This is a genomic window from Klebsiella sp. RHBSTW-00484 (genome assembly GCF_013705725.1).
Lineage (GTDB): Bacteria > Pseudomonadota > Gammaproteobacteria > Enterobacterales > Enterobacteriaceae > Klebsiella.
Genome location: NZ_CP055481.1, coordinates 910,719 through 1,026,061 on the forward strand (window position 1 = coordinate 910,719; position 115,343 = coordinate 1,026,061).

Consider the following 115,343-nt stretch of genomic DNA (forward strand, 5'->3'; position numbering starts at 1 on the left):
ACGACTGCTATTCGGTTGCGCTGTACCTGTGGAAGCAGCAGGACCAGGGACAGACAAAAGATAAAACCACGCTGCGTGATATCGAATGGATTGGCAGCAGTACATTCCTGAGCCGGTACTATCCGTCGCTGCAGTCGAAACTGCCACGGGCGGCGTTCCCGTGGAGCGACAGCCGGGACAGCGGCCGGCCCAATACCGGAAGAGGCGGTTATCCCACCTGCAGCGAGTGGTGGAGTAGTACGGACACCGGACTGAAAGCACGGGTGAAGGACCAGGCCGACCCCGATATGTGGCTGCGTATCTCGGCCGCAATGAAAATGTCAGGCTTTAACGACAGTGACTACCAGGAAGCCGTCATCCGTCGTCTGGTCAGCCCGGAAAGCCTGACGGTCTCACAGAATGGTCACGTGTATGCCGGCTATGGCGGCAACGCCGATTTCACCCTGGATAATGCAGCAGCACGCGTGGCGGCCATTGGCGGGACATCTCTCGGCAGTCTGGCCGCGTTCCCTGCGTTCGATGCTATGCGGCAGGCGCTGCCAATGGTGCAGGCCATCCTGCTGATGGCAATATATGTCATGCTGCCGCTGATCCTGGCATTTGCGGCCTACGAATTCAAAACCGTTATTACGCTGACCTTTGTGATGTTTGCTCTTAACTTCCTGACATTCTGGTGGGAACTGGCGCGCTGGCTCGACAGCTGGTTGTTAACCGCGTTGTACAGTTCGGATACACACAGTCGGTTCAATATGGCGGGACTGCAGAACAGCTCAGATGACCTTATTATGAATCTGGTGATGGGAGCGATGTTTATTGTACTGCCTGCTGTCTGGCTGGGAGCTCTTTCGTGGGCAGGGGCCAGCGTGGGTGTCGCTGTTAGCGCTGCCTTTCAAAAGGGTACTGAAACTGCTCAGAATACAGGCGGGAAACTTGGAGAAGCTGCTGGTAATGCTATCGGCAGTAAAGCAACCAAAGGGTAGTTTTACTGGTACAGTTGATTCGGCCTAATCTTCACTCGGGGATTTGTAAGGAGCGCCATCATATTCATTATTGGTGGCGCTATTCATTACAAATTCATCATGAAAATTATTTTCACCTTTCTTTTCATTAAAACTATTTATTGAAGCATTTTCAGAGCCAGATCCGATATGTGTTATGGCAGCAATTAAAGCCCATAATAAAACTGCGCTGCAGCTTATCAGGAGACCGCCTGCTATAAGCGCAACTAACGAACAAAGGACAGCTAAAAGCAGCGGCATGTGGCCTAACCACTTCGGCAGTTTGTATAGTTTAGCCAGCATGACGCAGCGCTGATCTAAACGTGTAAAAATTTTTTTGGTACCCTTCCATATTGCAGCGAGACGAACACCACGTTCCCAGGCGCGTTTCTCTTGAGACTGATACATATCCCCCTCCGAATTAGGTGAGTTCTCAGGGACTATAGCGGATTTTTTGAGCAATTGCTAATTACTGTTTCAGCACTCTGGGCTACCTAATAAATTCTTTAAAATCATAAGGTTAATATTTTTACCAATGCGTTACGACTACGCCATCATAGAAGGGGATTCTATGCGTAATGTAGTGGTCAACTAAAACTGGCCTCTACTTTGAGTTTTTCCAGTATCGTTTTTCCGATTCGTTTGGTGGTAACGCGCCGTTATATTCGTGTGGCCTGAGTTCGCTGTAATACCCAACAATATAGTAAGTTATCGCATGGGCAGTATCGCTGAAGCTTATATAGCCAGTCGCTGGCACCCACTCATTCTTCGGCTTCTGAAGAAGAGTTCCATTGGGCTATTATCCCAGCAATTTCCACGCCGACTCATACCTTGTCTGATCCGATATCGCCACAGACATTGCCGGAACTGCCTGCTTGTAAAGTGGCAGCCTTGATCGCTGTGGAACATCACCCCGGCAGGCTTGCCGCGAATTTCCCACGCCATTTCCAGCGCTTTGATAGTCAGTCTGCTATCCGGTGAGAACGACATTGCCCATCCCACTGGTTTCCTTGCGAACAGTTCGAGAACTACGGTGAGGTAAGCCCAGCGCTTGAATCACCTTGTTTATATCTGTCCCAGATAATCGCCTTCTGTTCTGGTATGTAGTTAATCCGAGTTCTTCGTTTCATGGCAACGTCCCACTTGATTAAGGTAGCGTTACATCGACCCGTTGAACTCACAGCACGAGGCGGACATGCTAACGGGGCAAGATATCTGGGGGGCACAACATAACCTACCAGACAACGAATTTCATCAACTCGTGGAAACATTGACTGCCATGATTATTCAGTCTTTGATGTAAGATTAGCCCCTACCCAGATTACCAAATTCTTCATCAGAGGATTTCTATGCGCAATTCCGAGATATATGTGTCAGTTGATATTGAAACGTCAGGTCCTGTTCCCGGAATTTACAGCCTCCTATCAATTGGGGCTTGTCTGGTGAGTGATCCTGAGAACGCACTGTACCTTGAACTTCAACCAGAGGGCGAGAAGCATGATGCTGAATCTCTTGTTGTGACTGGGCTTGATATTAACCGACTACAGAGCGAGGGACTTGCTCCAGAACAGGCTATGTTAAAGCTAAAAGACTGGCTTGCTTCTTTAATTTCTCAACATCGGAAACCCATTTTTGTCGGTCTGAATGCCCCATTTGACTGGTCATTCATCAATTACTACTTTCACAAGTATATTGGCAGCAACCCCTTTGGTTTCACAGCCATAGACATTAAAGCCTGCTACATGGGGGCTATGGGGTGCGAGTGGTCAGACACAAAATCATCACATATGTCTGCAGTCCTTGCCCCTCTAACCCAACCCACGCATAATGCGCTTGATGATGCCCGTTTTCAGGCTGAACTTTTTTCTTTATTACTCGCGCGATCAGGCCGTTAGTTGTGATTCTGCTAAAAGGGACAGTCCATTCTGACAGCTTCAAAATACCCCCCCTCTCTAAATAACCAAGCTTTAATTCCTGAAGTATCTGGAGAGGTGCCGACGATAATGGCTACAGGATGCGGAAGTACCTGAGAGTAACGTTTCGCAAAGCGGGAAAAGCTCGAAATATCTGCACTCGATATCTGCGGTATTACCTGAGGATGCGTATGCCAGTATCCTATTAATCGTAACCCAAGAGCATTTGCCTTCTGAATCTCCTTCTTACAGCGTTCAGGGTCTAACTCAAGCCATGTTCGCCCTGCGTTGTCGGCTTTGTGTGGTGCTGTTGCAAGAGACAAAATGATACCGTCTGGATGATTGGGGTCGACAAAAAGCTGACCCCCTCGCTCATGTTCCCCACTTATTTGCCGATTACAGTGAAAAATATCAGCCGCGGAGTGGGATACCAGTAAGACGTCCTCAACACCGGGCCATTTCCAACTCCAGGTAACCTCCATTATTTTCCACCCTCATGTGTAGACTCGGGCCAAGCCCGCTCCAGAACAGTTTGAATGGTTCCTGTCGGTAAGTCAGGGCCGATATACGTCCCGCCCTGCACCTGTGCATCAGCAGGGCGGTTTATGCTTGTTAACCAGAGCGATTCCTTTTTAATACCGTTCAGATACTGAATCGATGCCTGCGTTATCATTGTGGCGATGGTATTCATACCCGCTGCGTTCCCGGGAATAAAACTTTCCCCGCAGGCAGGTAGCGGAACAACCCCTCCTTCCGGCCACTCTGTATATTTGTGACTAAAGTCGCCGTTGTCACTGAATAAGTGCCTGCCATCATAGTCACCTCGAGGTGACGCTAATGCATGTCCCACAAGCGTATGAGGCTCACTCCATCCCTGAATAAATGCCCATGATTGACCTTTTGCTTTTAGTTTCCACAAACTAGCTTCAGACTCCCAGTCAGCTGTTGTGATGATGACTAAATCAGCAGTTTGAAGAAGGTCAGGCTTGTCTTCCAAGGCAAATTGCACATACGTATTAAAAGCTTTGACCTCAGAAGTTGGATGATCCTGCATGAGCCTGGTTTTAAGTGCATCGACTTTGAATTTACCTAAATCATCCATGCCAAGCACATGCCTTCCCATATTGGCGGACTCAAAAGTATCTGGGTCGATAAGAGTCAGATGCTTAAGTCCCGACCTTGCAAGTTGTGATGCAACAGCCCCACCCAGCGATCCTACCCCGATGAACACAACGTGTGCTGCTTCCAGCCCTCTGATGCTGCCGCTTAAATCTCGCGCATAGAAATCTGTACGATCAATGACGTTTAATCTGGAGGAATAAATAATTGCAGGATGTTGCCCGGTTATCGCCAGAGGTTTCCGACGTGCGGAGCGCGATCCGAAGAATGGGCTACGGCGACGAGTATCTACCTTTGCAAAAACATTCAGTGTGTATAAAGGCGCGCCGGCTTTGCCAGGTAACTCTAGAATCAGCCATCGGGAAATAAGTGAGCTACTGGTACTAAACCACGTGGAAAGTTTTGTCGCATCCGCCTCAGATACATGAGGGAGGATCCACGACAACAGCTCTGCCGGTGCTGGAAACACGAGTCCAGGAAAACTTTTGAGTTTTACAAAAAAACCGCCTGCATGTGGAGAGCGTATCGTGACTTGCCTTCCCATAATCCGGCGGGCATGGCTACCAAGAGCTTTTATATCTGATGATAACCAGACTGACTCATAGCCTGAGGGAACGATGTATCGAGAATCACTGAGTGCGAATAGTTCAGAAGCATATTCTGGCCGCCCAATGAGCAATACATTCCGTACAGACCTACCGTGCTGTCTTATCCAGTAAGACGTAATCTCATTCTGAAATTCGAGATTACGTTTATCTGCGTTTGCGCCCTGGATGGATAAAGACAATATTTTCTTCAGCCGATTAATGCTGTCGCGAACTACTGTGTCAGGTGACCCCGTAACTGGCTCTTCTTTAAACCCGTGAAGACATAGACCTGCTTTTGTTGCGTGTGGCCAAACAAGCCAAGGTGAGGGATCCACATACAGATTGAGACCAGCGGATGGGAATCCCTTGGGAAATCCTATGTGCAATGTCCTTTCTATGCCCAGATAATCTGTTGGAAGCGGGAAACGGTATGCTACGGTTTCATCTGAGCGCGCTTTGGTGTGCTGCAGTAGACCTGCGGCATTACCTGTGTTTAGGAGTGCCTCAAGTGTGGCAATTCCCTGTGCAACCGCATCATCTGGAATATTAACCAAGTCGACCTACCGGTTTCGTATCAGCCTGAGATTGATCGCTGCCAGCCACACCTCCAAACAGCGCTCCCATTGAAACAGAGTTTCGGTTCATACCTGAAGGCCGACCCGGCATTGTCCAGTTAGCGGGGATACTAGTATTTACTTCATCTACAAATGAACGCCCGATTCCGAAGCTTTCGTTTACTGCCTTGGCAAATGATTCCACGGATGAATAGCTTTCAAGTCCAAGGCTGAATGCCTTGCAGGCACTTTCATGCCATTCATAGAACGCCCTTTGGTAAGCAGAGCCTTCTCCTGGGCGATTCCATTTTTCTGCAAAGTTTTCGCCGCTATCCTCTGGATTACAGACCATGTATTCCTGTCCATTGCTTCGAATGAAGTTTGGCATAGTTCTGACGATCTCAAGAATGGCTTCAAGTGGCGTAAATGGCCTTTGCCGCGATTGCATTGCTACATTCAGCCAGGCGTGAGCGGCGAGCGTTGTGATGACAGCTGAAATTGGGCGCGATCTTTCATTTTTAGTGCGAATAGCCCATTCATCGCGATGACGTTTCAGAAGCTTGATACTGGCTCTAAGTGGATCCTCAGTCTGATATTCTTCATATTCGGGTAGTGGGGCTATGGTCGCGGAATCTGCAACAGCCCGACTTTTATTGAGAGCAACATAATTTTCAAGCATGATTTGACTCTCCGAAGCATCATGGAGCCAGTCTGCATAGGGGATAGGGCTGCTCGCTTTCCACCCAGTTTCTCTATCTGGTACTTCAAGCATGCCATGGCCGTGAGTTTCATCATTCCAGCTGCGGGGTCGTGCTGGGGTCACGTCAATATGAAAACCTGGGTTCTGATCTGCATAAACAACACGTACCCCTCTTCGCAGAGGCTTTATGTCCTCATGAACGCGACTGCCTTCCTGAAACCGTTTTTCTATCGTTTCAAGCACAGTGTCCGCTGATACTCCTCTGGAATTCGGGAGCCAGACAATTGCATCTGCATCAATTGTGCCCAGGTCTGCCGGCGCATCAGACACGGGGTTGATGGTAGTTTTAAGGCGCATAGATCCCTGCGGAAAAATATGTGCATCCTGCAGAATAGGATCATCGGAAGCTGAGAGGATTGTCTGCAGTTGTGCGTAGCGGCCATTAATTTTTTCATACTGCGGACCGGTCAGAGAAATCGCTCTTGCTGCTCGAAGAAGGAAAAATTCCCAGCTGCTGTGTTTAGTCTGTTCATTATTCATTTCTGTGACTCCTGAGGGTGGCCGATAGTCAGCATTGACCGGAACTGGTTTGAATTACTCTCTCTATCAAAAATTACATAAGGGTGCTGATGCTGCGTCGTCAGCAAAGCACCAAATTCAATTGCAAGCGCTGCAGGGATCGCAGCAAAGACGCTGATAGGTTGCTCCGATTCTGCTTCAAGTTGACTCAAATGCTTTTGAAGTTCATCCCGGAATGTGTTGATAACATTCCGGTTTGAAACCATCGCATATGAGGGCTCTGGAATAGTGAACGACGCGATTCGCACGCCCGGCAGCACTGCTTCAATATCCCGTTCAGGAATAGTCGCCGATATCGAAAGGACTAAGGCCAGTGGCCCATTACCTTGAGGTGCTGGAGAGAATATATAATCAGGAGGAGAAGCGGATTTAGATGGCCAGCGAAGACCATGTGTGCGACTTCTGGAAAATAAATACCGGTTAGAGCGGTCTCCGATGGCTTGTCCGAGCATAATCAATGCAGGGATGTCTGCGAGACCCACGAGGGCTAAAGCAGGCATATCGCCGAAGCTGCCTCCGCGTTTGGCTAATTCCCCTGAAATCTTCTGCTCGATATCGTCCTTAATTAATTGCCAGTACAAGTCATCCCTTCCGCGGGGGCCAGGCTCTCTGAAAGTGATGTTAATTGTGTGACCAAACGCAGTCAGTCCCTCGGAAGACATCGCTGTCAGCAATTCCCCTGCCGGGATATTATTGGTAGATGCAAAATGCTGACTCTGAACAATTAGCGGTATAGCCCGTCCTTCAGCAGGCTGAGAGGCTGCAAGGCGTATACGAGCAAGACAGCTTTCATGCAGGCCACTCAAATCATCTTCAGGATAACCGTCATCATCGCGATCTATTTTTTCGTGACAATTTGGGCACAACAGCATCAGATTTGAGAAGTCATTAGTAAGATTTTGAGCCTGTTCATCACTATGCTCTTCTCGCCCTCTGGGTCCTTTGGGGCTAGCCGGAAGTATATGTGCGACCTCACCCCACTGCATGGATGTGCCCACGCGAAAATCATGCGTCAGGTCTGTTCCACAAAGCTCGCAGTGTCCTGCCATCCTTACCCATACCATCTGTTTTACTTCGGATTTGGTGTTAAATCTTCCACCTTTTTTCTTGGGGGGGGCTTCTGCGTTCAAGTGATTACCTCCAGAGGAAATAAAAAAACAGTTCATCAAAGTCTAAAGTGGTGCTTAATTCATCATCTTCAATGGATGCATAAGTTAAATTAATAAAAAACGCTATAGTGTTGAGTTAAAGCAACTTTTAGATTTAAGAAAGCATAAAATTGATGATTGATGGTATAAAATGTGGTTAATTTGATAAAACTTAAAATAATCAGTTTGACGTGCCCCTGTTCATCAACATATCGCATTAGTAATGCTTTATCAGTGACCTGAGAGCACCCCCATGCAGAAATGTTCATCCGAAGAACAGATCCTCAGTATTTTCCGCGAAACCTGTGTCGAGCCACTTCTGTAGATGACGCCCGCTGTTGGCACGAAGCAGTCAGACAATCGGGAAAAGGTAGTTACCATTATGTGTTAATGATAACTACCATTTTTTGATTCTGCTATTTTAATTCGATGTAGAGACCAAGCGCGATACAAAAAGCATGCAGTAGAATTGGTAAAAGAAGCCCTCTACTTTAATATCTTGCTCCACAGAAAATTAATGAAAGTGCAAACATTTGGATTTTGGTGGGGAATGAATATTGTTTGTGTATAACTGCAAACAAAAAAGAAACAGTCAATCCGCCGATAATATAGCCCGCCTTTTCACCAAAAGCGTTTAAGAAAGAACTCAGGATAATTCCTCTGAAAACCAGTTCCTCCAGAAGTGGGAAAATAATAATAGTGGCTGCAATTTTTACAGCTGCCATTTCGTGTGACAAACCTTTAGTAAAATCTGTAACGAAGGGTTCTTTCGGCGTAAGGTAGTATGAAGCAGCGTAAGCAATAATTATGAGCGCAAGAAAAACAAATGACTGCTTGTTAGGTTTTCCCCAAGTTAATCCTTGGTAAGGTGAGGTGTTATTTAATAAGTGGGTTATGGATAAAAAAACACAAGCATTATTAGAGGCTTAATTATCTGCAAATGTAATATTGAGAAATTAAGCTTGGTCATTAAGAATATATTTAGATCAATAGAGGTTAATAATAAATAAAAGAATAAAAAGTTAGATAATCCGAAAGTAAGAATTAGAAAGCGTTGGTTGAAAATATGCATATCAACCATTTTCATCGGAGAAAACTACATATTAATCACCAAAAAAAACGATGTCTACATCCATTTGACGTCGTATTTCCCTGTTGGTACTATTAAATTGTTGTACTGTCGCACTGGCGACCACCAATGCTCTTGTAGCCTGTGATGAGCGCCTTCGGGTGGCTACAGTCGCACTTAAGCTGCGACCACCAATGTTCCGGCAGTCTGTGAGGAGCGCCTTCGGGTGACTGCACAATAAAACTCTCTAAGCCTAGAAGGGAGTACATGAAAAATGTGGCAAATCTGCTCACCTTTGAAAGCAGATATCGTCTATGAAAGCGCACTATGACGCGGCGATGAAGGTTTACTGTGTAGCAAAGCTGCCAGTTTCAATTCACTTCCGTTCTGTGAACGGCATCAGTTCAACGTCTTCTCATTTGCAGTGATACGCCCTGAGTTTCGTACGACTTTTGCGCCGACGTATAAGGCCATTTGGTACATTTGGCCGCTTACGGAGTTGCATTAGGAGCACGAAGCTGCGTGGCGTCACTTGTGAAGTGGCGAAGACACTACCAAGTGACGCGCGCAGCGCATAACGTCTCAACCCACGTAAGACGTGGTTTTCAACGTTTTACTACCATCTGACCAACATGTAGCCCGTGTCAGTGCGGTTTTAAAATCACTTTCACATCAACGTAAGCACGACGGGAGGCCGTCTGAACGTTCAACTATCAGTAAGGAGGAAATCGACTCGGTATCGATGGCGACACTACGAGCAGTAGTGTTGGAGGCAGCTTGACGTAAGTCAGCTCTGCATAAGCAGCAAACAGATCAGAGATCTGGGGTGCCTCGCAAGAACTCAACAATTCGCCGCCCCGATGCACAGATACCAGTCGAGACGCAGGAAGCGCAACAGCAACCGTGTCGTCGGGGAATGAATTGCTGGTCTACAGATCCGTCTGCTTCTTTACAAGCAGAGGGACGTGTATGCCTTTGGAGAGAGTGAAATGTCCAGATTCAGTAAACAGCTGTGCAAACAACTCGTCACGCTTGCCCGTCAGGGGCGGGGAAGTTATAAAACGGTGGCTGACCGTTCAAGAATCGCAGAACGTTTTTCTGAACGACTGTCTGAACTGAATATTCAGATCAGGGACGTAAAACATATCAAAACTTCCCATATTGAAAAGTATATTGAGAGCAGGAAGGCAGATAGTTTATCTCTCAGGACGTTACAGAATGAGATGTCTGCTATCCGTTCTGTTTTATTATCAGCAGGAAGAAATAAACTGGCCGATCCCAGTCACATTAACCTGAGTAATCAGGCGCTCGGGATTTCTGGTGCTAACCGGGATGGAACTAAACTTCCCATTACAGACGAAAAACTTAATGCTGTGGTCAGTTTTGCCCAAAGAAAAGACGAGGGCGTTGCTCTTGCTGTGCAACTTTCCCGATATCTTGGATTGAGAACAGAAGAAACCGTTCAGTCTGCAAAGTCTTTAAAGACATGGAGGCAGGCACTGATTAATAATCATGAGCGTGTCCGTGTTGTTTTCGGGACTAAAGGCGGACGTCCAAGGGAAACGACAGTTTTTAATCGCGAAAAAGTTTTATCAATTCTTGACAAGGCAATTAGTTATGTCAGTGAACATAACGGAAAACTGATTGATAAACCCTCTCTGCATACCGCTATTGATCGCTACCGTAATATTGTAAGAGAGGCCGGAATGAATGGTAAAAATGCGCCGCACAGTTTACGTTACGCTTACTCCCGCGATGCTGTAAATCACCATATTAAAAATGGAATGAGTCGCGATGAATCCGAGGCATTAGTTTCAATGGACCTGGGCCATGGAGATGGTCGGGGGCGTTATATTAAACAAGTTTATTTTCGTAAGGAAACAGAATAGATTGTATCGCTACTGAATTTTCAGGATGTACAGCCACAGCTCATGCAGGGCTGTGGCTTCTTTAAATTATCAATCAGTAAATTTACATGTTCGAATAGCTTTAATGCTTGATGCGCCAGCAAGTCTTACTGTTTCATTTATTGACTTTCCGTTTCTGAAAGGATTGATTGTCTCTTTTTTACTTGTTGGATTTATTTTTAATCTGATAATTGTTTTGACATGCAAAAAAATGTCGTTTCTTTATTCCGGGTGTGTGAGTCATTCGCATTTTTCTTGACAAGATATCCGCAAGTACTGCTGCCAGTGGGGAGTCTGGAGTTGCTGTACATGATGATGGGTGAGTTTTACCCGACATGTACGGGTAACTCGCAGTTCCCCACCCATGATAGTTTATAAAGTTATTAATGAATCAAAAATAAAAACCTTCAGCATGTAATATTGATATTAATATCTTTGACCGCGTCAATATCCATACCTGTAAAATCAGGGGGCAGTATTACCCCGAACTATTTATTTCGGCAGGATTTCTGCTGTGATATGTACTTTATTTCCCATGCGGGCTTCGGTAATTTTATAATACCTGTCACCCTGCTTGTCAGCCTGCTGGCGAATTTTTTCTTCCGTCTGCTCCAGTGTATCGCCTGTTGCCGTCACGGTTTGAGCACAGACTGAAAAAGGCAGGATTATAGAGAGGAATAACGTCATGATATTTTTCATTGATAATCCCTTGATTAATAATTAAATGGATGACTTAAGCCAGGCTGCGATATTCTGGGTAATGCTGTCAACCTGTTGATGACTATTTTAATCTGTAGTCATTCAATCCTTGTAACATCAGGATTGGATTGGCCCCTATATTTCCATACACTTTTTATCACTTAACCCATGACTGGTTCGTCGCCGCAGATATTCCCGTGGCGAACGATACCCCAGTGCACTATGCGGATGCCATTCGTTGTAATGTTCGAAGGCCTCCGCAAGGTTCTTTACCGCTGTTAACCCGTCGGGTTTCGGCATGATGCTGATGTAATCGCGCTTCATCGTTTTCACGAAGCTCTCTGCCATCCCGTTGCTTTCCGGGCTACGTACCGCCGTATGTTTAGGCTCCAGTCCTACCATTCTGGCGAACTGACGCGTCTGATAAGAACGGTAGGCTGAACCGTTGTCTGTCAGCCACTCAACTGGGGATGTCGGCAGGCTGTTACCGAAGCGACGCTCCACGGCACCCAGCATGACGTCCTGCACGGTTTCACTGTCATATCCACCGTTACTGGCCGCCCAGTAAAGTGCCTCGCGATCGCAACAGTCCAGAGCGAACGTGACCCGCAGTTTTTCACCGTTATCACAGCTGAACTCGAAGCCGTCAGAGCACCACCGCTGGTTACTTTCTCCAACGGCCACTTTCCCTGTATGCGCCCGCTTCGATGGCGGTATTTCCGGTTTACGCTCAAGCAGCAGCGCATTCTGACGCATGATGCGGTATACGCGTTTGGCATTGATCACCGCCATGTCGTCAGTTTCTGATTGTCTGCGCAGCAGTGCCCATACCCGACGATAACCATAGGTGGGCAGATCGCCGATAACGGTATGGATACGGGCCAGCGCGTCAGTATCATCAGGCTTGCGCTTGCACCGACGATCCTGCCAGTCCTTCGACCGACGGGCCATGGCATGCAGTTGCGCACGTGAGACCCGGAGGCAACGACTGACAAGGCTTATTCGCCATCCTCCGGCAACAAGGGCACGTGCGCTATCCACTTTTTTTGTCGGCCATATTCAACGGCTTCTTTTAGCAGCTCGTTTTCCATGGTTTTCTTGCCCAACAGGCGCTGCAGCTCTTTAATTTGCTTCATCGCAGATGCCAGCTCCGACGCGGGCACAACCTGTTCTCCTGCGGCAACGGCTGTAAGGCTGCCTTCCTGATACTGCTTACGCCACAGGAACAGCTGACTGGCAGCAACGCCATGCTGACGGGCGACCAGCGACACGGTCATTCCGGGCTCAAAACTCTGCTGAACAATGGCGATTTTTTCCTGAACACTTCGCCGTCTGCGCTTCTCTGGACCTAAAACATCAATCATTCGGACTCCAACGACTAGTCTAAAAACTAGTATTAAGACTATCACTAACTTAAGTGATACCAACTGTCTGGAGATTCAGGGGGCCAGTCTAAGGATGATCCTGGTGTCAGTGAAAATACGAAATCAACACGTTGGTATCATTACCCACCTGTGAACTGACGTCGGCATTTTGAATCTCACTTCGGCGTGCCCCCTCCGAATGGCGCAAAACATTTCGTGGTATGGCATGATAGCACCCGAAGAGAGTCAATTCAGGGTGGTAAATGTGAAACCAGTAACGCTATACGATGTCGCAGAGTATGCCGGTGTCTCTTATCAGACCGTTTCCCGCGTGATGAACCAGGCCAGCCACGTCTCTGCGAAAACGCGGGAAAAGGTGGAAGCGGCGATGGCGCAGCTGAACTACATTCCCAACCGCGTGGCACAACAACTGGCGGGCAAACAGTCGTTGCTGATTGGCGTTGCTACCTCCAGTCTGGCCCTGCACGCGCCGTCGCAAATTGTCGCGGCGATTAAATCTCGCGCCGATCAACTGGGTGCCAGCGTGGTGGTGTCGATGGTAGAACGAAGCAGCGTCGAAGCCTGTAAAGCGGCTGTACATAACCTTCTCGCGCAACGCGTCAGTGGTCTGATCATTAACTATCCGCTGGATGACGAGGATGCCATTGCTGTGGAAGCTGCCTGCGCTAATGTTCCGGCCCTATTTCTTGATGTCTCTGACCAGACTCCCATCAACAGTATTATTTTTTCCCATGAAGACGGTACGCGACTGGGCGTGGAGCATCTGATCGCATTGGGTCACCAGCAAATCGCGTTGTTAGCCGGTCCATTAAGTTCTGTCTCGGCGCGTCTGCGTCTGGCGGACTGGCATAAATATCTCACACGCAATCAAATTCATCCGATAGCGGAACGGGAAGGCGACTGGAGTGCCATGTCCGGTTTTCAACAAACTATGCAAATGCTGAATGAGGGCATCGTTCCCACTGCGATGCTGGTTGCCAACGATCAGATGGCGCTGGGCGCAATGCGCGCTATTACCGAGTCCGGGCTGCGCGTTGGTGCGGATATCTCGGTAGTGGGATACGACGATACCGAAGACAGCTCGTGTTATATCCCGCCGTTAACCACCATCAAACAGGATTTTCGCCTGCTGGGGAAAACTAGCGTGGACCGCTTGCTGAAACTCTCTCAGGGCCAGGCGGTGAAGAGCAATCAGCTGTTGCCCGTCTCACTGGTGAAAAGAAAAACCACCCTACCGCCCAATACGCAAACCACCTCTCCCCGCACGTTGGCAGATTCCTTAATGCAGCTGGCACGACAAGTTTCCCGACTTGAAAGCGGGCAGTGAGCGCAACGCAATTAATGTGAGTCAGCTCACTCATTAGGCACCCCAGGCTTTACACTCATGTGTCCGGCTCGTATGTTATGCGAAAATGTGAGCGGATAATAATTCACACAGGATACAACTATGACAATGATTACGGATTCACTGGCCGTCGTATTACAACGTCGTGACTGGGAAAACCCTGGCGTTACCCAACTTAATCGCCTTGCGGCACATCCCCCTTTCGCCAGCTGGCGTAATAGCGAAGAGGCTCGCACCGATCGCCCTTCCCAAGAGTCGCGCAGCCTGAATGGTGAATGGCGCTTTGCCTGGTTTCCGGCACCAGAAGCGGTACCAGAAAGCTGGCTGGAGCGCGATCTTCCTGACGCCGATACTGTCATCGTCCCCTCAAACTGGCAGATGCACGGTTACGATGCGCCTATCTACACCAACGTGACCTATCCCATTGCGGTCAATCCACCGTATGTTCCCACGGAGAATCCGACGGGTTGTTACTCGCTCACATTTAATATTGATGAAAGCTGGCTACAGGAAGGCCAGACGCGAATTATTTTTGATGGTGTTAACTCGGCGTTTCATTTGTGGTGCAACGGGCGCTGGGTCGGTTACGGACAGGACAGTCGTTTGCCGTCTGAATTTGACCTGAGCGCATTTTTACACGCCGGAGAAAACCGCCTCGCGGTGATGGTGCTGCGCTGGAGTAACGGCAATTATCTGGAAGATCAGGATATGTGGCGGATGAGCGGCATTTTCCGTGACGTCTCGTTGCTGCACAAACCGACCACACAAATCAGCGATTTCCATGTTGTTACTCACTTTAATGATGATTTCAGCCGCGCTGTACTGGAGGCAAAAGTTCAGATGTACGGCGTGCTGCGCGATGAGCTGAGGGTGACGGTTTCTTTGTGGCAGGGTGAAACACAGGTCGCCAGCGGCACCGCGCCTTTCGGCGGTGAAATTATCGATGAGCGTGGCGGTTATGCCAATCGCGTCACGCTACGTCTGAACGTCGAAAACCCGGCGCTGTGGAGCGCCGAAATCCCGAATCTCTACCGTGCGGTGATTGAACTGCACACCGCCGACGGCATGCTGATTGAAGCAGAAGCCTGCGATGTCGGTTTCCGCGAGGTGCGGATTGAAAATGGCCTGCTGCTGCTGAACGGCAAGCCGTTGTTGATTCGCGGTGTTAACCGTCACGAGCATCATCCTCTGCATGGTCAGGTCATGGATGAGCAGACGATGGTGCAGGATATCCTGCTGATGAAGCAGAACAACTTTAACGCCGTGCGCTGTTCGCATTATCCGAATCATCCGCTGTGGTACACGTTGTGCGACCGCTACGGCCTGTACGTGGTGGATGAAGCCAATATTGAAACCCACGGCATGGTGCCAATGAATCGTCTGACCGATGATCCGCTCTGGCTACCCGCGATGAGCGAACGCGTAACGCGAATGGTGCAGCGCGATCGTAATCACCCGAGTGTGATCATCTGGTCGCTGGGGAATGAATCAGGCCACGGTGCTAATCACGATGCGCTCTATCGCTGGATTAAATCTGTCGATCCTTCCCGCCCGGTACAGTATGAAGGCGGCGGAGCCGACACCTCCGCAACCGATATTATTTGCCCGATGTACGCGCGTGTGGATGAAGACCAGCCCTTCCCGGCTGTGCCGAAATGGTCCATCAAAAAATGGCTTTCGCTGCCTGGAGAACTGCGTCCGCTGATCCTTTGCGAATATGCCCACGCAATGGGTAACAGTCTTGGTGGCTTCGCTAAATACTGGCAGGCGTTTCGTCAATACCCCCGTTTACAGGGCGGCTTCGTCTGGGACTGGGTCGATCAATCACTGATTAAATATGATGAAAACGGCAACCCGTGGTCGGCTTACGGCGGTGATTTTGGCGATACGCCGAACGATCGCCAGTTCTGCATGAACGGTCTGGTCTTTGCAGACCGCACGCCGCATCCAGCGCTGACAGAAGCAAAACACCAGCAGCAGTTTTTCCAGTTCCGTTTATCCGGGCAAACCATCGAAGTGACCAGCGAATACCTGTTCCGTCATAGCGATAACGAGCTCCTGCGCTGGATGGTGGCGCTGGATGGCAAGCTGCTGACAAGCGGTGAAGTGCCTCTGGATGTCGCTCCACAAGGAAAACAGTTGATTGAACTGCCTGAACTACCGCAGCCGGAGAGCACCGGGCAACTCTGGCTAACGGTTCACGTAGTGCAACCGAACGCGACCACATGGTCAGCAGCCGGGCACATCAGCGCCTGGCAGCAATGGCGTCTGGCGGAAAACCTCAGCGTGACACAACCCTCCGCGCCCCACGCCATCCCGCAACTGACCACCAGCGAAACGGATTTTTGCATCGAACTTGGTAATAAGCGTTGGCAATTTAACCGGTTGTCAGGTCTTCTTTCACAAATGTGGATCGGCGATGAAAAACAACTGCTGACGCCGCTGCGCGATCAATTCACCCGTGCACCGCTGGATAATGACATTGGCGTAAGTGAAACGACCCGCATTGACCCTAACGCCTGGGTCGAACGCTGGAAGGCGGCGGGCCATTACCAGGCCGAAGCAGCGTTGTTGCAGTGCACGGCAGATACACTTGCCGACGCGGTGCTGATTACCACGGTCCACGCGTGGCAGCATCAGGGGAAAACCTTATTTATCAGCCGGAAAACCTACCGGATTGATGGAAGTGGTCAAATGGCGATTACCGTTGATGTTGAAGTGGCGAGCAATACGCCACATCCGGCGCGGATTGGCCTGACCTGCCAGCTGGCGCAGGTAGCAGAGCGGGTAAACTGGCTCGGATTAGGGCCGCAAGAAAACTATCCCGACCGCCTTACTGCGGCCTGTTTTGACCGCTGGGATCTGCCATTGTCAGACATGTATACCCCGTACGTCTTCCCGAGCGAAAACGGTCTGCGCTGCGGGACGCGCGAATTGAATTATGGCCCACACCAGTGGCGCGGCGACTTCCAGTTCAACATCAGCCGCTACAGTCAACAGCAACTGATGGAAACCAGCCATCGCCATCTGCTGCACGCGGAAGAAGGCACATGGCTGAATATCGACGGTTTCCATATGGGGATTGGTGGCGACGACTCCTGGAGCCCGTCAGTGTCGGCGGAATTCCAGCTTAGCGCCGGTCGCTACCATTACCAGTTGCTCTGGTGTCAAAAATAATAATAACCGGGCAGGCCATGTCTGCCCGTATTTCGCGTAAGGAAATCCATTATGTACTATTTAAAAAACACAAACTTTTGGATGTTCGGTTTATTCTTTTTCTTTTACTTTTTTATCATGGGAGCCTACTTCCCGTTTTTCCCGATTTGGCTACATGACATCAACCATATCAGCAAAAGTGATACGGGTATTATTTTTGCCGCTATTTCTCTGTTCTCGCTATTATTCCAACCGCTGTTTGGTCTGCTTTCTGACAAACTCGGGCTGCGCAAATACCTGCTGTGGATTATTACCGGCATGTTAGTGATGTTTGCGCCGTTCTTTATTTTTATCTTCGGGCCACTGTTACAATACAACATTTTAGTAGGATCGATTGTTGGTGGTATTTATCTAGGCTTTTGTTTTAACGCCGGTGCGCCAGCAGTAGAGGCATTTATCGAGAAAGTCAGCCGTCGCAGTAATTTCGAATTTGGTCGCGCGCGGATGTTTGGCTGTGTTGGCTGGGCGCTGTGTGCCTCGATTGTCGGCATCATGTTCACCATCAATAATCAGTTTGTTTTCTGGCTGGGTTCTGGCTGTGCATTCATCCTCGCCGTTTTACTCTTTTTCGCCAAAACGGATGCGCCCTCTTCTGCCACGGTTGCCAATGCGGTAGGTGCCAACCATTCGGCATTTAGCCTTAAGCTGGCGCTGGAACTGTTCAGACAGCCAAAACTGTGGTTTTTGTCACTGTATGTTATTGGCGTTTCCTGCACCTACGATGTTTTTGACCAACAGTTTGCTAATTTCTTTACTTCGTTCTTTGCTACCGGTGAACAGGGTACGCGGGTATTTGGCTACGTAACGACAATGGGCGAATTACTTAACGCCTCGATTATGTTTTTTGCGCCACTGATCATTAATCGCATCGGTGGGAAAAACGCCCTGCTGCTGGCTGGCACTATTATGTCAGTACGTATTATTGGCTCATCGTTCGCTACCTCAGCACTGGAAGTGGTTATTCTGAAAACGCTGCATATGTTTGAAGTACCGTTCCTGCTGGTGGGCTGCTTTAAATATATTACCAGCCAGTTTGAAGTGCGTTTTTCAGCGACGATTTATCTGGTCAGTTTCTGCTTCTTTAAGCAACTGGCGATGATTTTTATGTCTATTCTGGCGGGCAATATGTATGAAAGCATCGGTTTCCAGGGCGCTTACCTGGTGCTGGGTCTGGTGGCGCTGGGCTTCACCTTAATTTCCGTGTTCACGCTTAGCGGCCCCGGCCCACTTTCCCTGCTGCGTCGCAAGGTGAATGAAGTCGCTTAAGAAATTAATGTCGGATACGGCGCGAGCGCCTTATCCGACCAACTTATCAGGACGGAATGTTAAAAATGAACATGTCGATGACAGAAAAAATAAAAGCAGGCAAGCTATTTACCGATATGTGCGAAGGCTTACCTGAAAAAAGACTTCGTGGGAAAACATTAATGTATGAGTTCAATCACTCGCATCCATCAGAAGTTGAAAAAAGGGTAATGACTCCAACTTATTGATAGTGTTTTATGTTCAGATAATGCCCGATGACTTTGTCATGCAGCTCCACCGATTTTGAGAGCGACAGCGACTTCCGTCCCAGCCGTGCCAGGTGCTGCCTCAGATTCAGGTTATGCCGCTCAATTCGCTGCGTATATCGCTTGCTGATTACGTGCAGCTTTCCCTTCAGGCGGGATTCATACAGCGGCCAGCCATCCGTCATCCATATCACCACGTCAAAGGGTGATAGCAGGCTCATAAGACGCCCCAGCGTCGCCAGAGTGCGTTCACCGAAGACGTGCGCCACAACCGTCCTCCGTATCCTGTCATACGCGTAAAACAGCCAGCGCTGACGTGATTTAGCACCGACGTAGCCCCACTGTTCGTCCATTTCAGCGCAGACAATCACATCACTGCCCGGTTGTATGCGCGAGGTTACCGACTGCGGCCTGAGTTTTTTAAGTGACGTAAAACCGTGTTGAGGCCAACGCCCATAATGCGTGCACTGGCGCGACATCCGACGCCATTCATGGCCATATCAATGATTTTCTGGTGCGTACCGGGCTGAGAGGCGGTGTAAGTGAACTGTAGTTGCCATGTTTTACGGCAATGAGAGCAGAGATAGCGCTGATGTCCGGCAGTGCTTTTGCCGTTACGCACCACGCCTTCAGTAGCGGAGCAGGAAGGACATCTGATGGAAATGGAAGCCACGCAAGCACCTTAAAATCACCATCATACACTAAATCAGTAAGTTGGCAGCATTACCAGAGACGGCATCTGATTAAAAAATAGCCTTAACGTACAATAATTTTCGATATCCAAACTGACCCCATATAACCCGGCGTCATTTTTTTCCTGACGGCTTCGCGCGTATCTTCCGGACTCAGTCCCGGGAAAACCGGTACCGTGGGGGTGTCTTCGGTAAAAAGGATCCGCTGACGGTCTTCCGCTGGCAGATTTTTCCAGGGAGTGTCGATGTCATACCCCAGCGTCACCAGAATATCCCGCAGATTCTGTCCGTGCCAGGCCGGGGGCCAGGAAGCAATAGCCCTTTCACGGATACTAAGTGAAGGATCGGGCACCATCAGTGTTTCAGTTACCTCATAGATATGGCCCAGACAATGGCAAGAAGGGCATGCCCCCTGCGGCGTGTTGGGAGAAAAATCCTCGGCATACAGCATCGGCTGTCCGGCAAGATAAGCGCCCGCCCGTGAGTACATAGACGGCAGGCGAGCTGTGTTACGCAGTCAGGTTCTGGAACTGCATAACATCAGCCATGGCTCTGCTGGCGCAAGAAGTATCGCCATCATGGCAACCCTGAGAGACTTCAAAATGGGACGCTGGCTTGCTGGCAGGCTCATGAAAGAACTGGGGCTGGTGAGTTGTCAGCAGCCTACCCACCGGTATAAACGTGGTGGTCATGAACACATCGTTATCCCGAATCACCTTGAGCGACAGTTCGCAGTGACAGAACCTACCAAGTGTGGTGTGGCGATGTGACGTATAGTGTGCCCGGAGTTCAGGGCGAGCATGGACGCTCAAATGAACCACGAGTCTGTCTGGAATATTGAACCGGTAACTCACGATGAGAAACCCAACAATCCCACCGGGTGTGACGGTGGAGAACCTGAGCGGCAGTGACCTGCGGCATGCCCGCAGGGTGATGTAACCCGCTGACAACGGGGATTGAGGCGAGATCACTAAGCCGAGATGATCCTCAAGGTTAAGTACTGATAGGCTGAAGAACATGAACCCGTTAATCCGCCTCTGTGGGTTGAAAACGTCACCACGGCCTACGTGATCTAACAGGCCGTGCAGGAGGAACTGGCAGTGATAAGTAAGCACCGCCGGTCGAAGGTGTTTTGACATGTATGCGAAACACCGGGGCAGCAGCGTCTATCACGCTCGCGTTGCTGACTTCTGCCGACTTGCGGCAAGCAAGGATAAAGAGTGCGACGGGCAGCCTCCTCAGTATGTCTGAGTCCAGGCAGGTAAACCGGGGAAGGTCAGCGACGGATGTTAAGGGGGCATGGCTCCGATGACGCGCTGGCTGGCGGAGCTTCCGTAGTAGTCCGCGATGGGGAAAGCCCATTACATGGCGAAGGGAAGCAGTTTGAATGTGTTTGCGACGTGAATTAACTGACCTAACGAGGTGAAGACCTTTGATAATCAGCGAAATGCAACGCAAGCTTGCCACATGGGCAGCCACCGACCCGTCCCGACGGATTGAACGGCTGCTGCGTCTGATAACACAACCAGAATGGCTGGCTGAAGCCGCGCGGATCACGCTTTCATCAAAGGGGGCGCATACCCCCGGTGTTGATGGCGTGAACAAAACAATGCTACAGGCCAGACTGGCTGTTGAGCTGCAAATCCTCAGGGATGAATTACTCTCAGGTCACTACCAGCCCTTGCCCGCCAGACGGGTTTACATCCCTAAAAGCAACGGCAAACTGCGACCACTGGGTATCCCCGCGTTGCGGGATCGTATTGTTCAGCGGGCCATGCTGATGGCGATGGAGCCGATATGGGAAAGTGATTTTCATACACTCTCGTATGGCTTCCGGCCTGAACGCAGTGTCCACCACGCGATCCGCACGGTGAAATTACAGCTCACCGACTGCGGTGAAACACGGGGACGCTGGGTGATTGAAGGCGACCTGTCCAGTTACTTCGACACCGTACATCATCGACTGCTGATGAAGGCCGTGCACCGCAGGATCAACGACGCACGTTTCATGACTCTGCTGTGGAAAACCATCAGGGCGGGACATATCGATGTCGGTCTCTTTCGGGCGGCCAGTGAAGGCGTGCCGCAAGGTGGCGTAATATCGCCGCTGCTGTCGAATATCATGTTGAATGAGTTCGATCAATACCTGCATGAGCGCTACCTGAGCGGGAAAGCCAGAAAAGATCGGTGGTACTGGAATAACAGTATCCAGCGGGGCCGAAGTACGGCGGTCAGAGAAAACTGGCAGTGGAAACCCGCGGTGGCGTACTGCCGCTATGCCGATGATTTTGTCCTCATCGTCAAAGGCACCAAAGCACAGGCGGAAGCCATCAGGGAGGAGTGTCGGGGTGTGCTCGAAGGCATTCTGAAACTCAGGCTGAACATGGATAAGACTAAAATCACCCATGTTAATGACGGCTTTATCTTTCTGGGGCACAGGATCATTCGCAAACGCAGTCGTTATGGCGATATGCGAGTGGTCTCGACGATCCCGCAGGAGAAAGCCAGAAACTTCGCCGCATCGCTGACAGCACTGTTATCAGGCAACTACAGTGAAAGCAAAGTCGATATGGCTGAACAACTCAACCGAAAACTGAAAGGCTGGGCCGCGTTCTACCAGTTCGTTGATTTTAAGGCCAAAGTCTTCAGTTATATCGACCGTGTCGTGTTCTGGAAGCTGGCTCACTGGCTGGCCCGAAAATACCGTACAGGTATCGCCTCCCTGATGAGGGGGTGGTGTAAATCACCGAAACCGGGTCAGAGCAAAACGTGGGTTTTATTTGGTAAAACCAACCACGGGAAGCTCAACGGTGAAGTACTTTATCGGTTGGTGGGGCAAGGCAAGAAGCGGTTCCGCTGGCGTCTACCCGAAGGTAATCCCTATCTGAGGACGGAAACCGGAAACACGTATACATCGCGCTACACTGAAGTGGCAATGGCGTTCGCCAGCGTTTAAATGGAGAGCCGGATGCGCTGAAAGGTGCACGTCCGGTTCGGGGAGGAGAGGCAGGGAAATAGTCCGACTACGCCCTGCCTCTTACTCTACTCTCGACAGGTAAACGTTGGCCTTACCTCGCTGTTGTTCTCGATATGTTCGCAAGGAAACCGGTGGGCTGGGCAATGTCATTCTCGCCGGACAGCAAGCTGACCATCAAAGCGCTGGAAATGGCGTGGGAAGCTCGCGGTAAACCAGCCGGAGTGATGTTCCATAGTGACCAGGGTAGCCTCTATACAAGCAGGCAGTTCCGGCAGTTACTGTGGAGTTGCCGGATCGGGCAGAGTATGAGCCGACGTGGAAACTGTTGGGACAACAGCCCGATGGAACGCTTCTTCCGTAGTCTGAAAAACGAGTGGGTGCCGGTGACAGGTTATATAAACTTTAGCGAAGCTGCTCATGCGATCACAGACTATATCGTCGGGTATTACAGCTCGCTAAGGTCGCATGACTATAACGGTGGATTACCCCCAAACGAATCGGAAAACCGATACTGGAAAAACTCTAAAGCGGTGGCCAGTTTTAGTTGACCATATATGGACGCCCCGGGTGATGCAAGTACTAGTTCGATGCGGTTTGCGACCATATATCCGGCGTCGTTAGTAGGTTCAATGACCTGCGCCATGATGTTATCCGAGCCCTGTTTCCTAATCACTACACCGGTATTTGATTACCCAGGTCAACTTCAGGCTGTTACAGGGACGGCAACCGTGTCAGCACATCCTTGAGATAGGCATACGGATCGTGCCCATTATTACGGGCCGACTGGATCAAACTCATGATCGCAGCAGCGCGCTTGAGCATGCGAACCCACGCCGAGCATTTGAGAAGGCAACGGGATGAACGCTGGCTGGATAGCCGTGGTTTTGTGGGTAGGCAGCCGAATCCATTTGTGGTCGAGGTTGGCATTGAGGCTGTAGCCCAAGGCGATGTTTGCGATGGAGGCACCGGGTTCAGAACACTCCTGAATGACCTGAGCCTTGAAAGATTTGCTGTAGGTACGGCGCTGAGGGCGCATGGAAAATCCGCTTGATGGGCCATGGCCTTCGGAGGCGGTGTCGGGAAGGTGTGTTGGCCGGACGGATACTGTTGAACTACGTTGTCTGGGGCAACGGAAGTGTTTCGGCCCGACTCTGGAACGCGATCCGCAGCGACGACTGGGCAATTCCGCACGTTGGCCTGAGCAGCCTCGGGGAAATCGTCGTCTGGGCGCGCCCAGACGAGTTTCCGCCAAGGAACATGCAGACGAGCAAGGGGCTGCGGGCACTCGGCTACAACGTGAGGATCGGTGTTTGATCGAGGCGCCTGTGGCACACGCAGGCTGAGGAGCCAGGCGCTGTCCATTGCCTGATCAGGCCGCCCCCCTGTGCCTTGCCTGAGCAGTTGACCTGCATCAATGGGGCGGGAGAACGCTGCACATTGACTCTTGACTCTTGAAGTTTTTCATAGTAGGTCTAATATTACAAAGTATTGCAAGGATATCCTTGGCCGGAACCGCAAAGCGACGCGATTGGAGAGGGTGAGATGAAAGCGCACCTACAGGTGATTTTCACGCTCGATGAATTGGCTGCGTACTTGAAAGTCGGCAAGCGGACGCTTTATCGGCTCGCCGCACACGGGGAAATTCCGGCTTTCAAGGTGGGCGGGACGTGGCGGCTTCGTCAAAGTGAAATCGATCAGTGCATCAATGATCAGACCCGAGCCGGAGCAAAGAAGGAGGTGATGCGCAAGCGTGAACAGCAGAAGTCATCCGAGCAGCCCGTGTCGCCTGGGCGCACTGCCCGTCGCAGCAGGCAAAGGGCTTGAGTAACTCGTTTTCCAATTTTTCTGGAGGTATGACATGGACATCGATTTCAAGAAGTTGGCTCCCTGGAACTGGTTCAAGAACGAGCAGCAAGAGCAGCAGACCGCCTCCTCCCTGCCGGTGCAGCGCAATGACCTGCCAGCGGCGAGCGGGCCAGTCAGCCCGATCCTGCAACTGCATCGGGAAATCGACCGGCTGTTCGATGACGCATTCCGGGGCTTCGGTTTTCCGGCGTTGAACATGCCGCAGTGGCCATCCGATTGGTCGGGCATGCTGAAGCCGGCCCTGGACATCCAGGAAACCGACAAGCAGTACAAGATTGCCCTGGAAGTGCCCGGTGTCGAGGAGAAGGACATCCAGATCACCCTCGACAACGACGTGCTGATGGTGCGTGGCGAGAAGCGCCAGGAACAGGAGAAGAAGGAAGGTGGCTTCCACCGTGTGGAGCGCTCCTACGGCAGCTTTCAGCGTGCCTTGAACCTGCCTGACGACGCCAACCAGGATTCGATCAAGGCATCGTTCAAGAACGGGGTGCTCACGGTCACGATCGACAAGCGCGAGGTCAGCGCGCCGAAGCAGGGACGCTCGATCCCGATCAACGGCTGACGTCGCCGGCTCGTTCGTCACAAGAAAAACCCGGCCCGAGACGAGGTGTCGCGGCTCGCGATGCCTCGTCGCCTCAACCTTTTCAACCTTCTAAGGAGCATCAGCATGGCCAGAAAACAATGCCAGGTCTGCGGCCAACCCGCCACCGTGCGGGTGGAAGCCAATCTCAACGGTCGTCACAGCACCATGCTGTTGTGCGACGACCATTACCGGCAATTAGTGCGCCAGCAAAAGCGCACCGTTTCGCCGCTGGAAGCCTTGTTCGGTTCGCGCAGCGGCCTGTTCGAGGACTTCCTCGGCAGTGACTTCTTCCGCATCGGCGACGACGCGACGCCAGTTGCCGCCGATACCGATGACGTGGTCGATGCCTCGTTTGGCGAGCCCGCCGCCGCAGGTTCGGGTGCGCCGCGCCGTCGCGGCAGTGGGCTGGCCAGCCGCATCAGCGAACAGTCGGAAGCCTTGTTGCAGGAGGCCGCCAAACACGCTGCCGAATTTGGCCGCTCCGAGGTGGATACCGAACATCTGCTGCTGGCGCTGGCCGACAGCGACGTGGTCAAGACCATCCTGGGTCAGTTCAAGATCAAGGTCGATGACCTCAAGCGGCAGATCGAGTCTGAGGCCAAGCGCGGGGACAAGCCCTTCGAGGGCGAGATCGGCGTGTCGCCGCGCGTGAAGGATGCGCTCAGCCGCGCCTTCGTGGCCTCCAATGAACTCGGCCATTCTTATGTCGGTCCAGAGCATTTCCTGATCGGTCTGGCCGAGGAAGGCGAAGGGCTGGCCGCCAACCTGCTGCGCCGCTACGGCCTGACGCCGCAGGCGCTGCGCCAACAGGTCAGCAAGGTGGTCGGCAAGGGCGCCGAGGATGGACGCGCTGAGACGCCGACCAACACGCCAGAACTCGACAAGTACTCGCGCGACCTGACCAAGATGGCGCGCGACGGCAAGCTCGACCCGGTGATCGGCCGCGCGCAGGAGATCGAAACAACCATCGAGGTGCTGGCCCGGCGCAAGAAGAACAACCCGGTGCTGATCGGCGAGCCGGGTGTGGGCAAGACCGCCATCGTCGAAGGGCTGGCGCAGCGCATGGTGGCGGGTGAAGTGCCCGAGACCTTGCGCGACAAGCGCCTGGTGGAACTCAACATCAACGCCATGGTGGCCGGCGCCAAATATCGCGGCGAGTTCGAGGAGCGCGTGCAGAAGGTGCTGAAGGAGGTGACCGAGCACCAGGGCGAGCTGATTTTGTTCATCGACGAGGTGCACACCATCGTCGGTGCCGGCCAGGGCGGTGGCGAAGGCGGGCTGGACGTGGCCAACGTGTTCAAACCGATGATGGCGCGCGGTGAACTCAACCTGATCGGCGCCACGACGCTGAACGAGTACCAGAAATACATCGAGAAGGATGCCGCACTGGAGCGGCGCTTCCAGCCGGTGACGGTGCCCGAGCCGACGGTGGCCCAGGCCATCATGATTCTGCGCGGCCTGCGCGACACCTTCGAGGCGCACCACAAGGTCAGCATCTCCGAGGACGCGATCATCGCGGCGGCCGAGTTGTCCGACCGCTACATCACGGCGCGCTTCCTGCCGGACAAGGCGATCGACCTGCTCGACCAGGCGGCCGCGCGCGTGAAGCTGTCGGCCACGGCCCGGCCGGTGGCCGTGCAGGAGCTGGAGTCCGAACTGCACCAGCTGCGGCGTGAACAGGATTACGTGGCCGCGCGCAAGCAGTACGACCAGGCCGCCGAGCTCGGCAAGCGCATCGAAGCCAAGGAGGCCGAGCTCAAGAAGCTCGTCGAGGACTGGGAGCGGGAGCGGGCCTCCGGCAGTGCCGAGGTCAAGGCGGAACACGTGGCGCAGATCGTCTCGCGCCTGACCGGCATCCCGGTCAACGAGTTGACGGTGGAAGAGCGCGAAAAGCTGCTGCACTTGGAACAACGGCTGCACGAGCGCCTGGTGGGACAAGACGAGGCGGTCCGTGCCGTGGCCGATGCCGTGCGGCTGTCCCGCGCCGGCCTGCGCGAAGGCAGCAAACCGGTGGCTACCTTCCTGTTTCTGGGCCCGACCGGGGTGGGCAAGACCGAGCTAGCCAAGGCATTGGCCGAATCGATCTACGGCGATGAGCACGCCCTGTTGCGCATCGACATGTCGGAATATGGCGAACGCCATACCGTGGCGCGGCTGGTGGGCGCGCCTCCGGGCTATGTCGGTTACGACGAAGGCGGTCAGCTCACCGAGAAGGTGCGGCGCAAGCCCTACAGCGTGCTGCTGCTCGACGAGATCGAGAAGGCACACCCTGACGTCTACAACATCCTGCTGCAAGTGTTCGACGACGGTCGCCTCACCGACGGCAAGGGCCGGGTGGTGGATTTCACCAACACCATCATCATCGCCACGTCCAACCTGGGTTCGGACATCATCCAGCGACGGCTGAAGGCGCGTGGGGCGGCTGGCGAGGAGTACGAAAAGACCAAGGCCGAGGTCATGGACGTGCTGCGCGGTCACTTCCGGCCCGAGTTCCTCAACCGCATCGACGAGATCATCGTCTTCCATGCGCTGGGCAAGGAGGAGATCCGCCACATCGTCGGCCTGCAGCTCGATCGCGTGGCGCGCAGCGCCGCCAGCCAGGGCGTGACGCTCACTTTCGATCAGACGCTGATCGACCATTTCGCGGAAGAAGGCTACAAGCCCGAGTTCGGTGCGCGTGAACTCAAGCGCCTGATCCGTAGCGAGCTGGAAACTGCGCTGGCGCGCGAGATGCTCGGTGGCGGCATCGGCAAGGGCGATCACGCCAGCGCACGCTGGGACGACAAGGCCGAACGCGTGGTGTTCGAACGAAAAGAGCCACCGCAGACCCCGGCCGAGCCGGAGCTGCCGGATGCCGCGAAGGCGACCGAGACGCCGCACGGCGACGCTGGCAAAGGCTCGCGCAAGAAGAAGTCGGCGAGCGACGCATCTTGATGGCGGGCGAGGCTGCCGTGTCCGACCCCATCGGCCTGGCATGGGCAGCCTCCCTGGCCTCGATCGCGGTGGCGGTCGTGGCCGCGGGTCACGCGGTCGTCTACAAACGTGATCCGCGGTCGGCCACGCCGTGGGGGCTGCTCATCAGCGGCGGCACTGCTCTCCCGCTCGCTGGCCATCCGTTTGCGTGACGGTGCGGCCCGTCTGTTCACCTGATCCTCTGGCAACTCGACTTTCGAGGAACACGGCCCATGGAAAAAAAGAATCAATGGAATACCGGCTACTGGATCGTTGCCCTCCTGCTGTTGTTGAGTTTGCAGAGCTACTGGCAGACGGCGAAAACCGTCGAGCCGGTGCCCTACAGCGAGTTCGAGAAGGCGCTGGCCGAGGGGCGCGTGGCCGAAGTGCTGGTGTCGGATCGTACGGTGACCGGGCGCCTGAAGTCGCCGGACAGCCGGGGCAAGACGACGATCGTGGCAACGAGGGTCGAACCCGATCTTGCCGATCGCCTGTCGAAGTACGACGTGCCCTATGCCCGCGTGTTGGAGAGCACCTGGCTGCGCGATGTGCTGTCGTGGATCCTGCCAGCGGTAGCCTTCTTTGGCGTCTGGTTCTTCCTGTTCCGCCGCTTCGCCGAGAAGCAGGGCATGGGCGGGTTTCTCAACATCGGTAAGAGCCGCGCCAAGGTGTTCGTGGAAAAGAACACCGGTGTGACGTTCGCCGATGTCGCGGGGGGGGATGAGGCCAAGGCGGAGCTGGTCGAGATCGTCGATTTCCTGAAGAATTCGCAGGACTATGGCCGTCTCGGGGCGCGCATTCCCAAGGGCGTGTTGCTGGTCGGCCCACCGGGCACCGGCAAGACATTGCTGGCCAAGGCTGTTGCCGGCGAGGCGGCGGTGCCCTGCTTCTCCATCTCCATCTCCGGATCAGAGTTTGTCGAGATGTTCGTCGGCGTGGGTGCGGCCCGTGTGCGCGACCTGTGCGAGCTGGCCCGCGGGCAGGCGCCGGCCATCATCTTCATCGACGAGCTCGATGCGCTGGGCCGCGCGCGCGGCGTCGGCGGCCCCATCGGCGGCCACGACGAGCGCGAGCAGACCCTCAACCAGCTGCTCACGGAGATGGACGGCTTCGACAGCTCGGTCGGGCTGATCATCCTCGCCGCCACCAACCGCCCCGAAATCCTCGACCAGGCGCTGCTGCGTGCCGGCCGCTTCGACCGCCAGGTGCTGGTGGACCGGCCCGACAAGAAGGGGCGGCTGGACATCCTGAAGGTTCATGTCAAGAAGGTGACGCTGGCCCAGGATGTAGACCTCGAACAGGTAGCCGCACTGACCACGGGCTTTTCCGGCGCGGACCTCGCCAATCTGGTCAACGAGGCGGCGCTGGCGGCGAGGAGACGCCGTGCGTCCGCCGTGGAATTGCAGGACTTCACCGCGACCATCGAGCGCATCGTGGCGGGCCTGGAAAAGAAGAGCCGCGTGCTCAATCCCAAGGAGCGGGAAACCGTGGCCCATCACGAGATGGGCCATGCGCTGGTGGCGCTGGCGCTGCCCGAAACCGACCCCGTACACAAGATCTCGATCATCCCGCGCGGCATCGGCGCGCTGGGCTACACCTTGCAGCGCCCCACCGAAGACCGCTTCCTGATGACGCGTACCGATCTCGAGCACAAGATCGCCGTACTGCTGGGCGGGCGTGCCGCCGAAAAGCTGGTGTTCGGCGAGTTGTCTACCGGGGCGGCGGACGATCTGGCGCGAGCCACCGACATCGCCCGCGACATGATCACCCGCTTTGGCATGGACGAGGGCCTGGGCTACATCGCCTTCGAGGCGCAGCGGCCCCGCTTTCTCGATACACCTGAACTGGCCCACGGCGGTTGCCGGGTGGCCGAATCGACCCAGGCGCGCATCGATCAGGCTATCCGCGACATCGTGATGGGCGTGTTCGAGCGCGCCTACCGGATTCTCGACATCAACCGCGCGGTGCTGGAGCGCTGTGCGCGCGAGCTGCTGGCGCGGGAAACGCTCGACGAAAGCGATATCCGTCAATTGACTCAAGGACTTGTTCGGAACTGAAAACAGTAGTAGGTGCCATTCAGAGTAAACCGACGGCTCTGTTCAGTGCGTCATCCAATTCGTCGGCATTGTTCAAGGAGAACCGATATGTCTGCATTGACTCCGTGGGACCCCTTCCGGGAACTGGATGAATTGCAAAACCGCCTGGCGACGATGTTCGGACGAATACCCCAGCGACAGGGCGCCCGTACCGGCAACGAAGCCATGACCACGGCGGACTGGGCACCAATGGCGGACATCAGCGAGGATGAGAACGCATTCCTCCTCAAGCTGGATCTGCCGGAGGTCCCCAAGGATGCCGTGCGCGTCAGCGCGGAAAACGGTGTGCTCACCATCAGCGGCGAGCGCAAACTGGAAAAAGAGGAGCAGGGCAAGAAGTTCCACCGCATCGAACGTGCGTATGGCCGCTTTGTGCGCAGCTTTGTCTTGCCTGACAACGTTGATCCGACCAAGGTGACGGCTTCCATGAAAGACGGCGTGCTGGAAGTGCGGCTTGTCAAGGCCGAGCAAGCCAAACCGAAACAGATTGAAATCTCAGTCAACTAACTTCAATCAAGAGCCCAAGATCATGAATATCAAACAGCCACAATACACCTTCTCCGCACTTGCCCTGGCGGTCGTCGTCGGACTGAGCGGACCGGCTCTGGCCCAATCGGCGGCAGGTTCTAGCCCAGGTGCTGCAGCACCCTCTGCCGCATCCAAGGCGGCACAGCCACAGGTAGATGACAAGGCCGCCCGGGAAGCCGATAAAAAGCGTGCCGAGCTCACTCAAGACGCCATCACGGCGCTCACCAAGACCCAGGAGGCTTTGACCCTCCTTGATGCAAAGAAGACCAAGGAGGCGCTTGCTGCGCTGGAACTGGCCAGCGGAAAGCTGGAACTGGTATTGGCACGCGACGCCAAACTTGCTTTGGCGCCGGTCGATGTACGCGTCATCACCCACGATATCCACGCCAACGTGGAATCGGTAAAGAAAGTGGTCAAGTTGTCTCGGGAGTTGTTGGGTGATGGCGAGGTGCAAAAGGCCCGGCCCATCGTTGCCAATCTGGCCAGCGAAATCGTAATCCAAACCGACAACCTTCCGATGGCAACGTACCCGGCAGCGATCAAGTCGGCCGCACGGCTCATCGACAGCGGCAAGATCGACAACGCCAAAGCGGAACTCGCCCGAGCACTGAACACGCTGGTGGTGACCTCGGTCGCCTTTCCTCTGCCCGTGCTACGGGCCGAAGCCGCGATGGCAAAAGCTGAAAAGCTGGCCGAGACCGACAGGCGCGATGCCAAGCAGAACGAGGAGCTCAGCACCTTGCTGTCGTCCGTGCGCACGGAGATCGAGATGGCGCAGATCCTGGGTTATGGCAAGAAGGCGGACTTCAAACCCATCTTCGATCAGGTGAAGTCCATTGAGCAAAAGTCGGCTGGTGGCAAAAGCGGCAAGGGATGGTTCGACGAGTTGAAGACGCGCATCCAAAAGCTGTTTTGAGGTGATGAAGGGGCTGACTGCTCTGTCGGTCAGTCTCGCGATGTTCGCATTCAGCCCCAATAGATTCGCCTATTTTCACTATCTCATACGAGGCATATCACCATGAATGAGCAAACACCGAATCCCAATGCGACGAACGAAGGAATAAACGAACAGGCCGCGGTAAGCAGCCTTCCTGTCAGTCCAGAGTCCAAGCCTGAAGTCGTCACGGAGGTACAGCCTGAGGTTCAGAAAGAAACGGACTCGCAGGCGGCAGACAAACGTAAACAAGTCCTCCATGAGGCAGTCTCGGCCTTGTCGCTGACCAAATCCGCGCTGGCCGCACTTGACGGCAAGGACACTGCACGCGCATTGGCAACGCTGGCCGAAGTGACGGGAAAGCTGGAGCTGATCGTCGCGCGCGAACCCACGCTCGCCCTGGCCGGCGTTGATGTGCGCACCATCGTGCACGACTTGTTCGCCAACACGGAAACCATTGAGGCGATGACCGACGAGGCGCTGGATGCCCTCAAACATGGCGAGGTGCAACAGGCTCGCCACGTGCTGGCTTTGCTGGCCAGTGAAATCGTGATCACGGTCACCAACATCCCTTTGGCGTCCTATCCCGCAGCCGTGAAGGCAGTCGTGCCGCTGATCGATCAGGGCAAGATCGAAGAAGCCAAAGCCGCGCTGCAGTCAGCGCTCAGCACGCTGGTCGAGGAGCGCAGCGTGCTTCCGCTGCCCGTCCTGCGTGCGAAGCTGCTCCTGAAGCGCGCCGAGCCCCTGGTAGAAGATGGTCAGCGCAGCGAAGCATCCAATGAGCGCCTGGAGACATTGTTGAACGAAGCCCGGCAGCAGTTGGAAATGGCAGAACTGCTGGGCTATGGAAAAAGGAAGGACTTTGAGCCCCTGTACGCTGAACTCAAGAAAATCAAGGAAAAGACGGGAGGGGGAGGCTGCGGAAAAGGCTGGCTCGATGAAGTCAAGGCAAAACTGTCCAAGTTGTTCTGAAACCCCTGGAGAGGGGGCGCATAGCGCCCCCTCTCTTGTCCCATGAGTGTTTGATTTTTTATTTTGTATAGATCTTTAGGAGATATTGCATGAACACAGACACCATCGCTAATTCCAATGCGGATGACCCCACCAAAGCACTGTGTTCGCTGAGCCAAAATTGGTGGCTTTTTGTGCTGCGCGGTGTCTTGGCATTGATTTTTGCAGCCCTCGCGTTCTGGATGCCACAATCGGCTCTGTTGGCCATGACCATCATGTTCGGCGCATTTTCCTTGGTCAATGGCGCGTTCAACTTGTTTGCAGCGGTGCGCCATATCCAGAAAAAAGAGCGCTGGGGCTGGCTGCTGTTCAGCGGCATTGTCGGCATACTTACGGGCGTCGTCGTCCTGGTTGCTCCTTGGGTCGCCACGATAGTCTTGGCTTCTTTTTTATGGGCTAGCGTGGGCTTCTGGGCGATTTTCACCGGTGTGCTGGAGATATCCGCCGCCGTTCGGCTGCGTCGGGAAATCAAGGGTGAAATCTGGCTTGCCCTCAGTGGACTGCTCTCGATTATCCTTGGCGCTATCGTCTTGTGGATATTTTTTACCCGTCCGGTCGAGTCATTCGTGGCCGCAGGCTGGCTGTTGGGTTTCCATGCGGCAGTCTATGGCGTCACGCTTTTGTTCTTGAGTTGGAGTCTTCGCAAAACGCGCCTGGGGTAAGAGCGTGCCAAACCAAAATCTATGGATATGAGCATCCTCGATTCATACCTTCATAGAAATGACATCGAAGGAGTCATACATGCAGATGCAATATAGCTATCGAGCTATCGACAAAGAGTTTCATGAACCTTGGCAGAGAGCTTTGGGAAATGTGATCGAGCACGCCCTCAAGCCATTGCTCGACAAACACACTAAAGATTCAGCGCAACTTCAAATCGTCCTTGATCGCGACAAGATCAAGCGGCAATTTCTGGCCAGTGGCTATATGCACCTGCCCGGCAAAAAGATTGTCAGCGTTACTGCATCACATGACGAGCTGACGCCCCTCGCGCAGATGCTCGCACAGTCGTTGTTCCGTCAGGCCAAGAAGCATTTTGACCGACTGCATGCTCAGGATCAAATCAAGCGCAAAGCACGACGCGAGCGCTTGCGCGAGCTCAAGGTGCGGATTGCCGCAAAACCCGCATCAGCCGCCCATGAGGCCGAGGTGACCCGAATGCCTCTACTGTCGAAACTTGAGGCTGTCGCAAGGCGTGAGCTGGCTTATCTGCGGGCCGTCGGCGATTTACCGCGCGATTATCCGACGCTGCGCGACGTGGTGGATGAAGCGATTGTCCGAGCTGAGGTGGAATGGCAATCCGTGCCGGGGGAAAAAGAGGCTTACACCGGTCTTTTGAAGCATCTGTTCGCCGTCCTGGATAACGAAGTGGCAAGCAGCCGGCAATTTGGCGAATTCGTTTCTCTGGACGCGCCGGTCGAACCGGATGCCCAAGACGTGGCCGAGGCCATGGTGGAAGAGGAAATCTTCGAATTTTATCAGCCCGATGACACACTCAAGCTGGCCGATATCTTCGCTGGCAGTCAGCATCCCGATGTCGCAACGATCGCGGAACAGGAGGAGCTGATTGATCGGTCGAGCGAGTTCGCTTTTGCATTTGACCTGCTGAAGGACATGCCGCGTTTGTGGCGGCGCATTTTTCTGCTTATCCGTGTGGACGGGCTGAATGCCAGCAGCGTCTCTGAAATCCTGCTGATTCCTAGTAAGGAAGATGCTGTCCGAAGGTGGCTCATGCAGGCCGAAGCATTCATCGCTGCTCATCTGGAAGAGGCCGGAGTAAGCAAAAACGGGAACGATTGGCTCCAAGGCGTTGATTGGTCGGCATTGTCTGTGACCCGAAGCGAGGCAGCCTCACTGTGGTCCAAGGAGGCGAACCATGAAGAATGATCTTCACCTTGTCTGCCCGCATTGCCAGTCCATCAACCGCGTACCGACTGCGAAGCTATCGGAACATCCCAACTGTGGCCGCTGCCAGCAGCCCTTGTTCACGGGCGAGCCCATCGAGTTGACCACGGCGACGTTCTCGCGCCACGTGGAGCGCAGCGATCTGCCGCTGCTGGTCGATTTCTGGGCGCCATGGTGCGGGCCGTGCAAGATGATGGCGCCACAGTTCCAGCAAGCGGCGCACCAGCTCGAACCGAGGATCCGGCTGGCGAAGGTGAATACCGAGGCTGAGCCCCACCTGGCCACGCAGTTCGGTATCCGCAGCATCCCGACGCTTGCCCTGTTCCAGGGTGGGCGGGAGATCGCCCGTCAGGCCGGCGTGATGGGCGCGCAGGACATCGTGCGCTGGACGTCGACGCAAGTGGGACGCTGACCGATGCAGGGCTTGCTCGGCACTACACTAATCCTGCTGGCAGCTTGCAGCCTGGCGGCGATGGCGACGGCGGCGTTCAGAGTGCCCGCCTTGCTGGGGTATCTCTCTGTCGGCGTTGTACTGGGCCCCTCAGTCATCGGCGTGATCGCGCCGGGGGAGACGCTGAGCTTTCTGTCCGAGCTGGGCGTGGCGCTGCTGTTGTTCATGGTCGGACTGGAATTCTCCCTCGGAGACTTCTGGCTCGCCCGCAGGACGGTGCTGATGGCGGGCGCTCTGCAGATGATCGCCGTGGCCCCGCCGCTGATCCTGCTATTGATGTGGCTGGGGCAGCCCGGCCAGAGCGCCGCGCTGCTCGGCACTGCGGCGGCCATGTCGTCCACGGCGCTGGTCAGCCGACAACTGGCCGACCAAGGCGAGCTCACCACCCGCCACGGACGCAGTGCCATCGCCGTGCTGGTCTTTCAGGACCTGGCCAGCGTGCCCCTGCTGGCCTTGCTGGCGATCTGGGCGCGCGGCGAGTCGCCGAAGATCGAGCATGTGCTGCTCGAAGTATTCGGTGTGCTGCTGCTGTTCGCGGCAGCGGCCCTCGCCTCGCGCCGTCTGTTGCATGGCCTGCTGGGCTGGGTGGCGCGGCGGGGCCACGAGGAATCGTTCGTGCTCGTCTCCTTGTGCGTGGTGGTGGCTGCCGCCGCCGCTGCGCACGCGGTCGGCGTATCCGCCGCCCTGGGGGCCTTCCTCGCCGGGATGGTGCTGGGCGAGAGCGACTTCCGGCACCACATGGAAAGCCACCTCAGGCCGTTTCGCGATGTGTTGTCGGGCGTGTTCTTCGTGACCATCGGCCTGCAACTGGACGCAGCACAGATTCTTTCGGCACCGCTGGCGGTGCTGGCGTGGCTGGTGGTGCTGGTACCGGTCAAGATCCTGCTCAATACGCTGGCCTTGCGGGCGACGCGCCTGTCCGCCCTCGATGCCTGGCGCACGGGCATAGCGTTGGGGCACGGCGGCGAGTTCGCCCTGCTGTTGTTGGGCACGGTCTTGCAGCAGCATCTGATCCCCGCGACCGTCGTCCAACCCATGCTGGTCGCGCTGGTGCTCAGCATGGCCCTGGCACCGCTACTGATCCGCCATCACGATGTACTTGCCCGGTTCTTGAGCCGCACCGGCGGCGTCATTCAGCCACCCCAGGCTGAAGAAGTCGAGATCGCCGCGCAGACGACGCGATATCGAGACCATGTCATCGTTTGCGGCGCGGGCGAGCTTGGCCTGACAGTCAGCGAGATTCTTCGCCACGCCGGCGTGGCGCATCTGCTGCTGGAGGCGGACGCGCAGAAGGTCGAGGCCGCGCGTGCCGCCGGCGCGCCGGTGTTCCATGGCGATGCCAGTCGGCCCGATACCTTGCTGGCTGCCGGCTTGACGCATGCGCACTTGGTGGTGCTGACGTTCGCCCATGCCCAGCAAGCGTTGCGCATCGCCCAGGCGATTGCCGAGCGCCGTCCGGCGCTGACCTTGTGGGTGTCATGCAGAAGTACGACCGCGGCCGATGCATTTCGCGCCATGCCCAACGTGCGCGTGTATCAGCAATCCTTTGCCGCAGCTATTGGGCTGGCGGAACAGGTGATGTCGACGCTTGGCATGTCGACCGAGCTGATTGAAGGACACATCAGCGCAATGCGCCGCCGTCTCGACAGCAGCCGTTTTCCAGGGAGTTCATCGTCATGAAATCAACACGCCTTAACCCATTTCAGGTCTTACGTGACCAATTGGCCATCATGAGTTTTTACGAGCGCTTCGAGCAGGTCGTCGCGCTCGTGCTGTCGGCGGTGATCGCCGTCATCATCGTGGTGTCGCTGTTCCAGCTCATCTCCATCGTCTTCACGCTGCTGGTTCTAGATGCCTTCAATCCCCTGGACCACGAGGTATTCCAGAGCGTGTTCGGCATGATCATGACGCTCTTGATCGCGATGGAGTTCAAGCATTCCATCGTGCGCGTGGCGCTGCGTCGGGACAGCATCATCCAGGTCAAGACGGTGGTCCTGATCGCGCTGATCGCACTCTCCCGCAAGTTCGTGATCCTCGACTCCGACGCGAGCCCCGCAAAGATAGCCGCGCTGGCAAGCGCCACGCTGGCTCTGGGTGCGACCTACTGGCTGCTGCGCAAGCGCGGCGACCGCGCCGCCGAGACCTCTGAGCATGACCCGTCATCATCCCAGTGATCCGCGCACGGCGCTCTTGCAACACCGCTGGCTCAACCGCCTGCAGACCGGGCTGTTGGTCCTGACCCTGGTCGGGATCGCAGCCGCAGCAGGGAGACTGCCGTTTGGGGAAGGCTGCCTGTGGCTCGCGCTGTTTGCCGTTGCAGGTGCGTTGCTGCTGGAACCGGTAGCCGCGTCGGCGCTGAGCTTGCGCCTGTACCGCGTACGGGCCTTGCACCCGCAAGAAGCCCACAAGATGTGGGCCCTGTTGCGCGAGCTGCCCGCCCGTGCCGGTTTGCCCGCCACGCCGGTGCCGCACTATGTGCCCAGTGCCGTCGTCAACGCCTTCGCCACCGGATCGAAGCAGGAGGCATCGATCGCCCTCACCGATGGCCTGCCTGCTGCGCAGCCTGAGCCCACGCGAGCTGGCGGGTGTGCTCGTGCACGAGGTCGCGCACATCGCTAATGAGGATCTGCGTGTCATGGGGCTGGCGGATTCCGACAGTCGCCTCACGAGCCTACTGGCCCTGATGGGACAGATCGCGATCCTGCTCAGCCTGCCCGCGCAGCTGGTTGGCGCGGCGGAGGTCTATTGGCCTGGTCTATTGTTATTGGCCGCATCGCCCCAGCTCGCACAGCTCGGCTTGTCTCGCGTGCGTGAGTTCGACGCTGACCGCCTTGCGGCGGAACTGACTGGCGACCCGCAGGGGCTGGCGTCCGCGCTGGCGAAAATCGAGCGGGTCAGCCGCTCCTGGCGTGCCTGGCTATGGCCGGGATGGGGCAATCCCGAGCCCTCCTGCTTGCGCACGCGTCCGGCAACGCAAGAGCGCATCGCACGCCTGCTGACGTTGGCGCCTGGGCCAGCATCAGCGTTGCCACTCCGCGCGCCCCATTTTTTGCCGGAATCCGCTTTGGCGACGCGCCCACCGCGCTGGCGCCCGAGCGGGCTGTGGCGCTGATTGCCCATCAACAGGAGACGTCTCATGGCCTATCTCGACCCGTACCAACGCCCCGCGCCGGACCGCTTCGTCCGGCGCGGGCTCTTCATCACCGCCTGCATTGCCGCGCTCATGCTGCTGTGGCAATTTCTGCCCGCCATCGAGGCATGGTTCAGTCCGCGCGAGGCAGCAGAACGCACCGTGATGGCGCGTGGCGATCTGGCGGCGGACGAGAAAACCACCATCGAACTGTTCGAAAAATCGCGCGCCTCGGTGGTCTACATCACCACCGCGCAATTAGTACGCGATGTCTGGACGCGCAACGTGTTCTCCGTGCCGCGCGGCACTGGCTCGGGCTTCATCTGGGACGACGCCGGCCACGTCGTCACCAACTTCCACGTCATCCAGGGCGCGTCCGAAGCCACCGTCAAACTGGCCGACGGCCGCGACTACCAGGCCGCGCTGGTGGGGACGAGCCCCGCGCACGACATCGCCGTGCTCAAGATCGGCGTCGGTTTCAAGCGCCCGCCGGCCGTGCCGGTCGGCACCAGTGCCGACCTCAAGGTGGGTCAGAAGGTGTTCGCTATCGGCAACCCCTTCGGCCTGGACTGGACGCTCACCACTGGTATCGTCTCCGCGCTCGACCGCTCGTTGCCGGGAGAAGCGGGCGGCCCGGCCATCGATCACCTGATCCAGACCGACGCCGCCATCAACCCCGGCAATTCCGGTGGCCCGCTGCTCGATTCGGCTGGGCGGCTGATCGGAATCAATACCGCCATCTACAGTCCGTCTGGCGCCTCGGCCGGCATAGGCTTTGCGGTGCCGGTCGATACCGTCATGCGCGTGGTGCCGCAACTCATAAAGACCGGCAAGTACATCCGTCCGGCGCTGGGCATCGAGGTGGATGAGCAGCTCAACGCGCGTCTGCAGGCGCTGACCGGCAGTAAGGGCGTATTCGTATTGCGCGTGACGCCGGGCTCGGCGGCGCACAGGGCCGGGCTCGTCGGCGTCGAGGTCACCGCAGGCGGCATCGTGCCCGGCGATCGCGTTATCAGCATCGACGGTATCGCCGTCGACGACGTCACCACATTACAGGCCCGGCTAGACGACAAGAACGTTGGAGATGTTGTGGTCTTGTTAGTGGAGCGGGCCGGCAAGACTCGCGAGATGCTTGTGGAACTACAACCGGGAGTTTGATGGAAAGTGGGTCATGGATCTGCACAGCGAAGCAGCCAAGCGACTTCAGCCTTGCGCCGAACTACGAGCCCTAGCTAGGGATGGTCTGAAGTAGCCCTGTATTTCCGGCTGACTTCAGCCACTGCTGATTTTGAAAGCGGTGAACCGATCAAAAACGATCGGATCACCCGCTCATTTCGGTGCTTTCAGCCGTCGCGAGCACCTTGCGACGGCCATTTTCCGCATTACAGGCGCACCTCTCCTGCGCTTGCCAGCAAATGTCGGCGGGCCATCCATAGGTTCGACAGGGCAAACAGCGTCACCAGTTGTGCAGTGTTCCTCACCAGCCCTCGGAAACGTACCTTGGTGTAGCCGAACTGCCGCTTGATCACGCGAAACGGGGGCTCTACCTTCGCTCGCACTTGCGCCTTGGCCTTCTCGATCTTGCGCTTGGCTTTGTACAGGGCGCTGCGTTTATCGAGCATCTTGTAGGTGCTGCGGCGTGCTGCGACCTGCCAGATCACTTCTCGGTCGGCATGCTCGGAGCGCTTTTCGACGCCTGTGTAGCCGTCATCGGCGCAGACGACGTTCTCGTCGCCGTGCAGCAGTTTGTCGACCTGGGTGACATCCGCCACGGTGGCTGCCGTGCCCACCACGCTGTGTACCAGCCCCGATTCATCATCAACGCCGATGTGCGCCTTCATGCCAAAGTAATACTGGTTCCCCTTCTTGGTCTGGTGCATTTCCGGGTCGCGCTTGCCGTCCTGGTTCTTGGTTGAACTGGGCGCGTGGATCAGCGTGGCATCGGCGATAGTGCCCTGGCGCAGCGACAGACCGCGATCCCCCAGGTAGCCATTGATCACACAGAGGATGCCGGCTGCCAGCTCATGTTTCTCCAGCAGACGACGGAAGTTGAGGATGGTAGTTTCGTCAGGAATACGCTCCAGGCTCAGCCCGGCGAACTGACGTAGGATGGTCGTCTCGTACAGCGCTTCTTCCATGGCCGGATCGCTGTAGCCGAACCAGTTCTGCATCAGATGGATACGCAGCATCGCCATCAAGGGATACGCCGGGCGACCACCTTCGCCTTTCGGATAATGCGGTTCGATCAGGGCAATCAGCCCTTTTCACGGCACCACCTGATCCATCTCGATCAGGAACAGTTCCTTGCGGGTCTGCTTGCCCTTGCCGGCATACTCGGCGTCGGCGAAGGTCATCTGCTTCATGGAAGAACTCGGGTGGCGGGATCAGCGTATTTTGGACTGCCCCCACGCCCGTAGACAAATTCTGTCCTCACGATGAGGCCTGTTCGAAGGCCTCCGGACTGGCGCCGCCGAGGTGACTGTGGCGACGGGCCCGGTTGTAGAACACTTCAATGTAATTGAAGATATCCGGCCGGGCCAGATCCCGAGTTTTGTATATTCTCTTCCTGATGCGTTCTTTTTTCAGTGAACTGAAGAACGATTCGGCCACCGCATTATCATGGCAGTTGCCACGCCGGCTCATGCTCGGTGCAAGGTTATTGGCCCGGCAGCAGCTCTGCCAGTCGTTACTGCCGTACTGACTACCTTGATCGCGATGTACGATGACCTCGCCGTCTGGGTTTCGGCGCCAGACCGCCATCATCAGCGCGTCGAGCGCCAGTTCGCGTGAGAGAGTGGGGTTTATCGACCAGCCGACCACATTACGGGCGAAGAGATCGATAACCACCGCCAGACACAGCCAGCCCTGCCAGGTGCGGATATAAGTAATATCGGTGATTGGCCCGGACAACGGTAAACTGCCGCTGCACACGATTAGGCGCAACCACTAAAGGTCGGCCAGCGATACGACGCGGAGCTTTATAGCCGCGCACGGCTTTAATCCGGTTCAATTGCATAATACGACCCACCCGGTTTTTACCGCAGATTTCCCCGATTTCGTTCAGGTCGCCATGAACCCGGCGGTAACCGTATACGCCTCCGCTCAGTGAATAGGAGTCACGGATAAGCGTCAGCAGACGCTGGCTATCTTTATCACGCGCCGAGGCAGGGTCATGCAGCCACGCATAGAACCCGGCCCGGGCGACATTCAGTACCCGACACATCGTCATCACACCCCATACAGTTCGGTGCTCATTGATAAAGCGGTACTTCAGTCGGGCTCCCTTGCAAAGTACCGCGCGCCCTTTTTCAGGATATACCGTTCTTCTTCGGTGCATTTTAGTTGCGCCCGGAGTTTGGTAATGCTGCCAACTTACTGATTTAGTGTATGATGGTGATTTTAAGGTGCTTGCGTGGCTTCCATTTCCATCAGATGTCCTTCCTGCTCCGCTACTGAAGGCGTGGTGCGTAACGGCAAAAGCACTGCCGGACATCAGCGCTATCTCTGCTCTCATTGCCGTAAAACATGGCAACTACAGTTCACTTACACCGCCTCTCAGCCCGGTACGCACCAGAAAATCATTGATATGGCCATGAATGGCGTCGGATGTCGCGCCAGTGCACGCATTATGGGCGTTGGCCTCAACACGGTTTTACGTCACTTAAAAAACTCAGGCCGCAGTCGGTAACCTCGCGCATACAACCGGGCAGTGATGTGATTGTCTGCGCTGAAATGGACGAACAGTGGGGCTACGTCGGTGCTAAATCACGTCAGCGCTGGCTGTTTTACGCGTATGACAGGATACGGAGGACGGTTGTGGCGCACGTCTTCGGTGAACGCACTCTGGCCACACTGGAGCGTCTTCTGAGCCTGCTGTCGGCCTTTGAGGTCGTGGTATGGATGACGGATGGCTGGCCGCTGTATGAATCCCGCCTGAAGGGAAAGCTGCACGTTATCAGCAAGCGTTACACTCAGCGCATTGAGCGACATAACCTGAATCTGAGACAACATCTGGCAAGGCTGGGACGGAAGTCACTGTCGTTCTCAAAATCGGTGGAGCTGCATGGCAAGGTCATCGGGCATTATCTGAACATAAAACACTATCAGTAAGTTGGAGTCATTACCGTGAATGAAAGACCAATTAAGATAATTGATAGCGATTATTGTTAACGTCAGCGCAAGTTTGTGGATGTTGCTAACTTGTCATGTATACGTAGTATAAAAAAATAAGATCATCATTTTTACGCTCCCGCTCGGGGGCGTTTTTTATCTTTGAAAAAAGGGATCTGGTTTTTTCTCGAAGTGCACGCTTCCCGCTGTCAGGCTGTTTTTTTACATCTGCTGCTGCGGGAGAACACAGTGACCTGGAAAACAACAGCCGAACAAAACGCCATCATCGAGTGGAAGGGCAATCATCTCGTGGTGAATGCCTTTGCCGGTACAGGTAAAACCTCCACTTTAGTGAGTTACGCTGAAGCCAACCCGGAAAGTAAAATGCTTTACCTCGCCTATAATCGCGCTGTGCGGGATGAGGCTGAACGCAAATTCCCCTATAACGTAGAGTGTAAAACGTCGCATCAGCTTGCATGGGCCCGTTTCGGCAAACATTTCCGTGACCGGCTGACAGCCAGTCTGCGCATTACGGATGTGGCCAGAAAGCTCAATACCCGCCACTGGGCGCTGGCGCGGCTGGCGCTCAGCGGGCTGAACATGTTCCTCTGCAGTGCTGACCCCGAGCCGGGGCTGATACATCTGCCGTCTGAGGATGATCGCCACGGTCTCGATGCCGGTAAAATTCTGGGGGCAATACAAATCCTCTGGTATGAAATGAGCCGTACTGATTCAGTCTTTCCCGTCACGCACGACACCTACCTTAAACTGTTCCAGCTCTCTCATCCTGACCTGTCAAAACGCTGGGACACCATCCTCTTCGACGAGGCACAGGACGCCAATCCGGTGACCAGTGCATTTGTACTGAATCAGCCCTGCCGGGTCATTCTGGTCGGCGACCGTTACCAGCAGATATACCGGTTTCGGGGGGCAGATAATGCACTGAGTGCCCCGCAGCTGGTGCAGGCAGACCGGTTGTGGCTGACAGCGAGTTTTCGGTTTGGCCCTGAGGTCGCGCGGATGGCCAACATCCTGCTTGAACGTGCCGGAGAGGAAAAGCGCGTGACAGGTAACGGGGGGCAGGATGCTGTCGTCAGCAGCCTTCCGGCAGGGGCTGAGCATATTGCTGTACTGAGCCGGACGGTATCCGGCGTGATCGGCAGTGCCCTGACGGCGAGCCTTATGGAGAAAAATGTCTTCTGGGTCGGGGGGATTGAAGGCTACAAAACAGAGGAGCTGGAAAACCTGTACTGGTTCTCCGCCGATATGCCTGAAAAGATGCAGTCCCCGCGCCTCAGCCGGGACTACCGGGATTTTGATGAATACTGCTCAATAGCAAAAGCCACACAGGACGTGGAGATGAACCAGGCCATTCGTCTTCTCGATGACTTTTTCCCACTACCGCAAAAGCTGGCCATCATGCGCCGTCAGGTGGTAACCCATGAGAAAGACGCTCAGGTCACGGTTTCAACCGCACACCGCAGCAAAGGGCTGGAATGGCCGGTGGTAATGCTGAGTGAGGATTTTACTGACATTACCGACCCGCTTCTTTCGCAGGATGAGCGGCAGGATGAGACTAACCTGCTGTACGTGGCTGTCACCCGGGCCAGAAGAACGCTTGTGCTTAACGAACTGATGCGCTGGCTGAGCGATGAAGGCGGGAAAAACCGCGAGACGACGCACGAAACCGTAACGTCCGGAAATGGAGAGAGCGCCGACAGGCACGAAGAAACGGGAAAAACTTCTGAGAGTGAGTAACTGGTTTTTTATGGTGAAGCGCGGGGAGTGTCACAACACTGGGCAGCCCTATACCAGGAGAAAATCATGCGCGACAGAATCAGGACCCTTAGGTTTCTGTTTTCAAAAGGTGAACCGGAACCAGCACATCATGTATCCGCTGTCACACCTGCCGGCTACCACACTCCGCGTACGGTCGATACGCTGTGCTGTAGTCCGTTGAGAAAAACCTGCCTGCAACAAATATGGGAAAACAGCTCACTTCCGGCGGATGTTTATCACCGGTTTTATATAACGCCACTGCATGGCTTACTGGCCAGGGTACAGAATGTGCCGGCAACACAGCAGGGAAGGTGGTCGCAGTCAGACGGCTTCGGGGACCTTACGCTGCAGTTCACAACCTGTGCGGTCAGACTGGCCAAAGGATACATGTTTCCACCCGGAGCTGCGCCAGAAGAGCAGGCAGAGCAAAACGTGATGTGGAATGCAGTCATTTTCTGGTCTGCACTGTTCTGGCATTTGCCGCTCCTGGCGTCTCTGGAGGGTGAGCTGCTTGATGGTAAAAGCTGGCTTCCGGGAATAACCGTTCCGGACTCACCTTATCGATTTCGCTTCCGGGAAGCTGACAACTCCTCAGCTTTTGCAGCGCTGGCAGCAGGACAACTTGTGCCAGCAGAGGCGACAGGATGGCTGGCAGAAAATCCCGAAGCTCTGGGCAATCTTACCGGGGCCTTATGGAACCAGCATCCGGCGATGCCACTTATTAGAAGCTTAATGAAGCAAGCTGCTGAAAAGGTGGAATCGCCTTCGCTGGAGGTATCCGGGGCAAATGAGAAAGTTAACACCCTCATAGAGCCGGCCCTTTCAGTTACGCAAACGCCGTCTGATCAAGAGATTGAATCAGAACCGTCAGTAGAAGCAAAACTTAAAACTGCATCGCCAGAAGTTCCAGATTTGCAGGGTATTCAACTCGCATCTTCTATTGCACCGGTGCCGATGGCTGATGACAGCAATCTCGTCAGCAATGAAAAGGCAGGCGAGATTACGGAATGTGATCCAAACGAAACAGAGAAGGCTGATACAGAGATGCTGCTAAGTCTGTTCAGTGCAATTGCAGAGCCTGATATGACCGGGACTGAAGCATGTGATGAAGAGCCTTCAATCAGTACGAGAGCAGAAAGTGTGCCAGAATTTTCCCCCCTTAATGAACTAAGTCCCGAAGCTGATAAGCCTGAGATAAATCAGACAGTAGCAGAAGACTCTTTCCCTGAACGCGCTGTAGAGGATAACATCCCTTTACACAGCATTAACATTGACGCACAAAAAACAGTGATAAAAAAACAGACTGGCACTGAATTTGTCAGGTGGCTTTCTGAAGGACTTAAGAGCAAGCGAATTGATATTAATCAGCCTGATTCGAGGGCGCATGCAGTTGCAGGGTTCATCTTTCTCAGGGTTCCGGACATATTTTATCTTTACATCAGAGAAAGCGGAGCAGAGCTAAGCAGGGATTCCATACAAATTGAATTTGAGAAGCTGCATATTCACAGGGTGCGCAGGGGAGAGCGTTTTATTAAAGCAAAACTGTACCACTCGCCTGGCAAAGAAGGCACGTTTAAACCTGTAAGTGGATATCTTGTCAAGACTACACACCTTTTCAGAGGGGCGTCTTCCCCTGAAGACAGCGGGCTTCTGTCTTTCCTGTGAAGGAGGGGCAGTCCATGAGGGCCCTTAAGGGCAGCTTGATTTAGAAAAAGGAAATGCTGTATGTCTGACAAAAACCATTATACGACATGGGAAGAATTGCTTGAGGAGTACTTCTTCGCCCGAAACCTGCGAGCTGCAACAGAATGGAGCTACGCAAAGGTTGTAAAGGGATTCCTGAAATTTACGGGGGCAGACATAACCCCATCAATGGTTACACATCATGAAGTACTCAGATGGCGGCGACATGTACTCAGAGAAAAGCAACAATCGGCGCAGACCTGGAACAATAAAATTGCACATCTCAGGGCCCTCTATAACTATGCTATGGAAAGTGGTTTATTGCCTGCGGGCAAAAACCCTTTTAACAATTGCACTGTACAGCGGGACAGAAAGAAAAAGCGGACTTTAAACCGCTCTCAGCTAACCCGCCTTTATCTGATAATGCAGCAGGCTGAAATTGAATCCAACCGGAAAATTTTCGCACGTGGCGGTCGGAGTGCGCTTTACCCGGCCTGGTTCTGGATAACCGTCCTGGATACGCTCAGATATACGGGAATGAGGCAAAATCAACTGCTGCATATTCAGCTCAGGGACGTCAATCTGACAGAAGGTTATATAGATCTGCGCCTTGAGGGGAGTAAAACGCACAGGGAATGGCGCGTTCCCGTTGTTAAGCAGCTGCGTTTGCGGCTACAGCTTCTTCTTACACGGGCAACGGAGGCTGGAGCCGGGCCAAAAGATAACCTCTTCGATGTCAGTTTTTACATTGCCGGGAAAAAGGCAAAATTTGATAGGAATGATGTGACAGTGATGCATCAAAAGATCCGCTCCTTTTTTCGCCGTCTGTCAAAGGAATGTGGTTTTGCCGTTTCGCCGCACCGTTTCAGACATACCCTGGCTACAGAACTGATGAAAGCACCGGAAAGGAATCTTCAGTTGGTTAAAGATTTACTGGGTCATCGTAGCGTAAGCACAACAATGGAATATGTGGAACTCAATATGGACATTGTGGGAAAAACACTGGAAGAAGAATTGTCGCTGCACACAGATCTCTGTGTAGAAAGGGAATTACAACTATTGACACAAAACTGATTGACTGGGATTATTGCCAGTGATCGAGAACAGGGAGCCTGCGGACACAGGCTCCCTGACTTGAGGGACTGATTCAGAAACGTTAACCAGTGCAGATACGCCTACACCGGAGGACATTCCGTAATGACCGGCCCCTGTATTAACCGCCCGTTAAGGTTCTCATCTCTTAACCAGCGTGCTTTGATGCAAAATTAGTGGTGCCGGACTCGGAATCGAACATGTATACAATCCTATGTTTTATCGAATAAAAATAAGTATGTAGTGTTTTTTACCAACGTATATTTACCAACAAATCATAGGTGTTGTCAATTTAAATCAATAAGTTACGCTATTATTCGTTAGTAGACATCAGTAAACATCGGTTTTTAGATAGTGTAAACATCGTGTTGTCAAATAAAAAAGCACTTTTTGCTAAAAAGGATAACTAATTGTTTTTAATTAAGTTATCTTCTTTTATCTCCGTTTCCACTCTAAAAGCCATGAAAATGCCAAAAATAGGTGTTGATCGTCATAAGCGATATTCGAATAATACATTCCATCAAATAACAAAAGGAAAAATATATGAAAGAAAAAACAAAACTAATCCGTATCTCTGAGGTAATCGATCGCACAGGATTTTGCAGAGCTTGGATTTATCGACTGATTAAAAATAATAGTTTCCCGGCTCCCGTAAAAACAGGTGAACGATCTATCGCATTTATTGAAAGTGAAATCGATGCGTGGATTGATGAAAAGATTTTTTATTCACGTAATCAGGCTGCGTAAAAACACTCTCACTTACTATTTGTTATCTTGAATATGATTACACTATTTATAGTGTAAAACGTCTAAAATCGCATACAGAGCGTTTTAAGGCTATATATGGAAAATATTAAATACTTCGAGTAAAGGCCGGATAAAATCCAGCCTTTTTTGTTTTCTTTTATCTAATTGATCATGATGTTTAAAATATTTTTCATTCTATATTGACAGGTAATATATAGAGATCTATAAAGAATAAAGATACAAAAAAAGCCAGATATTAAATCTGACTTTTTAAGGACTAAAAAAGTTTTCGCTGACTTTTTTAAGTCTTGTAATCAGTTATACGAGAACGTGATTACAAATATAAATAAAGTATTATCTAATCAACTTATATTTGTCAAATCTAAATCCCAACTTTTTACAAGTCTTTTAAATACCATTTCCAGAACCCTTTTTAATCCTCAAAAGCAATAACGTTAAAACCTGCTGTATCAGGTATAAGAATGAAGGTTCCTCAAGTGATTGGCGGTTCTTATGTTATTGTGGCAGTGCCGGGTGATACGTAGCTGCCAACCTGAATCGCAATACCTAAAGTTTTTTAGAACATTAGTATAGCTTCTTTAGTAAAACGAGAAGTGTTTTAAAATAACAATGGTATTGTTTGCGTGGGTCGTGGGGGAAGTATCAGAATGGAAACGTTCTGAATATTTTCAAGACGCAATGAGCATCTTCTATCTTTCCATTTTTGGCGTGGGGGGTAGGGGGGGAATGCTTAAAGAAAAACTAAGTTTTCCTGACGGAAAACTACTACGACTGAAAGTCGCCATCTAAAACCCCAGAACCTAAGCTGATAAAATTCTAGTACTACTAGTACAAAAAATAAATAAAAATGGAATGGAAAACTAGAGCGGGAAATATAAAATAGTAAGGTGCCATTTTATCAGGCACCAATAAATATAAACTAAAGATATTATTTTTTCCTTGCTGTTCTTATATACCCATCCTTGTCATAAATCTTTAATCCTTCAGTATCTATTATATAATAAGAACCGAACTTATCATTGTTCTTTTTATATTTATTATCAAGTTTTGTTATTTTATAGGTCCCACTACTACCATCACCATTTAATCGTTTTAAAAAATATCCTTGTGATGTTTTTGTTATTGTAAATGTTGCATCCAAAAATTCAGGCGAACCAACGTCGTCATACCATGAGCCTATAACAATATCTTTATCGCTTTTATCTGATACTGATTCAGGTAATTGCATACTTTTAAAGCAAACTGCCATTCGTTGTATATCACCTTTACTTATTAGAGCACCGCTGACCATATCAATATTATTTTTTAACATGAAGTTAATCAGATCTGGCTGACAAAATTTAACTTCCCATGCTTTAGTTATTGCTAAGTTTTGCAATTTAGCTGTTTTATCATGAGCAGCATTTGGCACGCTCAAAAGATTTTTTTCAGAGGTATCAAAATCCATTCTATACGCATTTAATGGTTTTTCAGTTGTTCGATATGATTTAATATATTTTATTGCTCCCTTTTCGGAAGTCGTCGATACTTTTTTACCGTATTCATCTAAACCATGATTAATATTATCAGCCCATGCTATAGATTGTGTGGATAATGTAAATAAAATGGCTAAGGTAAATTTATTTATTTTCATCATAGATCCTTTAAGGTATTGATGTTTATAAAATAGCATATTGGAGTTTTTATTGAAATCTTTAATTCGGCAATTGGTTTGTTGTTTTTATGTTATTGATTTTATTGTTGTTTGTAATACATGGACGCCAGCAAAAGCAGAAAAACAAGTTTTCTACTTTTCTGTCGCCGCCGATCAAAAGCAGCGGCATTTTTTACGCAAAGCTACCTATTACGCACAGCTACCAATAGACAGTATATTATTTACCCTATCTTTTATTTGCTTTTTATTCGGCGTGAAGTGTATTTATTTATGTAGCCGCTATTGACTAGATCTTATTATCGGTTATTTATTTAAATATAAGTTGAGTTCAGCTTTATTTTTAGCTTTTCGGAAACTGAGGCAAGGTGTAATCCCGTAGCCGGTATTATACCCCAATCTTCGATTGGCCCTATCTCGCTTTGCTCGTAGGGTTGAAAAATATCTACCCTTCCGCCTATTCCCCTTATCAAAGGGGAGGCGGTAAAATCCGGTAGTTTTTATAAATATATATAGGAGTGTTTAAAATGAATGAGAATGATATAGATCAGTCCTTGCTAGAACTATTAGCAAGATATTTTTATTATATAGACCCAAATGAAGAAAATACAGCATTTCTTGAAGCAAATAAAGATGAACAAGATTTATGTTATTTTGTAGCTTATCGCTATATTAAAGAAAATAAAACTCAAGATCTTATTGATGCTTTGAAAGATCAAAAAGATGAAGATTATATCAAAGCAATGAAAGATTATGTTTATGGAGGTGGTAAATATGGATACAGATAGAAAAAGAGGCCGCAAGGGTTTAAATCACGCAGAACGTAGAGATATATCTATACAGTTTAGATTAAACAAAGCAGAGTTTGACTATTTAAAAGAACTTGTGGAAGCCTCCGGCCTTGAAAGAGGCCATTACATTAGAAAAGAGATTTTAAACTCTGAACCTATTGTTAAAAGAAAAATGCCGGATTTTGAACAATCCTTGTTTAAGGAAATACAGCATCAAGGTAATAATATAAATCAGATTGCTAAAAAACTAAATACCAACGAAGACTTTAAACAATCTGTAGCCGCAGAAGCTAACTTTGCTATAAAGCAACTTATGAAAAGAATATTAAAGGCTTGTGAGGTTTATACTGTATGAAAGGAAACGTAGCTAAAACAGGGAGATCATTTAAAAATAGAGTTGAGTATATATTAAAAGATGATCACGATTTCATATGTAGCAACATGGCAAGTGATTATAATAATGTTAGTGATTTAACTGATGAGTTTAAAACTGTAAGCAGCTTTAGACAAGATATAAAAAAACCTGTTTTTCATGCGTTTTTATCTCTTCCAAAAAATGAACATTTAACAGATGAACAATGGCAGGAGATAGCAAAAGACTATTTGAAAGAAATGAATATTGATATAGAAAAGCATCAATATATTTGTGTGCGTCATAACGATACAGATAAAGAACATATCCATATTGTAGCCAATAGGATTGGTTTAGACGGTTCTGTATGGCATGGTCAGCACTCAGCATTTAACACAATAGCAGCTTGTGAACGTTTGGAGATAAAGCACGGCTTAACCATTACACAAAGTCTCAAAGGGCAAAAATCAGAGGTATCAGCACCAACCAAGAACGAGATCGAGCAAGCCCTACGCAAAGGTGAGAAACCAGCTCGTATCGTTCTACAGAACGCATTACAGGCGGCTATGGTAGGAAAACCAGACCTTGAGACATTCATAGACAGACTGCAGGCTGTAGGCATCGATCCGGCCTTCAACGTTGCAAGCACTGGCAACGTCGCCGGAGTGTCGTTTGGTATCAAAAATAATGAAAAAAATATTTATTTTAAAGGCTCACAGTTAGGTAAAAAATACAGTTGGAACACTATTAAAGGCAAGGTGAAATATGACAAAAATAGAGATGATGAACTCATTAGAAGATTCGCAGCAAGAAAAACAGATGACGAAAATAGTATTGGACGATCACCTATTGAACCAAATATCAATGACGGTAGAACCATTATCAGAAACGATGATGATATTATCGGAGTCGGTCAGTACAGCATTAAACCAGACACAACAGACACTTACGAGGGTAAACAACTCGTTAGAAGCAACCACAACAGCTTTAAACTCAGCGAAAAATATAATAGACCAACAGGCCCAAAAGTTAGAAGAACAACACAAAAAGCTGCACAAGTACTCAACAGAGTTAAAAAACAATACAATAAAGAACCAATCAAAACTTATAATCAAGGTGGCTTCAATAGTAGGAGTTCTAAACTTAGCAGCGGTTCTATCAGTAGGATACTTGATCATGCAGAAACAGCCACAACAGCCACGAATAACTTTAGACTCAAAGGCCGTCGCAGTTTCAATAGTAGAGCAACTAAGATCGAAGAGATAAGAGAAAGGTTAAATATTAGAAAACCTGTTATTCAGCCCAAAAATAAAGAAAAAGTGATTAAAGAAGAAATAAAGAAAAAACCATTATATATGTTTGATTATGAAAATAGATTTAAATCCAAATTGAAATCAAACTTAAAAAAAGAAACATTAAAACTACAACAGCAGGAAGCAGAACAGAGTGTCAAATATCCAACCTTTAAACCAAAATAAAAGAGGCTTGAAACCTCTTTTATTTTTTAGTATTAAATTGTTATATATCTACATGCTTAAAACAAAAAGAACAGCGTTTAATGGTCGTTAGTCCTGTAAGTTCTTTAGCTTTGTTATAAGCAGACTCCTCTGATACAGAACATATTTTTTGATACTGGCCTGTTGTAAATCCAGTTTTTTCTTTATCTGACACTAAAGGATTTATAGCGAAACAGTTCACATGGTGGAGGCATGTGCTATTTATGTCAGATTTACTTGCCGTACCTTTGGCTTTCTCTAACAGGTTAACAACGTATCCTTCTGGATTATCGTTTAACCACTTTTTGTACGCATCTTCATTGTTATTGAAAATCACAGTATCCATAAATCCCCCTATAACATTTTAGCGAAGTCAAACGGCATAATATGTCTTTCTTTGTTTGCGTCCAAATAATCAGCCCACCATTGTATCATCAAACGACGCTGCGTAATATGTTTTGCTTTATGAGTATAAGCAGCACGAACATTGTTTTGCTCTTTATGACTCATTTGTCTTTCAATTGCGTCTTCAGTCCATATACCTGACTCAACAAGAGAACTACAGGCCATTGTGCGGAAACCATGCCCACAAATTTGAGTTTGAGTGTCATAGCCCATAAGTCGCAATGCTTTATTAACGGTATTCTCGCTCATAGGTTTACGATAATCATGACAACCGATAAATATCAAACCCTCACCATTGCTAATATCATAGCTAATATCTTTTAGCTCTTTTAATATTTCAATGGCCTGATGACTTAACGGTACATAATGAGGTATGCGCATTTTAGATCCTCTTTCAGAAAATCTAACGTTCTCGATCTCGTCTCTTTCTGGCGGAATAACCCATAAGGCATTTTTAAAATCTATTTCAGGCCAGCGAGCGAAGCGTAGTTCACTCGACCGAATGAAAACTAATAAAGTGAGTTTTAAAGCTAATACAGTGAGCCTACGGCCTTTATACGCATCTATACGACTTAAAAGATCAGGTATCTGCTCAAGTTCAAGCGCTGGATAATGCGTTCTTTTAGGTGTGATTAACGTGCCGCCAAGTTCATTAGCGGGATTATGGGTAATCATATCTTCTTGGACAGCATAACGCATAATAGCGGTAATACGCTGTTTTAAACGTGAAGCGGTTTCGTGTTGGCCCTTGCCCTCAATTTTACGCAGAGGTAGCAACAGATCGCGCGTAGTCAACTTGGTAATATCTTTTGAGCCGATAGCAGGGAAAAGATGATTAATAAGACTGTTTAAAATACGCTCACTATGCTGAGGTATCCACCGCTCACTAACAGACATTTTTTTGTGCCAATCACGAGCTACGGCTTCAAACGTAAAATCTCCTCGCTCTTCGGCCTTTACAGCTTTTTTCTGTTGAAGTGGGTCGATACCACTGGCTAACAGAGATTTCATCGCTAAGAGGCTTGTACGAGCTTCTGAGAGCGAAACAGAAGGGTAGGTGCCAATTGAGAAGACTTTTTGCTTACCATCATAGCGATAAGCCGCTTGCCAATACTTCGAGCCGTTAGGATGAACGAGCAGATACAGCCCTTTGCCATCAGAAATTTTAGTTGGCTTGTCGGAAGGCTTGGCGTTTTTTACAGCAATATCAGTTAAGCGCATAACAAGCCTCCTGTGCAAATGTTGGTAAAAATCCCATCGAACTGAGATTACCAACATTTTTACCAACAAATAGAGGGAGCTGCCAGTAGATTTTAACGGACAGTAGTAGACAACTGGAAGGGGATAACTTGTTGACTTTATAAAGCAAAACGGACGTCAGTAGACGTCCGTTTCTAAATGAGTGGTGCCCGGACTCGGAATCGAACCAAGGACACGGGGATTTTCAATCCCCTGCTCTACCGACTGAGCTATCCGGGCAACGGGGCGCATTAAACCTGATTCGCCGCACCTCGTCAACGAAATTTATCTGTTTCGCAGCAGACTGAACAATCTATCACCACATTGAATCAAAAGCACGCATCTTCAGGCGAAAAACGTCACCCAGGCTACGGAAATCGGCATTGCCAGCACCAGTGCGGGCAGCATGTTCACCACGGCGAACATTTTAATTCCGCAGATACGTAGACCGGTCGCGACCAGCAGCATTCCTCCTACGGCGCTGAAATCCGCCATCATCATCGGTGTGGTCAGCGGCATAATCAGCGATGCGCCGGCCACCAGAGCGAGCTGAATTGCCAGCATCGGAACGCAAATAGCTGAAACGGCCAGCCCCAGAGTGCAGGCAAAAATGGTGGCAGTAAAGAAGTCGAGAAACGCTTTGGCGATAAGAATGCTGTTGTCGCCGGTCATCCCTTCGCGCATTGCGCCGAAAATCCCGGTTCCGCTGGCGCAGAACAGTACGATGATCGCGACGTAGCTTTGAATATAGGACTCGTGCGCTGAGGCCTTTTTCTGTCCTTTTTTTGGCGAGAGTAGCTGCTGGAGCTTGCTGACCAGCATATTGATACCCTTTTCCATATTGCACACTTCGCCGAGCAGCGCGCCCACCAGTGTTGAAAGCACCATCACCGGCAGGTTGGCGCATTTGATTACCAGCAAAATGCCGATGCCCAATGACGCGAGACCAAAAATAGAGGTCATCGATGTACGGATCCGTTCCGGTAATCGCTGACTTAAGAGTGAGCCGAGCACGCCGCCCAATAGGACCGCGCTGGCGTTAATAAATGGCCCTGTAACCAAAGCAAAACTCCTGTTAATTATCCCTAATGACTGCATTATTATGACGTGAAACTGGCTAAAAGGCTTGTGTATCCGTGAGGTGACTGCATACGTATTTCATCTTGCGCACCCTATATAAAGGTGACATGATTGCGCGAATTTTCTCCTCTCCAGACATGAGGCCGCCGGGATGACAACATTGCCACGACATCACCGTTGCGTACAGATACGCAGACAGCCTCGTCTTGCTACCCTTACTTTGCACCTTCTGCCCACCATGCGGTAAGCGTAACGTATGCTCACTGCAGGACAACAGTAAGAGCGGACGCGGTCTGCTTTTACTGATGTCTGGCGGTCGGAGCTGGGATCCAGTCAGACCCTGACAGTTCGTTGGCCAGAGCTAAGTGCCCTGGCTGAAGCCTTTTACTCTCCGGAAACGGGTATTCGCGCTCATGAAATCAATGCACATTGCCGCCAGCCACGAGCTGGTATCCCGCCTGTCAACCCACCGTCGCGTGGTGACCCTGGACAGTACTGATTTTACCGATGTGGCGGCAGTCGTCATTACCGCAGCGGACAGCCGCAGCGGCATCCTTTCGTTGTTGAAACGCACGGGCTTTAACCTGCCGGTCTTTCTTTTCAGTGAAGTTGACCATGAAAAACCGCAAGGCGTGATGGCGATTGTTAGCGGTAAAGAGCAGGAGTGGCTGGAGCTGGAAGCCGCCGCCTGCGGTTATGAAGAAAACCTGCTGCCGCCGTTCTTCGATACCCTGACCCAGTACGTGGAGATGGATAACAGCACCTTTGCATGTCCCGGTCATCAACACGGCGCGTTCTTTAAGAAGCATCCGGCAGGACGGCAGTTTTTCGACTTCTTTGGCGAGAACGTCTTTCGCGCCGACATGTGCAACGCCGACGTTAAGCTCGGCGATCTGCTGATTCATGAAGGTTCGGCCAAACATGCGCAGAAGTTCGCCGCGAAGGTCTTTAACGCTGATAAAACCTATTTTGTCCTTAACGGCACCTCGGCGGCGAATAAGGTGGTGACCAATGCGCTGCTGACCCGTGGCGATCTGGTGCTGTTCGACCGTAATAACCATAAATCAAACCATCACGGCGCGCTGATTCAGGCGGGGGCGACGCCGGTTTATCTTGAGGCGTCGCGCAATCCGTTTGGTTTTATTGGCGGGATTGATAAGCACTGCTTTGATGATGGTTACCTGCGCGAGCTTATCCGCGAAGTGGCTCCGCAGAAGGCGGATGCCGCGCGTCCGTTCCGTCTGGCGATTATCCAGTTGGGCACCTACGACGGCACCATCTACAACGCTCGTCAGGTGGTGGATAAAATCGGCCATCTGTGCGACTACATCCTGTTTGACTCCGCATGGGTTGGCTACGAACAGTTTATCGACATGATGGCCGACACCTCGCCGCTGCTGCTGGATCTTAACGAAAACGATCCGGGCATTTTTGTCACCCAGTCGGTGCATAAACAGCAGGCCGGGTTCTCGCAAACCTCGCAGATCCACAAAAAAGACAACCATATTCGCGGCCAGGCCCGTTTTTGCCCGCATAAACGATTGAACAACGCCTTTATGCTGCATGCTTCAACCAGCCCGTTTTACCCGCTTTTCGCGGCGCTGGATATCAACGCCAAAATTCACGAAGGGGAGAGCGGACGCCGCCTGTGGGCCGAGTGCGTGGCGCTGGGCATCGAAGCACGTAAAGCGATTATCGCCAACTGCAAAATGATCCAGCCGTTTATTCCGCCGGCTGTAGCGGGGCGCCCGTGGCAGGATCATCCAACTGAAGCCATCGCCAGCGAGCGCCGTTTCTTCAGCTTTGAGCCGGGTGCGCGTTGGCACGGCTTTGAAGGCTATGCCAGCGATCAGTATTTTGTTGACCCCTGTAAGCTGCTGCTGACCACGCCGGGCATTGATGCTGAAAGCGGCGAATATACCGATTTTGGCATCCCGGCGACCATCCTGGCGCATTACCTGCGTGAGAACGGTATTGTGCCCGAGAAGTGCGATCTGAACTCAATTCTGTTCCTGCTGACGCCCGCCGAAAGCGCGGAGAAGTTGGCGCAACTGGTGGGGATGCTGGCGCAATTTGAACAGCATATCGAATCCGATACGCCGCTGGCCGACGTGCTGCCGACCATCTTTAACAAGTACCCGGTGCGCTATCGGGATTATACCCTCCGTGAGCTGTGTCAGGAGATGCATGACCTGTACGTCAGCTTTGACGTGAAGGATCTGCAAAAAGAGATGTTCCGCAAGCGAAGCTTCCCGCGCGTGGTGATGAATCCGCAGGATGCCAACCGCGAGTTTATCCGCGGTAACGTTGAGCTGGTGCGCTTAAGCGAAGCCGAAGGGCGGGTGGCCGCGGAAGGTGCGCTGCCGTATCCGCCGGGCGTGCTGTGCGTGGTGCCTGGCGAAATCTGGGGCGGCGCGGTGTTGCGTTATTTCCTCGCGCTGGAAGAGGGCGTCAATATGCTGCCAGGCTTCTCACCGGAGCTGCAGGGGGTTTATAGCGAAACGGACCCTGATGGTATTAAGCGGCTGTACGGGTATGTGTTGAAAGCATAAACCGGGACCAGGCATTGTGCGCGTATTTTTGCCGGATGGCGGCTGACGCCTTATCCGGCCTACAAATTCTGTAGGCCCGGTAAGGCGTCAGCCGCCACCGGGCAATGACTATCAGGCGTTCTGCTGTGCGGCGGCAGGCTGTCTGACGTGTTTGTACTTAAACAGCGCAACGAACGCGAAGGCCAGCACCAGCGAGTAGCCAGCGAAAATTAGCCATACGCTCTGCCAGTCGGTAATCCCTTCGATGGTGAAGTGCTCTACCACTTTGCCGCTCACCATCCCGCCAAGAATGCAGCCAAAACCGTTGGTCATCATCAGGAACATCCCCTGAGCGCTGGCGCGGATTTCCGGGCGAACCTCTTTTTCCACAAATACCGAACCAGAGATGTTGAAGAAGTCGAAGGCGCAACCGTAAACGATCATCGACAGTACCAGCAGCACGGTGCCGAACGGGGTCGGGTCGCCGTAGGCGAACAGGCCGAAGCGCAGCATCCACGCCACGATACTGATGAGCATCACGTTCTTGATGCCGTAGCGGCTAAGGAAGAACGGGATGGTCAAGATAAACAGGGTTTCCGAGATCTGTGAAATCGACATCATTACCGAGGCGTGCTGCACGATAAAGCTGCTGGCGAACAGCGGATCTTTATCAAAGCTGTGCAGGAAGGTATTGCCGAACATATTGGTAATTTGCAGTTCGGCACCCAGCATCATTGAGAAAATGAAGAAGATTGCCATACGCTTGTTTTTAAACAGCGCGAAGGCATCGAGGCCCAGCATTGAGGTCCAGCTTTGGTTCTTCTGCTGATTAGCGACCGGAATATGCGGCAGCGTGAAGGTAAACAGTACCAGCACGACGGAGAGCGCCGCGCCGATATACAGCTGCATATGGCTCAGTTCGAAGCCGGAGAAGCTCACGCCCCACATCGCAAAGATAAAACCGATGGTGCCCCAGATACGAATCGGCGGGAAATCGGTCACGATATCCATGTCCGCAGACTGCAGGCGGTAGTACGAAATGGTGTTAATCAGGCCCAACGTCGGCATGTAGGCCAGCGAGTTGAGCAGGATAACGAGGAACATCTCGCCCGGCGTGGTGACCTGAGCGGCAAGCCACAGCGTCAGCGCGCCGACCAGATGGCAAATGGCATAAACCCATTTGGCGCTGATCCATTTATCGGCAACGATACCGAGAAGCGTCGGCATAAACACCGCCGCGATACCGAGCGAACTATAAACCGCGCCAATGGCCGCACCGTCGAACTTCAGGGTGACGAACATATATGAGCCGAGCGTGGTCAGCCAGCTTCCCCAGAGACAGAACTGCAGGAACGACAGTATTTTGAGCTGCAGCTTAAGATTCATGTGTTGATCCTCACGGATATAGAATTGTTATGTGTTTTAAATAACATTTGTGGCGTTATTTTGGTTGGATTCTATCATTTATGCGATGGATGCTTTTGTTAACTGCCGCAGAAAATCGCAAAAGAGTTGCGCAGCAATATTGGGTATTACCCTAAATAATTCGAGTTGCTTAAAGGCGGCAAGTGAGGGAGTCCCCAGGAGCATAGATAACTATGTGACTGGGGTGAGCAAGCGTAGCCAACACATAAGCAACTTGAAGTATGACGGGTATAGCAGAAGAGAAACGCCCTTGAAGAAACAAGGGCGTTGGTGAGGATTACTTGCGGCGGTAGCCTTTTTGCGCGGTGTTAACTTTGTACAGATAACGGCGCGACTCGGCGGATGGATGACGGCTGGTGATGGTCTGATAGACATCGCCCGGCGTCATGTTGTTGATGATATTTGCGGCCTGAATTTTATCGCTGGAGAACACCCGCAGTACGCTGCCTGCACCGCCGTTATAGGCGGTAATCACCGCATAGCGACGTGATGTTGGGTTCTGGATGCCCGACAGATAGACGTTGTTCAGCATCGCCAGGTAGGCGGTGCCGGTATCGATATTATTCGCCGGTTCGAACAGATAGCTACGGCTTGGCAGGCCGGATTTCCCCTGCGAACGGAATACGTCTTTCCCGGCGCTGTGCTGCACCACCTGCATCAGCCCCAGGGCGTCGGCGTGGCTGACCGCGTAGGGGTTGAAGGAGGACTCGGTTTGCATAATCGCCAGAATCAGTGACTCATCAACGCCATACTTGCGTGATGCCTGGCGCACCATGCCAATGTATTTATGCGCACGCTTGTCGAGGTGGTTCGGCACAAGGTTAATGGTGATGCTGTAGATCATCCGCGGGCCGTTGCTGCGGCTTTTCATGCGCGTTTGCAGCAAGTAGTCGGCGAAGCGCGCGGCGCGCCACTCCCAGCGAATAGATTCACCGGTATTATCGACGACCTGGCCATACAGGAACGGCTCTTTCGAAATCTGGATGTCATCGACGTCGGAATAGAGGTCGATGGAGTTAGGGTCGTCGCCCATCAGCAGGGTTTTAATAATAGCCTGGCGCAAGCGCCCGGCAGGGTCGGTCCCGGCAATAGTCTCGACAGTGATCGTACCTTCATCAAAGTTGATGTGGCTGCGGGTCTGATACTGATCGGTGTATTTAACGTAGTCTTTCGGCCCGGCGAGCAGGACTTCGTTATAACCCCAAATGTTCTCGATATTATGGGCGAACTGGCCCATCAGAATGTCAAAGCCGTTAGTGTCCTTCACCCACGCCTCGTTATACTCGGCGCCTTTTTTGGTAGAGCTGGAACACGAAACGAGCAAAGGCGCAATCAGCGCTAGCGCTAAGTATTTTTTCATCATTCCGGGAGTGCGTGTTGTGTTTGTTGTGGTAAAGGGCCCGTCAGGCCCTTACTGTTTTTCTGGCGGCGTATAGCCTTCGATATGGACGTCTTTACCTTCAAACAGGAACTGGACCATCTCCTGCTCCAACAGTTTGCGGTGCTCTGGGTTCATCATGCTGAGTTTTTTCTCGTTGATCAGCATCGTCTGTTTATGCTGCCACTGGGCCCAGGCTTCTTTGGAAATTTCGTTATAAATACGTTTGCCCAGCTCGCCAGGATACAGCTGGAAATCCTGGCCATCTGCTTCACGCTGCAGGAAAGTACAAAAAATCGTTCTGCTCATTCTTAATCCTCTTTAATCGCCAGAAAGTTAAACCGGTGCTCCGGCCTTCAGCTGTTGCAACAAGCGCTCCACGGGGGCCGCCAGGCCAACGGACGGCGGCTGCGCTAAGTTATACCAGAGTGCGCCGCCTTCATCCATGCATGAGCCAGATGAGTGCACTGTAAGCCACATCGGCACAATATCCAGATGGAAATGGCTGAAAGTGTGGCGGAACGCGGTTAATTGCGTCAGATTATCTGCCTTAATCTGGCGCTGCGCCAGCCACTCACGTAGCGCAGTTTCATCCTCAAACTGCGGGAAGCAGAATAATCCTCCCCACAGACCCACCGGCGGACGCTGGGAAAGAAACACCTCGTCGCCATGCTGCATCAGCAGGAAGTAGCCGGTTCGCTCGGGGATCGTCTGCTTCGGTTTTTTGCCCGGATATTGAGACCATGAATGATTTGCGTAAGCCACGCAGCCGTTATTCAACGGACAAAGCTCGCATTTTGGCTTTGAGCGCGTACACACTATCGCCCCGAGGTCCATCATCGCCTGGTTGAAACGCTCCACACCTTTTGCTGGCGTGATGTCCTCGCTGATATCCCACAGGCGTTTCTCAACCTCTTTTTTCCCCGGCCAACCGCTGACAGCATAGCAGCGTGCGAGTACGCGTTTTACGTTGCCGTCGAGAATCGGATAATGCTGACCGAGAGAAAGGGACAAAATCGCGCCCGCGGTGGAGCGACCCACGCCCGGCAGCGCGGCGACTTCATCGAACGTTTGCGGGAATTTGCCGCCATGCAGGGTAGCGACCTGCTGCGCTGCTTTATGTAAATTGCGCGCGCGGGCGTAATAACCCAGTCCGGTCCACAGATGCAGAACTTCATCAAGGGGGGCGTTCGCCAGGTCGGTAACCGTTGGGAAGCGCGCCATAAAACGTTCAAAATAGGGGATGACCGTCGCCACTTGCGTTTGTTGCAACATCACCTCGGAGAGCCATACTTTGTAAGGCGTCTTAGCGATTTGCCAGGGCAGGGTTTTACGTCCGTATTTGTCGTACCAGTCCAGTACCTGGGCTGAAAATTGCGCGGCGAGAAAAGTCAAAGCGACGGCTCCGGGATAGTTATTATAAGGTGGCAGATTGCAGCACAAGGGCGAGAGGCTGTAAACCCTTGCATCCGCCGGGTAACTTTGGATAATGCCCGTTTTCCGAACACTCTCACAAGCAGACTTAACTTTTATGAAAAACGACGTCATATCTCCGGAATTCGATGAAAACGGTCGCCCGCTGCGCCGTATTCGTAGCTTCGTCCGTCGTCAGGGCCGCCTGACTAAAGGGCAGCAGCACGCGCTGGATAATATTTGGCCGGTGATGGGCGTTGAGTTCAACGATGCGCCGCTTGATTTCGCCGCGCTGTTTGGCCGTGAAGCTCCGGTCACGCTGGAGATAGGTTTTGGTATGGGCGCTTCGCTGGTGGCGATGGCGAAAGAGAAACCGGAGCAGAATTTCCTCGGCATTGAAGTGCACTCTCCCGGCGTCGGCGCTTGCCTGGCTTCTGCTGAAGAAGAGGGTGTGCAAAATCTGCGCGTGATGTGTCACGATGCGGTCGAAGTGCTGCACACCATGATCCCGGATAACTCCCTTAATATGGTGCAGCTATTTTTCCCTGACCCATGGCATAAAGCACGGCATAATAAACGCCGTATCGTTCAGGCGCCTTTTGCCGAGCTGGTGAAAAGCAAGCTGAAGCTGGGCGGCGTCTTCCATATGGCGACCGACTGGGAGCAATATGCGGAGCATATGCTGGAAGTGATGTCTTCCCTTGAAGGGTATCGCAACCGCTCTGAGAGCAACGACTATGTACCGCGCCCGGAATCGCGCCCGGTAACCAAATTTGAACAGCGTGGTCATCGTCTTGGCCACGGCGTATGGGACTTAATGTTCGAGAGGGTGAAATAATGGCAACGAACCGTAGCCGTCGTCTGCGTAAAAAAATGCATATCGACGAATTTCAGGAAGTCGGTTTTTCCGTCGCGTGGCGTTTTGCGGAAGGAACCAGCGAAGAGCAGATCGACCAGACCGTTAACGATCTGATTAATGAAGTCATTGAGCCGAATAAGCTGGCGTTTGACGGCAGCGGCTATCTCTCCTGGGAAGGCCTGATCTGCTTGCAGGAAATCGGCAAATGCACCGAGGAGCACCAAGCCATCGTGCGTAAATGGCTGGAAGAGCGTGGGCTTACCGATGTGCGCACCAGCGAACTTTTTGATATCTGGTGGGACTAAGTTTGACAAGGGTCGGCAATTGCCGGCCCGTTTTGTCTTAAGGGAGTTAAATGATGCGCAAAACGCTGTTAGCAGTGGCGCTTTCCGTCACCGCTTTGTCTGCACATGCAGATTACCAGTGTAGCGTCACGCCGCGTGACGATGTCATCCTCAGCCCGCAGCAGGTGCAGGTGAAGGGCGAAAACGGCGATCTGGTGATTCAGCCGGATGGCAGCCTGACTTACAACGGAAAAGCGTATTCCCTGAGCGCCGCACAGCGCGAGCAGGCCCAGGATTACCAGGCCGGTCTGCGCAGTAGCCTGCCGTGGATTGATGAAGGCGCACGTACGCGGGTAGAAAAAGGCCGCGCCGCGCTGGATAAAATTATTACCGAACAGGTGGGTGCCAGCAGCAGCATGCATAGCCGCCTGACTAAGCTTGATGCACAACTGAAAACGCAGATGGCCCGCATTATCGAGCATCGCAACGATGGGCTGACTTTCCACTATAAAGCCATCGATCAGGTGCGGGCCGACGGTCAGCAACTGGTGAATCAGGCGATGGGCGGTATTCTACAGGACAGCATCAATGAGATGGGGGCGAAAGCGGTCCTCAAAGGCGGCGGTAACCCGCTGGAAGGGATCCTCGGTAGCCTCGGTGGTCTGCAAACGGCCATTCAGAATGAATGGAAAAATCAGGAAGCAGACTTCCAGAAGTTTGGTAAAGATGTCTGTAGCCGCGTGGTTTCCCTTGAGGATAGCCGCAAAGCGTTGGTGGGTTCGTTAAAATAAGTTTTATACCCGTCATACTTCAAGTTGCTTGTGCGTTGGCCACGCTCGTTCACCCCAGTCACTTACTCCTGTAAGCTCCTGGGGATTAATGAGAGGCTCCTGCCTCTCACCGGAGGCCAGCCTTCGGCTGGTCAAATTCGTTCCCGACGAATTTGTCGCTCGCTTGCCGCCTTCCTGCAACTCGAATTATTTAGGGTATATTCCGCTACCTGCGCCCGCAGGTAGCAAAATCAGATTCTGTTTATCCTTCCTGCTGTCGGCAACTCCTTATGATGCATCCTGTGCCCATAAAAAAGGAATTTGCTGATGAAACATGCCTGGAAAACGATCGCCCTCTTGCTTATTGCTTCCCCTTTTCATGTGCTGGCCGATGCTAATACGCCAACGGATGAGGTGGTTAAACAACAGTTTGCCAAACAATCAGGTGGAATCATGCGCCTGGCAAGCGTGACTCTGAAGCAGCTTGACGCTGTGGGCAATCAGGCGACGTATATGCTGGAAGGGGATATGGCCGCCACGGACGATCTCTATATTCGGGTTGGCATTGCCGGGGATTACTTTTTTTATGAAAGAGCCTGGGCCAAAGGGCGTCCGGTAAAGTTTTCCGCCATGATGACCGCCGTAGGAACGAAAGATTCCGGTTGGAAAACCGAATTCTTCTCGATGCAGATGGCGGCGAAAAATGGCGGAAGGCCGTTTAACGAAATCGTCGGAGATGAAAGTAAGGCGTTGATCGTCAATGACAGCAGCTTTATGGCGCAATTTGCAAAAATTGACGCCAGCTTCGCCGCAAGTAAAGTCACGATGCACAAATTGCAAAAGCAACAAGACGCGCTGAAAACCGAGATGACGGCGTTAGATGAGCGAATTAACCATTCCTGGGGAACGGATGCCAATGGCAAGCCGCTTGACCGCAGCGCCGTCCAGCAGGCGATGCTGGAAAAAATGTACGTGGTCGACCGGCAGAACGATCCGCTTAAGTTCGAGAATAACTACTACAAAACCGTCTATGAGCCCGCGCTTGAAGCCTGTCAGAAAAAAGCGGTTTGCGACGCTGCACCGCTGCGCGCCGAGCGTGATGTTGCTATCAATGAGCAGAAACGCAGTTATTATCTCCAGCACAACGAGATGAGCGAAAAGATTAAAACAGAGATGGCCGCGCGAGATAAAAAGGTTGAGCCTTTGCAGAAGAAAAAAGGAGAACTCAACGTTCAGTCAATGGAGCTGAGGACTCGCTACCGGGAACTGGAGCGCGACTATAAATTCTGGCAGGAGGGGCTGGAGAGAATGCGTCGTGAAGGGATTATTAATTAGAACCGTTGGGACACATAGGCCAAAGGGAGGCGAACCTCCCTTTAAAAGTACGTTACATCAGCCCCAGCATCTGCGGAATAAACAGCGAGATCTGCGGGATATAGACAATCATCATCAGCGCGATCAGCAGCGCGGCATAGAACGGCAGCAACGGTTTGATCAACTGCTGAATCTTCACGCCGGAGATGGAGCAGCCGACGAACAGCGCGCTACCTACAGGCGGTGTTAACAGCCCGATACACAGGTTGGCGACCATCATGATGCCGAAGTGCACCGGATCCATCCCTAAATCCTCAGCGATAGGCAGGAAGATAGGGGTGAAGATCAGCACCGCAGGGGTCATATCCATAAAGATCCCCACGATCAGCAGCACGATATTAATCAGCAGCAGAATCACTACCGGGTTCTCGGAAATCCCCATCAGCGTATCGCTAATCATGTAAGGAATATCGGCGTTGGTCATCGCCCACGACATGCCAACAGAGAAGCCAATCAACAACAGCACGATAGAGGTCATCACCACCGATTCAAGAATTAGCTTCGGCAGCTCCCGCCATTTCACTTCGCGATAAATCAGCACTGAGAGAATAAAGGTGTAGACCACGGCAATAGCAGAGGCTTCGGTGGCGGTGAAGATGCCGCCGAGGATCCCGCCCATGACGATGATGACCAGCAGCAGGCTGGGCAGCGCGTCGAAAAAGGCTTTTGCCGCCTGAGCGCAGGTCGGACGTTCAGAAACCGGGTAGCCGCGTCGTTTAGCGATGATGGCGCAGACTATCATGATGGACAGGCCCATCAGGATACCCGGCAGGTAGCCGGCCATAAACAGTGATGCTACCGAGACGCCGCCTGCGGTTAAAGAAAAGACAATCAGCACGTTTGATGGCGGAATCAGCAGACCCGTGATGCAGGATGAGACGTTAACCGCCGTGGAGAACGCCGGATCGTAGCCTTTTTGCGTCTGAATTGGGTGTAAGGTTCCGCCTACCGCTGCGGCAGCAGCTACTGCTGAGCCGGAAATGGAGCCGAACATCATGTTCGCCAGCACGTTAACGTGGCCCATCGATCCCGGAACCCGGCCGACCATGACCTGCGCCAGGTTTATTAAGCGTATGGCAATCCCGCCGCTGTTCATCAGCGTACCGGCAAAGATAAAGAACGGAATAGCCAGCAGGGCGAAGTTATCCAGGCCGTTCGCCAGGCGCTGAGAAACGGTAATTACCGCGATATCCCAGGGGAACATCAGCAGCATCGAACCCACGGTGGCGATACCAATGGAAAAAGAGATTGGTACGCCGATAAAAACCAGAATAAAGAAAGAGCCAAACAGCGTCAGTGCAATGTAGCTTTCCATTAGTTTGCTCCCGCTTCAGAGTGCTTCATGTTTTTCAAACCGTTGCTGATAAAGCACAGCGCGTAAAACATCATAATGACGCCGGTAAGCGGCAGGATGAGATACACGTAGCCCATCGGGATCTGCATTGCTGCTGAGACCTGAGCCGTTGACAGCGTTTTTTCAATCAGTTTCACACCGCCGGTCACGATCACCGAACCGGCAAAAATAAAGATCAGCAGGTTAATGATGACGCTGAGAAGCGCCTGTTTGTTGGGCTTTAGGGTCATCGCGAGTAAATCGATTGCCAGATGACGTTGAGCGCCGACCGTGTAAGCTGCACCCAGCAGGCCAACCCAAATCATCAAAAAGCGCGCCAGCTCGTCGGTCAGGGTACTTGGCTGGTTTAACACGTAGCGGCTGAACACCTGCCAGACGACGCAGGCAACCAGCGCCACCATCACGGCGACGGAGAATGCGGCAATTACGCGGTCCACCGCCAGCTTTATGCGGTTAAGTATCATCATTAATTTCCTGGTAAAAACGGGCCAGAAGCTGGCCCGCTAAAGGTTTATTCAGCAGCGGCTTCGAATTTGGCCAGCAGAGCGGCCTGTTTAGGATCTTTTTTGAAGTCATCAAACAGCGGCTGTACGGCCGCGCGGAACGGTGCTTTATCGACTTTAACGATCTCGCCACCCATGGCTTTGGCCTGGGCGCGGGTGTCGGCGTCGATCTTCTCCCACAGCTTCTGCTGATAAACTTCGGACGCTTTAGCGGCCTTGATCAGGATTTGCTGCTGTTCCGGCGTGAGCTTGTCCCAGGTTTTGCTGGAGATAACGAGGAAGTCCGGGATTGAAGCATGTTCATCTTCAGAGAAAACCTTAGCGATTTCGATATGACGGGTCTGTACCCAGGAAGGAACGTTATTCTCCGCGCCGTCCACGACGCCCTGCTGCATGGCGGTATAAACTTCGCCAAAGGAAATCGGCGTTGGCGAACCACCCATTAATTCAATCATTTTAAGCGTGGTCGGGCTGGCCTGGACGCGGATCTTCAGCCCTTTTAAATCTTCCGGCTTAGTGATGGGTTTCTTGGCATAAAAGCTGCGGGTACCAGCAACATAAGCAGAAAGCGCAAAGAATCCTTTATCTTTAGTGGATTCCATTATTTCTTTGCCCACTTCACCAAAGACGACTTTATTGAAATGATTCTGATCGTTAAATAAGAACGGCAAATTATATATCGCGTAGACGTTATCGAATGACTCCAAATCGCTGGCGGAACCTTTAGTCATATCGAGAGCGCCGTTTTGCAATAACTCCATGGTTTCACGCGCGCTGCCCATCTGGCTGCTGGGGTAAATACGAATCTTCATATTACCGCCGGAAAGTTGGTTAACCTCTTTCGACATCTCCTCAAATGCCTGGTGAACAACGTGGCTGCGTTCGAGGTTATGTGCCAGTTTTAACGTAACTTTTTCAGCTGCGCTAGCGCCTGAAGAGAGCAGGGCAAGCAGTGATACACACACCAGAGAACGAGAAAAAGAGAATTTTTTCATGAGTCGGCTCCATGCACTTGGGTTAATTGGTCAATATCTAGAGAGTGATTCCGTGTTTCTGTATGACATATTATCCTGGTTGTCCGACATCTTTAAGCCGTCTGACTCACATTTTTTCTCAATGGCATAATGAAATGAGGAATTTTGTGCACTAGATTATATTTTTTTGTAATGGATCTTTGTGAACTTATTTTTATTTGGAATGTGATTGTGAGATGTTTCGGAAATAGATCTATAAATACTTCGGAAAAATCGATCAATAATCAATCCCGTTATTTTTTAATAACGGGATGTGAATTGAGATATTTATTCGCTAAGGAATAACTCGAGAAGGGAATTTAGAAACAGCTTACCGTGTTCGGTAATCTGCCAGTCACGCTCATCTTCCATCAGGTAGCCCTGGGCAATCGCCGCCTCGATTTGCGGGCGGATCGAGCGTTCCTCAAGACCTGTGTAGCGGCTGAATTCATCACGCGGCGCCGCTTCCAGCAGGCGGAAACGGTTCATAAAGAACTCGAACGGTTTATCGGCGGTTTCCACATCATGCTGACGTTCGAGGTAGCGGCCTTCCATATAGCCGCGCGGATGGCGGGTTTTCGCCGTTCGCAGAATGCGCCCATCCGGGAACGTCACTTTGCCGTGCGCACCGCAGCCAACGCCAAGGTAGTCGCCAAAGCGCCAGTAGTTCAGGTTGTGCTGACACTGATAGCCAGGTTTAGCGTAGGCGGAGGTTTCATATTGCTGATAGCCCGCAGCGCTGAGCAAACGGTGTCCCTGCTCGTAAATATCCCACAGTGCGTCATCATCCGGCAGTACAGGAGGACGTGAACCGAACAGGGTGTTAGGTTCGATGGTCAACTGATACCACGAGAGATGCGGCGGATTGAGCGCAATCGCCTGACGCAGGTCGTCCAGCGCCTCTTCCAGAGATTGATCCGGCAGGCCGTGCATTAAATCGAGATTAAAACTGCGCAGCCCCAGTCCGCTTGCCAGGTTCGCCGCGCGCTTCGCCTCTTGTGGGCCATGAATGCGTCCAAGGCGCTGGAGTTTCTGTTCGCTAAAGCTCTGCACGCCGATGGAGATGCGGTTGATACCCGCACGCTGATACTCGACGAAACGATCCGCTTCCACGGTGCCAGGGTTGGCTTCCATGGTAATCTCTGCATCTGCCGCCAGCGGCAGACACTCACGCACGCCATCGAGCAGAGTTTGCATCGCCGGGCCTGAAAGCAGACTCGGCGTACCGCCACCGATGAAAATAGTCCCAATCTCACGTCCCTGTGCATAGGGGGCGTCGGCCCGCAAATCGTTCAGTAGATGTTGAACGTAGTCGTCGTGCGGTACCTCCCCCTTCAGCGCATGCGAGTTAAAATCGCAGTACGGGCATTTTTGCACGCACCATGGAATGTGAATATAGAGGCTCAGGGGTGGCAAATTAGCCATTACGTAAGGCTTCCAGTAACAGTTTCAGCGCGCGTCCGCGATGGGAAATTGCGCTCTTTTCTTCGCGAGTCAGCTCTGCTGCTGTTTTTCCCTCTGTCGGAACAAAGAAAATTGGGTCGTAGCCAAAACCGCCATTACCTGCGGCTTCGCGGGCGATCAGGCCTGGCCAGCTGCCGTGGCAGACCAGCGGTGTCGGATCTTCTGCATGGCGCAGATAAACCAGTACGCAGTGGAATTGCGCCTGACGTTTATCGTCTGGAACGTCCTTCAGGGTTTCGAGCAGCTTTTCCAGATTGCGCTGGTCGGTAGCGCCTTCGCCGGAATAGCGGGCGGAATAGATACCCGGTGCGCCGCCTAACGCATCGACTGCCAGTCCGGAGTCATCGGCAATGGCCGGTAACCCAGTGACCTGCGCGGCATGACGCGCTTTTAGAATGGCGTTTTCAATAAACGTCAGGCCGGTTTCCTCGGCGGAATCCACACCCAGTTCGGTTTGAGCGACGATATCGAGGCCGAAATCAGCCAGCAGCGAGGCCAGCTCGCGCACTTTACCTGGGTTGCCGGTGGCGAGAACAACTTTTTGCATTATGAGTCCTGTTTATTCTGTCAGCGCAGCGACCCCGGTCGGGATCTGCTGCGGATGAATGATTTTTACCTGCTTGTGGCGGCCCAGTTCACCTTTCTCAATAAGGACCTGGCTTTTCGCTACGCGGAACTGTTTGGCGAGGAACTTAACCAGATGGGCGTTGGCCTGACCATCAACGGGTGGGGCGGTAATGGCGACTTTAAGTTCGTCGCCATGTAAACCAACGATGCTGTCGCGGCTGGCCTTGGGCTGAATATACAGCCGCAAGACTAACCCGTCAGCGCAGGCTTCGACGGCACTCATAGCGCCATCCACAGCCCCGGAAGCAGAACGTTGCCTGTTGCCTGTAAGAGCTCGGCAATGCCCATATTGATAACGTACAACAGCAGCACCAGCACCATCGGCGAGAAATCAATCCCGCCCATTGATGGCAGCATTTTGCGAATCGGACGCAGTAGCGGGTCAGCCAGCTGCATCAGGACGTATTCCACCGGACTACGGCCCTGGCTAACCCAACTCATAATCGCCATCAATAGCAGAACCCAGAAAATCAATGAGCCCATGGTTTTGATGAGGATCAGGAGCGCGGAGATCCAGATAATTGGCTGGAAAGTGACGACCATAAACAGGACGATGGCTTTCACAACGCAAAGAATAAAGGCGACCAGTAGAGAGGCGCTATCGAGCGGCCCCATTGCCGGGATAATGCGGCGTAGCGGCCCAACGACAGGCTGCGTCGCTTTCACCACGAACTGCGAAAACGGGTTATAAAAGTCGCAGCGCGCGCACTGCATCCAGACGCGTAATAACACGACCATTGTGTAGAGCTCAATGACCGTTGAGAGCAGGAAAGTCAACGTCTTCATGGCGTTCCTCAGATTCCTTATTTTTTGCTGTAGTCGCGCGCGCCGAAAATTGCGGTTCCGATGCGCACCATAGTGCTTCCCGCCGCGATGGCGGCTTCCATATCATCCGACATTCCCAGCGACAACGTATCGACCGTAGGATAGCGTGTTTTTAATCGCGCAAATGCTACCGCCATTTGTTGGGCGACGGCAAACTGCCTTACATATTCTGACTCTGGCGCGGGAATCGCCATTAAGCCGCGTAGCTGTAGGTTAGGCAGTTCGGCGATGTCTGCCGCCAGCGCGTCCAGGGCTTCAACCGGAATACCTGATTTGCTGTGCTCATCGCTGATATTGATTTGAATCAGTACGTTGAGCGGTGGCAAATGGGCTGGTCGTTGCTCGCTAAGGCGGGCGGCGATTTTGAGCCGATCGACGGTATGGCACCAGTCAAAATGCTCGGCCACCAGGCGGCTTTTGTTGGACTGCAGCGGACCAATAAAGTGCCACTGTAGACCAGTTGCGCCAACTTCCTGAAAGTGGCGTATTTTTTCCACCCCTTCCTGAACGTAGTTTTCGCCAAAAGCCACCTGGCCTGCAGCTACCGCTTCTTCGATAGCGCTCGCAGGTTTCGTTTTACTCACTGCAAGCAACGTAACTTCTTCTGGAGCACGGCCGCAGCGTGCGGCAGCGGCTGAGATTTTGTCCCGGACCTGTGCCAGGTTATGCGCAATATCGTTCATATTCCGAGGATGAGTTATGGAGCTGGAAGAAATAGTGGCCCTTAGTGTAAAGCATAATGTCTCCGATCTACACCTGTGCAATGCGTCAGCGCCGCGCTGGCGTCGCCAGGGAAAGCTGGAACCTGCGCCTTTTACCTCGCCGGATATCGGTAAAATTCTCAATGACTGGCTCAACGAAGAGCAGTTAGCGCAGTGGCAGTCCTGTGGGCAGGTGGATTTTGCCCTTGCGCCGGCAGGCGGGCCGCGCCTTCGTGCCAGCGCGTTTGCCCATACTCGTGGCCTGTCGCTGGCATTACGCCTGCTGGCAGAAACTTGTCCTTTACTGGAAGAACTCGGTGCTCCTGCCGCCTTACCGGAACTGCTCAATGAAGAGAGTGGGCTTATTCTGGTCACGGGGGCAACCGGGAGCGGTAAATCAACCACCCTGGCGGCGATGGTTGGTTATCTTAACCAGCGTCTCGATGGTCATATTCTGACGCTGGAAGACCCGGTTGAGTTTATCCATCACAGCGAGCGTTGCCTGATTCAACAGCGGGAAGTTGGCCGCCACTGTCCCTCCTTTGCATCGGCATTGCGCGTCGCGCTGCGTCAGGACCCTGACGTCATTTTGTTAGGGGAACTGCGTGATAGTGAAACGATCCGCCTTGCATTAACCGCGGCGGAGACCGGACATCTGGTGATGGCGACGTTGCATACGCGTGGCGCGGCGCAGGCGGTCGAGAGGCTAGTGGATGTTTTTCCGGCGCAGGAGAAAGAGCAGGTCCGCAGTCAGCTGGCAGGGAGTTTGTGCGCTGTGCTGGCACAAAAATTGTTTCCGGATACTGCTGGTGGAAGAGTTGCGCTATACGAGCTTTTGGTTAATACCCCGGCGGTGGCGAATTTGATCCGAGAGGGAAAAACGCATCAGCTGCCCGGCGTGATGCAAACCGGGCAGCAATCGGGCATGCAAACATTTACGCAAAGCTTTCAGCAACGTACGGCGGCGGGTCGTTTATAACTGTATTTTTTATATTCAGACATCTTACCAATAGCTTGTTATGACAATGTTTTATTAATGTTCGGTATCATAATTTTATATTACAGATAAGTACGTGAAATTAAGCCGAATAATGTACGCTATGAAAAACAAATTGACATAAACTTCCCATAACCAGGAAAAAAGTTTGATAATCTTTTGACTCTCTTAAGGCATTCGATTTATGCTGTTTGCAGGGATAGGAAAATTCCCATGGAATATTGTTTCAATGTGTAAATATGGTTTGGACTTATAAATACACTCGCGATCGTATTCTTTTTTATTCATTTAACCGCTATGAAGGCGGGTATCAACTAAGGAGAGTTTTAAGTGATTAATTTTTCTGAGGATTTCATTCGTTCTCGCCAGGTTACTTTTATTACTCACCCATCGATTCAAAGCAAAGCATTTGCAACGTATCTGGCTGATACGTTATCTGTTTCTGTCATTTTGCAAAATATTAATAAGCCCCTTGTACAACGTCTTTTGAAAGATTCTGTAATATTATTTGATATTGCTGTTTCAAATAAAAAGTTGAACAGCGTATGGCGTGACATTATTCGCTTACAGGCAGACAATCCTCGTCTGCTGATTATCAATAGCGCACAAAAGTATGAACTCTACGAAATGGCACAGTGGCCTGCGCTTTATGGTGTCTTTCGCCATGACGATGATGAATCGCGCTTAATTGAGGGCGTTAAAGCCGTATTGAACGGTGAACAGACGGCTGAATTGAGCGTGATGCACCCGGCGATGTATGCTGCGGATCATGCATCGGCACCTGCGGAAAGTTCTCCGTTGACTGAACGCGAATGTGAAATTCTTAATGAACTGCGCTGTGGTGCGACCAATATGGATATAGCTCGCGCGCTTTTTATCAGCGAAAATACGGTCCGCACTCACCTGTATAACGTGTTTCGTAAGCTGAGCGTGAAGAATCGTACCCAGGCTGTAAGCTGGGCGAACGAACATCTGCGTCACTAACGGGTTGAGTCAGGGAAGTGGCGCCAGCTACAGGCTATGGCGCCATTTGTCAGGCTTAGAAGCCTTGTTCGAAATAGCTTTCCAGAATAATGACCGCTGAAGCGGAATCGATGCTGCCTTTATTTAGTGCGCGAAATCCGCCGTGTTCAAATAATCCGGCTCGGGCTTCAACGGTGCTCAGACGTTCGTCATGCAACGTTATTTGCACCCCAAAGCGGCCATGTATTTTATTGGCGAAGTTGCGTGCACGTGCGGTAAGAGGCTGTTCAGTACCGTCCATATTAAGCGGCAGACCGACAATAACGGCCTCAGGTTGCCACTCTTTCAGTAATTTTTCGATAATGTTCCAGTCCGGCTTGCCGTCCTGTGCTTTAAGTGCGGGAAGAGGGCGAGCAGTCCCGGTGATGCGCTGCCCGACTGCGACGCCAATACTTTTGGTGCCAAAATCAAAACCCAGTAAGGTTCCGCTCATTATGCATGTCCCGCTTCGGCTGGCATTGTCACGATATCGATACCAATCAGCTTCGCTGCATCGCGCCAGCGGTCAGCTATCGGTGTTTTAAACAAAATATTCTGATCGGCCGGAGCGGTTAACCAGGCGTTATCCAGTATCTCTTGTTCCAGTTGGCCTTTCTCCCAGGAAGCATATCCCAGCGCGACCAGCACGTTACCTGGTTGCTTGTCCGTACCCAGTGTTTCCAGCACGTCGCGGGAGGTGGTTATCACCGTATTATCAGAGATACGGATGCTGGATGAGAAATCGGACGGTGGTGAATGCAGGATAAAGCCCCGGTCTTCAGCCAGAGGCCCACCGAGCATAACTGGTTTATCCAGGCGGATATCAGGGTTACGCGGATCGGGCGCGATTTTTAACTTCTCCAGGATCCCTTCAACCAGCAGATTTTCCATCGGTTTATTGATAATAATGCCCATGGCACCGTCATCGTTATACTCGCAGATATAGACTACGGAGCGACGGAAAATCGGGTCCTGGAGAGCAGGCATGGCAATTAGAAAGTGATGCTGTAAATTCATTGTCAGAGGTTCTGTTCCTGGTTCAAAAAGCAGCACCCAGTATGCGGGTAACGTGCAAGGCTGTCGATTCAACTTTATCTTTCAGGTTACAGGGGCGTTGAATCAACTTGAGTGGTCTTTCAGGCTACAGGTGCGGGCCCGTAGCCTGAAGTTGCGCTTATTTATTGATGCGCTTCTCGATGGCGTCCATCAGCATGCCGGTAATGGAAATCGGGAATGCGGCTTCGATTTCACGTACGCAGGTCGGGCTGGTGACGTTAATTTCCGTCAGGCGATCGCCAATGATATCCAGACCCACAAAAATTAACCCTTTATCTTTTAGCGTTGGGCCGACGCGGCGGGCGATAGCCCAGTCGCTTTCAGTCAGCGGACGCGCTTCACCGCGACCACCTGCTGCAAGGTTACCACGAGTTTCGCCACCCTGCGGTATACGGGCCAGGCAGTAAGGAACAGGTTCGCCATCAACCACCAGCACGCGCTTATCGCCATCTTTAATGGCTGGCAGATAGTTCTGCGCCATGCAGTAACGGCTGCCGAGTTCGGTTAATGTCTCGGTGATCACGCCAAGGTTAGGGTCGCCTTCCTTAACGCGGAAAATCGATGCGCCACCCATGCCGTCCAGCGGCTTGAGGATGATATCGCCATGTTTTTCCCAGAAGGCTTTTAACTGAGCTTTATTACGGGTGACCAGCGTTTCCGGGGTTAATTCGGAAAACCAGGCGGTAAATAGCTTTTCGTTACAGTCGCGCAGGCTTTGCGGCTTGTTGACGATAAGCGTTCCTTTTTCTTCAGCACGCTCAAGAATATAGGTCGCGTAGATAAACTCAGTATCGAACGGCGGATCCTTACGCATCAGAATCACGTCGAGATCCGCGAGCGGCAGATCCTGCTCGCTGTTGAATTCATACCATTTATCGTAGTTTTGCTCGACGCTCAGCGTGCGCGTACGGGCGCGGGCTTCACCGTTGATTAAGTACAGATCGTTCATCTCCATATAATGGAGTTCATAGCCGCGACGCTGCGCTTCCAGCAACATGGCGAAGCTGGTGTCTTTCTTGATGTTGATGGTTGCGATGGGGTCCATCACGATGCCGAGCTTAATCATTATTCTTCTCCGTTAACGCCTCAACCTAAGTCGCCAAAACGCACCTGCAGGGCGGTGATGGCAGTGAGCGCAGTTGTCTCTGTACGCAGAACGCGCGGTCCCAACAGGATATCAGTAAACTGGTAGCGAGCGGTCATCGCTATTTCTTCCGCCGACAGGCCGCCTTCCGGGCCAATCAGCAGGCGAATACGCTCGACCGGCAACGGCAGCGTGTTAATGCTGGCGCTGGCCCGGGGATGCAGATTGAGCTTCAGGCCCTCGTCCTGTTCCGCACACCAGGCTTCAAGCTGCATTGCCGGGCGGATCTCCGGCACTACGTTGCGACCGCTCTGCTCGCAGGCGGCAATGGCGATTTTTTGCCACTGCTGGATCTTCTTCTGCAAACGTTCGGCATCCAGTTTAACGCCACAGCGCTCGGAAAACAGTGGCGTTATGAGGCTTACACCAAGTTCGATCGATTTCTGGATGGTGAATTCCATTTTTTCGCCACGGGACATTACCTGACCCAAATGGATATGCAGCGGCGATTCGCGGTCATCTATTTTGCTGCTCTGCACTTCAACCAGAACATTTTTCTTACCGGCTTCGACAATTACCGCTTCGAAGACCTGATTGCTACCGTCAAAAAGCTCGATTGCCTGACCTTTACCCATGCGTAAAACGCGGCCGACATGATTGGCCGCGTCGTCGGAGAGGGCAATCTGGCTGCCCGTGGTGATGGGTTCCGGGTGATGGATGCGAGGAGTGCGCATGCTTGATATTCCGTTCTGTGCGCAGATATCCTCTTCCCTCGTAAAGAAGGGAAGAGTGACGCTGCAAATTAACAATTGCCGCTAGTGTAGGTTAGCTCTTTTGCGCCTGGCAAGCCTGCAGGACGTAAGGATTATGGTTACCCTGGACTTTCGCAATGCGCTCGTCGCGCTGACACTCCCAGGTCGTCACCGGATACTGCTTGTCCCAGGCGGTAAATAGCTGAGTTTGCTGGCGGGAAAGGTTTAGTTGATAGCGGTCGCGCATATAGAAGTAGGTGCGGGCGATAGAACCGCGGGCACGAACCGGTGGCTCGGCGACTTTGTCTTTGAAATCGACCTTCATGTCGCACTGACCATATTGGCCTTCGCCGCCGTTCCACTGGCTGTACATAAAGTTGGCGCGATCGCCATTGACTTCGCCGACCGCTGGCTGCAGGTTATGCATGTCGCTTTCCATCTTGCGATATTCCGGGTCTTTGGCACAGTTTTTCCGTCCGCCATCCTGCCAGCATTGACGCTGGTGGCCGAACTGCCAGGCCGGAACCACATGCTCCCACTCAACCCGGCTGGCGCGGTTTTCATTTTTACGCACTTTATAGCCACAAGATTCCAGGTCGATAACACCTTTTTTCCCCTGCCAGTTGATTTTACAGCCGCAGTAAAAATCGCCTGGGACATCGGCGTTAACTTTCACGCCTGCAGCCTTGGCTTGAGAAAAACTGTTGATTCCTTCGGCCGCAAGCGGGCCACACGCCGTCACGCTGAGAAACGCGACAGTAAAAATATGAATGCGGGACATCGTGAACTCCGTGTCAAAACGAGCTCGCAACGTAACGAATGCGATTGCCGGATGCAATCAGCCAGATCAGAAAACTTCCAATTATTTCCGGAGATTACTTTTCCGCTACCAGTACGTCGCCGCAGCGAACGCAGCGATAAGTGGCTTCACCGCGCACCACGCGATTGTGGCGGCGGACGGTTAACTGATGCTGCTGACATTGGCAGCGATAGGAGAAGGTGTTTTTGCGTACCGAGTCGAGTTCAAAGCGATGGGTGCGCAGAGCCGGGACGCCCAACACGCTTTCCATCATCCATTTCCACTCTCTGCCGTGCGGTGCGACGCGGCCAAAGTGCTTCCACACCAGCAGATGAGCCAGCTCATGCGGTACGACCTCGTCGATAAATGCTTGTTGGTTTTCCAGCAGCAGCACCGGATTGAGGCGGATTTCGTTTTTTTCCAGCCAGGCGGTGCCGGCGGAAGTACCACGTTGCTGATAGACCAGAGCCGGTTCAGGGTAATGTTTTCCCAGTTTGGCGTTAGCTTTGGCCAGATTATCGCGCAGGCTGCGCATGACGACCTGTTGAAGGGCAATGGGAATTCGGGGTGTTTTCATAGCGCCAGAGGATAGTGCGGCAGGAAGTCGAGAGCAAGAAGAAGCTTCCCCCCCGGGCGGGAAGGAAGCCTGTCGGGTTAATCGCGAGCGCCGATTTCGCGCAGTTTACGACCTTTCATCAGGTTACGTTCGATGTGTTCCAGCGAGACGTTTTTCGTTTCCGGAATCAACCACAGCGTCAGGAAGATGAACAACACGTTCAGACCACCATAGACCCAGAAGGTGTTGGCGCTGCCCAGCGAGTTCAGCATGGTCAGGAAGGTGGCACCGACGATCATATTGGCAATCCAGTTGGTTGCCGTTGAGCAGGTGATACCAAAATCACGGCCTTTCAGCGGCTGGATTTCTGAACACAGTACCCAAATTAACGGACCGGCGCTCATCGCAAAGCCGACGATAAACATCAGCAGCATCAGCACGGCAAAGTACTGCGCGGTAGCTGAATGGATGCCAATATGCATCATGCTACCCAGCACGCCCATGCCGACGGCCATAACGATAAAGCCAAGGATCAGCGTGGGTTTACGACCCCAGCGGTCAACCAGACCGATGGCAATAAAGGTGGCCAGAACGTTGGTCAGACCGACGATGACTGTCCCCCACATTTGTTCAGTGGTATTGGCATAGCCTGCCAGTTCAAAAATCTTCGGTGCGTAGTACATGATGACGTTCATGCCGGTGAACTGCTGCATCACCTGCAGTAGAACGCCAAGGAACACCGCGCGACGGAAATTGCTGTTTTCTTTAAATAGCGACCAGCCGGACTGTTTTACCTTCAGGCTTTCGCGGATTTCATCCAGCTCGCGTTTCGCTTCTGCGCTGGTATCGCGCAGGCGCAGCAGAACGCGCTCTGCATCGACAAAGCGGCGCTTAGCGGCAAACCAGCGCGGGCTATCCGGCAGGAAGATAACGCCAATCAACAGCAGGATCGCCGGGATGATAATAACGCCGAGCATCCAGCGCCACGCGCCGCTATAGCTAAACGCCGTATCGGAAAGATAAGCGCCGAGAATACCAATGGTGATCATCAACTGATACATCGAAATCATGCTGCCGCGAATTTTTTCCGGGGCGATTTCCGACAAATAAAGCGGGGCAGTATAGGAGGCGACGCCTACGGCCAGGCCGAGCAGCACGCGGGAAATCAGCAGCACTTCAACGTTCGGAGCAGCAGCAGAGCACAGCGAACCGGCAACGAACAGTATGGCGCCAATCATCAGGCTTTTTTTACGCCCGAGCTTAAAGGAGAGCCAGCCGCTGCCGACTGCACCGACGGCGGCGCCGAACATCATGGAGCTCACCACCCATTCCTGCGTGTGAGCGCTTATCTGAAACTCGTTGGCAATAAAGGGTAAGGCACCCGCAATCACACCGATATCAAGGCCGAAAAGCAGGCCAGCCAGTGCGGCGAGGAAGCAGACAAAGAACGTCATCGTCTTGTTCGAGCGCCCTTGTTTTTTGTTGTCAGGCATAACGCCCTCCAGTTGAGTTATTGATTCTATCGATGGTTAGGGTAGGGAAGTACGTAGTAAAAAAATGTGATATCAATCACGACTGTGTAATCGGTTACACTAAAGTAAAGAAACGTAATTGAATTAAAGTTATTTAAATCAATGCATTAATTGATTTTAGCTCAAGAAATTAAAAGCACTAATCAGAGTAAACTGAAATATTGTGTAACACTGTGATGTTTTAGTGCATTAAGAGCGTGAGTTAATTAATGATTTGCTCTGCGCCTAATGTAATCGCTTTCATTTTTTGCGGTAGGGGTCGATACGTGTCTGCGGGAAATCGCTAACGGGGAGTATTAGAAACGAAAAGGCCAGCGCGAGGCTGGCCTTAAAAGCAGAAGGGCATGGTTTACTTGAGGCCAGCAGCTTCGCGCAGTTGAGCGGCTTTGTCGGTTTTTTCCCAAGGGAAATGTTCGCGGCCAAAGTGGCCGTATGCTGCGGTTTCTTTGTAGATCGGGTGCAGCAGATCCAGCATCTGAATCAGTCCGTACGGACGCAGATCGAAGAACTCGCGAACCAGCAGAGTCAGTTGTTCAGAAGCGATTTTCTCAGTGCCGAAGGTTTCAACCATGATGGAAGTCGGTTCTGCGACGCCGATAGCGTAGGAAACCTGAATTTCGCAACGGTCAGCAAGACCAGCCGCCACGATGTTTTTCGCAACATAGCGTGCAGCGTAGGCTGCAGAACGGTCCACTTTTGATGGATCTTTACCGGAGAATGCGCCGCCGCCGTGACGAGCCATGCCGCCGTAGGTATCAACGATGATTTTACGCCCGGTCAGGCCACAGTCGCCCATCGGGCCGCCGATGACAAAACGACCTGTTGGGTTGATAAAGAATTTTGTTGCGCTGCTCAGCCATTCGGTCGGCAGGACCGGCTTGATGATCTCTTCCATCACCGCTTCTTGCAGTGATTTCTGGTCAATATTTTCAGCATGCTGAGTCGACAGAACCACGGCATCGATGCCGACGATTTTGCCATCGTCATACTGGAAGGTGACCTGGCTTTTCGCATCCGGGCGCAGCCACGGCAGAGAGCCATTTTTACGCACTTCGGCCTGACGCTGCACCAGGCGGTGAGCATAGGTGATCGGCGCTGGCATCAGCACGTCGGTTTCGTTAGTCGCGTAGCCAAACATCAGACCCTGGTCGCCCGCACCTTGTTCCAGCGGATCGGCACGGTCAACACCCTGATTGATGTCCGGAGACTGTTTGCCGATAGCGCTCAGTACCGCGCAGGAGTTGGCATCAAAGCCCATATCGGAATGCACGTAGCCAATTTCACGGACCGTGTTACGGGTGATCTCTTCGATATCAACCCATGCGCTGGTGGTGATTTCACCGCCAACCAGAACCATGCCGGTCTTGACGTAGGTTTCACATGCTACGCGTGCTTTCGGATCCTGCTCGAGGATCGCGTCCAGTACGGCGTCGGAGATTTGGTCAGCAATTTTGTCTGGATGCCCTTCTGATACGGACTCGGACGTAAAGAGGTGTTTTGCCATGTTTTATTTCACCTGTGGACGATTCGGGTAGCTCATACTGTTGTGTAGAGAGGCTTTGACGGATGACCCTACCAAAGCTTGCAGGTAGTGACACGAGCAGTCTGAGTGTTAATCAGTATAGATGGATTAACTTCTGGATGGCTATTTTAGGGCAGTTGTTGACCCCATTTCCAGCCTTTTTTGATATTCGTCGCATTTATGGGAAAACGGCGGTGGCAATTTTTCCTGACAAACCCCGGCAACGCGCATATTTTTATTTTGCTTTTTACCCCGCTTCTCGGTATAAAACGCCGCGCGCGGCTCATTAAAAAGCGCACGAGCACTCTTCTCGTGACGCCACTTCCAGCCGGGTTAAGCAGTCTGTGTTTACAGAGTCCCGCAGTAGCGTTTGCGCTGGCTGTTCGGAATGTCTAGCTTTGGCTTGTCGCTGGCCCATGTCGGGGCAGTGTGGAGGTGATCCTTAATAATGAACCCACGTTTTTTGCCTGATTCGTCGCGCCGTTCCGTCGCGCGTCACTATCCCGCAAGCTGCATCTCTCTCATGCAAACCAGCCGATGCTCTACCCATCTCGGCGCTTCTCAGGATTCCAGGGCCGGTAGGCGATTGGAAAACTGAACAAGGGCGCTCTTGCTATCGCAAGGGTTTTCTCGTGGTTTCTCCGAACTGTCATACTCCGTTCGGGTACGTGTTTTACGATGATATGAATAAGAAACCGGTCGCGCAGTCGCGAGACCAGCACTATCTGCTGGGATTTAGGACTGTTCATGGGTTGTTATCGCTTCTTCGGATTGCGATAGTAGTCAACTGTTTTACACTTGTTACTAAATTTGAGGTTCGCTATGTCTGACGACATGTCTTTGTTTTCGCCTTCGTCAGCAGGCGAACACGGTGTACTACGTTCCATGCAGGAGGTTGCGATGAGCTCCCAGGAAGCCAGCAAGATGCTACGTACTTATAATATTGCCTGGTGGGGTAATAACTACTACGACGTTAACGAACTGGGCCATATCAGCGTCTGCCCGGATCCCGACGTTCCGGAAGCGCGCGTTGACCTCGCCGAGCTGGTGAAAGCGCGTGAAGCACAGGGCCAGCGCCTGCCTGCGCTGTTCTGCTTTCCGCAGATTCTGCAGCACCGCCTGCGTTCGATTAATGCCGCATTTAAACGCGCGCGTGAATCCTATGGCTATAACGGTGACTACTTCCTGGTTTATCCGATCAAGGTTAACCAGCATCGCCGGGTTATTGAGTCGCTGATCCATTCCGGTGAACCACTGGGTCTGGAAGCGGGTTCAAAAGCGGAACTGATGGCGGTCCTGGCGCACGCGGGCATGACCCGTAGCGTGATTGTGTGTAACGGTTATAAAGACCGTGAATATATCCGCCTGGCGCTGGTGGGTGAAAAGATGGGTCACAAGGTCTATCTGGTCATCGAAAAAATGTCGGAAATCGCTATCGTGCTGGAAGAAGCCGAGCGTCTGAACGTGGTGCCGCGCCTTGGCGTGCGTGCGCGTCTGGCATCACAGGGTTCCGGTAAATGGCAGTCATCCGGCGGCGAAAAATCGAAATTTGGCCTTGCGGCAACGCAGGTTTTGCAACTGGTTGAGATCCTGCGTACAGCAGGGCACCTGGACAGCCTGCAACTGTTGCACTTCCATCTCGGTTCGCAGATGGCCAATATTCGTGATATTGCCACCGGCGTGCGTGAGTCATCGCGCTTCTACGTTGAGCTGCATAAGCTGGGTGTCAACATTCAGTGCTTCGACGTTGGCGGCGGTCTGGGCGTGGACTATGAAGGTACCCGTTCGCAGTCCGATTGTTCGGTGAACTACGGCCTGAACGAGTATGCCAACAACATAATCTGGGCGATTGGCGATGCTTGTGAAGAGAACGGCCTGCCGCATCCGACGGTGATTACCGAGTCGGGTCGTGCGGTGACTGCGCATCATACGGTGCTGGTTTCTAATATTATCGGCGTTGAACGTAACGAATACACCGAAGCGACTCCGCCTGCACAAGACGCTGCGCGTCCACTGCAAAGTATGTGGGAAACCTGGCTGGAAATGCACGAGACCGGCAACCGCCGCTCGCTGCGCGAATGGCTGCATGATAGCCAGATGGACCTGCATGATATCCACATTGGCTACTCCTCCGGCACCTTTAATCTTCAGGAGCGTGCCTGGGCCGAGCAGCTGTATCTGAATATGTGTCATGAAGTGCAGAAGCAGCTCGACCCGAGCAACCGCGCGCATCGTCCGATTATTGACGAGCTGCAGGAGCGGATGGCGGATAAAATCTACGTCAACTTCTCACTGTTCCAGTCGATGCCGGATGCCTGGGGTATCGATCAGCTGTTCCCGGTGATGCCGCTGGAAGGGCTGAATATGGTGCCGGAACGCCGCGCGGTGCTGCTGGATATCACCTGTGACTCCGATGGCGCAATTGACCATTATGTCGATGGTGATGGTATCGCGACTACGATGCCAATGCCGGAGTACGATCCGGATAACCCACCGATGCTGGGCTTCTTTATGGTCGGTGCCTATCAGGAAATTCTCGGCAATATGCACAACCTGTTCGGTGATACGGAAGCTGTCGACGTGTTTGTGTTCCCCGACGGTAGCGTGGAAGTTGAGCTGTCCGATGAAGGGGATACCGTGGCGGACATGCTGCAATACGTGCAGCTAGACCCGAGTACGTTGCTGACTCAGTTCCGCGATCAGGTGAAAAACTCAGGCCTCGACGAAGCGCTGCAGCAGCAGTTCCTTGAAGAGTTCGAAGCAGGATTATATGGATATACTTATCTCGAAGATGAGTAATTAAGAGTATTCCGCTTGATGACCGATTTATTGTTTTAAATCGGTCATCCCATTCTGAAAAGTATCTTAATCGTTAATTACCCTCTTTTTTTATTTTCAAATATCCCTACTATTGCTGGGGGTTTTATTCATGACAGCAAAGGGAGTGGGTATGAAGGGATTTAAAATTAAGAGTTTACTGGTCAGCATGCTTTTGCTTTTAGGTGGCTGTTCCGCGCCGATGCATTCCAACCAATCGTTGACCTCTGAAGTTGGTACCGGGTGGGGGGGAGACGTAAAGTCAACGGTGACGGGCGTCTCAGCCGAGCGTGCAGAGCGTGAGCCCAGCGAAATTATCCTGATAAATTACTCTGCTAAATACCAGCCGGGATACGATCGTGTTTATAGCATTCGAATCAGTAATCTTGAATATGCTGTTCGTGATGCAAATTTTAATTCTATTCCAATCACTCGTCGTTATGACTCCTACACTGGACAGTGGCAATATACTATCCCGGCGACCGTGGGGATGAACTATCAGCTGTACGTGCGTAATTTCAGTCGTGATACGAATTATGAAATTGTCGCGACGGTTGATGGCCTGGATGTGCTGAGCGGTAAACCTGGCTCTCTGAATAATAGCGGTTATATTGTTAATGCTGGTGATTCACTGGCGATTAAAGGGTTCAGAAAAGATAAGCATACCGAGGCTGCGTTCCAGTTCTCCGATGCCTCTGATTCCTATGCGGCTAACTCCGCGCAGGGTGATGTGCGTAATACCGGGGTTATTGGTTTTGCGGCATTTGCGCTACAGAGTAAATCAACATCAGCGCTGCCGCCGTGCTCGGCTCAGGCCTTCCCTGCAGACAACAACGGCTATGCGCCACCGCCGTGCCGTAAATAAACGCTTTGCTTGAAGCTGGGTAGTTTTAAGGCGATAATTACGCCCAACACATGATATGTAAACTAAACCCTTTCTCGTCGGGCCTAACGACGCGGAAGGGTTTTTTTATATCTTTTTCAAATACCAAGACGGCAAAAAAGAGGTCATACCCATGAGCACCTTAGGTCATCAATACGATAACTCCCTGGTATCTAACGCATTTGGTTTTCTGCGTCTGCCGCTGAACTTCCAGCCGTACGACAGCGATGCTGACTGGGTGATTACCGGCGTCCCGTTTGATATGGCGACTTCCGGGCGCGCGGGCGGCCGTCACGGTCCGGCGGCGATCCGTCAGGTGTCGACTAACCTTGCGTGGGAGCACAACCGCTTCCCGTGGAACTTTGATATGCGTGAGCGTCTCAACGTGGTTGACTGTGGCGATCTGGTTTATGCCTTCGGCGATGCGCGTGAGATGAGCGAAAAGCTGCAGGCCCACGCGGAAAGATTGCTGGCTGCGGGTAAACGCATGCTCTCCTTCGGCGGTGACCATTTCGTGACGCTGCCGCTGCTGCGCGCGCACGCTAAGCACTTCGGTAAAATGGCGCTGGTGCACTTCGATGCTCACACCGATACCTATGCAAACGGCTGCGAATTCGACCACGGCACCATGTTTTATACTGCGCCGAACGAAGGCCTGATCGACCCGAATCATTCGGTGCAGATCGGCATTCGTACCGAGTTTGATAAAGATAACGGCTTCACGGTGCTGGATGCGGGTCAGGTTAACGATCGGACCGCTGACGATGTGATTGCCCAGGTTAAGCAGATTGTCGGCGATATGCCGGTCTATCTGACCTTTGACATCGATTGCCTGGATCCGGCATTCGCACCGGGTACCGGTACGCCGGTGATCGGTGGCCTGACGTCAGATCGCGCGATCAAGCTGGTGCGCGGCCTGAAGGACCTGAATATTGTCGGCATGGACGTGGTGGAAGTGGCTCCGGCTTACGATCAGTCCGAAATCACTGCGCTGGCGGCGGCGACGTTAGCCCTGGAGATGCTGTATATCCAGGCTGCGAAGAAAGGCGAGTAATCACAGGAATCGCCCGGCGGCGCTGTGCTTGCACGGGCCTACAGATAATCGCGGACCTCGTAGGCTGGGTAAGGCGTTAGCCGCCACCCGGCATGAATCCGGGCACAATGCCTAAAACGGGTTTGTCATCACCAGGTATGCCGGATAGCGCTAATGCTATCCGGCTTGCATGATGAGCTTTGCCAAAAATATCTGATATGGCTTGCTGATGGGGCGGCGGTTACTTGATGCCGTCCGCAGCCATTCGATCGCGAATATGCTGAGCGCGCGCTTCCGATGCCGGGTGATCGTCAAACATTGAGCTTTGGCGACCGGCTTCCAGCTTCGCTAATTTCTCGAAGCTGGTGGCGAGTCCCGCTGGGTTAATTCCGCGTTTGCGCAGCAGATCGTAAGAGTAGTCGTCTGCTTCAGATTCCTGGCGCTGGGAGAATTGTGAATTCACCAGTTTTTCACCCAAATCGCCCAGTTGAGACTGCGACAAGCTGCCGACAATGCCGCCAGCTGAGGCCGCAGCTGCGCGCACCGCGTTGGTACCCAGCGCGACCTGCATCCCTTTCTTCACATGACCGAGCGCCACGTGACCCATTTCATGGCCGATGACCGCTTCAACTTCATTATCATTCATCAAATCCATTAGCCCGCTATAGACGCGAATACAGCCGTTGGCCATGGCAAATGCGTTGACGTCTTTGGTTTGGTACACCTTGTAGTTCACCGGCTGGCCGTTGATGTTGTCGCCCAGCGCGGCGGCGATTTTGCTGAGGCGCTTACTGTATTCGCTGCTGGCAGGCGCGATGGTGGCTTTGGCGTCCATCTCCTGGCAGGCCTTGTCGCTTAAGGTTTTAACCTGCTCGTCGCTGAGGGAGTAAGCCTGCCAGGCTTCTGCGCCAGAGCCGAGCAGGGCGTTAGAGTCCATGTTCTGGCATCCGGTAAGCGTTGCTGCGATCCCAAGGGCAAGAATAGCTGAACGAATTTTCATTTTTTATCTTCCACAATCTTATGGTTATACCCGTCATACTTCAATTTGCTTATGTGTTGGCTACGCTCGCTCACCCCAGTCACATAGTTATCTATGCTCCTGGGGATTCACTCCCTTGCCGCCTTTAAGCAACTTGAATTATTTAGGGTATATTTATCCGAAAAAACGGCGATAGCAGGCCTGCCGTATCCTATACAAATTATAAATACTATCTCAGGATGCGGGCGAGAGGATTACGCTGTAGCACAACATGTTCCAGAGATTTCTTAAGCGGCAAAAGGATGCTCCATGTACATGTTTTGCCGCTTAGGTTACATTGTTCACACTTTTTTCCGGCGTAGCCCAAAACGCGCTGTCGTCAAGTCGTTGCGGGCATGGCCTTCATTATCCGATCTGGAGTCAAAATGTCCTCACGTAAAGAGCTTGCCAACGCTATTCGTGCGCTGAGCATGGACGCAGTACAGAAAGCCAAATCCGGTCACCCGGGTGCCCCGATGGGTATGGCTGACATTGCTGAAGTCCTGTGGCGTGATTTCCTGAACCATAACCCGCAGAACCCATTATGGGCTGACCGCGACCGCTTCGTGCTGTCCAACGGTCACGGCTCTATGCTGATCTATAGCCTGCTGCACCTCACCGGTTATGATCTGCCGATTGAAGAGCTGAAAAACTTCCGCCAACTGCACTCTAAAACTCCGGGTCACCCGGAAGTGGGTTACACCGCGGGTGTTGAAACCACTACCGGTCCGCTGGGTCAGGGTATTGCCAATGCGGTGGGTATGGCGATTGCGGAGAAAACGCTGGCGGCGCAGTTTAACCGTCCGGGCCACGACATTGTTGACCACTTCACTTACGCGTTCATGGGCGACGGCTGCATGATGGAAGGTATCTCCCACGAGGTATGTTCTCTGGCCGGTACCCTGAAACTGGGCAAACTGGTCGCTTTCTACGACGACAACGGTATCTCCATTGACGGCCACGTTGAAGGCTGGTTCACTGACGACACCGCAAAACGCTTCGAAGCTTACGGCTGGCACGTGGTGCGCGGCGTGGACGGTCACGATGCTGACTCGATTAAACGCGCAGTGGAAGAAGCTCGTGCAGTTACCGACAAACCGTCTCTGCTGATGTGCAAAACCATCATCGGTTTTGGTTCGCCGAACAAACAGGGCACCCACGACTCCCACGGCGCGCCGCTGGGCGACGCGGAAATCGCGCTGACCCGCGAAGCTTTGGGCTGGAAACACCCGGCCTTTGAAATCCCGTCTGATATCTATGCTCAATGGGATGCGAAAGAAGCCGGTCAGGCGAAAGAAGCCTCCTGGAACGAGAAGTTCGCCGCCTACGCCAAAGCCTTCCCGCAGGAAGCGGCAGAATTCACCCGTCGTATGAAAGGCGATATGCCGTCTGACTTCGATGCGAAAGCGAATGAGTTCATCGCTAAGCTGCAGGCGAATCCGGCGAAAATCGCCAGCCGTAAAGCATCCCAGAATGCGATCGAAGCTTTCGGTCCGTTGCTGCCTGAATTCCTCGGTGGCTCTGCTGACCTGGCACCAAGTAACCTGACTATCTGGTCCGGTTCTAAAGCCATCAACGAAGACACTGCCGGTAACTATATCCACTACGGTGTGCGCGAATTCGGCATGACCGCGATTGCCAACGGTATCTCGCTGCACGGCGGTTTCCTGCCGTACACCTCCACCTTCCTGATGTTCGTCGAATACGCCCGTAACGCTGTGCGTATGGCTGCGCTGATGAAAAAACGTCAGGTGATGGTCTATACCCACGACTCCATCGGTCTGGGCGAAGATGGCCCGACTCACCAGCCGGTAGAGCAGGTTGCTTCCCTGCGCGTCACGCCAAACATGTCCACATGGCGTCCGTGTGACCAGGTTGAATCCGCTATCGCGTGGAAATACGGCGTTGAGCGTCAGGACGGTCCGACCGCGCTGATCCTCTCCCGTCAGAACCTGGCGCAGCAGGAGCGTACCGCAGAGCAGCTGGCGAACGTCTCCCGCGGCGGTTACGTGCTGAAAGATTGCGCTGGCCAGCCAGAGCTGATTTTCATCGCCACAGGTTCAGAAGTTGAGCTGGCGGTTGCCGCTTACGAAAAACTGACTGCCGAAGGCGTGAAGGCGCGCGTGGTTTCCATGCCGTCCACTGACGCATTCGACAAGCAGGATGCGGCTTACCGTGAAGCCGTGCTGCCGAAAGCAGTCTCTGCTCGCGTAGCAGTTGAAGCGGGCATCGCTGACTACTGGTTCAAATACGTGGGCCTGAACGGCGCTATCGTCGGCATGACTACCTTCGGCGAATCTGCTCCGGCAGAGCTGCTGTTTGAAGAGTTTGGCTTCACCGTGGATAACGTTGTCGCCAAAGCGAAAGCACTGCTGTAATCATTTTTATGATAATAAACGGGTCGCTCAGGCGGCCCGTTTCTTTTGATTGAGACAGCGCTAGCTTTTTTTGTTAGTTATCATCAAGTCATTAATAGTGATATGCTTCACAAAACATTAATTTAGTGATTTTTCATATTTGCAATTTAAATCACAAATATAGAGTTGATTTTATTTTTTTAATTATCAACTTGTTGTTTTTGTTCATTTCGTAAAAACCCTCAGCCAGTTCGCATCTCTTTTGTCGCTTATTGATTTCACTGTGCCTCCCGAGTATTTTGTTTTTAACGATAAGCTGTACCCTAGAAATAAAATAAAAGGATGACCTATGCGACTGATTGATTATTTCCCAGAAGCATCAATATCGATAAAGGATTCGGCATCAAACTGGCAAGAAGCGGTTGATTTTTCAATGTCAGCTTTATTGTCTAATCATTATGTTAGCCCGCAATATGTTCAGGCAATTAAAGACTCTACGTTAACGAATGGGCCTTATTATATTTTGGCTCCCGAAGTGGCAATGCCTCATGCGCGTCCTGAATACGGTGCGTTAAAAACAGGGATGTCATTAACGCTATTGCGAAATCACGTCAGTTTTGGTGAGGATAATGAACCCATTAAGTTATTAATTGGGTTGTCCGCTGCCGATTCAGATTCGCATATTGGTGCGATTCAGGCATTAAGTGAATTATTGTGTGAAGAGGAAAACCTGGCTGCATTGTTGGCGGCTAAATCTGAGAAACAATTAGCGGATATTATCTCCCGCGCATAATCTATACCCAAAATAATTCGAGTTGCTTGAAGGCGGCAAGGGAGTGAGTCCCCAGGAGCATAGATAACTATGTGACTGAGGTGAACGAGCGTAGCCAACGCGCAAGCAGCTTGAAGTATGACGGGTATACTCCCTCCTTTCAGGATACTAATATGGAAAACAAGTCTGCTCGTGCAAAGGTCCAGGCTTTTGGTGGGTTTTTGACTGCCATGGTCATCCCCAATATCGGTGCATTTATTGCCTGGGGGTTTATTACCGCATTATTTATTCCTACTGGCTGGATGCCCAATGAGCATTTTGCCAAAATTGTCGGTCCGATGATCACCTATTTATTACCGGTAATGATTGGCTCAACCGGCGGTCACCTGGTTGGCGGCAAGCGCGGAGCGGTAATGGGCGGTATTGGTTCCATTGGCGTGATTGTTGGCGCTGATATTCCAATGTTCCTTGGTTCCATGATCATGGGGCCGCTCGGCGGCCTGGTGATTAAACATATTGACCGCCTGCTGGAAAAACGTATTCCTGCCGGTTTCGAAATGGTCATAAATAACTTCTCTCTCGGTATCGCTGGCATGATCTTGTGCCTACTGGGATTTGAAATTATTGGCCCGGCGGTTCTTGTTGCCAACAATTTTGTGAAGGAATGCATTGAAGCACTGGTACATGCGGGATATCTGCCGCTGTTATCGGTTATCAATGAGCCCGCAAAAATCCTCTTTCTGAACAATGCTATCGATCAGGGCGTCTACTATCCGCTGGGTATGCAACAGGCTGCTGAGACCGGAAAATCGATCTTCTTTATGGTGGCCTCTAACCCCGGGCCAGGACTGGGCCTGCTGCTCGGGTTTGCCATCTTTGGTAAAGGCATGAGTAAGAAGTCCGCTCCGGGCGCCATGATTATCCATTTCCTTGGCGGTATCCATGAGCTCTATTTCCCTTATGTGTTGATGAAGCCGCTAACGCTGATTGCCATGATCGGCGGTGGAATGACCGGTACCTGGGTCTTTAATTTATTAGGTGGCGGCCTGGTTGCCGGACCGAGTCCTGGCTCAATCTTCGCCTACCTGGCATTAACACCGAAAGGGTCGTTTATCGCCACCATCGCGGGCGTAACGGCGGGAGCTCTGGTGACCTTTATCATTACTTCTTTTATTCTGAAGATGGATAAAAGCATCGAAGTCGAAAAAGAAGATACATTTAGCGAATCTGCTAAAGCGGTAAAAGCGATGAAACGCGAAGGTTCGTTTTCTTACAAGCAAGTTAAACGCGTCGCTTTCGTTTGCGATGCGGGTATGGGCTCCAGCGCGATGGGCGCAACAACTTTCCGTAAACGTCTGGAAAAAGCGGGGCTGGCTATTACCGTTACCCACTATGCCATCGAAAATGTACCGGATGATGCGGATATTATCGTCACTCACGCCAGCCTGGAAGGCCGTGTTAAACGCGTCAGTGATAAACCTTTAATCCTGATTAAAAACTATATCGGCGATCCGCACCTGGACGAGTTGTTTAAAAACCTCAGCGCCTGATTGCTCATTAATTTACGGAGTTAATATGAAAACCAAAGTTGCCGCTATTTATGGCAAGCAGGATGTCCGTATTCGTGAATTCGAACTTCCGCAAATTACCGATAATGAACTGTTGGTGAGCGTAATCTCCGATAGCGTGTGCTTATCCACCTGGAAGGCCGCCGCTTTAGGTAGCGAACATAAGCGCGTTCCCGATGATTTAGAAAATCATCCGGTTATTACCGGTCATGAATGTGCAGGAATTATTGTAGAAGTAGGTAAAAATCTCACTGGCAAATATAAAAAAGGACAGCGATTTGTTTTGCAACCGGCAATGGGACTACCCAGCGGATATTCAGCAGGTTATAGCTATGAATACTTCGGCGGTAACGCGACCTATATGATTATCCCTGAGGTGGCTATTAATCTGGGATGCGTACTGCCATATCACGGTTCTTATTTTGCCGCCGCGTCGCTGGCTGAACCTATGTGTTGCATTATTGGTGCATATAATGCCAATTTCCATACCACGCCTTATGTCTATGAGCATCGGATGGGAATTAAGCCTGGCGGCAACCTGGCGCTGCTGGCATGTGCCGGGCCGATGGGCATTGGCGCGATAGATTATGCTATCAACGGCAACATTGCTCCAGCGCGGGTGGTGGTGGTTGATATTGATGAAAAGCGCCTGGCGCAGGCGCAAAAGCTGCTGCCGGTCGAACTGGCGGCCAGTAAAGGGATTGAGCTGGTTTATGTCAATACGCGAGATATTGCAGATCCAGTACAGGCGCTACGGGCGCTGACGAATGACGAAGGATTTGACGATGTCTTCGTCTATGCTGCCGTTCCAGCTATCGTGGAAATGGCGGACGATCTGCTGGCAGAGGATGGATGCCTGAACTTCTTTGCCGGTCCTACGGATAAAAACTTTAAAGTCCCGTTTAACTTCTACAACGTGCATTACAACAGTACCCATGTCGTGGGGACCTCCGGTGGTTCAACGGATGACATGCTTGAAGCGATCGCCCTGAGCGCAACTGGACAACTACAGCCTTCATTTATGGTGACGCATATTGGCGGGCTGGATGCGGTGCCGGATACGGTGCTTAATCTGCCCAACATTCCTGGCGGCAAAAAACTGATTTATAACGGCGTGACGATGCCGCTAACGGCGATTACTGATTTTGCTGAGAAAGGTAAAACCGACCCGCTGTTTAAGCAGCTGGCGAAACTGGTAGAAGAGACGCACGGGATCTGGAATGAGCAGGCCGAGAAGTATCTTCTGGCGCACTTTGGCGTTGATATTGGCGAGGTGACGGAATGATGTCACTGGCGTGGCCGCTGCTACGCACTACGGAACAGGCAGCGCTTGCTGTCTGGCCCGAAACGGGGTGCGGGGATAAAAACAAAATTGATGGCCTGGCGGTAAGCGCAATGCGGCAGGCGCTCAATGAGCTTAATTTTCAGGGGCAGATCGTCATCGGAGAGGGGGAAATCGACCATGCTCCCATGTTGTGGATTGGCGAGCAGGTTGGACGCGGCGAGGGGTTGGCTACTGATATTGCCGTCGATCCAATAGAAGGAACCCGAATGGTTGCGATGGGGCAAAGTAATGCGCTGGCGGTCATGGCTTTTGCGCCAGCGGGTTCTCTGCTGCATGCACCTGATATGTATATGAAAAAGATGGTTGTGGGCTGCCGGGCTAAAGGGGCGATTAATCTGCGGCATTCGTTAAGCGAGAACTTATATAGCGTGGCAAAGGCGCTGGACAAGCCGCTGACGGCGTTGCGCATGGTCACGCTGGATAAACCGCGATTACGGCCCGCTATTGATGAGGCGAGAAGCCTTGGGGTGAAAGTTTTTGCCTTGCCGGATGGCGATGTCGCCGCCAGCGTGCAGACCTGCATGGCGGACAATGCGTACGATGTGATGTTCACCATTGGCGGCGCGCCGGAAGGGGTGATATCTGCATGCGCGGTGACCGCTCTGGGTGGGGATATGCAGGCGGAACTTATCGACTTTTGTGAGGCGAAAGGCGACTCGCCTGAGCACCAGCAGATAGCGCAGGAAGAGCGCAGCCGTTGCGATGAGATGGGCGTGAAGGTCAACCATGTGTACCGGCTTGATGATATTGTGAGCCACCGCGATGTCCTGTTCGCTGCAACCGGCGTCACGGGTGGAGACCTGCTGCGTGGAATTCAACGCAGCGCGGGCGGAATTCGCACACAAACAATCCTAATCAGTGGCATAGACCAAACGTGTAATATAGTAGACTCTCTGCATTCCTGGTGATTTATCGAGAAACGAATGACGACGCTAACAGAAGATGACGTGCTGGAGCAATTGGACGCTCAGCAAGATTTACTCTCCTTTATGGCGACTGCAAATACCCTCTTGTTGCAGGCCATCAAGCGTTTTCTGCCCTCGTTGTTCGTTAATAATGATGAAGAGATCGTGGAATATGCAGTGAAGCCGTTACTCGCACAAAGCGGCCCGCTTGACGATATTGATGTGGCGTTACGACTGATATATGCGCTGGGGAAAATGGACAAATGGCTCTATGCCGATATCACCCACTTTTCGCAGTTTTATCAGTATCTGACTGAGCAATGCGATCTTCCCGGATTTGCGGACGAGTTGACCTGGGATTTTATTTGTAATGTAAATAGCATTACGAATAACACCGCATTATATGGCGCGTTGAAATCAATGAAGTTTGCTGATTTCTCTTCGTGGTCAGAAATTCGCTTCATTAATATGGTGAAAACCGCGCTGGCGTTGGCGATAACGACGATATTAAAGGAATTAACGCCGTGAATATAACGCTGAGTATTAATGGGCTGAATGTTGATGCCCGGTACAGTGATGACGAAATTGAGAATGTCCATAAACCTTTACTGCACCGTTTTACCCAATTACATGCTTTAACGCCGAACTGGCGGACCATTATTTTCCTCAGTGCACCGCCAGGGACAGGGAAATCGACGCTCACGACGTTTTGGGAGTTTTTAGCGCGTCAGGACTCGCATTTGACACCCATCCAGACGCTACCGATGGACGGTTTTCACCGCTATAACACCTGGCTTGAAGAGCATGGGTTACGCGGTTCGAAAGGCGCACCGGAAACGTTCGATGTGACCAAGCTGGCGAAAAATCTTCGCCAGATTCGCGAGGGTGAGGGCGACTGGCCGCAATACGATCGGCAAAAACACGACCCGGTTGAAGCTGCCATTAATGTCAATGCCCCCGTTGTTATCGTTGAGGGCAACTGGCTGCTGCTGGATGATGAGCAGTGGCGCGTACTCGCGGAGTTTTGCGATTTTTCACTGTTTATTAAAGCGCCAGCCAACGCTTTGCGGGCCAGGCTGGTTGGGCGAAAGCTGGCCGGAGGTCTGTCGCAAGCTGAAGCCGAGGCGTTTTACGAGCGTACCGATGGTCCGAACGTTCGCCGTGTGCTCGAAAACAGCCGGGCTGCAAGCCTGACGTTAGAGATGACGGCAGACGGTGCATATAAGATTGCCTGCCCTTGACTCAGGCGAGTGTTGCAAAAAGGGCCGCGATAACGGCCCTGTTTGTATTTATACCCGTCATACTTCAAGTTGCTTATGTGTTGGCTACGCGCGCTCACCCCAGTCACATAGTTATCTATGCTCCTGGGGACTTACGCCCTTGCCGCCTTTAAGCAACTCGAATTATTTTGGGTATAGTCGAGATAATAATAGGGAACAGTGCCGCCAGGAATCATGGTATCCGGCAATTTACCATCCCAACGCACCGCTGTGGTCAGAGCGACAAGACAAGAAGTCTGCACGCATCGTCTTTGCTATTCGTTACTCGTGTTGCAACTATTCCTTTTAAAATGTGACGTAAGTCAGATAAATGGCTTCTTCAACTGGACAGTCATTCCTTTTATTCCTTGTTTCGCTTATTCTAGCTGAAGCGTTTCAGTCGTCTAAATGTTCGACAATTAATCAATCAGTCGCAGTTTGCGACAGGTAAGGTTTCCCTTAGAGCGTAGCTGCATTACTCTGTCAGCCACCTCATTTCATGGACAGCCTTGCAGGAGACCTATGACCATACGCATTGCGATTAATGGCTTCGGTCGCATCGGGCGTAACGTGGTTCGTGCTTTGTATGAATCCGGGCGTCGTGCGGAAATCACCGTGGTGGCAATCAATGAACTGGCGGATGCTGCTGGCATCGCTCATTTGTTGAAATATGACACCAGCCATGGGCGCTTTGCCTGGGATGTACGCCAGGAGAGAGAGCAGCTGTTTGTCGGCGATGATGCTATTCGCCTGCTGCATGAATCTTCCCTTGAGCTGTTGCCCTGGCGTGAGCTGGCGGTGGATGTGGTGCTTGATTGTACGGGCGTTTACGGCAGCCGTGAACATGGCGAAGCCCATCTTCAGGCTGGCGCGAAGAAAGTGCTCTTTTCACATCCTGGCGGCAACGATCTCGACGCGACGGTTGTTTTTGGCGTCAATCATGATGAATTGCGAGCCGAGCACCGTATCGTCTCCAACGCCTCCTGCACGACCAACTGCATTATTCCGGTCATTAAACTGTTAGATGATGCCTACGGCATAGAGTCAGGAACGGTAACGACGATCCACTCATCAATGAACGATCAGCAGGTCATTGATTCCTGGCATCCGGATTTGCGTCGTACTCGAGCAGCCAGTCAGTCGATTATCCCGGTTGATACTAAGCTTGCTGCGGGGATTACGCGTTTTTTCCCTCAGTTTAACGATCGTTTCGAAGCGATTGCGGTGCGTGTGCCGACCATTAATGTGACGGCTATCGACCTCAGCGTGACGGTGAAGAAACCAGTAAAAGCAAGTGAAGTCAACCAGTTGCTGCAAAAAGCAGCACAGGGTACATTTCATGGTATAGTTGACTATACGGAATTACCGTTAGTCTCGATAGATTTCAACCACGATCCGCATAGCGCCATTGTTGATGGTACGCAAACGCGGGTAAGCGGCGCGCATTTGATCAAAACGCTGGTCTGGTGCGATAACGAATGGGGCTTTGCTAACCGGATGCTCGACACCACGTTAGCGATGGCCGCACAAGGTTTCAGGTAAGGCGCGTAAGCGCTTGCAAAACTTTATCAAGAATCAACGAGAGGATTCACCATGTCTGTAATTAAGATGACCGATCTGGATCTTGCTGGTAAACGCGTTTTTATCCGTGCGGATCTGAACGTACCAGTTAAAGAAGGGAAAGTAACCAGCGATGCGCGTATCCGTGCTTCTCTGCCGACCATCGAACTGGCCCTGAAACAGGGTGCGAAAGTGATGGTAACTTCCCACCTGGGTCGTCCTACCGAAGGCGAGTACAACGAAGAATTCTCTCTGCTGCCGGTTGTTAACTACCTGAAAGACAAACTGTCTAACCCGGTACGTCTGGTTAAAGATTACCTGGACGGCGTTGAAGTGGCCGCTGGTGAACTGGTTGTTCTGGAAAACGTTCGCTTCAACAAAGGCGAAAAGAAAGACGACGAAGCGCTGTCTAAAAAATACGCTGCGCTGTGTGACGTATTCGTAATGGATGCATTCGGTACTGCTCACCGTGCACAGGCTTCTACCCACGGCATCGGTAAATTTGCTGACGTGGCTTGCGCAGGTCCGCTGCTGGCTGAAGAGCTGGATGCATTGGGCAAAGCGCTGAAAGAACCAGCTCGCCCGATGGTCGCTATCGTTGGTGGTTCTAAAGTTTCCACTAAACTGACCGTTCTGGATTCCCTGTCAAAAATCGCTGACCAGTTGATCGTGGGTGGCGGTATCGCCAATACCTTCGTTGCCGCTCAAGGCCACAATGTCGGTAAATCCCTGTACGAAGCAGACCTGGTTGACGAAGCTAAGCGCCTGCTGACAACCTGCGACATCCCGGTCCCGACTGATGTGCGCGTGGCAACCGAGTTCTCAGAAACCGCAGCCGCAACCCTGAAATCTGTTAACGACATCAAAGATGACGAACAGATTCTGGACCTGGGCGACGCTTCTGCACAGCAGCTGGCTGAAATCCTGAAAAATGCCAAAACTATTCTGTGGAATGGTCCGGTTGGCGTGTTTGAATTCCCGAACTTCCGCAAAGGTACTGAAATCGTTGCGAACGCTATCGCTGATAGCGAAGCCTTCTCCATCGCAGGCGGCGGCGATACCCTGGCAGCAATCGACCTGTTTGGCATTGCTGACAAAATCTCCTACATCTCCACTGGTGGCGGCGCATTCCTCGAATTCGTGGAAGGCAAAGTCCTGCCAGCAGTAGCTATGCTCGAAGAGCGCGCTAAGAAGTAATTCAGTTCAGGCGGGGTGACCCGCCTGTTTTTCAGCGCGCTTAAACGCTCGCGAACCTTCTTCAACGGTCGAAGATACAGATACAGGACTACGTAACATGTCTAAAATTTTTGATTTCGTAAAACCGGGCGTCATCACTGGCGACGACGTTCAGAAAGTGTTCCAGGTAGCTAAAGAAAACAACTTTGCTCTGCCAGCAGTAAACTGCGTGGGTACTGATTCCATCAACGCCGTTCTGGAAGCTGCTGCAAAAGTTCGTTCTCCGGTTATCGTTCAGTTCTCTAACGGCGGCGCAGCGTTCATCGCGGGCAAAGGCGTGAAAACTGACGTTCCTCAGGGCGCAGCAATCCTGGGTGCTATCTCTGGTGCGCATCACGTACATCAGATGGCAGAGCACTACGGTGTTCCAGTTATCCTGCACACTGACCACTGTGCTAAGAAACTGCTGCCGTGGATCGACGGTCTGCTGGACGCGGGTGAAAAACACTTCGCAGCTACAGGCAAACCGCTGTTCTCTTCTCACATGATTGACCTGTCTGAAGAAACTCTGCACGAAAACATTGAGATCTGTTCTAAATACCTGGCTCGTATGGCCAAAATGGACATGACTCTGGAAATCGAACTGGGTTGCACCGGTGGCGAAGAAGATGGTGTGGATAACAGCCACATGGACGCTTCTGCACTGTACACCCAGCCGGAAGACGTTGATTACGCTTACACCGAGCTGAGCAAAATCAGCCCGCGTTTCACCATCGCGGCTTCCTTCGGTAACGTACACGGCGTTTATAAGCCGGGTAACGTGGTACTGACCCCGACTATCCTGCGCGATTCTCAGGACTATGTTTCTAAGAAACACAACCTGCCGCACAACAGCCTGAACTTCGTCTTCCACGGCGGTTCCGGTTCTTCTGCTCAGGAAATCAAAGACTCCGTAAGCTACGGCGTAGTGAAAATGAACATCGATACCGACACCCAATGGGCGACCTGGGAAGGTATTCTGGGCTACTACAAAACGAACGAAGCTTACCTGCAGGGCCAGCTGGGTAACCCGAAAGGCGAAGACCAGCCGAACAAAAAATACTACGATCCGCGCGCATGGCTGCGTGCTGCTCAGGTGACCATGGTGGCACGTCTGGAGCAGGCATTTAAAGAACTGAACGCGATCGACGTTCTGTAAGAAAACGCTGTTTCTTACTCTGAAGCCCGCAGAAATGCGGGCTTTTTTATTATCTGAACGACATGAAATGTTGCTAAATAAATGTGATCAGTTTGGCAAAACGTACACTTTTTGTTTACCCTTAACCTACCTGTTATTTCAGGTTTGGTTTTTTATTTCCCGTCCGGGTATCCATAAGGAATGTTAAATGGAAGATTTGAACGTTGTCGATAGCATAAATAACGCCAGTTCGTGGCTGGTGCGCAATCAGGAATTACTGCTGAGCTATGCCGTCAACATCGTAGCGGCTATCGCGATTATTATTGTTGGTATGATCGTGGCGCGGATTGTGTCCAATACGGTGAATCGCCTGATGCGGGCGCGACATATTGACGCCACTGTTGCCGATTTTCTTTCTGCGCTGGTTCGTTACGCCGTTATTGCTTTTACGCTGATAGCCGCTCTGGGCCGCGTGGGCGTACAGACCGCTTCGGTTATCGCTGTACTCGGCGCCGCGGGCTTAGCCGTCGGCCTGGCGCTACAGGGCTCGCTGTCTAACCTTGCCGCTGGCGTCCTGCTGGTCGTCTTCCGTCCGTTCCGCGCGGGTGAATACGTTGACCTTGGCGGCATAGCGGGCACTGTGCTGAACGTGCAGATTTTCTCCACAACCCTGCGCAGCGCGGATGGCAAGATAGTGGTAGTTCCGAACGGTAAAATTATTGCCGGGAACATCATCAACTTTTCCCGCGAGCCGGTTCGTCGCAATGAGTTTGTGATTGGCGTAGCTTACGATGCTGATATTGATAAGGTGAAGCAACTGATTACGGCTATCATTGAATCAGATGAGCGTATCCTTAAAGATCGTGAAATGACCGTGCGCCTGAATGAACTGGGTGCCTCATCGGTAAACTATGTGATTCGTGTATGGAGTAAAAGCAGCGATCTGCAAAACGTGTATTGGGATGTTCTGGAGCGTATTAAGCGTGACTTCGACGCTAACGATATCAGCTTCCCGTATCCGCAGATGGACGTGAATTTTAAGCGAGTGCCAGAGCGCGACGTAGAATAAAACGGTTAAGGCCAGCAGATGCTGTAATGCCGATCAGTTAAGGATCGGTTGACCGATCCAGTGGCTGTGTAAGAATCCGGAAATGCTCACCCGTTTCCGGATTTTTTTATGCACATTGGACAGGCTCTTGATCTGGTATCCCGTTACGATCCCCTGCGTAACCCTCTGACTTCTCTGGGCGACTATCTGGACCCGGAACTTATTTCCCGCTGTCTTGAGGGATCCGGCACCGTCACCCTGCGCAAGCGCCGCCTGCCGCTGGAAATGATGGTCTGGTGCATTGTCGGCATGGCACTCGAACGTAAAGAACCCCTCCATCAGATCGTCAATCGTCTGGACACCATGCTGCCGGGCTGCCGTCCCTTCGTGGCGCCCAGCGCCGCTCCCCAGGCACGACAGCGTCTGGGAAGCGAAGCCGTCCGCCGCGTGTTCACGCAAACAGCGCAGCGCTGGCATAACGCCACGCCGCACCCGAACTGGTGCGGCCTGACCCTGCTGGCTATCGATGGTGTGTTCTAGCGTACACCGGACACACCAGAGAACGATGCCGCCTTCCCCCGCCAGACGCATGGCGGAAACCCGGCACTCTGCCCGCAGGTCAAAATGGTCTGCCAGATGGAGCTGACCAGCCATCTGCTGACGGCAGCGGCCTTCGGCACGATGAAAAACAGTGAAAATGAGCTTGCCGGGGAACTTATAGAACAAACCGGCGATAACACCCTGACGTTAATGGATAAAGGATATTACTCACTGGGGCTGTTAAACGCCTGGAGCCAGGCGGGAGAGCACCGGCACTGGATGATCCCCCTCAGAAAGGGAGCGCAGTACGAAGAGGTCAGAAAACTGGGCAAAGGCGATCATCTGGTCACGCTGAAAACCAGCCCACAGGCACGAAAAAAGTGGCCGGGTCTGGGAAATGAGATGACAGCCCGCCTGCTGACCGTGACGCGCAAAGGAAAGGTCTGTCATCTGCTGACGTCAATGACGGATGCCATGCGTTACCCGGGGGGAGAAATGGCAGACCTGTACAGCCATCGATGGGAGATCGAACTGGGATACAGGGAGATAAAACAGACGATGCAACTGAGCAGGCTGACGCTGAGAAGTAAAAAGCCGGAGCTGGTGGAGCAGGAACTGTGGGGCGTCTTGCTGGCTTATAATCTGGTGAGATATCAGATAATTAAGATGGCGGGACATCTGAAAGGATACAGGCCGAATCAGCTGAGCTTCTCAGAATCATGTGGAATGGTAATGAGAATGCTGATGACTCTGCAGGGCGCTTCACCGGGGCGAATCCCGGAGCTGATGCGTGATCTTGAAAGTATGGGGCAACTGGTAAAATTACCGACAAGAAGGAAAAGGGCCTTCCCGAGAGTGGTAAAGGAAAGGCCCTGGAGATACCCTTCAGCCCCGAAAAAGGGCCAGTCAGTGTCTTAACTGACTGGCATTACAGCAGATGCTGGCCTTTTTCATGTCAGTGAAAATCTTAGGAACAGAGTGGGCTAAACATATTCAGGGTGGCAGGTGAGGGATTCTGCGGAATAAACCTTGAAGTTCGCTCAATAGTAAAGTTTGTATTTCTAAATCAGCTATCCCCTGCTACCTGTCTTTTCTGAGAGAACATGTTTTAGCCGCTATACCCTAAATAATTTGAGTTACTTACAGGCGGCAAGGGAGGGATAAATTCGTCGGGAACGAATTTGACCAGCCGAAGGTGAGAGGCAGGAATCTCTCATTAGTCCCCAGAAGATAGATAATTATATGACTGGGGTGAGCGACAAATCTGCCGGGAGCAGATTTGAACGCCGTGTAACGACGGCCCGTCAAGGCGAGGCCCGAGGGGCCGAGTCATCCGTAGCCAACACATAAGCAACTTGAAGTATGACGGGTATATAATTATATATATGTGATATGGTGCCTTTGGCTTGTTCGTATACTGTTTAAATAATACGTTTTACGTGTTTTTTCTTTCTTGCTAATTATTTGTGTGAATATTTTAAGGAGATTTAATTATCCACTTCTGAATATTTTGTCTGTAATCACATTTCCATCTTTCTGTTATTCCGTCTGCATTGTTTTTGTATAAAAAGCCAGGGCATAGTCTCAGTAACACCATTCTGTTAATGCTGAGAGAAATTATTATGCCCTTTGTTAAAGTTGAAGTGACTCCGGAAGAGAGTAGAGCCCTGCTGTTACAGGATGAAGAACTGCAAAGGGTTTATGAGGAAGTCGGAGGGGGAAGGATTACAACTGCCGCCAGGCAACCTCCCGATTGCTGGTACGTTAATGAAGAAGAGGATGCCAGCATTTGCTTGCTGGGTCTGGGCACAGGCCCGTGGTGTGATCCAAGGCACCTGTATATTTTAAGAATAAATAAAAACTATATCGTTTTTCAGTTGGTTGGTTTTACCACTGTAAGGTTTCTTCATAATAGTTCTTTGCTGGATAATGATCTTTACCGGGTGAAATATCTTATTTTGGCAGGACTGAATTCTGTCGGTTACTGGGGGTTGGGTATTACCGATACTGTTGATCTCGTGCTCGATCCCGTTTTTGAGTTTGTTCAGGAACAGAGGTCTTAATATGGCGTACACCTATTCTGAAGCGCTTGAACAACTGGATATATTGCTACGTGATGGCAATGTAACCGTCGCTAAGCTTGAAAAACTGATTGCAGACACGTCAGCAAAGGTACCGCAGGCGGTGCCAGACAGTATATATCTGCTTTACAGTGGAGATACTGAAGATGTTAAAGGGGTTGAGACTGCCACCAATATAAGTAATAAAAAAAGAATGCTCTGGTAATCGCTGATACTCCTGTGGGCATGCTTCTTAATAATAAAGATTTTGAGTTTTCGTACTTTATAGCCCGGCGGGATGAATACAGAGAAAATATTCCAAGTTTTAAGGATTTATCCCTGGAAGCACAGGGATAGATTGTCAAACAAGATTACCAATTAGCCTTTGATGGAAAAGACGCCTCAGGAAAAAAAGCTTCCAACAACTCCCTCTGGGATCAAGTATCTAAACGCTTCGTCGAAGAAGCCTCCGGTAGTTTCCGCATTCTCGCCACAGATGCCTCAGAATTCAGTATTTTCTATCAAACTGAACTTCCCGCCCTTCTTAAAAATCCGAACGTCTGCCTTTACGGTCAGCCAGAATCAGGAAAATAATAAATAAGGCCATAGCCGGTATGGTATCGATATATCAGCTGTTGGCTGGTCTCTGTCTTACCTGATAGATCAGGTCAAAATTATTATAATGATATATATGTCATGTGATATCTTTGGCTTACCTGCATACTGTTTAAATAATGCAATTTACGTATTTTCTCTCTCCTGATTATTATTTGCGTGAATATTTTAAGGAAATTTAATTATCTCTTTTCTGATATTTTGTTTTTAATCATATTTCCATCTTTGTGTTATTCCGTCTGCATTGTTTTTGTATAAAAAGCCAGGGCATAGTCTCAGCAACACCATTCTGTTAATGCTGAGAGGAAATTATTATGCTATTTGTTAAAGTTGAAGTGACACCGGAAGAGAGTAGAGCCCTGCTGCTACAGGATGAAGAACTGCAAAGGGTTTATCAGGAGGCCGGAGGGGGAAGGATTACCACCGCCGACTGGAAACCTCCTCGTAGCTGGTATGTTAATGAAGAAGAGGATGCCAGCATTTGCTTACTTTGTCGGGGCACAGGCCCGTGGTGTGATCCAAGGCACCTGTATATTTTAAGAATAAATAAAAACTATATCGTTTTTCAGTTGGTTGGTTTTACCACTGTAAGGTTTATTCATAACAGTTCTTTGCTGGATAATGATCTTTACCGGGTGAAATATCTTATTTTGGCAGGACTGAATTCTGTCGGTTACTGGGGGTTGGGTATTACCGATACTGTTGATCTCGTGCTCGATCCCGTTTTTGAGTTTGCTCAGGAACTGAGGTCTTAATATGGCGTACACCTATTCTGAAGCGCTTGAACAACTGAATATATTACTACGAGATGGCAATGTTACCGTCGCTAAGCTTGAAAAACTGGTTGCAGACACGTCAGCAAAGGTACCGCAGGCGGGGCCGGACAGTATATATCTCCTTTATAGCGGAGAGACTCAAGGTGTTCGTTCAGTTGACACAGCTACTGATGTCAGCAATAAAAAAAGAGGTGATGCTTCCAATTAGTAGAACATGTGTTTTTCAATAAACGTCCCGATGACTTTTTCGTGGATCTCTACTGAACGCGAGAAGCAGATTGTTTTACGAGCCAAGCGCTTAATGCGGGTGCGCAGCGTCAGGTTATTGCGCTCAATCCGTTGGGTGAATATTTTTCCGGTCAGATGCTTATCCTTCGGCACCTCCCGGCCATAGCTGCCCCAGTCGTCGCTGGTGATCATGCCGATGTTGAATGGCGTAAGCAGTGTCAGTAGTTCCCGGCAGGTTTCATCGGTACGGGGACCAAAAGTGTAGGCCAGTACACCCCCTGTTTTGGTGTTATACGCGTACCAGAGCCAGTGTTGCCGGGCTTTACTGCCAACGAAACTCCATTGCTCATCAAGTTCGCAGATAAGCGCCACATCAGCATGAGCAACGGGCGAAGACGTTATTCGCTTTGGCGTGAGTTTTTTAAAGTCCGGATGACGGTGTTAATGCCAATTTTCAGTGTTCTGGCGGTATCGCGAACCCCGGCGCCATTGAAGGCCATTTCAGTGATCAGCTCTTTAATGCCCGGCTTACGGGCCTCATAAGTGTAAGTGAGCTGAAAAACGCGGTGGCAGTCACGGCAGCGAAATCTGTCATGGCCTTTAGGGTTCTGACCATGGCGGTAGACCTGTGCAGACTGACAACGAGGACAATGAATGTTAACGCTGGCCATGAAAGAACCTCAAAAGCCCGCATTATACATCAGATTCAACTAATTAGAGGCATCACCAAAAAAGAAATGTTCTGGTAATTGATGACAGTCCTGTTGGTTTGCTTCTGAGAGATAAAAGATTTGAATACGCATACTTTATATCCCGACGGGATGAATACAGAGCGACCATTCCCGGTTTTAAGGATTTATCTCTGGAAGAACAAGGAGACATTGTATCCAGAGATCACCAATTAGCCATAAGCGGAAAAGATACCTCAGGAAAAAGAATCACCAGCGATTCCCTCTGGGACCAGGCCTCTAAACGCTTTGTCGAAGAAGCCTCCGGTAGTTTCCGTATTCTCGCCACAGATGCTCTAGGATTTAGTCTTTTCTGTCAAACTGAACTCCCGCCCTTCTTAAAAATAAAAACATCTGCCTTTACGGTCAGCCAGATTTAGGGAAAGAATAAATAAGGCCATAACCTGCATGGTATTGATATATCAGTTATCGGCTGGCATCTGTCTTACCTGATAGAACAGGTCATAATTATTATATTAATATATATATATCATTTGATGCCATTGACCTGTCTGTATACTGTTTAAATAATGCGTTTTACGTATTTTTCCCTTCTTGCTTATTATTTGCGTGAATATTTTAAGGGAATTTAATTATCCACTTATGAATATTTTGTCTGTAATCAAATTCCCATCTTTCTGTTATTCCGTCTGCATTGTTTTTGTATAAAAAGCCAGGGCATAGTCTCAGTAACACCATTCTGTTAATGCTGAGAGGAATTATTATGCCCTTTGTTAAAGTTGAAGTGACACCGGAAGAGAGTAGAGCCCTGCTGTTACGGGATGAAGAACTGAGTCGGGTTTACCAGGCTACGGGGGGGGGGGACGGATTACGGGGGCTGCCTGGGAGTTCCCCGATTTCTGGTACGTTAATGAAGAAGAAGATGCCAGCTTTTGCCTGCTGTGTATGGGAGACAATCCGATATCTGATCCAAGACACCTGTATATATTAAGAATAAATAAAGACTATATTATTTTCCAGCTGGCTAATGGTAAAAAAACGGTAAGGTTTATTCACCGCAGCTCTCTGCTGGATAATGATCTTTACCGGGTGAAATATTTAATTTTAGCAGGACTGGATGCTGCTGGTTACTGGGGGAATGGTGTAGCTGATGTTGTAGTGGATGCTGTGTTAGACCCGGCTTTTGAGTTTGCTCAGGAGATATGGTCTTAATATGGTTTATACCTGTTTTGAAGCAGTTGAACCGTTGAAAAATGATTGCCGATACGCACTACTAAAAAACCGGCTATCACCTTCACGGACAGCCATTCAGAACAATAATAAATAAGGCCATAGGACGTGTGGAATTGAGATGCCCGCTGTTCTCTGGTATCTGTCTTACCTGATAGTACAGGTTATGGCTATTATAATAATATATATATCATATGATGTCTTTCCCTTGCCTGTATACTGTGTAAATAATGCATTTTACGTATTTCTTCTTTCTTTGTTATTATCTGTGTGAATTTTTTAAGGAAATTTAATTATCCACTTCTGAATATTTTGTCTGTAATCAAATTTCCATCTTTCTGTTATTCTGTCTGCATTGTTTTTGTATAAAAAACCAGGGCATAGTCTCAGCAATATCATTCTGTTAATGCTGAGAGGAATTATTATGCCCTTTGTTAAAGTTGAAGTGACGCCGGAAGAAAGCGAAGCCCTGCTGTTACGGGATGAAGAACTGAACCGGGTTTACCAAGAGACTGGGGGAGGACATGTTACAACTGCTGATGTGGCACTACCTCGTTACTGGTTCATTAATGAGGACGAGGATGCCAGTTTTTGCTTGCTGTGTTTGGGATCAACACCTGGATATAATCCAAGAAAGCTGTATATTTTACGGGTCAAAAAAAATTATATAATTTTGGGGCTATATAGATTTAGGAATATACAATTCCTACATGACAGTCCGCTGCTGAATAATGAAATCTACAAGATAAAATATTTAATTACTGCAGCGCTCAGTGTTGCTGGCCAATGGGGAGATGGCGACACTGATGGTGTAAATGGTGTACCAGATCCAATTTTTGAATTCGCACCAGGTATGAGGTCTTAGTATGGCTTATACCTATGATGAGGCACTTAATGAGTGGAAAAAATGTAAGACTTTAGCTGATTTCGAAAATCTGATTGCTAATACATCAGTACAAATTGCCGGAGCCAATGCCAATAGTCGTTATTTACTTTATAGTGGTAAACTTGATGATAAATACCTTAGCGATATATCTAAAAATATAGCTAACAAAAATGACATATTTAGAATACAAGATACTGCTGTCGGTAAGCTTCTTAGTAATTTAGATTTTCAAAAAGCATACTTCTATGCTCGTTGGGATGAATACGATGCAACCATCACGGGCTTTGCGGATTTATCGATAGAACAAAAAGGAGAAATTTTAAAGAGAGACCATAACTTAGCTTGGGGGGGGACCGAGGGGTCTGTCGGTTCTGCCAAGAGAACCACCAACAACTCCCTCTGGGACCAGGCCTCTAAACGCTTCGTCGAAGAAGCCTCCGGTAGTTTCCGCATTCTCGCCACAGATGCTTCAAAATTTAGTCTTTTCTATCAAACTGAACTCCCCGCCCTTTTTAAAAACCTGAACGTCTGCCTTTACGAACAGCCAGAGCCAGGAAAATAATAGATAAGGCCATAGCCGGTATGGTATCGATATATCAGCTGTCTGCTGGTTTCTGTCTTACCTGATAGATCAGGTCAGGATTATTATAATGATATATATATCATATGATACCTCTGGCTTACCTGTATACTGTTTAAATAATGCAATTTACGTATTTTCTCTCTCCCGGTTATTAGTTGTGTGAATATTTTAAGGAGATTTAATTATCTCTTTTCTGATATTTTGTTTTTAATCATATTTCCATCTTTGTGTTATTCCGTCTGCATTGTTTTTGTATAAAAAGCCAAGGCATAGTCTCAGCAACACCATTCTGTTAATGCTGAGAGGAATTATTATGCCATTTGTTAAAGTTGAAGTGACACCGGAAGAGAGTTACGCCCTGCTGCTACAGGATGAAGAGCTGAACCGGGTTTACCAGGCTACGGGGGGGGGGCGGATTACAGGTGCCTGCGGACATCCCCCCCTTTACTGGTATATTAATGAGGAAGAGGATGCCAGTTTTTGCCTGCTGCGTCTGGGCGGCAGTCCAGTTTATGATCCAAGACACTTGTATATATTAAGAATTGGTAAAAATTATATTGTTTTTCAGTTGATTGATCGTAAGACTGTAAGGTTTATTCATGACAGCCCCTTACTGGATAATGAAACTTACCGGGTGAAATATTTAATTTTAGCAGGGCTAGAGTGTACTGGTTACTGGGGGTTGGGTATTACCGATATTTTCGCTGATGCTGTGTTTGATCCTGCTTTTGAGTTTGCTCAGGAGATAAGGTCTTAATATGGCTTATACCTATTTCGAAGCGGTTGAACAGTTAAAAATATTGCTGCGTGACGGAAAGGAAAGCGTCGCGGCTCTTGAAAAACTGATTGCCGACACGTCAGCCAGGGCCCTACAGGCGGGTCCGGATAGTATATATCTGCTTTACAGTGGAAATACTGATGATATTAAATTATTGAAGACGGCTACCGATATAAGCAATAAAAAAAGAAATGTTCTGGTAATCGCTGATACGCATGTAGGAATGCTTCTTGAGAATGAACTTTTTAAGAGAGTATATTTTTTAGCCCGACGGGATGAATACAGAGCAAATATCCCCGGTTTTAAAGATTTATCCCAGGGTGAACAGTATGATATTTTAAACAGAGATCACGAATTAGCCATAAGCGGAAATGATGCTTCAGGAAAAAGAATCGCCAGCGATTCCATATGGGATCAAGTATCTAAACGCTATGTCGAAGAAGCCTCCGGCAGTTTCCGCATTCTCGCCACAGATGCCTCAGAATTTAGTATTTTCTATCAAACTGAACTCCCCGCTCTTCTTAAAAATCCGAACGTCACCTTTATAGAAGGTATCCCCCGTGAGGCACTGGAAAAAAAGGGTCTTAACGAAGCGTTTGAACATATACAAAATACGGCGCGACTACATATGTTCGGTTCGGATGTCGCCAAAGGTAATATTAACGACTGGCTTGACTATAACACTGAAACTTATGAAACGCCTGACAATATTGATAATCTCAAACGAAACCTGGCGGGAATAAGCGATGAAGAACGGAGCAGCTTTAAAAAGACGGCTGATTTTCTCGCGGAAACAGGGACTAAGCTGGCTAAACATGCGCCTCTGGCGGGTAAACTGCTATTAGGAACATCGCTCGCGATGGCAGCGGCCGAGTCGTCTGCGGCGATGGAGCGTGGCGATAAAGATGAAGCGCTGGCGGTTTGGCTCGAATTTGCCGCGAAAGAGTTTGGCAGCGAAGCCATCGGTATTCTTGCTGGTGTCGCCAGTGGCGCGTTGGCTTCTGCCGCAGGCGCTCCGGCCGCTGTAATTGCTGCGGTTGGTCTGGGTGCGGCTGTTCTGGGTGGGTATATTACCGAAGAGACGGTCGACCAGTACGCTGATTTAATCCGCGACCGGGATGCCAACGGAATCATGGACATTCTGGATCGCATGAAAAATCTGTATTACGGCGTTAATGGGCAGGTTCCCGATCGTCTGCCGCCAGGGTTCACGGCTGAACATCGCTATACGCTGGATACGCGCTCCAGCGCGGCAGCAATGGCGGAGCTGGCAAAAAACAGCCTGGCATACCGTTATGCATTGATTAACCTCAACCCCTTCGTGATTACCGATTTCGACTATCAAGCTTATGCATCCGATCCTGGATATCAGTATGACAGCTATTCACAGCAGTACTGGCAGGATCGGGCGCAAATGGCGTACTGGCGCATTCAGTATCAGCGGCAAGGACTGGATGTCGGTGATGAATTAAATACTTCTGCTGTGAATGGAAACTATGATTTTGTCGATATGAGTACACCGCTCGCCGGCAGTGATTATATGCAGTTAAGTATTGATGGATCAGGTATTTCCGCAAATGACCGGCAAATAATATTCGGCAGTCATAAAGGCGAGAAAATTACCGGTGGAGGAGACAAAGATCGCCTGTATGGCGGCGGCGGAAATGATGTACTGACGGGGGGCGACGGAGAAGACTATATCGAGGGGGGCGAGGGAAATGATGTTTTATTTGGTGGCAGCCGGGAAGATGTTGGAGACGGTGCTGCCGATACCCTCTATGGTGGTGAAGGCTTTAACTCTTTCGTTGTCGATCAACACGATACCATTATTCTCTCAGCAGAAACCGATATAAACGGAGCGGTATTCCTCGCAAATGCAGACGGTGGTCAGGTGGAATTAAAAGAAGCCCGCCATGCAGAAGGCGACCCTGACGGAACCTACAGCGATTATGCCGGAAATAAATATACCTTTGCTGGCGACACCCTGGTTATTAACGGTGGGTTGCGGATCGCTGATTTTAAAAAATGGGCAAGAGCTGAGACCGACTCAGCCGGGAATAAGGTCTGGTCAGCATTAGGTATTACCATCCGGTGTGATGATGAAGAGGAAAATGACGAGGAAGCCTCTTCAGGCACTGGAGAGGGGAAAGACAAAACGCCGGATACCGGAGAGGCGGAAAACATAGATCCGGTGGCGATAGATTTAAATGGTAATGGCGTGGAAACCCTGCCCGGCAGGGGCGTTTATTTTGATTATGGCGGTGACGGCGTCAGGGAACGGAGCGGCTGGGTGGCGGCTAGCGACGGTTTGCTGGCGCGGGATCTGAATGGTGATGGCAAAATCAATAACGGTCGAGAGCTGTTTGGCAACCATACGTTATTGCGGGATGGCAGCAGCGCCAGCAATGGTTTCCAGGCGCTGCAGGAACTGGACGATAATCAGGACGGCGTGCTGGACAGCCGTGACAGGGCCTGGTCGTCGCTGAAAATCTGGCAGGATAAAAACAGCAACGGTCAAACGAATGACGGGGAACTCGTCACACTGGACGAGATCGGGATAGAGGCGATTAACATTCGCTACGCCTCTTCTACCTATAAGGATGCCCAGGGCGAAGAGCACCGGCAGACCAGTACGGTCAGGTGGGCGGACGGCAGGACAACGGACAGTGCGGACGTCTGGTTTAAGACAGATCAATCAGAGCGGGTTCACGTCAATGACGTTCCCCTTACAACCGATGTGATCCAGTTGCCGAACGCCCGAGGGTTTGGCAACGTAGCCGATCTACGTGAAGCAATGGCCCGGGACGATATATTAAAAGCACTGGTCACCGAATACATTGCGGAAACTGACAGTGGCCAAAAAGAAGCGCTGCTGGATCGGCTAATTTACCAATGGGCGGGAGTTCAGGATGTCTCAACAACTCAACTGTATTCCGTTACCGCGCAGCAGGTTGCCTTGCTTGAACAGCTTACCGCGTCCTCATATGAGCACTGGCTTCACGGTTCATATATCGCCTCGGAACCATCAACATTGTTGCTGAAAGAATTTCAGCAGTTCAGAAATTACACCAAAGCGCAGCTACAGGCGCAGACCGTTTTATATGAATACCTGAAAGACGTTGTTTTAACGGGATACAACTCAGGCGTAGCGGGAGTTGTGATTAGCCTGACAGCGGCGGAAGCACTGTTTACCTCACTCTACCAGGCTGGGAAATATAGCCTGCTCACTGAAGTCAGCACCGCGTTAATTAACCTGTCTGTCTATTCCGACTATAACCGGAACAAACTCGCGCAGCTTCGATATGAATTGGTTCAGCGCGAGCCGGAAATGGCCGATTATCTGGCAGACGATAAAACGTTTCAGTATACCGAATCTTCAAATGAGGCTGAGCTTAATCCATCACCGGATAAAGCAGAAAACCAGGACGACTTTTTCACTGGCGGCGATGGCAATGAATCTTTATTCGGCAATACCGAAGCTAATATTCTGAGCGGCGGAAAAGGAAGCGACTATCTGGTTGGCGGGGAGGGGGACGATACCTATCTGTTCAACGCTGGCGATGGTCAGGATGTGATTCACGAATACAGCGGTGATATTGAAGAGAGCTACTTTCTGAATGGCGGGGAAGAAGAAAGCCTCACCAGGGCGACGCTCGCAGGCCAGGATCGACTCCGATTGGGTGTGGGACTGTCGCCTGAGCAGACACTGCTTTGTAGGGACGGGGACGATCTAGTCATAACCTTCCGGGATAGCGATGACCGCGTGACGGTAAAGAATTATTTCAAAGCTGACGAACATAAAGTTGAAACGCTGATGTTTGCCGACGGTACCGTCTGGAACCAGGCCGATGTAGAAACCAAAGTGCTGATGGGGACAGAGGATGATCAAACTCTGGAAGCCTGGCGGGGAGGTAGCGAAATTCATGCCGCTGGTGGGGATGATACGCTTGAAGGCGAGCGGGGAGATGATGTGTTGTTTGGTGATGATGGAGATGACAGGCTGTATGGCGGCGGCGGCAACGATATTCTGTCCGGCGGTGCAGGGAACGACGCACTTTCCGGCGGCTATGGTAATGATACTTATCTGTTCAGTAAAGGTGACGGCAACGACCGTATTTACCGCAGCTATTCTGAGTGGGGAAAGCCAGAGGATCTTAGCCACGACATCCTGCGTTTTGCTGAAGGTATTCTGCCAGAAGAGATAGTGCTGCGACGGGATGGCGGTAACCTGATCGTCGCGCTCCGCGATGGCAGTGACAGCATCCTCGTTGAGGACTACTTTGTTGACCCCCATTCTCTGCTCTCACAGATTATCTTTGCTGACGGTACCGTCTGGGATGCCCCGGAAATCAATGCTGCGACAAGGGTTGTAAAAGATGCCGCGCAAACTCTCTGCGCGACAGCAGACGGCGGTCTTCTTGAGGGGGGAGATAATGATGATTCCCTGAATGGTTCATCCGGTGATGACGAACTCTATGGAAAGCATGGCAATGACTGGCTGAACGGTGGTGCGGGCAACGATATCCTGGCCGGTGGTGAAGGCAGTGATACCTATGTATTCAACGCAGGCGATGGTCAGGATGTTATTGATGATCGAGGCTATGCCGATAAACGTGATAGAAATGTTTTGCGTTTTGGCGAAGGGCTGACGCCGGAAAATACCAGAGTTCAGCGTAGCGGCAGCGATCTCCTCATTACTTTTGAAGGCAGCAATGACAGCATCACAGTCAGAAACTGTTTTGAAACGACGGTATCTTCGCTGGACAGCCTTATTTTTGCCGATGGTTCTTCGTGGGATATTGCCACGATAAAAGCGCAGACGCTGGCCGGGACGGATGACGACGATAATTTGGTCGCTTATCAGGAAGGTAGTGTGATTCATGCTGGCGGTGGAAATGACTGGCTTGAGGGCGCAGAGGGGAACGACAGTCTCTCCGGTGGCGAAGGCGATGATTCGTTGTCAGGTGGGTATGGTAATGACACATTGGCCGGCGGCAAGGGAAACGACTGGCTTGAGGGCGGCGAGGGCAACGACACCTATATATTTAACGCCGGAGACGGGCAGGATGTTATCTGCGAATTGCCCGCGTTCGATGGGGGGAACAATCGACTCTGCTTTGGCAGCGGGTTGCAGGCCGAAGCGGCCACGGTCACTCGCAGCGATGACTCGCTGATTATCGTTTTTCCGGACAGCGGTGACAGTATTACCCTGGATAGATACTTTCTTCAGTACTATCGCCCATATTTTCGAATCATTTTTGCGGATGGCTCTGAATGGGATTATGCCGCCGTTGAGGCATTGACTTTAAAAGGGCGCGACGATGCGCAGACGCTGGAAGCTTTTCAGAACGGCAGTGAAATTCATGCAGCCGGCGGAGATGACACTCTACAAGGGGCTGACGGCAACGATAAGTTATATGGCGATGATGGCGATGATGTCCTGGATGGCGGCTACGGTGACGATCTGCTGGTCGGCGGCGCGGGTAATGATGTTTTGTGTGGTGGAGACGGTAATGACACCTACTTGTTTAACGCGGGAGACGGCCAGGACGAAATCAACGGCGACTGGTATGACGGTGGAGTCGATACGCTGCGTTTTGGCGAAGGACTTTTGGAAAAAGATATAATTACCCGGCGCAACGGCGACCATCTGGTTATCAGCTTCCGCGACAGCAACGACAGCGTGACGATAAATGACTATTTTGGTAAGACCCAGCCGGTAGGGCGTATTGTTTTCGCCGACGGTGCTGTTTGGGACGATACAAACATACATAGCAAGATACTTCGTTATGCAAGATCCGACGAAGCACAATCGCTTTACGCTTATGACGAAGGCAGTGAAATTCACGCGGCGGGCGGTAATGACTCTCTGTACGGCGCCAACGGTAACGATGCGCTGTATGGGGATGATGGCGACGATAAAATATCGGGTGACAATGGAGACGACACATTATACGGCGGGAACGGTAATGATACGCTTTCTGGTGGAACCGGGGATGATTTGCTGGCCGGTGGTGCAGGCGACGATACTCTGAAAGGCGACGAGGGCAGAGATACCCTGTATGGCGATGACGGCAAAGATACGCTGGCTGGCGGCGCTGGAAACGACTGGCTCAGCGGTGGCGCAGGTGATGACCATCTGGATGGCGGGAGTGGCAACGACCAACTGGCGGGAGGCGCAGGTAACGACGTTCTTAAAGGAGGATATGGTAGCGATAGCTATTTGTTCAATACCGGAGACGGCCAGGACACGATTAGCGAAGGCAGCAGCAGCCTCGGCGACAGCGATACCCTACGCTTTGGTGAAGGCATAACGGCGGAAAACGCCATCGTCCAGCGCAGCGGTGATGATTTACTCATCGGCTTGAAAGGTAGTGCGGACAGCGTAAGAGTGGCGAAATATTTCTCTTCGGCGCGGTATCAGGTTGAGCATATTGCCTTTGCTGACGGTACCGACTGGCTGGTCCAGGATATCCTGAACCATACTGAGGATAATATCCCTTTACCCATGCTTCAGCCCGCAACAACTCCGGTTTCGCAGCAGCGGGTACGCGAGCAGATGGCGCTGTTTGTGGCGAATGATGAAGGCGACGATGACTGCGCGTTGAATATGGCGCCATCGCTCAGTACTTCTCGATCATCGGTCAATTCTTTGATGGGTATGTAAAAACCGTTGACCACGTCATTTAGTTAACGCGGAGCTGACCAGCAGGCCGCTCCGCTTTTTTACCTGTATTATTAGCTATTCTTATTGGCAATTAAGATTATAAATTTCCGCTAATGCTCACTGCGCGCTATATTCCCGGCATTGACTCTTTCAGTGGAAATCACTCCCAATGTTATCCTATTACTTTCAGGGCCTTGCCCTGGGAGCGGCAATGATTTTGCCTCTCGGCCCGCAAAATGCGTTTGTGATGAATCAGGGCATTCGCCGCCAGTACCATCTGATGATTGCGCTGCTATGCGCTATCAGCGATTTGCTGCTGATCTGCGCCGGTATATTTGGTGGTAGCGCGCTATTGATGCAGTCTCCGTGGCTGCTGGCGTTGGTAACCTGGGGCGGCGTGGCCTTTTTATTGTGGTACGGTTTCGGCGCGTTAAAAACGGCTTTTAGCAGCAATCTGGAACTGGCCAGTGCGGAAGTCATGAAGCAGGGACGCTGGAAAATCATCGTCACGATGCTGGCGGTGACCTGGCTCAACCCGCACGTTTATCTTGATACTTTCGTGGTGCTCGGCAGCCTGGGCGGACAGTTAGCTATGGAGCCAAAGCGCTGGTTCGCGTTAGGCACCATCAGTGCTTCATTCTTATGGTTTTTTGGTCTGGCTCTGCTGGCTGCCTGGTTGGCCCCGCGTCTGCGCACGGCGAAGGCACAGCGCATTATTAACGTGCTGGTCGGCCTGGTGATGTGGGTGATTGCGCTACAGCTGGCGAAAGACGGCCTGGCGCATGTGCAGATGCTGCTTAACTAAGCCTTGTCCGATGGACTTTCCACGCGTACGCGCTAAGCTTGCAGGCATGCGTCTGTGTATGGACGACCAATGTAAGATGGAGAAACGACAGTGAAGTTAAAAGTCATGGCCCTGGCGGCGGCACTCGGATTTAGCGCAATGGCGGTTCAGGCAAATGAATTGCCGAATGGTCCACATATTGTTACTTCAGGAACCGCCAGCGTTGCTGCGGTTCCTGATATCGCAACCCTGGCGATTGAAGTCAACGTTTCCGCGAAAGACGCGGCATCGGCAAAGAAACAGGCCGATGAGCGCGTGGCTCAGTATCTTTCTTTCCTGGAAAAGAGCGGCATTGGAAAAAAAGATATTAACTCGGCCAACCTGCGCACCCAGCCTGATTATGATTATCAGAATGGCAAAAGCATTCTCAAGGGTTACCGCGCGGTGCGTACCGTTGAGGTCACGCT

102 protein-coding genes, 1 tRNA gene and 10 pseudogenes (2 of these 113 cut by a window edge) are annotated in these 115,343 nt (G+C 51.6%); 70 read left to right on the top strand and 43 right to left on the bottom strand.

Translation table 11 applies throughout. The features are described from left to right. A protein-coding gene (locus tag HV213_RS04390; protein WP_039187749.1) for a conjugal transfer protein TraG N-terminal domain-containing protein crosses the window boundary here: on the top strand, positions 1-980 show its 3' portion. 544 nt of this gene lie to the left of the window's left edge; 980 of the gene's 1,524 nt are visible here — the last part of the coding sequence; its start codon lies off the left edge, out of view; it ends in the stop codon at positions 978-980. A gap of 24 nt (positions 981-1,004) precedes the next feature. Here the strand turns inward: HV213_RS04390 and HV213_RS04395 are convergent, their stop codons facing one another. Continuing rightward, a complete protein-coding gene (locus HV213_RS04395; protein WP_048797722.1) occupies positions 1,005-1,406 on the bottom strand; it encodes a hypothetical protein in 402 nt (133 codons plus the stop codon). 196 nt (positions 1,407-1,602) lie between these two features. Next, positions 1,603-2,051: pseudogene (locus HV213_RS04400) on the bottom strand (DDE-type integrase/transposase/recombinase); the annotation flags it as partial. Positions 2,052-2,347: 296 nt separating this feature from the next. Between HV213_RS04400 and HV213_RS04405 the strand changes: the two are divergent. Further along, on the top strand, positions 2,348-2,893 hold the full coding sequence (locus HV213_RS04405; RefSeq protein WP_039187748.1) for a 3'-5' exonuclease: 546 nt from the start codon (positions 2,348-2,350) through the stop codon (positions 2,891-2,893). Between the two features lie 11 nt (positions 2,894-2,904). Here HV213_RS04405 and HV213_RS04410 read toward each other — a convergent pair whose 3' ends face one another. From HV213_RS04410 to HV213_RS04430, 5 genes are all read right to left on the bottom strand, one after another. Then, positions 2,905-3,393 (bottom strand): Mov34/MPN/PAD-1 family protein, encoded by a 489-nt coding sequence (locus HV213_RS04410; RefSeq protein ID WP_077267666.1) that lies wholly within the window; start codon positions 3,391-3,393, stop codon positions 2,905-2,907. Further along, positions 3,393-5,171 (bottom strand): HesA/MoeB/ThiF family protein, encoded by a 1,779-nt coding sequence (locus tag HV213_RS04415; RefSeq protein ID WP_077267667.1) that lies wholly within the window; start codon positions 5,169-5,171, stop codon positions 3,393-3,395. Before HV213_RS04415 ends, HV213_RS04410 begins: the two co-directional genes overlap by 1 nt. Beyond that, the gene (locus HV213_RS04420; protein WP_039187746.1) at positions 5,164-6,411 is read right to left on the bottom strand and encodes a nucleotidyltransferase domain-containing protein; all 1,248 of its coding nucleotides are present in this window, start codon (positions 6,409-6,411) and stop codon (positions 5,164-5,166) included. Before HV213_RS04420 ends, HV213_RS04415 begins: the two co-directional genes overlap by 8 nt. Beyond that, a complete protein-coding gene (locus HV213_RS04425; protein ID WP_032636827.1) occupies positions 6,408-7,580 on the bottom strand; it encodes an HNH endonuclease in 1,173 nt (390 codons plus the stop codon). The genes HV213_RS04420 and HV213_RS04425 overlap by 4 nt, the downstream gene beginning before the upstream one ends. A gap of 509 nt (positions 7,581-8,089) precedes the next feature. Then, on the bottom strand, positions 8,090-8,323 hold the full coding sequence (locus HV213_RS04430) for a CPBP family intramembrane glutamic endopeptidase (protein WP_181484873.1): 234 nt from the start codon (positions 8,321-8,323) through the stop codon (positions 8,090-8,092). 1,333 nt (positions 8,324-9,656) lie between these two features. Between HV213_RS04430 and HV213_RS04435 the strand changes: the two genes are divergently transcribed. Further along, positions 9,657-10,556 carry an integrase domain-containing protein gene (locus tag HV213_RS04435; protein ID WP_039187744.1) on the top strand — a complete coding sequence of 300 codons (900 nt, stop codon included), beginning with the start codon at positions 9,657-9,659 and terminating at the stop codon, positions 10,554-10,556. A 510-nt stretch (positions 10,557-11,066) separates the two neighbouring features. On the opposite strand, the gene HV213_RS04440 is transcribed toward HV213_RS04435, so the two are convergent. Continuing rightward, the gene (locus HV213_RS04440; protein ID WP_050148996.1) at positions 11,067-11,273 is read right to left on the bottom strand and encodes a YdgH/BhsA/McbA family protein; all 207 of its coding nucleotides are present in this window, start codon (positions 11,271-11,273) and stop codon (positions 11,067-11,069) included. 135 nt (positions 11,274-11,408) lie between these two features. Further along, positions 11,409-12,637, bottom strand: a protein-coding gene (locus HV213_RS04445; protein WP_110129298.1) for an IS3-like element ISEc36 family transposase whose coding sequence is annotated in 2 segments (ribosomal slippage) — positions 11,409-12,322 and positions 12,322-12,637 — 1,230 coding nt in all. Because the reading frame shifts where the segments join, the coding sequence is not laid out codon by codon here. A 265-nt stretch (positions 12,638-12,902) separates the two neighbouring features. On the opposite strand from HV213_RS04445, the gene lacI reads away from it, so the two are divergent. The 4 genes and pseudogenes from lacI to HV213_RS04465 form a co-directional block, all read left to right on the top strand. After that, positions 12,903-13,985 (top strand): DNA-binding transcriptional repressor LacI, encoded by a 1,083-nt coding sequence (gene lacI / locus HV213_RS04450; RefSeq protein ID WP_016809493.1) that lies wholly within the window; start codon positions 12,903-12,905, stop codon positions 13,983-13,985. Positions 13,986-14,105: 120 nt separating this feature from the next. Then, the gene (gene lacZ / locus HV213_RS04455; RefSeq protein WP_039184234.1) at positions 14,106-17,180 is read left to right on the top strand and encodes a beta-galactosidase; all 3,075 of its coding nucleotides are present in this window, start codon (positions 14,106-14,108) and stop codon (positions 17,178-17,180) included. Positions 17,181-17,231: 51 nt separating this feature from the next. Further along, entirely contained in the window at positions 17,232-18,485 is a 1,254-nt protein-coding gene (gene lacY, locus HV213_RS04460; protein ID WP_039184238.1) for a lactose permease, read from the top strand. A gap of 65 nt (positions 18,486-18,550) precedes the next feature. Next, positions 18,551-18,691: pseudogene (locus tag HV213_RS04465) on the top strand (maltose acetyltransferase domain-containing protein); the annotation flags it as partial. A 14-nt stretch (positions 18,692-18,705) separates the two neighbouring features. On the opposite strand, the gene HV213_RS04470 reads toward HV213_RS04465, so the two are convergent. Then, positions 18,706-19,403 (bottom strand): IS1 family transposase gene (locus HV213_RS04470; RefSeq protein ID WP_228288591.1). Its coding sequence is split into 2 segments (ribosomal slippage): positions 18,706-19,154 and positions 19,154-19,403, totalling 699 coding nucleotides; the frame shifts between segments, so codons are not numbered across the junction. 83 nt (positions 19,404-19,486) lie between these two features. Beyond that, the gene (locus HV213_RS04475; protein WP_046050277.1) at positions 19,487-19,873 is read right to left on the bottom strand and encodes a hypothetical protein; all 387 of its coding nucleotides are present in this window, start codon (positions 19,871-19,873) and stop codon (positions 19,487-19,489) included. Between the two features lie 40 nt (positions 19,874-19,913). Here HV213_RS04475 and HV213_RS04480 point away from each other — a divergent pair. The 3 genes and pseudogenes from HV213_RS04480 to HV213_RS04490 form a co-directional block, all read left to right on the top strand. Continuing rightward, positions 19,914-20,197, top strand: a pseudogene (locus HV213_RS04480) (IS3 family transposase); the annotation flags it as partial. A gap of 672 nt (positions 20,198-20,869) precedes the next feature. Next, complete coding sequence (gene ltrA / locus HV213_RS04485) at positions 20,870-22,378, top strand: group II intron reverse transcriptase/maturase (RefSeq protein ID WP_181486333.1); 1,509 nt, start codon at positions 20,870-20,872, stop codon at positions 22,376-22,378. An 80-nt stretch (positions 22,379-22,458) separates the two neighbouring features. Then, positions 22,459-22,947 (top strand): annotated as a pseudogene (locus HV213_RS04490) (IS3 family transposase); the annotation flags it as partial. Positions 22,948-23,110: 163 nt separating this feature from the next. Here HV213_RS04490 and HV213_RS04495 read toward each other — a convergent pair. After that, a pseudogene (locus HV213_RS04495) lies at positions 23,111-23,227 on the bottom strand (transposase domain-containing protein); the annotation flags it as partial. Next, entirely contained in the window at positions 23,172-23,435 is a 264-nt protein-coding gene (locus tag HV213_RS04500) for a transposase (RefSeq protein WP_039185905.1), read from the bottom strand. The pseudogene HV213_RS04495 and the gene HV213_RS04500, both read right to left, overlap by 56 nt. 14 nt (positions 23,436-23,449) lie before the next feature. Between HV213_RS04500 and HV213_RS04505 the strand changes: the two genes are divergently transcribed. The 16 genes and pseudogenes from HV213_RS04505 to HV213_RS04580 all read left to right on the top strand — a co-directional run bounded on the left by HV213_RS04505 (position 23,450) and on the right by HV213_RS04580 (position 39,013). Beyond that, positions 23,450-23,713 (top strand): hypothetical protein, encoded by a 264-nt coding sequence (locus HV213_RS04505; RefSeq protein ID WP_001295708.1) that lies wholly within the window; start codon positions 23,450-23,452, stop codon positions 23,711-23,713. A 228-nt stretch (positions 23,714-23,941) separates the two neighbouring features. Continuing rightward, complete coding sequence (locus HV213_RS04510) at positions 23,942-24,223, top strand: helix-turn-helix domain-containing protein (protein ID WP_000643630.1); 282 nt, start codon at positions 23,942-23,944, stop codon at positions 24,221-24,223. A gap of 34 nt (positions 24,224-24,257) precedes the next feature. Continuing rightward, the gene (gene hsp20 / locus HV213_RS04515) at positions 24,258-24,827 is read left to right on the top strand and encodes a small heat shock protein sHSP20 (protein WP_000350435.1); all 570 of its coding nucleotides are present in this window, start codon (positions 24,258-24,260) and stop codon (positions 24,825-24,827) included. Positions 24,828-24,932: 105 nt separating this feature from the next. Beyond that, complete coding sequence (clpK, locus tag HV213_RS04520; protein WP_050311369.1) at positions 24,933-27,782, top strand: heat shock survival AAA family ATPase ClpK; 2,850 nt, start codon at positions 24,933-24,935, stop codon at positions 27,780-27,782. After that, complete coding sequence (locus HV213_RS04525) at positions 27,782-27,973, top strand: hypothetical protein (RefSeq protein ID WP_001446316.1); 192 nt, start codon at positions 27,782-27,784, stop codon at positions 27,971-27,973. Before clpK ends, HV213_RS04525 begins: the two co-directional genes overlap by 1 nt. A gap of 60 nt (positions 27,974-28,033) precedes the next feature. Next, positions 28,034-29,857, top strand: a complete 1,824-nt coding sequence (ftsH, locus tag HV213_RS04530; protein ID WP_050311370.1) for an ATP-dependent zinc metalloprotease FtsH — start codon at positions 28,034-28,036, stop codon at positions 29,855-29,857. 87 nt (positions 29,858-29,944) lie between these two features. After that, positions 29,945-30,403, top strand: a complete 459-nt coding sequence (gene hsp20-GI, locus HV213_RS04535; protein ID WP_001275372.1) for a small heat shock protein sHSP20-GI — start codon at positions 29,945-29,947, stop codon at positions 30,401-30,403. A gap of 22 nt (positions 30,404-30,425) precedes the next feature. Continuing rightward, the gene (yfdX1, locus tag HV213_RS04540; protein ID WP_050311371.1) at positions 30,426-31,340 is read left to right on the top strand and encodes a heat resistance protein YfdX1; all 915 of its coding nucleotides are present in this window, start codon (positions 30,426-30,428) and stop codon (positions 31,338-31,340) included. Positions 31,341-31,442: 102 nt separating this feature from the next. Next, positions 31,443-32,330 carry a heat resistance protein YfdX2 gene (gene yfdX2, locus HV213_RS04545; RefSeq protein ID WP_050311372.1) on the top strand — a complete coding sequence of 296 codons (888 nt, stop codon included), beginning with the start codon at positions 31,443-31,445 and terminating at the stop codon, positions 32,328-32,330. 89 nt (positions 32,331-32,419) lie between these two features. Further along, the gene (gene hdeD-GI, locus HV213_RS04550) at positions 32,420-33,031 is read left to right on the top strand and encodes a heat resistance membrane protein HdeD-GI (RefSeq protein WP_001090779.1); all 612 of its coding nucleotides are present in this window, start codon (positions 32,420-32,422) and stop codon (positions 33,029-33,031) included. A 79-nt stretch (positions 33,032-33,110) separates the two neighbouring features. After that, a complete protein-coding gene (locus tag HV213_RS04555) occupies positions 33,111-34,256 on the top strand; it encodes an RNA polymerase sigma factor (protein WP_050311373.1) in 1,146 nt (381 codons plus the stop codon). Further along, on the top strand, positions 34,246-34,686 hold the full coding sequence (gene trx-GI, locus HV213_RS04560) for a heat resistance system thioredoxin Trx-GI (protein WP_000786816.1): 441 nt from the start codon (positions 34,246-34,248) through the stop codon (positions 34,684-34,686). The genes HV213_RS04555 and trx-GI overlap by 11 nt, the downstream gene beginning before the upstream one ends. A gap of 3 nt (positions 34,687-34,689) precedes the next feature. Then, positions 34,690-36,405 carry a heat resistance system K+/H+ antiporter KefB-GI gene (gene kefB-GI / locus HV213_RS04565; RefSeq protein ID WP_039185889.1) on the top strand — a complete coding sequence of 572 codons (1,716 nt, stop codon included), beginning with the start codon at positions 34,690-34,692 and terminating at the stop codon, positions 36,403-36,405. After that, a complete protein-coding gene (psiE-GI, locus tag HV213_RS04570; protein WP_016154556.1) occupies positions 36,402-36,899 on the top strand; it encodes a heat resistance protein PsiE-GI in 498 nt (165 codons plus the stop codon). The genes kefB-GI and psiE-GI overlap by 4 nt, the downstream gene beginning before the upstream one ends. Further along, positions 36,877-37,837: pseudogene (locus tag HV213_RS04575) on the top strand (zinc metalloprotease HtpX). The gene psiE-GI and the pseudogene HV213_RS04575 overlap by 23 nt, the downstream one beginning before the upstream one ends. Before the next feature lie 24 nt (positions 37,838-37,861). After that, positions 37,862-39,013, top strand: a complete 1,152-nt coding sequence (locus tag HV213_RS04580) for a S1C family serine protease (protein ID WP_003847784.1) — start codon at positions 37,862-37,864, stop codon at positions 39,011-39,013. Between the two features lie 224 nt (positions 39,014-39,237). Here the strand turns inward: HV213_RS04580 and HV213_RS04585 are convergent. Both HV213_RS04585 and HV213_RS04590 read right to left on the bottom strand, forming a co-directional pair. After that, positions 39,238-40,218: pseudogene (locus HV213_RS04585) on the bottom strand (IS5 family transposase). Positions 40,219-40,285: 67 nt separating this feature from the next. After that, a pseudogene (locus HV213_RS04590) lies at positions 40,286-41,218 on the bottom strand (IS3 family transposase); the annotation flags it as partial. Between the two features lie 49 nt (positions 41,219-41,267). Between HV213_RS04590 and HV213_RS04595 the strand changes: the two are divergent. The 5 genes from HV213_RS04595 to HV213_RS04615 all read left to right on the top strand — a co-directional run bounded on the left by HV213_RS04595 (position 41,268) and on the right by HV213_RS04615 (position 47,266). Continuing rightward, positions 41,268-41,965 (top strand): IS1 family transposase gene (locus tag HV213_RS04595; RefSeq protein ID WP_223862015.1). Its coding sequence is split into 2 segments (ribosomal slippage): positions 41,268-41,517 and positions 41,517-41,965, totalling 699 coding nucleotides; the frame shifts between segments, so codons are not numbered across the junction. A 249-nt stretch (positions 41,966-42,214) separates the two neighbouring features. Next, positions 42,215-43,723 carry a UvrD-helicase domain-containing protein gene (locus tag HV213_RS04600; protein ID WP_039184430.1) on the top strand — a complete coding sequence of 503 codons (1,509 nt, stop codon included), beginning with the start codon at positions 42,215-42,217 and terminating at the stop codon, positions 43,721-43,723. A gap of 66 nt (positions 43,724-43,789) precedes the next feature. Further along, the gene (locus tag HV213_RS04605; RefSeq protein WP_016807924.1) at positions 43,790-45,409 is read left to right on the top strand and encodes a TraI domain-containing protein; all 1,620 of its coding nucleotides are present in this window, start codon (positions 43,790-43,792) and stop codon (positions 45,407-45,409) included. Positions 45,410-45,469: 60 nt separating this feature from the next. Beyond that, positions 45,470-46,501: a tyrosine-type recombinase/integrase gene (locus HV213_RS04610; protein ID WP_016807923.1), complete on the top strand. Its 1,032-nt coding sequence runs from the start codon at positions 45,470-45,472 to the stop codon at positions 46,499-46,501. Between the two features lie 561 nt (positions 46,502-47,062). Continuing rightward, positions 47,063-47,266 (top strand): helix-turn-helix transcriptional regulator, encoded by a 204-nt coding sequence (locus HV213_RS04615; RefSeq protein WP_016240318.1) that lies wholly within the window; start codon positions 47,063-47,065, stop codon positions 47,264-47,266. 949 nt (positions 47,267-48,215) lie between these two features. Here HV213_RS04615 and HV213_RS04620 read toward each other — a convergent pair. Continuing rightward, complete coding sequence (locus HV213_RS04620) at positions 48,216-48,923, bottom strand: hypothetical protein (protein ID WP_130939267.1); 708 nt, start codon at positions 48,921-48,923, stop codon at positions 48,216-48,218. A gap of 542 nt (positions 48,924-49,465) precedes the next feature. Here HV213_RS04620 and HV213_RS04625 point away from each other — a divergent pair. From HV213_RS04625 to HV213_RS04635, 3 genes are read left to right on the top strand one after another with little or no spacing between them, the layout of a single operon-like run. Further along, positions 49,466-49,726, top strand: a complete 261-nt coding sequence (locus tag HV213_RS04625) for a hypothetical protein (RefSeq protein ID WP_063617446.1) — start codon at positions 49,466-49,468, stop codon at positions 49,724-49,726. Next, entirely contained in the window at positions 49,713-50,084 is a 372-nt protein-coding gene (locus HV213_RS04630; protein WP_044352151.1) for a plasmid mobilization protein, read from the top strand. The genes HV213_RS04625 and HV213_RS04630 overlap by 14 nt, the downstream gene beginning before the upstream one ends. Then, positions 50,081-51,559 (top strand): relaxase/mobilization nuclease domain-containing protein, encoded by a 1,479-nt coding sequence (locus HV213_RS04635; protein WP_049109143.1) that lies wholly within the window; start codon positions 50,081-50,083, stop codon positions 51,557-51,559. The genes HV213_RS04630 and HV213_RS04635 overlap by 4 nt, the downstream gene beginning before the upstream one ends. 40 nt (positions 51,560-51,599) lie before the next feature. On the opposite strand, the gene HV213_RS04640 is transcribed toward HV213_RS04635, so the two are convergent. The 4 genes from HV213_RS04640 to HV213_RS04655 form a co-directional block, all read right to left on the bottom strand. Next, on the bottom strand, positions 51,600-51,923 hold the full coding sequence (locus HV213_RS04640; RefSeq protein ID WP_016240325.1) for a hypothetical protein: 324 nt from the start codon (positions 51,921-51,923) through the stop codon (positions 51,600-51,602). Positions 51,924-51,931: 8 nt separating this feature from the next. Further along, the gene (locus tag HV213_RS04645) at positions 51,932-53,203 is read right to left on the bottom strand and encodes a tyrosine-type recombinase/integrase (protein WP_016240326.1); all 1,272 of its coding nucleotides are present in this window, start codon (positions 53,201-53,203) and stop codon (positions 51,932-51,934) included. A gap of 182 nt (positions 53,204-53,385) precedes the next feature. After that, a tRNA-Phe gene (locus HV213_RS04650) sits at positions 53,386-53,461 on the bottom strand. A gap of 105 nt (positions 53,462-53,566) precedes the next feature. Continuing rightward, positions 53,567-54,283: a DUF554 domain-containing protein gene (locus HV213_RS04655; RefSeq protein ID WP_181484874.1), complete on the bottom strand. Its 717-nt coding sequence runs from the start codon at positions 54,281-54,283 to the stop codon at positions 53,567-53,569. A gap of 431 nt (positions 54,284-54,714) precedes the next feature. Between HV213_RS04655 and HV213_RS04660 the strand changes: the two genes are divergently transcribed. Continuing rightward, entirely contained in the window at positions 54,715-56,853 is a 2,139-nt protein-coding gene (locus HV213_RS04660) for an ornithine decarboxylase (protein ID WP_181484875.1), read from the top strand. 111 nt (positions 56,854-56,964) lie between these two features. Here HV213_RS04660 and HV213_RS04665 read toward each other — a convergent pair whose 3' ends face one another. The 4 genes from HV213_RS04665 to mutY form a co-directional block, all read right to left on the bottom strand. Continuing rightward, positions 56,965-58,218 carry a nucleoside permease gene (locus HV213_RS04665; RefSeq protein WP_181484876.1) on the bottom strand — a complete coding sequence of 418 codons (1,254 nt, stop codon included), beginning with the start codon at positions 58,216-58,218 and terminating at the stop codon, positions 56,965-56,967. Between the two features lie 316 nt (positions 58,219-58,534). Next, complete coding sequence (gene mltC, locus HV213_RS04670) at positions 58,535-59,620, bottom strand: membrane-bound lytic murein transglycosylase MltC (RefSeq protein WP_167492723.1); 1,086 nt, start codon at positions 59,618-59,620, stop codon at positions 58,535-58,537. A gap of 48 nt (positions 59,621-59,668) precedes the next feature. After that, positions 59,669-59,944 carry an oxidative damage protection protein gene (locus HV213_RS04675; protein WP_004105744.1) on the bottom strand — a complete coding sequence of 92 codons (276 nt, stop codon included), beginning with the start codon at positions 59,942-59,944 and terminating at the stop codon, positions 59,669-59,671. Between the two features lie 27 nt (positions 59,945-59,971). Further along, entirely contained in the window at positions 59,972-61,030 is a 1,059-nt protein-coding gene (gene mutY, locus HV213_RS04680) for an A/G-specific adenine glycosylase (protein ID WP_181484877.1), read from the bottom strand. A gap of 136 nt (positions 61,031-61,166) precedes the next feature. Here mutY and trmB point away from each other — a divergent pair, with 136 nt between their 5' ends. The 4 genes from trmB (at position 61,167) to HV213_RS04700 (ending at position 64,296) form a co-directional block, all read left to right on the top strand. After that, positions 61,167-61,886: a tRNA (guanosine(46)-N7)-methyltransferase TrmB gene (gene trmB, locus HV213_RS04685; RefSeq protein WP_110273072.1), complete on the top strand. Its 720-nt coding sequence runs from the start codon at positions 61,167-61,169 to the stop codon at positions 61,884-61,886. Next, the gene (locus HV213_RS04690; RefSeq protein ID WP_110273073.1) at positions 61,886-62,212 is read left to right on the top strand and encodes a YggL family protein; all 327 of its coding nucleotides are present in this window, start codon (positions 61,886-61,888) and stop codon (positions 62,210-62,212) included. Before trmB ends, HV213_RS04690 begins: the two co-directional genes overlap by 1 nt. 50 nt (positions 62,213-62,262) lie before the next feature. Beyond that, entirely contained in the window at positions 62,263-62,982 is a 720-nt protein-coding gene (locus HV213_RS04695; protein WP_181484878.1) for a YggN family protein, read from the top strand. A gap of 306 nt (positions 62,983-63,288) precedes the next feature. Continuing rightward, positions 63,289-64,296: a DUF1202 family protein gene (locus tag HV213_RS04700; protein ID WP_181484879.1), complete on the top strand. Its 1,008-nt coding sequence runs from the start codon at positions 63,289-63,291 to the stop codon at positions 64,294-64,296. A 52-nt stretch (positions 64,297-64,348) separates the two neighbouring features. On the opposite strand, the gene HV213_RS04705 is transcribed toward HV213_RS04700, so the two are convergent. The 8 genes from HV213_RS04705 to HV213_RS04740 all read right to left on the bottom strand — a co-directional run bounded on the left by HV213_RS04705 (position 64,349) and on the right by HV213_RS04740 (position 70,804). Then, complete coding sequence (locus HV213_RS04705) at positions 64,349-65,650, bottom strand: TRAP transporter large permease (protein WP_181484880.1); 1,302 nt, start codon at positions 65,648-65,650, stop codon at positions 64,349-64,351. Further along, a complete protein-coding gene (locus tag HV213_RS04710; RefSeq protein WP_181486334.1) occupies positions 65,650-66,153 on the bottom strand; it encodes a TRAP transporter small permease in 504 nt (167 codons plus the stop codon). Before HV213_RS04710 ends, HV213_RS04705 begins: the two co-directional genes overlap by 1 nt. 47 nt (positions 66,154-66,200) lie before the next feature. After that, on the bottom strand, positions 66,201-67,187 hold the full coding sequence (locus HV213_RS04715; RefSeq protein ID WP_181484881.1) for a TRAP transporter substrate-binding protein: 987 nt from the start codon (positions 67,185-67,187) through the stop codon (positions 66,201-66,203). A gap of 306 nt (positions 67,188-67,493) precedes the next feature. Continuing rightward, positions 67,494-68,630: a radical SAM family heme chaperone HemW gene (gene hemW, locus HV213_RS04720; RefSeq protein WP_181484882.1), complete on the bottom strand. Its 1,137-nt coding sequence runs from the start codon at positions 68,628-68,630 to the stop codon at positions 67,494-67,496. After that, complete coding sequence (locus tag HV213_RS04725; RefSeq protein ID WP_181484883.1) at positions 68,623-69,216, bottom strand: XTP/dITP diphosphatase; 594 nt, start codon at positions 69,214-69,216, stop codon at positions 68,623-68,625. Before HV213_RS04725 ends, hemW begins: the two co-directional genes overlap by 8 nt. A 12-nt stretch (positions 69,217-69,228) precedes the next feature. Further along, the gene (gene yggU, locus HV213_RS04730; protein ID WP_110273080.1) at positions 69,229-69,519 is read right to left on the bottom strand and encodes a DUF167 family protein YggU; all 291 of its coding nucleotides are present in this window, start codon (positions 69,517-69,519) and stop codon (positions 69,229-69,231) included. Continuing rightward, entirely contained in the window at positions 69,516-70,082 is a 567-nt protein-coding gene (locus HV213_RS04735; protein WP_181484884.1) for a YggT family protein, read from the bottom strand. Before HV213_RS04735 ends, yggU begins: the two co-directional genes overlap by 4 nt. A gap of 17 nt (positions 70,083-70,099) precedes the next feature. Next, the gene (locus HV213_RS04740) at positions 70,100-70,804 is read right to left on the bottom strand and encodes a YggS family pyridoxal phosphate-dependent enzyme (protein ID WP_181484885.1); all 705 of its coding nucleotides are present in this window, start codon (positions 70,802-70,804) and stop codon (positions 70,100-70,102) included. A gap of 16 nt (positions 70,805-70,820) precedes the next feature. Between HV213_RS04740 and HV213_RS04745 the strand changes: the two genes are divergently transcribed. Both HV213_RS04745 and HV213_RS04750 read left to right on the top strand, forming a co-directional pair. Beyond that, positions 70,821-71,801, top strand: a complete 981-nt coding sequence (locus HV213_RS04745) for a type IV pilus twitching motility protein PilT (protein ID WP_181484886.1) — start codon at positions 70,821-70,823, stop codon at positions 71,799-71,801. A 348-nt stretch (positions 71,802-72,149) separates the two neighbouring features. Continuing rightward, entirely contained in the window at positions 72,150-72,803 is a 654-nt protein-coding gene (locus HV213_RS04750) for a LuxR C-terminal-related transcriptional regulator (protein WP_181484887.1), read from the top strand. Between the two features lie 55 nt (positions 72,804-72,858). Here the strand turns inward: HV213_RS04750 and ruvX are convergent, their stop codons facing one another. The 8 genes from ruvX to metK all read right to left on the bottom strand — a co-directional run bounded on the left by ruvX (position 72,859) and on the right by metK (position 80,104). Next, positions 72,859-73,275, bottom strand: a complete 417-nt coding sequence (gene ruvX / locus HV213_RS04755) for a Holliday junction resolvase RuvX (protein ID WP_112217182.1) — start codon at positions 73,273-73,275, stop codon at positions 72,859-72,861. Further along, positions 73,275-73,838, bottom strand: a complete 564-nt coding sequence (locus HV213_RS04760) for a YqgE/AlgH family protein (protein WP_112217183.1) — start codon at positions 73,836-73,838, stop codon at positions 73,275-73,277. Before HV213_RS04760 ends, ruvX begins: the two co-directional genes overlap by 1 nt. Before the next feature lie 157 nt (positions 73,839-73,995). Beyond that, positions 73,996-74,943, bottom strand: coding sequence for a glutathione synthase (gshB, locus tag HV213_RS04765; RefSeq protein WP_181484888.1), 948 nt, complete (start codon positions 74,941-74,943; stop codon positions 73,996-73,998). 20 nt (positions 74,944-74,963) lie between these two features. Beyond that, positions 74,964-75,695 carry a 16S rRNA (uracil(1498)-N(3))-methyltransferase gene (gene rsmE, locus HV213_RS04770; RefSeq protein ID WP_181484889.1) on the bottom strand — a complete coding sequence of 244 codons (732 nt, stop codon included), beginning with the start codon at positions 75,693-75,695 and terminating at the stop codon, positions 74,964-74,966. A gap of 91 nt (positions 75,696-75,786) precedes the next feature. Continuing rightward, positions 75,787-76,494, bottom strand: a complete 708-nt coding sequence (endA, locus tag HV213_RS04775; RefSeq protein WP_181484890.1) for a deoxyribonuclease I — start codon at positions 76,492-76,494, stop codon at positions 75,787-75,789. A gap of 94 nt (positions 76,495-76,588) precedes the next feature. Then, positions 76,589-77,089, bottom strand: a complete 501-nt coding sequence (locus HV213_RS04780; protein WP_181484891.1) for a SprT family zinc-dependent metalloprotease — start codon at positions 77,087-77,089, stop codon at positions 76,589-76,591. A 77-nt stretch (positions 77,090-77,166) separates the two neighbouring features. Continuing rightward, positions 77,167-78,561: a sugar porter family MFS transporter gene (locus tag HV213_RS04785; RefSeq protein WP_181484892.1), complete on the bottom strand. Its 1,395-nt coding sequence runs from the start codon at positions 78,559-78,561 to the stop codon at positions 77,167-77,169. 388 nt (positions 78,562-78,949) lie between these two features. Beyond that, positions 78,950-80,104, bottom strand: a complete 1,155-nt coding sequence (gene metK, locus HV213_RS04790; protein WP_181484893.1) for a methionine adenosyltransferase — start codon at positions 80,102-80,104, stop codon at positions 78,950-78,952. Between the two features lie 137 nt (positions 80,105-80,241). Here metK and HV213_RS04795 point away from each other — a divergent pair, with 137 nt between their 5' ends. The 6 genes from HV213_RS04795 to speB all read left to right on the top strand — a co-directional run bounded on the left by HV213_RS04795 (position 80,242) and on the right by speB (position 84,876). After that, positions 80,242-80,412 carry a hypothetical protein gene (locus tag HV213_RS04795; RefSeq protein WP_181484894.1) on the top strand — a complete coding sequence of 57 codons (171 nt, stop codon included), beginning with the start codon at positions 80,242-80,244 and terminating at the stop codon, positions 80,410-80,412. 158 nt (positions 80,413-80,570) lie between these two features. Beyond that, the gene (locus tag HV213_RS33690; RefSeq protein ID WP_434661544.1) at positions 80,571-80,720 is read left to right on the top strand and encodes a hypothetical protein; all 150 of its coding nucleotides are present in this window, start codon (positions 80,571-80,573) and stop codon (positions 80,718-80,720) included. Between the two features lie 85 nt (positions 80,721-80,805). After that, entirely contained in the window at positions 80,806-80,952 is a 147-nt protein-coding gene (gene yqgB, locus HV213_RS04805) for an acid stress response protein YqgB (protein WP_130624344.1), read from the top strand. Then, complete coding sequence (speA, locus tag HV213_RS04810; RefSeq protein WP_181484896.1) at positions 80,945-82,921, top strand: biosynthetic arginine decarboxylase; 1,977 nt, start codon at positions 80,945-80,947, stop codon at positions 82,919-82,921. Before yqgB ends, speA begins: the two co-directional genes overlap by 8 nt. 151 nt (positions 82,922-83,072) lie before the next feature. After that, complete coding sequence (locus HV213_RS04815) at positions 83,073-83,804, top strand: hypothetical protein (protein WP_181484897.1); 732 nt, start codon at positions 83,073-83,075, stop codon at positions 83,802-83,804. 151 nt (positions 83,805-83,955) lie between these two features. Next, the gene (speB, locus tag HV213_RS04820; RefSeq protein ID WP_112217192.1) at positions 83,956-84,876 is read left to right on the top strand and encodes an agmatinase; all 921 of its coding nucleotides are present in this window, start codon (positions 83,956-83,958) and stop codon (positions 84,874-84,876) included. A gap of 220 nt (positions 84,877-85,096) precedes the next feature. Here speB and HV213_RS04825 read toward each other — a convergent pair whose 3' ends face one another. Further along, complete coding sequence (locus HV213_RS04825) at positions 85,097-85,855, bottom strand: metalloprotease LoiP (protein WP_181484898.1); 759 nt, start codon at positions 85,853-85,855, stop codon at positions 85,097-85,099. A 404-nt stretch (positions 85,856-86,259) separates the two neighbouring features. Between HV213_RS04825 and tkt the strand changes: the two genes are divergently transcribed. The 7 genes from tkt to HV213_RS04860 all read left to right on the top strand — a co-directional run bounded on the left by tkt (position 86,260) and on the right by HV213_RS04860 (position 94,061). Further along, the gene (gene tkt, locus HV213_RS04830) at positions 86,260-88,251 is read left to right on the top strand and encodes a transketolase (RefSeq protein WP_181484899.1); all 1,992 of its coding nucleotides are present in this window, start codon (positions 86,260-86,262) and stop codon (positions 88,249-88,251) included. Positions 88,252-88,579: 328 nt separating this feature from the next. Then, on the top strand, positions 88,580-89,023 hold the full coding sequence (gene cmtB / locus HV213_RS04835) for a PTS mannitol transporter subunit IIA (RefSeq protein ID WP_181484900.1): 444 nt from the start codon (positions 88,580-88,582) through the stop codon (positions 89,021-89,023). A 152-nt stretch (positions 89,024-89,175) separates the two neighbouring features. Further along, on the top strand, positions 89,176-90,552 hold the full coding sequence (locus HV213_RS04840; protein ID WP_142512833.1) for a PTS mannitol transporter subunit IICB: 1,377 nt from the start codon (positions 89,176-89,178) through the stop codon (positions 90,550-90,552). Between the two features lie 25 nt (positions 90,553-90,577). Beyond that, positions 90,578-91,855, top strand: coding sequence for a zinc-binding dehydrogenase (locus HV213_RS04845; protein WP_181484901.1), 1,278 nt, complete (start codon positions 90,578-90,580; stop codon positions 91,853-91,855). After that, positions 91,852-92,823, top strand: a complete 972-nt coding sequence (gene glpX / locus HV213_RS04850) for a class II fructose-bisphosphatase (protein WP_181484902.1) — start codon at positions 91,852-91,854, stop codon at positions 92,821-92,823. The genes HV213_RS04845 and glpX overlap by 4 nt, the downstream gene beginning before the upstream one ends. Positions 92,824-92,838: 15 nt before the next feature. Continuing rightward, positions 92,839-93,348: an MltR family transcriptional regulator gene (locus HV213_RS04855; RefSeq protein ID WP_110276744.1), complete on the top strand. Its 510-nt coding sequence runs from the start codon at positions 92,839-92,841 to the stop codon at positions 93,346-93,348. Continuing rightward, on the top strand, positions 93,345-94,061 hold the full coding sequence (locus HV213_RS04860) for a nucleoside/nucleotide kinase family protein (protein ID WP_181484903.1): 717 nt from the start codon (positions 93,345-93,347) through the stop codon (positions 94,059-94,061). Before HV213_RS04855 ends, HV213_RS04860 begins: the two co-directional genes overlap by 4 nt. Positions 94,062-94,192: 131 nt before the next feature. On the opposite strand, the pseudogene HV213_RS33180 reads toward HV213_RS04860, so the two are convergent. Further along, positions 94,193-94,327 (bottom strand): annotated as a pseudogene (locus tag HV213_RS33180) (hypothetical protein); the annotation flags it as partial. 274 nt (positions 94,328-94,601) lie between these two features. Here HV213_RS33180 and epd point away from each other — a divergent pair. The 9 genes and pseudogenes from epd to HV213_RS04905 all read left to right on the top strand — a co-directional run bounded on the left by epd (position 94,602) and on the right by HV213_RS04905 (position 103,239). Beyond that, positions 94,602-95,621: an erythrose-4-phosphate dehydrogenase gene (gene epd, locus HV213_RS04865; RefSeq protein WP_181484904.1), complete on the top strand. Its 1,020-nt coding sequence runs from the start codon at positions 94,602-94,604 to the stop codon at positions 95,619-95,621. 51 nt (positions 95,622-95,672) lie between these two features. Then, the gene (pgk, locus tag HV213_RS04870) at positions 95,673-96,836 is read left to right on the top strand and encodes a phosphoglycerate kinase (protein WP_110276741.1); all 1,164 of its coding nucleotides are present in this window, start codon (positions 95,673-95,675) and stop codon (positions 96,834-96,836) included. A gap of 97 nt (positions 96,837-96,933) precedes the next feature. After that, positions 96,934-98,013, top strand: coding sequence for a class II fructose-bisphosphate aldolase (fbaA, locus tag HV213_RS04875; protein WP_112216558.1), 1,080 nt, complete (start codon positions 96,934-96,936; stop codon positions 98,011-98,013). A 187-nt stretch (positions 98,014-98,200) separates the two neighbouring features. Continuing rightward, complete coding sequence (mscS, locus tag HV213_RS04880; protein WP_181484905.1) at positions 98,201-99,061, top strand: small-conductance mechanosensitive channel MscS; 861 nt, start codon at positions 98,201-98,203, stop codon at positions 99,059-99,061. Between the two features lie 108 nt (positions 99,062-99,169). Next, a pseudogene (locus HV213_RS04885) lies at positions 99,170-100,498 on the top strand (IS4 family transposase). A 704-nt stretch (positions 100,499-101,202) separates the two neighbouring features. Further along, positions 101,203-101,643: a hypothetical protein gene (locus HV213_RS04890; RefSeq protein ID WP_181484906.1), complete on the top strand. Its 441-nt coding sequence runs from the start codon at positions 101,203-101,205 to the stop codon at positions 101,641-101,643. Position 101,644: 1 nt separating this feature from the next. Further along, the gene (locus HV213_RS04895; protein WP_181484907.1) at positions 101,645-101,866 is read left to right on the top strand and encodes a hypothetical protein; all 222 of its coding nucleotides are present in this window, start codon (positions 101,645-101,647) and stop codon (positions 101,864-101,866) included. A 703-nt stretch (positions 101,867-102,569) separates the two neighbouring features. Next, a complete protein-coding gene (locus HV213_RS04900; RefSeq protein WP_181484908.1) occupies positions 102,570-103,010 on the top strand; it encodes a hypothetical protein in 441 nt (146 codons plus the stop codon). A 1-nt stretch (position 103,011) separates the two neighbouring features. Next, positions 103,012-103,239: a hypothetical protein gene (locus tag HV213_RS04905; protein WP_181484909.1), complete on the top strand. Its 228-nt coding sequence runs from the start codon at positions 103,012-103,014 to the stop codon at positions 103,237-103,239. Here HV213_RS04905 and HV213_RS04910 read toward each other — a convergent pair. Beyond that, positions 103,236-103,930 (bottom strand): IS1-like element IS1N family transposase gene (locus HV213_RS04910; RefSeq protein WP_181483804.1). Its coding sequence is split into 2 segments (ribosomal slippage): positions 103,236-103,684 and positions 103,684-103,930, totalling 696 coding nucleotides; the frame shifts between segments, so codons are not numbered across the junction. The genes HV213_RS04905 and HV213_RS04910 overlap by 4 nt on opposite strands. Before the next feature lie 963 nt (positions 103,931-104,893). Between HV213_RS04910 and HV213_RS04915 the strand changes: the two genes are divergently transcribed. The 7 genes from HV213_RS04915 to HV213_RS04980 all read left to right on the top strand — a co-directional run. Continuing rightward, a complete protein-coding gene (locus tag HV213_RS04915) occupies positions 104,894-105,160 on the top strand; it encodes a hypothetical protein (protein WP_181484910.1) in 267 nt (88 codons plus the stop codon). Positions 105,161-105,602: 442 nt separating this feature from the next. Next, complete coding sequence (locus HV213_RS04920; protein WP_181484911.1) at positions 105,603-106,043, top strand: hypothetical protein; 441 nt, start codon at positions 105,603-105,605, stop codon at positions 106,041-106,043. 1 nt (position 106,044) lies between these two features. Beyond that, entirely contained in the window at positions 106,045-106,626 is a 582-nt protein-coding gene (locus HV213_RS04925) for a hypothetical protein (protein WP_181484912.1), read from the top strand. 334 nt (positions 106,627-106,960) lie between these two features. Next, positions 106,961-107,404, top strand: a complete 444-nt coding sequence (locus tag HV213_RS04930; protein WP_181484913.1) for a hypothetical protein — start codon at positions 106,961-106,963, stop codon at positions 107,402-107,404. A 649-nt stretch (positions 107,405-108,053) separates the two neighbouring features. Then, positions 108,054-114,092 carry a calcium-binding protein gene (locus tag HV213_RS33185; RefSeq protein ID WP_228288592.1) on the top strand — a complete coding sequence of 2,013 codons (6,039 nt, stop codon included), beginning with the start codon at positions 108,054-108,056 and terminating at the stop codon, positions 114,090-114,092. Positions 114,093-114,261: 169 nt separating this feature from the next. Further along, on the top strand, positions 114,262-114,897 hold the full coding sequence (gene argO, locus HV213_RS04975) for an arginine exporter ArgO (protein ID WP_181484914.1): 636 nt from the start codon (positions 114,262-114,264) through the stop codon (positions 114,895-114,897). 90 nt (positions 114,898-114,987) lie between these two features. Beyond that, positions 114,988-115,343, top strand: partial view of an oxidative stress defense protein gene (locus HV213_RS04980; protein ID WP_181484915.1) — the start only. The gene runs 412 nt beyond the window's last position; only the first 356 of its 768 coding nucleotides appear in the window; its start codon is at positions 114,988-114,990; its stop codon lies off the right edge, out of view.

Bases quoted from the DNA above. Each gene is read 5' to 3' on its own strand.
- HV213_RS04395 (WP_048797722.1), bottom strand. From the start codon at position 1,406: ATGTATCAGTCTCAAGAGAAACGCGCCTGGGAACGTGGTGTTCGTCTC.
- HV213_RS04405 (WP_039187748.1), top strand. From the start codon at position 2,348: ATGCGCAATTCCGAGATATATGTGTCAGTTGATATTGAAACGTCAGGT.
- HV213_RS04410 (WP_077267666.1), bottom strand. From the start codon at position 3,393: ATGGAGGTTACCTGGAGTTGGAAATGGCCCGGTGTTGAGGACGTCTTA.
- HV213_RS04420 (WP_039187746.1), bottom strand. From the start codon at position 6,411: ATGAATAATGAACAGACTAAACACAGCAGCTGGGAATTTTTCCTTCTT.
- HV213_RS04430 (WP_181484873.1), bottom strand. From the start codon at position 8,323: ATGGCAGCTGTAAAAATTGCAGCCACTATTATTATTTTCCCACTTCTG.
- HV213_RS04435 (WP_039187744.1), top strand. From the start codon at position 9,657: ATGTCCAGATTCAGTAAACAGCTGTGCAAACAACTCGTCACGCTTGCC.
- HV213_RS04440 (WP_050148996.1), bottom strand. From the start codon at position 11,273: ATGAAAAATATCATGACGTTATTCCTCTCTATAATCCTGCCTTTTTCA.
- lacZ (WP_039184234.1), top strand. From the start codon at position 14,106: ATGACAATGATTACGGATTCACTGGCCGTCGTATTACAACGTCGTGAC.
- lacY (WP_039184238.1), top strand. From the start codon at position 17,232: ATGTACTATTTAAAAAACACAAACTTTTGGATGTTCGGTTTATTCTTT.
- HV213_RS04475 (WP_046050277.1), bottom strand. From the start codon at position 19,873: ATGCTGTATGCCGAGGATTTTTCTCCCAACACGCCGCAGGGGGCATGC.
- ltrA (WP_181486333.1), top strand. From the start codon at position 20,870: ATGCAACGCAAGCTTGCCACATGGGCAGCCACCGACCCGTCCCGACGG.
- HV213_RS04500 (WP_039185905.1), bottom strand. From the start codon at position 23,435: ATGCGCCCTCAGCGCCGTACCTACAGCAAATCTTTCAAGGCTCAGGTC.
- HV213_RS04505 (WP_001295708.1), top strand. From the start codon at position 23,450: ATGGGCCATGGCCTTCGGAGGCGGTGTCGGGAAGGTGTGTTGGCCGGA.
- HV213_RS04510 (WP_000643630.1), top strand. From the start codon at position 23,942: ATGAAAGCGCACCTACAGGTGATTTTCACGCTCGATGAATTGGCTGCG.
- hsp20 (WP_000350435.1), top strand. From the start codon at position 24,258: ATGGACATCGATTTCAAGAAGTTGGCTCCCTGGAACTGGTTCAAGAAC.
- clpK (WP_050311369.1), top strand. From the start codon at position 24,933: ATGGCCAGAAAACAATGCCAGGTCTGCGGCCAACCCGCCACCGTGCGG.
- HV213_RS04525 (WP_001446316.1), top strand. From the start codon at position 27,782: ATGGCGGGCGAGGCTGCCGTGTCCGACCCCATCGGCCTGGCATGGGCA.
- ftsH (WP_050311370.1), top strand. From the start codon at position 28,034: ATGGAAAAAAAGAATCAATGGAATACCGGCTACTGGATCGTTGCCCTC.
- hsp20-GI (WP_001275372.1), top strand. From the start codon at position 29,945: ATGTCTGCATTGACTCCGTGGGACCCCTTCCGGGAACTGGATGAATTG.
- yfdX1 (WP_050311371.1), top strand. From the start codon at position 30,426: ATGAATATCAAACAGCCACAATACACCTTCTCCGCACTTGCCCTGGCG.
- yfdX2 (WP_050311372.1), top strand. From the start codon at position 31,443: ATGAATGAGCAAACACCGAATCCCAATGCGACGAACGAAGGAATAAAC.
- hdeD-GI (WP_001090779.1), top strand. From the start codon at position 32,420: ATGAACACAGACACCATCGCTAATTCCAATGCGGATGACCCCACCAAA.
- HV213_RS04555 (WP_050311373.1), top strand. From the start codon at position 33,111: ATGCAGATGCAATATAGCTATCGAGCTATCGACAAAGAGTTTCATGAA.
- trx-GI (WP_000786816.1), top strand. From the start codon at position 34,246: ATGAAGAATGATCTTCACCTTGTCTGCCCGCATTGCCAGTCCATCAAC.
- kefB-GI (WP_039185889.1), top strand. From the start codon at position 34,690: ATGCAGGGCTTGCTCGGCACTACACTAATCCTGCTGGCAGCTTGCAGC.
- psiE-GI (WP_016154556.1), top strand. From the start codon at position 36,402: ATGAAATCAACACGCCTTAACCCATTTCAGGTCTTACGTGACCAATTG.
- HV213_RS04580 (WP_003847784.1), top strand. From the start codon at position 37,862: ATGGCCTATCTCGACCCGTACCAACGCCCCGCGCCGGACCGCTTCGTC.
- HV213_RS04605 (WP_016807924.1), top strand. From the start codon at position 43,790: ATGCGCGACAGAATCAGGACCCTTAGGTTTCTGTTTTCAAAAGGTGAA.
- HV213_RS04610 (WP_016807923.1), top strand. From the start codon at position 45,470: ATGTCTGACAAAAACCATTATACGACATGGGAAGAATTGCTTGAGGAG.
- HV213_RS04615 (WP_016240318.1), top strand. From the start codon at position 47,063: ATGAAAGAAAAAACAAAACTAATCCGTATCTCTGAGGTAATCGATCGC.
- HV213_RS04620 (WP_130939267.1), bottom strand. From the start codon at position 48,923: ATGATGAAAATAAATAAATTTACCTTAGCCATTTTATTTACATTATCC.
- HV213_RS04625 (WP_063617446.1), top strand. From the start codon at position 49,466: ATGAATGAGAATGATATAGATCAGTCCTTGCTAGAACTATTAGCAAGA.
- HV213_RS04630 (WP_044352151.1), top strand. From the start codon at position 49,713: ATGGATACAGATAGAAAAAGAGGCCGCAAGGGTTTAAATCACGCAGAA.
- HV213_RS04635 (WP_049109143.1), top strand. From the start codon at position 50,081: ATGAAAGGAAACGTAGCTAAAACAGGGAGATCATTTAAAAATAGAGTT.
- HV213_RS04640 (WP_016240325.1), bottom strand. From the start codon at position 51,923: ATGGATACTGTGATTTTCAATAACAATGAAGATGCGTACAAAAAGTGG.
- HV213_RS04645 (WP_016240326.1), bottom strand. From the start codon at position 53,203: ATGCGCTTAACTGATATTGCTGTAAAAAACGCCAAGCCTTCCGACAAG.
- HV213_RS04660 (WP_181484875.1), top strand. From the start codon at position 54,715: ATGAAATCAATGCACATTGCCGCCAGCCACGAGCTGGTATCCCGCCTG.
- HV213_RS04665 (WP_181484876.1), bottom strand. From the start codon at position 58,218: ATGAATCTTAAGCTGCAGCTCAAAATACTGTCGTTCCTGCAGTTCTGT.
- mltC (WP_167492723.1), bottom strand. From the start codon at position 59,620: ATGATGAAAAAATACTTAGCGCTAGCGCTGATTGCGCCTTTGCTCGTT.
- HV213_RS04675 (WP_004105744.1), bottom strand. From the start codon at position 59,944: ATGAGCAGAACGATTTTTTGTACTTTCCTGCAGCGTGAAGCAGATGGC.
- trmB (WP_110273072.1), top strand. From the start codon at position 61,167: ATGAAAAACGACGTCATATCTCCGGAATTCGATGAAAACGGTCGCCCG.
- HV213_RS04690 (WP_110273073.1), top strand. From the start codon at position 61,886: ATGGCAACGAACCGTAGCCGTCGTCTGCGTAAAAAAATGCATATCGAC.
- HV213_RS04695 (WP_181484878.1), top strand. From the start codon at position 62,263: ATGATGCGCAAAACGCTGTTAGCAGTGGCGCTTTCCGTCACCGCTTTG.
- HV213_RS04700 (WP_181484879.1), top strand. From the start codon at position 63,289: ATGAAACATGCCTGGAAAACGATCGCCCTCTTGCTTATTGCTTCCCCT.
- HV213_RS04705 (WP_181484880.1), bottom strand. From the start codon at position 65,650: ATGGAAAGCTACATTGCACTGACGCTGTTTGGCTCTTTCTTTATTCTG.
- HV213_RS04710 (WP_181486334.1), bottom strand. From the start codon at position 66,153: ATGATACTTAACCGCATAAAGCTGGCGGTGGACCGCGTAATTGCCGCA.
- HV213_RS04715 (WP_181484881.1), bottom strand. From the start codon at position 67,187: ATGAAAAAATTCTCTTTTTCTCGTTCTCTGGTGTGTGTATCACTGCTT.
- hemW (WP_181484882.1), bottom strand. From the start codon at position 68,630: ATGGCTAATTTGCCACCCCTGAGCCTCTATATTCACATTCCATGGTGC.
- HV213_RS04725 (WP_181484883.1), bottom strand. From the start codon at position 69,216: ATGCAAAAAGTTGTTCTCGCCACCGGCAACCCAGGTAAAGTGCGCGAG.
- yggU (WP_110273080.1), bottom strand. From the start codon at position 69,519: ATGAGTGCCGTCGAAGCCTGCGCTGACGGGTTAGTCTTGCGGCTGTAT.
- HV213_RS04735 (WP_181484884.1), bottom strand. From the start codon at position 70,082: ATGAAGACGTTGACTTTCCTGCTCTCAACGGTCATTGAGCTCTACACA.
- HV213_RS04740 (WP_181484885.1), bottom strand. From the start codon at position 70,804: ATGAACGATATTGCGCATAACCTGGCACAGGTCCGGGACAAAATCTCA.
- HV213_RS04745 (WP_181484886.1), top strand. From the start codon at position 70,821: ATGGAGCTGGAAGAAATAGTGGCCCTTAGTGTAAAGCATAATGTCTCC.
- ruvX (WP_112217182.1), bottom strand. From the start codon at position 73,275: ATGAGCGGAACCTTACTGGGTTTTGATTTTGGCACCAAAAGTATTGGC.
- HV213_RS04760 (WP_112217183.1), bottom strand. From the start codon at position 73,838: ATGAATTTACAGCATCACTTTCTAATTGCCATGCCTGCTCTCCAGGAC.
- gshB (WP_181484888.1), bottom strand. From the start codon at position 74,943: ATGATTAAGCTCGGCATCGTGATGGACCCCATCGCAACCATCAACATC.
- rsmE (WP_181484889.1), bottom strand. From the start codon at position 75,695: ATGCGCACTCCTCGCATCCATCACCCGGAACCCATCACCACGGGCAGC.
- endA (WP_181484890.1), bottom strand. From the start codon at position 76,494: ATGTCCCGCATTCATATTTTTACTGTCGCGTTTCTCAGCGTGACGGCG.
- HV213_RS04780 (WP_181484891.1), bottom strand. From the start codon at position 77,089: ATGAAAACACCCCGAATTCCCATTGCCCTTCAACAGGTCGTCATGCGC.
- HV213_RS04785 (WP_181484892.1), bottom strand. From the start codon at position 78,561: ATGCCTGACAACAAAAAACAAGGGCGCTCGAACAAGACGATGACGTTC.
- metK (WP_181484893.1), bottom strand. From the start codon at position 80,104: ATGGCAAAACACCTCTTTACGTCCGAGTCCGTATCAGAAGGGCATCCA.
- HV213_RS04795 (WP_181484894.1), top strand. From the start codon at position 80,242: ATGGCTATTTTAGGGCAGTTGTTGACCCCATTTCCAGCCTTTTTTGAT.
- HV213_RS33690 (WP_434661544.1), top strand. From the start codon at position 80,571: ATGAACCCACGTTTTTTGCCTGATTCGTCGCGCCGTTCCGTCGCGCGT.
- yqgB (WP_130624344.1), top strand. From the start codon at position 80,806: ATGAATAAGAAACCGGTCGCGCAGTCGCGAGACCAGCACTATCTGCTG.
- speA (WP_181484896.1), top strand. From the start codon at position 80,945: ATGTCTGACGACATGTCTTTGTTTTCGCCTTCGTCAGCAGGCGAACAC.
- HV213_RS04815 (WP_181484897.1), top strand. From the start codon at position 83,073: ATGAAGGGATTTAAAATTAAGAGTTTACTGGTCAGCATGCTTTTGCTT.
- speB (WP_112217192.1), top strand. From the start codon at position 83,956: ATGAGCACCTTAGGTCATCAATACGATAACTCCCTGGTATCTAACGCA.
- HV213_RS04825 (WP_181484898.1), bottom strand. From the start codon at position 85,855: ATGAAAATTCGTTCAGCTATTCTTGCCCTTGGGATCGCAGCAACGCTT.
- tkt (WP_181484899.1), top strand. From the start codon at position 86,260: ATGTCCTCACGTAAAGAGCTTGCCAACGCTATTCGTGCGCTGAGCATG.
- cmtB (WP_181484900.1), top strand. From the start codon at position 88,580: ATGCGACTGATTGATTATTTCCCAGAAGCATCAATATCGATAAAGGAT.
- HV213_RS04840 (WP_142512833.1), top strand. From the start codon at position 89,176: ATGGAAAACAAGTCTGCTCGTGCAAAGGTCCAGGCTTTTGGTGGGTTT.
- HV213_RS04845 (WP_181484901.1), top strand. From the start codon at position 90,578: ATGAAAACCAAAGTTGCCGCTATTTATGGCAAGCAGGATGTCCGTATT.
- glpX (WP_181484902.1), top strand. From the start codon at position 91,852: ATGATGTCACTGGCGTGGCCGCTGCTACGCACTACGGAACAGGCAGCG.
- HV213_RS04855 (WP_110276744.1), top strand. From the start codon at position 92,839: ATGACGACGCTAACAGAAGATGACGTGCTGGAGCAATTGGACGCTCAG.
- epd (WP_181484904.1), top strand. From the start codon at position 94,602: ATGACCATACGCATTGCGATTAATGGCTTCGGTCGCATCGGGCGTAAC.
- pgk (WP_110276741.1), top strand. From the start codon at position 95,673: ATGTCTGTAATTAAGATGACCGATCTGGATCTTGCTGGTAAACGCGTT.
- fbaA (WP_112216558.1), top strand. From the start codon at position 96,934: ATGTCTAAAATTTTTGATTTCGTAAAACCGGGCGTCATCACTGGCGAC.
- mscS (WP_181484905.1), top strand. From the start codon at position 98,201: ATGGAAGATTTGAACGTTGTCGATAGCATAAATAACGCCAGTTCGTGG.
- HV213_RS04890 (WP_181484906.1), top strand. From the start codon at position 101,203: ATGCCCTTTGTTAAAGTTGAAGTGACTCCGGAAGAGAGTAGAGCCCTG.
- HV213_RS04895 (WP_181484907.1), top strand. From the start codon at position 101,645: ATGGCGTACACCTATTCTGAAGCGCTTGAACAACTGGATATATTGCTA.
- HV213_RS04900 (WP_181484908.1), top strand. From the start codon at position 102,570: ATGCTATTTGTTAAAGTTGAAGTGACACCGGAAGAGAGTAGAGCCCTG.
- HV213_RS04905 (WP_181484909.1), top strand. From the start codon at position 103,012: ATGGCGTACACCTATTCTGAAGCGCTTGAACAACTGAATATATTACTA.
- HV213_RS04915 (WP_181484910.1), top strand. From the start codon at position 104,894: ATGGGAGACAATCCGATATCTGATCCAAGACACCTGTATATATTAAGA.
- HV213_RS04920 (WP_181484911.1), top strand. From the start codon at position 105,603: ATGCCCTTTGTTAAAGTTGAAGTGACGCCGGAAGAAAGCGAAGCCCTG.
- HV213_RS04925 (WP_181484912.1), top strand. From the start codon at position 106,045: ATGGCTTATACCTATGATGAGGCACTTAATGAGTGGAAAAAATGTAAG.
- HV213_RS04930 (WP_181484913.1), top strand. From the start codon at position 106,961: ATGCCATTTGTTAAAGTTGAAGTGACACCGGAAGAGAGTTACGCCCTG.
- HV213_RS33185 (WP_228288592.1), top strand. From the start codon at position 108,054: ATGTTCGGTTCGGATGTCGCCAAAGGTAATATTAACGACTGGCTTGAC.
- argO (WP_181484914.1), top strand. From the start codon at position 114,262: ATGTTATCCTATTACTTTCAGGGCCTTGCCCTGGGAGCGGCAATGATT.